We start from the raw sequence: 114,621 nt of genomic DNA on the forward strand, positions 1-114,621 counted from the left end.
GTTTGATTTGTCGCCAGCGCTACTGCGGAAGCAAGCGCTTCAGGGCGGACAGCTTGCAAAGGCGTCTGGCGCCCTGCCATTTCAGGGTTTGCGGACGCTTGCGCCAAAAGGCTGCTAGGGGCCGGAGTTTCCTCTGCCTGCGAAACATCAAGCACTGGTGTGGATGGCGTGCGGTTCGTGGCGACGTCTTCAGGGTGCGGCGCTTGAGCAACGACTGCTGCCTTTTCGGCTTGCGGTTGCACGGTAGAGGCCGCCGCGCCTTGCGCTGCGAGTGCCGTGGTTACGGGTTGTCCCGTAACCAGGCTTGAAGGCCGCTCGCTTAACCCGGCAGTTGGCACGGGTTGCGCTGTTACCGGATTTACCGTTTGCGGTATCGCTGTCTGGCCAGATGCTGGCGGGGCCCCGGAAGATTGAGGTGGTGGGGGGCTGGATGGGCTGGCGCCATTTTGGCTATAGGAGGAAACCACGTTCAGCGCCTTCAGGTCACCGCTATTGTTGCGTTTGATTTCCATATAAGCGGAGAGCAGGGCTGCTTCTGGACCATCGGTATTTTGCAGAACCCGCAACAGGACCTCGATCTGCAATCCTTTCAGGGCTTGGGTCAGCTGCGTTTGCAGTCGTGTCCTTTGGCCATCGTCCAGATTGGCAAGGGCTGTCGCGAAGCGCTGGGCAAAGGCCGCGTCGGTTTCGCCGGGATCACGCTTCAGCCCGATCGATTGGCCGACCAGATCGGCGATTTCCGCCAAATCCGTCTGCACGCTTTCCCGGCTGTTGAGCAAGAGATTGTTGATGCGTCCGGCAATCGCCGAACCGCCCTCCCGGTCCACCCGGATCATGCTATCGCTCGTCAAGCCGCTCATGGCCGTGTCGGACAGGGCGGCCTCGGTGGCGCTGTCGTGAAAATTTGGCGCAGAGCGCGATAATGCTTGAACGGGAGTCAACATAGCATATCCCTTTTTGCAAAAGGACCTGGCCAACCAAGGCCCGGCCGTGCAATCCGGAGTTTAAAGGCAGAGTGTGCTGGAAAGCCGCTCATGCGGCTTTGATATCGGTTGCCCCGGCCCAGAGCCTTATGCATCGGACCTGAAACCCTTTGCAGCCCAGCTACGCGGGATTGCATCGGATGCCGTGCAAGACAGTTGCGAATCACCTTATCAGGATAGAATGGCTGCACATGGTTAACAATATGTTAAAGCTCTCATTTGCTCGTCTCGGAGAGAGCGTTTCGCGGTAATCCATTCTATCTGCTGGTTAATTTTCTCCGCAAATCGATTCCGGTTTCGGGAATTATGAAGTAGCATACACCACACCATAACCCTGCCCGATTGCAACATGCCGGTGAGCCTGATGAGCCGTATCAATCCGATCTTGAACACCGATAGCTACAAGCTGGGGCATTTCCTGCAATATCCTCCCGGAACCCGGGCGGTGAGCGGCTATGTCACCACCCGTGGTGCGTCCCTGCGACCGGAAGTGGTGTTTTTCGGCTTGCAGATGTTCTTGAAGGAATATCTTTCGCAGCCCATCACCCGGGCCGATATCGATGAGGCGCAGGAGCTGGCCGCCCTGCACGGCCAGCCTTTCGACCAGGCCGGCTGGCACTATATTCTCTCCGCCCATGGCGGATTTCTGCCTTTGCGCATAGAGGCGCTGCCAGAGGGAAGCTTCCTGCATCGTGGCGTGCCGATGGTGCAGGTGGTCAATACCGATCCGGCCTGCTTCTGGTTGCCCTCCTATATTGAAACGGCGCTGTTGCGGGCGGTGTGGTATCCGTCCACGGTCGCCAGCTCGCTTCGCCATGTGAAGCAGACTTTGAAGCCCTTCCTCGATAAAAGCTGTGACGACCCGGCTGGTGTTATCGGCTCGCGGCTGTTCGAATACGGCGCGCGCGGTGCAGCCAGCCTCGAACAGGCCGGATTGGGCGGTGTGGCCAACCTGCTGCATTTCGACCACACCGATACGCTGGAAGCGGTGCTCTATGCCCGCCGCTATTATGGTGCTGCCATGGCTGGCCTTTCGATTCCGGCTTCGGAACATACGACCATGATTGCCTGGGGCCAGGACCAGGAAGTGCAGTCCTTCGCAAATATGATCGACCGGTTTGGCGATTATCCCGCCTATTCGGTGGTCTCGGACAGCTATGACATCCATAATGCGGTGTCCGAAATCTGGGGCAAGACGCTGCAACAGAAAGTGCGCTCCAAGCCCGGCAGGCTGATCGTGCGTCCCGATAGCGGCGATCCGATCGATGTTCCGGTCCAGACGGTGGCCCAGCTTGCCTACCAGTTCGGCACGCGGTTGAATGCCAAGGGCTACAAGGTTCTGGATGACAAGGTGCGGGTCTTGCAGGCGGATGGCGTGTCGCTACGCGATATCACCATGATCCTTGGTCGGCTGGAAGCCATGGGCTTTTCGGCGGAAAATATTTCCTTCGGCATCGGCGCATCGCAATTGCAGAAGGTCAGCCGCTCTACCTATTCCTTCACGATGAAATGCAGTGCCATCTTGGACGGACAGGAGCGCTGGCGCCCCATTTCCCGCCGTCCGGTCACGATGCAGGAACGCCTGCCGGAACCTGGGCGTCGCGCCGTCATCGTCGAGGGAGACGAGTTTGCCTCTATTGCTTTGGAGGATCTAGGCCGTCGCACCAATCATTTGCAGCCGGTTTGGGAAAATGGCCGCCTGCTGAAAGAATGGAGCTTTGACGAAATCAAAGCAAAAGCCCGGACGCCGCATCGCATGGATATGTGATGCGATGGCGTGAATTGGCGGTTAATCCTGGTGTGGTCTTTGATGTGCTTGCTTCAAACGATGTCGGGCAGGAACATGCGATAGAGACCATTGTCGTCGGCAAGGAAGCCCGAAGGACGCTCGATAACCGGTGATCCTTCCTCCTCGCTTGAGGACATGGCATCGAGCCAATTGGCCGGTAGTCGCTCTTCTTCCTTAACGTCGTCTGCCTTGATCTCGGCAATTTCCTCGATCATTTCCGCAGAAAGTGGTGGGATTTCCTCCCTCGGCAGCTGCCGTTGGGGGGAGGAGAACAGGAACCCGATCTGCTGGCTGTCGTCATGTGCCGCTCCTAATCGTACAGTCCGTTCCACAGGATAGGTCTGGGCGGAAGGCGCAGAGGAAAGCAAAACACCGTCTCTCACAATTGATGCAGTATCCATCATGGTCACACAGGTCAGGCGCACATGGCTTCATCCATGGTCGCTATGGCTTCATCTTGAACGGGCAATGGCTTGGATGCGCACACATCGTGGCGCCCGGCCTGTCCCATCGATCTTCGGCAGCCGCTTCGAGCTTTCGTCCGTTTTGCTGCCAGGGCAAAAGCTAGGCCGAAACCTTTAAGGAAATACTGATGAAACCGGCATCGCTGGAAAGATATATTTTACCTTGATAAGCGTCAGGTCTCGTCGAAATCGTACCCTCGGAGCGATGAAATCCAGATGGTGCAGAGCTTGCAACAACGCCCGTTTTTGATAGGCATGAGCCAACACGGATGAGGTAGCACCCATGACGATCACGCTTTATGGCATCAAGAATTGCGACACGATGAAAAAGGCGCGGACCTGGCTGGAGACGGCGGGTATCGATTATGCCTTTCACGACTACAAGGCCAAGGGCATCGACCGCGCCAGCCTTCAGGCATGGAGTGCCAAGCTTGGCTGGGAAGTATTGCTGAACCGGGCGGGCACGACGTTCAAGAAGCTTTCCGATGAAGCCAAGGCCGACATGAGCGAGGAAAAGGCGCTGGACCTGATGCTGGCTCAACCTTCAATGATCAAACGCCCGGTGCTGGACAAGGATGGCGCACTGTTGGTGGGCTTCAAGCCGGAGCAATATCAGGCTGTTTTCACGAAGGCCGGTGCTTAACTTTCGGTCCTATGGTCCAGGGTGTACATCGCTGTAAAGAGGCAAACAATGTCGAAATCCACCCGCGCCACGCTGGCAATGGAAAAGGCTGGTCTTGCCTTTACCGTGCATCACTACGATTACGATCCGAACGCCGAGCGGATCGGCCTGCAAGCCGCGGAAGCGATTGGCGAGGAGCCGCGCCGGGTGCTGAAAACCCTGATGGCGGAGGTGGATGGCAAGCCTGTCTGCGTCGTCCTGCCTTCCGATCAGGAGGTTAGCATGAAGAAACTGGCCGCCGCCATCGGCGGTAAACATGCCGCGATGATGAAGCCCGCCGCCGCCGAAAAGCTCACCGGCTTCGTCGTCGGCGGCATCAGCCCTTTCGGCCAAAAAAAACTGGTGCCGACCGTGATCGAGCTCTCGGCGCTGACTGAGCCGCATATTTATCTCAATGGCGGTCAGCGCGGCTTGCAGGTCCGGTTGGAGCCGAAGGCGGCGCAGGCCGTGCTCAATGCCATAGCAGCATCGGTTATTGCCTGATGGTGTTTTCACCTTCAATTTTGCATGAAATTGCCTATCTGTTTCATGACCATCTGATTCTTCATGCCAGCGCCCTTGGGCTTTGGATGAGGCAGCCGGACGCCGCCAGCGACCTTTGCGCGATTGAAAAGCGCAGGCCCTTTCGTTTTGAAAACCAGGACAAAATCTATGACCCTGCTTGATGTCTCAAACTCCATCGATCCGGTAAAGCTCGACAAATTGGCCGAAGTGGCCGTCAAGGTTGGTCTGCGGCTAGCGCCGGGCCAGGATCTGGTGATCACCGCGCCGCTCAACGCGCTGCCGCTGGTGCGCAACATCACCCGCCATGCCTATATGGCCGGTGCCGGTCTTGTGACGACATTCTATTCGGATGAAGAGACGACGCTGGCCCGTTATGCCCATGGCTCGGATGCCAGTTTCGACCGGGCTTCCGGTTGGCTCTACGAGGGAATGGCCAAAGCCTATGCGGGGGGTGCTGCGCGGTTGGCGATTTCCGGCGACAATCCCATGCTGCTCGCCAGCCAGGACCCGGCCAAGGTAGCGCGGGCCAACAAGGCCAATTCAATTGCCTATAAGCCTGCCTTGGAGCCGATTTCCAATTTCGACATCAACTGGAATATCTCCTCCTATCCCAACCCGTCCTGGGCAGCACAGGTGTTTCCGGATCTGCCCCTGGATGAGGCGGTGAAAAAGCTGGCGGATGCGATTTTTGCCGCGTCCCGGGTCGATCAGTCCGATCCGGTCGCTGCCTGGATGGCCCATAATGGTGAACTGGCCAAGCGTTCGGCCTGGTTGAATGGCGAGCGGTTCTCCAGTCTGCATTTCACCGGCCCAGGCACGGATCTGCGGGTTGGCTTGGCCGATGGCCACGAATGGCACGGAGGTGCCTCCACGGCCAAGAATGGCATTACCTGCAATCCGAATATTCCGACGGAAGAGGTGTTCACCACGCCGCACGCGCTGAAAGTGGAGGGTTTGGTCTCCTCCACCAAGCCGTTGTCGCATCAGGGCACGTTGATCGACAATATCCAGGTGCGGTTCGAAGCGGGTCGGATCGTCGAGGCCAAGGCATCGCGCGGCGAGGAAGTGCTCAATAAGGTGTTGGACACCGACGAGGGGGCGCGGCGTTTGGGAGAAGTGGCGCTGGTGCCGCATTCATCGCCGATTTCGGCTTCCGGCATCCTGTTCTACAACACGCTGTTTGACGAAAACGCCTCGTGCCATATCGCGCTTGGCCAGTGCTATTCCAAATGCTTCCTGGACGGAGCGTCGCTGACGCCGGAGCAGATCAAAGCCCAGGGCGGCAATTCGTCGTTGATCCATATCGATTGGATGATCGGTTCCGACAAGGTCGATATCGACGGGGTGAAAGCGGATGGCACAACGGTGCCCGTGATGCGCAAGGGCGAATGGGCCTGAACATGCACACGGCCCGCGTTTGATAAACGCAGGCCGATTTCATCTAAATAGAGACCCGCGCACCAAATGTGGTGCGCGAAAGTCGCCATAAATTTTGAATTTGTTACATAATTTGCTCTTCACGCCGATTCCGGTCTAAAGAATTATGCAGTAAGGCCGATCAGCCCTGTCTGGCCTTTCGGTTGGCATAACGCTGATCGCGCTGCGCCTTGCGGGTGGCTTCGTCTTCAAGCAAACGGGAAATTCGGGCTTTTTCAGCGGCGTCGCGGGCATCGGCTTCGGCCGTTGCTTCTGCGGCAAGTGCGGCTTCCCGTGCCGCCGTCTCGGCTGCAAGCCGTTGCTGTTCCTGCAATTTTGTCTGTTCGCGCTCGGCGCGCCGGGCTTCTCTCGCCTCGGCTATCGCCTGACGCTCCGCCTGGCGGGCAAGACGGCTTGGTTCAGACGCTTCCTGCGCGGCCTTATAGGCCTGAAGGAGAGCGGCCTTTGCGTCGGCAGCGGTGGTACGGCGGTCGACGACTTCATTTTTCCGGCTATTTTTCAAAGAGATGTTCCAGTTGTAGATAGGGCCTGCAAATCAGGCTTTTCGGGTCGTTTTGGCAGCAGTCGCGGCGTCAGCCATCTGCTGGTCCTGCAATTCCTTGGCAAGCCGTGCTTCGCGCAGCCTGAGGGTTTTTTCTTCGCGGGCAAGCACGAGCGAATCCTGTTCTTCCACGGCACGACCGCGCGCGAAGAACTGCGACTGCTCCTTGTCAAAAGCGATTTCCGCCTGCTGACGTGATTTACTATAGTTTTCTGCCATGGGGTCGCGCCTTTCTGGGTGGCAGCGCCGCGTGCCGGGCATGGCGCGCAAAAAACGCTACGACATTTAGCGCCGTGTACATCCAGGTGTACGTGAGGCCGCTGTGACACTAATTACGAAGGCTCAAAGATGCAGATCACATCCTCGCCCTGAAGACATGCAGATATCTCAAAGACAACAAGGACTTGAGATGTTTGCAAACGGCATAGAAATTGCCATCTTCACGGTCTCTTCGCATACCATCTGCTGCATATTTCATGTGCGACCCGAGCCGGGCGCAAGACGTTATGCAACAGGAAATCGTGTGAGCGCGGTCTGCGACGGCGCGGCAGGCAATAAAAAAGGCCAGGCAAACTGCCTGACCTTGGTTGGATCATGCTCTCAACAATGCCAGTACATCCGTGGTCAAAGGAAAGCCGAACCCTATATTAAGCAGCCTGGAGATTGCAGGCCGACATCTTGCCGGACTTGTTGTCGCGTTCCATGTCGTAGGCGATCTTCTGGCCTTCGACGATTTCACGCATACCAGCGCGTTCAACAGCAGAGATATGCACGAATGCATCTGGGCCGCCGTTGTCAGGCTGAATGAAGCCGAAGCCCTTAGTGGAATTAAACCATTTAACTGTGCCAGTGGTCATGATGAACCCTTTCATAGCATATTGAGTGACCACAGCGTAAAACGCCGTGGATGAGGATAGCGATTTTTGAAAGGAAGGTTCGTTCAGGGCGCGGTGCTAATTGCGCGGTAACCAAAGCTCAGCAAGCAAATATCGATGACCAATAGATACCCCCTCAAGGCATGCATGTCAACCAAAGCTTTGAATTTATTATGATCCGTCTTTTTTTCAAGCCATGGCAAAGGGGTCCAAAGCCTTGTATCCGCACCGTAATCCCTGTCCGCACGGCACCGCGTTCAAACGTCCATTCTGTCGCTCGTCACGGTGCTGTTTGCGCCCTTTTGGTTAGAAAAGACTCCCCTGTCCGGCGGGTGGCTCCGATTTTTTCGGCGATTTGGGCAAGGGATTCGGTTTCACCGGGGCTGGGGTTGTCGTGGCAGGAGTGGCTTGCGGTGGAGGTGACGCCTTATCGCCATCACCTGTCACGGCGGAAACCCGGCCATCGGCAAATTCGATTGCGATGGCGCGCCCATGTTCAAGTCCCGCCGCACGCGAGAGGGGCCGGTCATCCTCCCCACGGATCACGGCATAGCCGCGCATCAGGACATTCTTGTAGGACAGCGATTGCAGCATCCGGTCATGGGCCGACACCGTGGAGCGGGCGCGGCGAAGATCGTTGATAACAGCGCTGTCGGCCCGGCGCGAAAAGCTGTCCAGCCGGTCCCTCGAGCGTCCCGTTTGGGCCTTCAGCCGGGCTGGAACTGCCGTCAATGTCGCATCGATCCGGCCAAGATGGGCTTTTTGCCGCTCGATCAGCCGCTCGATAATCCGGTCGGCAAGGGCGGCGCGTTCGCTGACCCGCTGGCGGCGTTCGACCAGGCGGCGCACCAGCATATCCGGCGACAATTTGGCAGCGGCCCGCTCGAAGCTTTGCCGCTTGGTCATGGTATTCAGTTCCAGGCTGCGGCCAAGACCGCTGGCCGCTTCGTCGAAACGGCGGCGGGGCAGCGCCAGCAATTGATCGAGAGAGGGCAGGGCGCGGGCCAGCGCCCGCAGGTTCTGGCGGCGATGATCCATCTGGCGGTTGACGGCACCTGCCAGACGCGCGGCCAGCCCGGCCAGTTGCGCTTCCAGATCCGCCTTGACCGGCACGGCCATTTCAGCCGCGCCTGTCGGCGTCGGCGCCCTGACATCGGCTGCATAATCGATCAGTGTCCAGTCCGTTTCATGGCCGACCGCCGAAATCAGCGGAATGGCGCTGGCCGCCGCCGCCCGCACCACCGCTTCGTCGTTGAAGCTCCACAGATCTTCCAGGCTGCCGCCACCGCGCGCGACGATCAGCACATCCGGCCTCGGGATGGCACCATCAGGCTGAAAGGCATTGAAGCCGTTGATAGCATTGGCAACTTCGTCGCCGGAGCCTTCGCCCTGCACCTTGACGGGCCAGACCAGCACATGCACCGGAAAGCGGTCTGAAATCCGGTGAAGAATGTCGCGGATGACAGCGCCGGTGGGCGAGGTGACGACGCCGATGACCTTCGGCATGAAAGGCAGCAATTGCTTGGCAGCCGGATCGAACAGGCCTTCGGCCGTAAACCGGCGCTTGCGCTCCTCGATCAACGCCATCAGGGCGCCAGCGCCGGCCGGCTCCATCTGCTCGATGACAATCTGGTATTTGGACGAGCCGGGAAAGGTGGTGATGCGGCCGGTGGCGATCACTTCCATACCTTCTTCGGGCCGGTATTTCAGCTTGGAAAACGACCCTTTCCAGATCACCGCGTCGATCCGCGCCTTGTCGTCTTTAAGCGAAAAATAGGCATGACCGGAGGAATGCTGGCCTCGAAAGCCGGAAATTTCGCCGCGCACTCGCACCTGATCGAAGGCGGTTTCGATGGTGCGCTTGATCGATCCGGAAAGCTCCGAGACGGAAAATTCGGTCAGATTGCTGGGCTGGTCGTCGTCAAAGAAAGAGGCCATGACAGTGTTTTATCCAAGCTTGCAAAAAAACGCATCTATTTTTGGAAAGAAGTAAACAGGCTTTGTTCGGGGCGTTTTCATGGGCCAATCGTTAACTCTCGGGTGGCAATATGCCCGATATCACGATTTGTCTGTCATACGGGATCGCATCCATGACCTTTCTCATCGCCATGGCAATTGGCATCGCCACCGCAACGACCAGAAGCATCCTGGCGATTGTAGCGGTTTCGCTGGTGCTTTTGACGGCGGGGCTGGTCATGCTGGCTCTTTCGCCTGCGATGACGGCGATGGATCTGCTGACGGCTCTGATCGCCTATAATGTCGGGCTTATCGATTGCCTGATGGTCACGCTGGCCTTGTCACAGCGCAAGATCGCCTGATTTCACTATTCGCCTGATCTCACTATTCGTTTTTAAACTCTATCCGTTCACGGCTGCGGCTTGACCACAAAGATCCGCAGGCCGGACTGGCTGTCGGCTGCAAGCGGCTGAAGATAATCAGGCACTCTGTTGCGGTTCAGATCCGCATAAAGCCCGTCGGGCTTCAAGGCGATCAACTGGCGGGTTTGTGCATCGGAGGGGCAGAAGGCGAGAATGCCGACATGGGCACCCACCAGAAAAGCAAGGGCGTCCGGCGGTGTCGAGAGGCCGATATGCAGTTCCGTCAGCATGCCTGCCTGGTTGCGATGATAGGGCGCGGTCAATATCCGATGCGAGGTAAAGCGCAGGATGGAAGTGCCGCTTTCCGATGGGGCGGCAACCGTCGTCGGCGCTAAACTCGTCAATTGGGCCAAGCCCGCCAATTGAGCAAGAGCTTTTTCAGATGAGCAATCACGGCTGGCATCCTGGGATGCCGGGCCGGAGCGAGTCTGTAGTTTTAATCGTGCCGTTCCTTCCACGGCAAGCGTGCCTGCGATTGCCCACACGGAAGGGACCGACAGAAGAATGCTGGCGATATAGGCAAGGCTTGAGAGAATGCGGGCTGGTCGCAGCATTGCACGCCCGCGCAGATCGGCAACCAGCAGAGCGAGCGGCAGGATCGGGATCAGGTTGGAAAACATTGCGCCGCGCACCTGGATCAGCGCGACACCGACGCTGACCGCCAGCAAGAGCGCCAGTGCCAAATGCGCCTCCATCTGGTTTTTCCGCCAGACCTGAGTAAGGCAGACCAAAAGCCCGAATAGGCCGACAGCGTAAAAGCCGCCGAGAGTTCCCGGCTCCTGCTGCGCCATGGCAAGGATCGAGCGAGCCTCGCCGACATTGTTCAGCCACAGCGTCACCAGCATCGGATCGAGATTGGCGAGCGGATTGCCGAGGCATTGAGGCGCGACAATCAGAGCTGAGAGACCGACGCTTGCTCCGATCACCAGCAGCAAGAGCAGCCGAACACCGGCAGGAAACCGGCTGGCAAAGGCGGCAGCGGAAAACAGCAATCCGCCGCCAATCGCCGTCAGGGCGTAAAACCCGAAGGAGAGATTGTCGCAGGTCACCGTGCGATAGGATTGCGCAGGCACAGTTGCCACGAACAGCAGCGTGACCGACAGCGCCAGGCTAAGAGAATAGGCCATAGCGCAGGCCCGCATCGCTTTGCCATGCCAGGCCCAAAGCAGGGCGACGATAGCGCAGGCCGTGGCAATCAGCGGCGTGGTTTCTGCGCCGATGGCCAGCGCCACCGCCGCCGCCGCACCGGCCAGCGTAAACAGTGTCGATGAGCGTGTCCGGGAGCGGGGTTCAGACTGGTTCGAAGCCTGAACCCTTGGCGCGGCGGTGGAAAGTACGGCGGTCAGGAAAGCGACCAGGGCGATCTGGACATTGTGATGATCGATTGCGCCGGGCAGGAAACGGTTGGATGTCAGAAGATAAAGAGCGCTCAGGCAAAGCGCCAGATGCATGGTCACCCGACCGCCCAGCGCCCATCCGGCAGCACCGAACGACAGCATGACCGGCACGGTCCAGAGGAGCGGCCAGATGGCGAGGGCAACGGCTTCGGCTGTGTGCGGTGCAAACCAGATACCCGCCAGCCGGATTAAGGTGGCAATCGGCCAGTCGATCAGCCGCGACCAATGCATCAGCGTGCCGGGCGACAGACCCAGGCGGTATTGCATCATGTCAAACCAGCCCTGACCGGCAAGATAATCCCGAACCTCGATCAGCCGCATGGCATCGTCATTGTCAGCGCCGACATAATCCTTGGCAAAAGGCAGCGTCGTCGCACAGAGGACGACGATGACGAGAAGGCAATAGCCCAGCATCACCGGCAGAAGGCGCGGGGCGGTCCCAGGTGCCGTCACCAGAGATGATGCAGAGGATGCAGGAAGAGAAGAACTGGACGTCATCGGTATTTCCGGTTGTTCGGGGCCTCCCGTTTCGGGGGGATGCGACCAAGATTCTTCGATTGTTCGGCTTATCCGAAACCTAGCCTTAACCTTCTCAAGAAATAGTAAAATCTCAAGGAGCCGCGTTTCGGCTGCCCGAACATGTGTATCGAGTAAGTTCATGGGCCAAACACCAGTACCGGACGTGGCGGTCCTTATTCCCTGCTATAATGAGGCTGGCACCATTGCCTCGGTGGTGCGCGGTTTCCGTACCGCCCTGCCGCGGGCGCGGGTCTATGTCTATGACAACAATTCCACCGATGGCACGGCGCTGGCCGCCATGCTGGCCGGTGCCGAGGTGTTGCACGAGCGCCGGCAGGGCAAGGGCCATGTGGTGCGCCGGATGTTTGCCGATATCGACGCCGATATCTATCTGATGGCCGATGGCGATGGCACCTACGCGCCGCAGGACGCGAATGCGTTGATCCATCTGCTGATGGAAGAGCGCGCCGACATGGTGGTCGCCACGCGCCGTAATGTCCACAATGATGCCGGACGCCAGGGGCATGCGCTTGGCAATCGTCTGTTTAACGGGCTGTACCGTTTTCTGTTCGGGCCGGGCTTTACCGATATTTTCTCAGGCTACCGTGCCTTCTCGCGCCGCTATGTCAAAACCTTTCCGGCAGTGTCGGCAGGCTTTGAAATTGAGACAGAAATGTCCGTCCATGCCTCGCGGCTGAAGTTGCCGGTCGTGGAACTGGAGTTGGACTACGGACGCAGGCCCGAAGGCTCCCATTCCAAGCTATCGACCTTACGCGACGGTGCAAAAATCCTCTGGATGTTCGCTATGCTGTCCAAGGAGACGCGGCCATTTGCGACGTTCTCGGCGCTGGCCGGGCTGGTCCTGGCGATAAGCCTCGGTTTCATGGCACCGGTTCTGGGCGAATATTTCACCACCGGCCTCGTGTCGCGGCTGCCGACCTGGGTTCTGTCGGTGGCGCTGCTGTTGATGAGCCAGCTCTTGTTTACCGCGGGATTGATCCTCGACTCGCTATCGCGGGCGCGGGCCGAGCATTTGCGGCTTTCCTATATCGCCTTGCCCGCCTTTATCGCACCTGAAAACCCGGCCTTGGCAGCGGCTGATCCCGTCATCGATCCGGCTCGCTCGGCTGCGGACGCTGCATGAAGAAGCTGGTCCGTTTTGCTCTGGTCGGCAGTACGGGTTTTGCCGTGGATGCCGGGCTTTTATGGCTGCTTCTGTCTTACAGCGCTCTTGGCCCTTTACCGGCCCGCGCCCTTGCCATTCTGGCGGCCCTGTTCGTCACATGGCGGCTTAACCGTGCCTTCACCTTCGGGGCATCCCGGCGAAGCCTCGCCGTCGAGGGATTTCGCTATGGCTCGGTCGGGGTGGTCTCGGCGCTGGTCAATTACGGTCTTTATGCCGGGTTGTTGATCGCCATCCCGGCACTCAATCCTTTCGCGGCGCTGGTTTTCGCATCACTTGCCGCGATGGCTTTCAGCTTTTTCGGCTATTCGCGGTTTGTGTTTCGCCGTTGAAGCACTGAAATCGGTTGATCAAACCGGTTCCCAACCATCCTTTTCGCTGGCCCGGTAGATGGCATCGATGAAGCGCTGGTTGGCGCGGGAGTTTTCCAGCGTCACAACGTTGCTCTCTTCACCCCGGGCTGCCTTGGCAAACGCTTCAGCTTCCAGGCGATATTGGCGGCTATCGGGAAAGCGGAAAATCTGCGATTCGCTGTGGTTGCGGTTGGTCAGTTCCAGCTCTTCCGCCCCCCAGCGGTCGGCATTGAACGGTGATTTCACCTCGATAAACCCTTCATCGCCATGAAACACCATGGTCTGGCGGGCGGCCATCTGGGTGGCGATGTAAAAACTCATGTCGAAACTGCCGAAATCGGCTTTGACGCTGGAATAGATGTCGGTGCCGAATTCGGGGTCGCGTTCCGTCACCGCCTGCACCCGCACCGGCTCAAGGCCTGTCGCGAAGCGGGTGGTGATGGTCGGATAGACGCCAATATCCGGTAGCGCGCCACCGCCGAGTTCCGGGATATTGCGCATATTACCGGGATCGCGGTTGAAGTAAGTGAAAGACCCTTGCACATGCCGCAGCTTGCCGATGGCGCCATCGGCCAGAAGGGCGCGGACTTTGTGCCAGACAGGCGCATAGGTGACCATGAAGGCTTCCGAAATCAGCACCTTGTTGCGGTCGCGCGCGGCGATCAGGCTGTCGATGTCCGCTGCTTTCAGGGCAATCGGCTTTTCGCACAGTACATGCTTGCCCGCATCGGCAGCTTTTATCGTCCATTCCACATGCTGGGCGGTTGGCAGGGGAATATAGACGGCATCGATCAGGTCAGACGCCAGCATCTCTTCATAGGAGCCGAAGGCATGCGGCACGGAAAAGCGGTCAGCCATGGCTCGGGCCTTGGCAAGGTCACGGCTGGCAATGGCGCTGACCACGGCCCCTTCCGCATCCTGAATGGCCGGTACGACCAGTTCACGACCAATTTTCGCCGTCGATAAAATTCCAAACCGCAGCATGACTTTTCCTCCGCACATCGTATTTCGGTAGACGACACATAACGTCTATGCCCGGATTGTGAACAGGGCTTGGTTGTTATCGGTGCTGTACGCGTTATTTTCCTGTCGAATTTCCCTTATCGATTTGTTCTGGAGATCTATCATGCAGAAACGAAATCTCGGCCGCTCCGGCCTCACAATCGCCCCCGTCGTGTTCGGCGGCAATGTGTTCGGCTGGACGGCAGACGAGCAAACCTCGTTCAAGCTGCTCGATGCGTTTTTCGATGCCGGTTACAATGCCATTGATACGGCAGATGTCTATTCGCGCTGGATAGACGGTCATTCCGGCGGCGAATCCGAAACCGTGATTGGAAAATGGTTGAAACAGGGACATGTCGCGCGCGACAAGGCGGTGATCGTTACCAAGGTCGGCATGGATATGGGTCAGGGTAAACCCGCGCTTTCGGCGAAATGGATTGTCGAGGCGGTTGAAAACTCCCTGAAACGGCTCCAGACCGACTATATCGATCTCTATCTCTCCCATACCTTCGATCCCGACACGCCGCATGAGGAAACGCTGGGCGCCTATGCCAAGCTGAAGGATGAGGGCAAGATCCGCGCCTTCGGCTGCTCGAATTTCGATGCCGCTCAATTGCAGGCATCCTTCGATGCGGCGGCCAAGGAGGGCCTGCCGCGCTATGATGTGATCCAGCCGGAATATAATCTCTATACCCGCGAGAAATTCGAGGGGCCGCTGGCGGAGCTTTGCATGCGTGAAGACATCGGCGTCATCAGCTATTACGCGCTGGCGGCAGGCTTTCTCACCGGCAAATATCGCCAAGTGGAGGATGCCGAGGGCAAGGCGCGATCCTACCGTGTCACCAACTATCTGAACGACAAGGGCCACCGCATTCTCGACGCCCTGGACGCGGTCGCTGCCGAGACCGGCACGACGCCTGCCACGGTGGCCATTGCCTGGGTCGCGGCTCGCCCCGGCATTACCGCGCCCATCGCCTCGGCCACCAGCCTGTCGCAGCTTGAAGCGATGGTCAGGGCTGGAACACTGGAACTGTCTTCGGCGCAGATGCAAAGCCTGAACGAGGCCGGAGCAGAATAACGAGGCATGGCGAGTCGATAGAGCTTCGCGCGGGCCATAATCCGGCTCAGCTCCGGTGCCGGAAGAAGTCAACGAAGGCGCGTAGCGCCGGGCGCATCTGGCGGCGGGTGGGGTAATAGATGTAAAAGCCGTCAAAGGGCGGGCACCAGTCTTCCAACACCCGGATGAGCCTGCCCTCGCGGATGTCTTTGTCTACCCGCCGGTCAAAGACAAAGGCCAACCCGACACCTTTTAGCGCCGCCAGCCGGATCAGCCTCTGGTCGGCCAGCGTCAGAACATCAGGCACATCCACGGCAATCTGCTTGCCGTGTTTTTCCAATTCCCAGCGATAGATCCGCCCGCTGGAAAAGCGGCGGCGAATGCAGCGCTGTTCCATCAGGTCATGTGGGTGGAGGGGCAGGGGATGCCTTTCGAAATAGCTGGGCGCGCCGATAATCGTGCCGCTGATTGGGCCACTTGCCTTGACTGCCACCATATCCGCTTCCAGATGTTCGCCAAGCCGAAGCCCTGCATCGAAACCCTTTTCGACAATATCCTCGAACTGGTCATTGGTGATCAGTTCGAGTTGGATATCCGGATAGAGGCCGAGAAAGTCTCCAAGCCGCGGTACGATCAGGTCTTCGGCAGCCAGCGCTGGCATGGTGATCCGCAGCGGTCCGGCGGGATTGGATTTGTTTTCCGCCAGGGTTTCCAGCGCGGTGCCGATATCGGCCAGAGCGGGTGCCAGCTTTTGCAGCAATTGCCGCCCCTCTTCGGTCGGAGCGACGCTGCGGGTGGTACGCGCCAGCAGCCGCACGCCAAGGCTTGCCTCCAGCGCCGACACAGCATGGCTGACAGCGGAAGGCGCGATGCCCAGTTCTTCCGCCGCTCTCCTGAAGCTGGATGTTTCGGCCACCGTCGCCAGAACCGCCAGTTGGGATAATTGAATCCTGTTCATTATTCTATTTGTTAGAACAGTGCTTGCGCATTTGCATCCATTATCTTTCGCGGCAAAGACGGTATTTTGTTTCTAGAGCGCTGCTGCAATTCATGGAATCGCAGCAGCGCTCTAGCTCTTTGTTTTGCGCATTTCCGGTTGGCAAAACCGGTTTCCACTTTTCCTGGAAATGCTCTATCGCTCCTGATTGAGAAGGTGAAAACATGAAAACCCGACAACTCGGCTCCGACCTGTCCGTCTCCGCCATTGGTCTTGGCTGCATGGGAATGAGCCATGCTTATAGTCCGTCTGCCGATGAAAATGCTTCGCTTGCCACGCTGGCGCGGGCTGTAGAGCTTGGTGTGACGTTCTTCGATACGGCGGAAGTCTACGGACCGTTCACAAATGAAATTCTGGTCGGCAAGGGATTGAAGCCCTATCGTGACCAGGTGGTGATCGCCACCAAGTTCGGCTTCAAGATCGACGCGACGCAATCCTCACAAAATGCCATGGGCGGGCTCGATAGCCGGCCTGAGCATGTGAAAGCGGTGGCTGAAGCCTCGTTGCAACGGCTCGGAATCGATGTCATCGACCTTTTCTACCAGCACCGTGTCGATCCCGATGTGCCGATTGAAGAGACGGTCGGGGCGATGGCGGATCTGGTGAAACAGGGCAAGGTCCGTGCTCTTGGTCTGTCGGAAGCCAGCGCCGAGACCTTGCGCCGCGCCCATGCCGTCCATCCCATTGCTGCCATTCAGAGCGAATATTCCCTCTGGACCCGTGACCCGGAGGAAAACGGCGTGCTGGACACCTGCCGTGAACTGGGTATCGGCTTCGTGCCCTTCAGCCCGCTCGGTCGCGGTACGCTGACTGGTGCATTGAAAAACCTCGATGGCCTCTCCGACACCGACTTCCGCCGGGGTCTGCCACGCTTTCAGCAGGATAATTTCGACGCCAATCTGGCGCTGATCAATGCGCTGGAAGATATGGCCAAGGCGAAGGGCGCGTCAGCCGCTCAATTGGCACTCGCCTGGGTGCTAGCCCAGGGTGATTTCATCGTGCCGATCCCGGGGACGACGAAAATAGCCAATCTGGAAAAGAATATCGGGGCCGTCGATATCGTTCTGAGCGAGGAAGAGGTGACGGCCTTGGGAGATCTGTTGTCGCCGAAGAAGGTGGCTGGCGGACGCTATCCCGAAAAAATGGCGGCGATGGCCAATAAGTAATGTAATCACATCGCTTGATAAAAGCATCTCCCCGGCATGTGTGTCGCCGGGGAGATGAAGACCGCAGAAGGGCGGATTAGCCCTTGTAATGCTTGCCATGACGGATTGGCGGACCATTATCCAGCGACTTTGGCGTGGATGGTGGCATATAGGCGAGCTTCAGCGAAGCAAGTGTCGCGCCGAGATTGACGCCGAGCGTGCTTTCCAGCGCGATAGGCTGCAAGGCCACCGAGCCTTGGAAGCCACCCATCAGCAGGTTGACCGCGCCGCCAAACCCAACAGCGGCATTGGCGCTGGTGCCGCCATAGCTACCTTGCAAGGCGCCTTCCACCAGACGACCCGGCGCATAGACCGCCCACGCCATTTTGCCGCCCTGCACATAGCCAAGGTCGATGCCGATCTTGCTGAGCGTGCCCTGATAATATTCGACCGGTGCCGATGTGGTCGGCTTGAATTCGCAGGTCAGGTCGCGGCTGGAGCCGACGACCGCGCTGATGCCGGGGCTCATTTCGCAGGTAAGCATGCCAACCTGCACGGCTGCCTTGGCACCGGTGGCGCCCAACGGAACCGCGAGTGCAGTGACAAGCGCCACCGCAGACAGCTTTGCGAGCGATGATTGAGCGAGCGATGACATGAGTTTCTCCTTCATGGATAAATGCTGTGATCGAGCCTAATCGTATAATTCAGGCAGGATCGTGCTGCCGTTAGAAGTCTCACGGTAAATTTTTGTTCCCTTTTGGCATTCGTCAAGGCCGTAACTGGTTTTTGACTGAGACCGACATTTGTTAACCGTGGACATTTAAAGCCTGGCCCCGCCACCACTTCAAACATCAATCAGCATCCGCCTCCATTTGATGGAGGCGTTTTTGCGTCTGTTGGAGAAATCTAGTCTGACGTGCCCCCAATAAATTAGGCCATTTTGAACTGGAATTTTCCGCTTATGATCCCTGCTGGGAAGAAGAGGAGAATTCAATGAAGGCGTCCAAGTTTTCGGAAGCGCAGATCGCATTTGTGTTGAAGCAGGCGGAAGATGGAACGCCGGTTGGCGAGGTCTGCCGCAAGGCGGGCATTTCGGATGCGACGTTCTACAATTGGCGCAAAAAATACGCGGGCCTGATGCCCTCGGAGATGAAGCGGCTGCGGCAGCTTGAGGAGGAGAATGCCAAGCTGAAGCGGATTGTGGCGGATCTCTCACTGGACAAGGCCATGCTCCAGGATGTCCTGTCAAAAAAGCTCTGAGGCCTGCCCGCAAGCGCAAGCTTGTCGACACAGTCAAGGCGGACTGGAAGGTTTCGATCCGGCGTGCATGCTCGGTGTTGAAGATTGACCGGTCGCTCTATGTCTACAAGTCCAGACGTGGCGAGCAGGCCGAACTAAAGCTGAAGATCAGGGACATCTGCCAAACGCGCATACGCTACGGTTATCGTCGCGTCCATGTCCTGCTCAGGCGTGATGGATGGCCTGTTAATCCGAAGCGAATCTATCGTCTTTACAAGGAGATGGACCTCCAGCTCCGCAACAAGGTTCCCAAGCGTCGGGTCAAGGCTAAGCTGCGAGCCGACCGCACGGAACCTACCCATTCCAACCATGTCTGGGCGATGGACTTCGTACACGACCAATTGGCTACCGGCCGCAAAATCAGGGTTCTGACAGTGGTTGATACATTCTCACGCTTTTCGCCGGTAGTCGATGCGCGCTTCAGTTACAAGGGTGAGGATGTCGTCCAGACGCTTGAAAGGGTATGTCGCCAGGTCGGCTACCCAGCCACCATTCGGGTAGACAACGGCAGCGAATTCATCTCTCGTGATCTTGATCTCTGGGCCTATCATAGAGGCGTCGTGCTCGACTTCTCGCGGCCGGGCAAGCCGACCGACAACAGCTACATCGAGAGCTTTAATAGCAAGTTCCGGGCTGAATGCCTGAACGCTCATTGGTTTATGAGCCTTGACGACGCACGGGCAAAGATGGAGGATTGGCGTAGAGACTATAACGAGTTCCGGCCACATAGCGCGATCGGCAACAAGGTGCCGATTTCGCTCATGAACGGCTCATCGGCACCCACGCCGACATGAGCCTTAACCCCGGAAAATTCCAGCTCCCGCTGGCCCAAAATCGGGGGGCACGTCACCGCCGCCTATGCAACCGAGATCGAGGACGGCGTGCTGTTCAACTTCGGCAACGGCGATACGCTGACAGTGCATGGCTTGAGCTATGCCAGCCTGACTAGCAGCGATTCATTGATGTAACGCTCATAATGCCGCCGAGATCTCTGTCTCGGCGGCATTTTCTTACTTCAATTTCGCTTTCAGGCCCTCATCGGGAAAGCAGGTCGGTTTCAGCCCGTTTTTGGCCTGCCAGTCGCCCAGCGACCTTCGGGTCTTGAAGCCTGCAAGACCATCGGTCTTGCCGACATCATAACCTTTTTTCACCAATGTCTGCTGCATGGACTGCACGTCGGAGCGCAGCATATGGCCGACATCGCCCCACGGCGCCGAAAAGCTGCCTGAACCATAGGCGATCCGGTCGGCGAGATTGCCGATGAACAGGGCATAAAGGTCGGAATTATTATATTCCTTCAGCACGTAGAAATTCGGCGTCACCAGAAATTCCGGCCCATGAGTTCCGGCGGGAACCAGCATCATGGTCGGGGCGGAAAGATCCTGTTTCGGGAAGGCTTTGCCGCCAATGCGGCCGATGCCGGTTGCCGCCCAGGCCGACATTGGCTTTGCCAGATCCGGCCCCTCCTGGGCGCAGGAGACGCCGGACGGTATCGTCACTTCGAACCCCCAGTCACGACCGCGCTGCCAGCCTTTCTGCACCAGGAAATTGGCCATGGAAGCCAGGCTGTCCGGCACCGAGGTCCAGATATTGCGATGACCGTCACCATCGAAATCCACGGCATATTGCAGGAAGCTGGAGGGCATGAATTGCGGCTGGCCCAGTGCCCCAGCACTTGAACTCAGCATGGCGTCGGCAGCAATGTCCTTGCCGTCGATGATATGCAGAGCATCGATCAGTTCGCGGGTAAAAAGCTCTTGCCGTGTGGACATGAAGGCGCTGGTGGCCAGAACATCCACGGCTTCGTAGGGAAGCTTGGCCCGGCCATAGCCGGTTTCCCGGCCCCAGAGCGCCAGAAGAATCGGACCCGGAACGCCGTATTTGGCCTCGATCTTTTTCAACGTCGAAGCATATTGGTCCGCCAGCGCCCTGCCGCTCGCGGCCAGCGCCTGCATGCGGGCCTCACGGAAATAGGGGCCGGGAGAGGAAAATTCTGCCTGGCTCTGGGGGCGCTGCTTCGGCGGCGGGAAACCGGGTGGTGCCAGATCGGGAAGCGACCAGTCGAGCTTCACGGTCTTCATCGCAGAGGTAAACGTTACCTGCGAAATGCCCGCCTTTTTGGCTTGCGGCCAGAGATCCAGGCTGATCCAGGATTGAAATCGGCTCTCGATCTCTGCTTTCGAAGGTGCCGCCATAACGGTATTGGCCGTCAAAAAGCAGAGGGTCGCCGTTGCAAGCGCAGCCATCAGGGGGCGGCGAAAATGGGGCATGTCGTCTCCCGGTCAAAATGCGCGATCAAGCGTCGATCTATATCAGCGTGCGAGCGCGAAGCGCCGCCGAGAGCGTGCCCTCGTCCAGATAATCCAATTCTCCACCCACCGGCACGCCATGGGCAAGCCGGGTGATTTTCACGTCCAGTCCGGTCAAGTGGTCGGTAATGTAATGGGCCGTCGTCTGCCCTTCAACCGTGGCATTGACGGCGATGATGATTTCCCGCACGCCGCCTTTTGCCACCCGGTCGATCAGTCCCTTGATGTTGAGATCGTCAGGCCCGACGCCATCGAGCGGCGACAGCGTACCACCGAGCACATGATAGGCGGCATTCATCGCGCCTGCCCGCTCCAGCGCCCAGAGATCGGAGACATCCTCCACGACGATAATCATCGACTGGTCGCGCCGCTCGTCAATACAGACGGTGCAGGGGTCAATCGTATCGACATTGCCGCAGCAAGAGCAGATCTTCACCCTTGCATGGGCCTCGCCCATGGCCAGCGCCAACGGCCCCATCAATTGCTCGCGCTTCTTGATCAAATGCAGCGCCGCCCTTCGGGCCGAGCGGGGGCCGAGCCCCGGCACTTTCGCCAGGAGCTGGATCAGTTTTTCGATTTCGGGACCAGTGACTCGCTTTGCCATGGCGCGTTCTTAGCCCATATCTATCGGAAACGGAATCGCCGAAGGAGAACGGCCCCATGAAAATCCTCGCGGTCTGTCTTGGCCAACCACAAATCTTGCCCGGCAAAAGCTATAGGACAGGCATTTTCAAATCGGCACGATCAGGTCCGGTGATGGTAGACGAGCAAGGTCTCGTTGGCGATGCGGTGCTGAATCGCAAGTATCATGGCGGGCCGGACCAGGCCATTTATCTGGAAGGCGCACTGACTTTGCAATGGTGGGAGGCGCAGCTTAACCGGCAGATTACACCGGGCTTGTTTGGCGAAAATCTGGTCATCGACGGTCTCGACAACCGCGATCTTGCTGTAGGCGACCGGCTTTCCATCGGCGACGTGCTGCTGGAAGTGACGGCGCCGCGCACTCCCTGCGCCACATTCTCGGCGAGCATGGAAGATCCCGGCTTTGCGAGACGATATACGAAAGCTGCGCAGCCCGGCGCCTATTGTCGAGTCCTGCAAGCCGGCGTGGTAGAAGTGGGTATGATTGCCCAGTGGACAGCGAGCGAAGGCGACAGGTTGATGCTGGCACAGATGATCGGCAAATCCTTCAAATCCCTCGATCCACAACAGAAGGCCCGCTATCTCACTTTCCCTATCGCGGCACGAATCAGGGCTGAAATTACCGCAACACTTTGACTCGATGTCACGGTCTTGCTTTCCTTGGTCAAAAACGGGCCTCAGTCAAAAACCAGTGACTGCCTTGACGAAGGCCAAACAGGTGCTCTGATCCCAAACGTTGGAGCGCCGGAAGCTGGAGTTTTCCGGCTCCGATCACGGTGACGGGCTGGTTTAGCCACCGGGATTCTGCAGGGCAATTGGGAGGTTATATCCGATCGCCGAATGAGGACGTTCCTCGTTGTAGTATCGACGCCAAGTCTCCAACGTCGCGGGAATCCGCAAGTGTCAAGAACCAGTGGGCGTTCAGGCATTCCGAACGCAGCTTGCTGTTGAACGCATCGATGAAGCCGTTGTCGGTAGGTTTGCCGGGCCGTGAAAAGTCCAGGGTGACATTGTTGGTATAGGCCCACAGATCGAGGTCATCGAGAGATGAACTCACTGCCATGACTTCTCATCTTCCAAAGTTTTGAGCCGTCGCATTTCGTCCGGCAACAGGCCCGCATACTTCTTGCGCCAATTGAAATACGTCGCCTGGCTGATCCCGGCCTTCCGGCAGATCTCCGCCACCGGCACTCCGTTATCGCCCTGCTTCAAGACGAACGCCTTCTGGGCGTCCGAAAACTTCGATGCCTTCATACTTCCGCTCCTTCGCCCAGCCGGGAAATTAGCGCGGAAAACTCCAATTATGAACGGTCCAGTTTCTGGGGATCAGAGCGATCGCCAAATGACGTTAAAATTGAAACAGGAGCATGTGGCCGAGGTGAACGCACTCCGGCCACATGTTGAGTTTTACATCAATGAATCACTTGATGTCAGGCTTGCATAGCTCAAGCCATGCACTGTTAACGTATCGCCGTTGCCGAAGTTGAACAGCACGCCGTCTTCGATCTCGCTGGCATAGGCGGCGGCGTCGCTGACGGTGGCAAAGCCCATACCGGTCAGATCGATTGTGTCTGACGAGGCCTGGAAGTCGAAAACGACATCATTGCCATAGCTGGTGTTGAACACGAACACATCGCTGCCTTCACCGCCGTAGAGGGCGTCATTGCCGGTGCCACCATCCAGCACGTCATCGCCAGCGCCGCCGGTCAGCACATTGTCAGCGCTGTTGCCGGAGCCGGTGAAGTTGGCCGTGCCGGTATAGGTGAGGTTTTCAAGATTATCGCCCAGCGTGTAGCTGGCATTGCTGGTCTTGACGAGATCGATCCCCGCATCGGCATTTTCCGTAATCGTGCTTGCCGAACTTGCGATGTCATAGGTGTCATCACCAAGGCCGCCGAGCAGGGTTTTGTCGGTGCTTGTGGTGAACGTGTCGCTATAGTCTGAACCGGCAACGACCTCGACGCTGTTATATTGGTCGCCCTCGGCGTAACCACCGCTGCCGACATTCGTCACCAGGTTGACGGAAACACCCGCTGTGGAAAGTGCATAGCTTGCGGTATCCGTCCCCGTGCCACCATTGATTTTCTCGGCGCCGGAGCCAGCCAATACAGTGTCATTGCCAGCACCGACATTATATTCGGCAGCGTAGGTGCTGCCGGTATAGGTGTCACCATAAGTGCTGCCGGTGAAGGCCTCGATCCCGGTAAACGTATCGCCCGCCGCATAGCCGGAGCCGGTTCCTGTCGTTAGATCCAGCACCACCGCCGATGTTGCGGCAGAGTAGTTGAGCGTGTCGTAATTCCCCGCGCCGCCATCGAGGACATCTGCACCCTCTCCACCGTTCAGGACGTCATTGCCACCGCCGCCGATCAGGATATCGTCGCCAGCACCACCGGTTAACATTTCCGCCGCGCTGCTTCCAATCAGGGTGTCGTTGAAACTGGAGCCGATGACACGTTCGATGCCGCTGAGTTTATCGCCTTGCGCATCGCCGCCGGTTGCTGTCCCAGTGCTGAGATCAACTTTGACGGCCGCAGCCGAGGCTTCATAGGTGATCTTGTCTTGGCCAGCGCCGCCATTCAGCGTGTCAGCACCCGCGCCACCGATCAATAGGTCATCGCCCGCTCCACCCGATAGCACGTTGGCGCCCGTATCGCCTGTCAGCGTATCGGCATAGGCCGATCCTTCGACGTTTTCGATGCTGGTGAACACATCACCTGTTGCGTAACCGCCGGAGACCGTTTTCGTGAGAAGGTTAATGGTCACTGCTGCGGTGGAATCGCTGTAGCTTGCCGTGTCGCTTCCGTCGCCACCATCAATGGTATCGCCACCACTGCCGCCACGGATCGTATCGTTGCCGGCATAGCCGTAGAGCTTATCGACGCCGCCCTGACTGACGATGACGTTGTCGGCACTATTGCCGTAACCGAGAAAATTGGTCGAGTCGGTGTGGGTGAGGTTTTCAAAATTGGTTTTCAGCGTGTAGCTGGTCAAGGTTGTTTCAACCGTATCCGTGCCAGCGCTGGCTTCTTCGACCAGAACCGTCGTTGTGGCACCCTGGCTGACAACATAGGTGTCATTGCCACCACCACCGGAAAGCGTTCCTGTTGATGCCGACGTGAACCGGTCATCATATTGAGAACCGATCACGCCTTCGATGCTGCTCAGTGTGTCATCTGCGGCATCACCGCCCGTATGGGTGCCGGTGACGAGATTGATCTGAATGGCTGCAAAGGAATTGCCGTAGTTTGCCGTGTCACTGCCATCGCCGCCATTCAGCGTATCGGCGCCTTTGCCGCCTGCCAAGGTGTCATTGCCGCCGCCACCGTTGAGAACATTGTTGTTGTCATTGCCGGTGAGCGTATCGGCGTTGCTCGAACCTGTCAGGTTCTCGACGCTGGTGAATTTATCGCCTTCCGCTTCGCCGCCGGTCGCTACATTTGTCTTGAGATTGACATTAACCGCCGCACTTCCGGCATAGCTCGCTGTGTCGGAGCCTTCACCGCCGTTGAGCGTGTCAGCGCCAGCCTTGCCAATCAGCGTGTCATTGCCCGCGCCACCGGTGATGGTGTTGTTCAGGGCGTTACCTGTACCGGTGAAGTTATTGGAGCCGGTGTATACGAGATTCTCCAAATTGTTCGAGAGGGTGTAATCCATTGATGCGCGGACAGTATCGCTGCCCTCATCTCCTGCCTCGGAGATGGTGATACCGGCGCTGCCCACGATATAGGTATCGTCACCTTTGCCGCCTGCGAAGGTTATTGTTGAGTTTGCCGTGAATGTGTCGTTGAAGTCTGAGCCTGCGATTTTTTCGATTGAGATCAGCGTATCGCCTGCCGCGTCATCACCGGTGAAGACTTTCGTGACGAGATTGATCTGTACAGCTTCCTTGGAAGAGCCGTAGCTTACGGTATCGGTGCCTCCACTCCCATTCAGGATGTTGGCAATGCCATCGCTGGTAAAGGTATCGTCCCAGCTTGAACCTGTCAGGTTCTCGATGCTGTAGAATGTATCGCCCGCCGCGTCATTGCTTGTGGCCACATTGGTCTTGAGATTGACATTGACCGCCGCACCTCCGGCATAGCTTGCCGTATCGGAGCCTTCGCCCCCCTTCAGGACGTCAGCACCTGCCCCGCCGATCAGCGTATCGTCGCCGGAGCCGCCAATGATCGTGTTGGCTTGGGCACTGCCGGTGCCGGTAAAGTCGCCGGTTCCTGTATATTCCAGTGTTTCGACATAGTCCGACAGCGTGTAATTCACGGATGTCTGGACCGTATCGTTGCCCGCGCCCGCTGCCTCGGAGATGGTGACGCTGGTGCTGCCCACGATATAGGTATCGTCACCTTTGCCGCCTGCGAAGGTTATTGTTGAGTTTGCCGTGAATGTGTCGTTGAAGTCTGAGCCGGCGATTTTTTCGATTGAGATCAGCGTATCGCCTGCCGCGTCATCACCGGTGAAGACTTTCGTGACGAGATTGATCTGTACAGCTTCCTTGGAAGAGCCGTAGCTTACGGTATCGGTGCCTCCACTCCCATTCAGGATGTTGGCAATGCCATCGCTGGTAAAGGTATCGTCCCAGCTTGAACCTGTCAGGTTCTCGATGCTGTAGAATGTATCGCCCGCCGCGTCATTGCTTGTGGCCACATTGGTCTTGAGATTGACATTGACCGCCGCACCTCCGGCATAGCTTGCCGTATCGGAGCCTTCGCCCCCCTTCAGGACGTCAGCACCTGCCCCGCCGATCAGCGTATCGTCGCCGGAGCCGCCAATGATCGTGTTGGCTTGGGCACTGCCGGTGCCGGTAAAGTCGCCGGTTCCTGTATATTCCAGTGTTTCGACATAGTCCGACAGCGTGTAATTCACGGATGTCTGGACCGTATCGTTGCCCGCGCCCGCTGCCTCGGAGATGGTGACACCGGCGCTGCCCACGATATAGGTATCGTCACCTTTGCCGCCTGCGAAGGTTATTGTTGAGTTTGCCGTGAATGTGTCGTTGAAGTCTGAGCCGGCGATTTTTTCGATTGAGATCAGCGTATCGCCTGCCGCGTCATCACCGGTGAAGACTTTCGTGACGAGATTGATCTGTACAGCTTCCTTGGAAGAGCCGTAGCTTACGGTATCGGTGCCTCCACTCCCATTCAGGATGTTGGCAATGCCATCGCTGGTAAAGGTATCGTCCCAGCTTGAACCTGTCAGGTTCTCGATGCTGTAGAATGTATCGCCCGCCGCGTCATTGCTTGTGGCCACATTGGTCTTGAGATTGACATTGACCGCCGCACCTCCGGCATAGCTTGCCGTATCAGAGCCTTCGCCCCCCTTCAGGACGTCAGCACCTGCCCCGCCGATCAGCGTATCGTCGCCACTGTCGCCGCTCAAAGTGTCCGTTCCTGCGCCGCCGTCTAGCGTATCGTTACCATCGCCACCGTTTAATATGTCGTTGCCAGCCAGGCCTGAAATCGTATCTGCCGAAGCTGTTCCTGTTAAAGTGTTGTTTCCAGAGTCGCCCGTTAAAGTCGCCATGTAATCTACCCCTGATTGTGCCCCGATCGATAGTTTGCATATTCAGATATAATCGCATAGAGGGAATTTATTTGGCTAATTTAGAAATATAAAATTATAAGTTGAAAGTTGAGGGCTTGAACTGCCATAAATGCAGTATTGCGTTCAAAAAACGCAGCCGTGAGCGTCAATCGGTTTGGCATTTGCTACGATAAAACCTGTTCATTAACCTCTTTGTTTGGTCATCCTAAAGCGTTATCACTTTCTAACTATCCGGGTTGTGGACAATGCTCGGTTGACTCCCACTGGAGTTTCTCGATATTTTTTTGAGTAAAGAGATGTAAAAACAATGCTGAACATCGCAGCCGCTGAAGTGCGTTCCTGGACACCTGAAATTTACGTTGCCGCCGATGCTGAGGGTGACGACGAACTGGAGGCATTTCGACAGGACATTCCGCTTGGTTATATTAGCCCGGAAATCACCTTTCGCAGGCTTGGGGAATCCTTCGTTCTGGGCTGGTGCGGTGCGATAAAATCGAAAAATTTCGGGGATATCAAGCACACGCTCTATGGCGTATATCCAGATATAGTCGATGAATTGGTGCCTAAAAATGCGAAAATATCTCAGATAGAGGGGATATCTCCGCTTATCATTGGCAATGGTTGGTACAAAAACTATTATCACTGGACGTTTCAGGCTGTCGGCTGCCTGTTGATTTATAAAAAACATCGCGATGACAGTAATATTTTATTGGCAATGCCGCGTATGAACGGGTGGAGGAATGAAGTTCTTTCGCTCACCGGATTCAATGGGCGATTGCTCGAGATGGATTATCACGATGTTTTGCATGTCGACGACTGCACCACCAGCAATCTGATCGGCGGCGGCTTTGCTCATCTGCCTCATCCAGCCGTCATCGCGGAATTCGAGGCGCTTGCGCAGCGAGTCACAATTGATCGCCGGTTTAGCCGCAAGCTCTATGTTTCGCGCCTGGATGCGGGCGATGTGCGCCGAGTTGTCAATGAGAAGGCCGTCTGCACGTTCCTCGAAAGCCGTGGATTTGAAATCATCACACCTGGTGAGCTTTCCGTAAAGGAACAGGTCGTGGCTTTCCGCGATGCCGAGGTCATTGTTGCTCCGCATGGCGCGGGTTTGGCAAATCTTGTTTATTGCCAGCCCGGCGCCAAAACCAGGGTTATCGAACTGTTCCAGGTCAACTGCATCAATGCCTGCTATGCGCGAATTTCCCAGGAAAAACGACTGGATTATACGGCAATCATTAATCCCGATAGGCCCGGCCAGAACGCTGACGGGACAGCGAAAGAGGTCAAGGTCAGAAACGATATGTGGCAGATCGTCGATCTTGCCCTGTTGGAAAAGGTCTTGACTGCATGACCGGCCGATGAAATCAAAATTGACGCCGGAGTATGTGGCCGGGGCGAAAGCACCCCGGCCACTAGTCGATTTTTACATTAGCGCGTCGCTGGATGTCAGGCTTGCATAGTTCAAGCCATACACTGTCAGCGTATCCACGTGACTGAAGGTGAACAGCACGCCGCCTTCGATCTCGGTTGCATAGGCGGCGGCGTCACTGACGGTGGCAAAGCCCATGCTGGTCAGGTCGATCGAATCCGCCGACGAGTCGAAGTCGAAAATCACATCATTGTCATAGTTAGAGTTGAACACGAAAACGTCGCTGCCTTCACCACCATAGAGGGCATCGTCGCCTTCACCGCCGGCAAGCGTGTCATCGCCAGCGTCCGCATAAAGGACGTCATCGCCGCCATCGCCATGAAGCGAATCGTTACCATCAAGACCAAAGAGCGTATCAGCGTCCTCGCCACCCTTAAGAACGTCCGCATATCCGCTTCCCGAAAGAGTGTCGGCGTAAACGGAACCCTCCAGCGTTTCTATGGAGATCAGCACATCACCTTCTGCCGAACCGCCGACGCCAGTGTCTCCGGAGAGGCTTGCGCTGATACCAACGGAAGAGTCAGCGTAACTTGCGGTATCGTTACCGTCGCCGCCATCCAGAATGTCCGTGCCGCTGCCTGCGTTCAGCAGATCGTCGCCGCTACCGCCGATCAGATGGTCATCGCCTTCTCCACCTGAAAGCACATTGCTACCATCATTGCCCGTAAGGTAATCCGATTCGCTGGAGCCCGTGATGTTCTCTATCGAGACGAGGACGTCGCCCTCTGCCGAGCCACCGGCTGTTTGGCCAGTTACGAGATTGACGATCACACCTGCGGTGGAGTCGCTATAGTTTGCCGTATCGGAACCGGCTCCGCCATCCAGAAGGTCTGCACCCGTTCCGCCGGTTAGAACGTTAGCCTGATCGTCTCCCGTCAGGCTGTCAGCATAGGTTGAGCCTTCCAGATTTTCGATGGAGATGATGGTATCTCCATTCGCATATCCGCCGGATAGCGTGCGGGTTTGGAGATTAACTGTGACCGCACTGGTCGAATCCAGGTAACTCGCCGTATCGCTGCCCGCCGCGCCGTCCAATACATCGCCGCCATCGCCGCCGCGCAGTGTATTGCCTTCTCTGTTGCCGGTCAGCGTATCATTATATGCAGAACCTTCCAGGCTTTCTATAGAGATAAACGTATCTCCTTGTGCAAATCCACCTTGCGCAAGACCCGTAGTCAGATTGACAGTAACCGCTGACGTCGAGTCACGATAGCTGGATGTATCATTGTCACCGCCACCGCTTAACTTGTCTGCGCCTGCACCACCGATCAGTGTATCATTACCGTTGTTTCCAAACAGGTAATCCGCACCGGCCCCGCTGATCATCACGTTATCGGCCACCGTTCCAGATCCAGTGAAATTGGCCGTACCGGTGTAAGTGAGGTTTTCAAAATTCTCGCTCAGATCATAGCTGTTTAACCCGGTGGTCACGGTGTCGATGCCCTCGCCCTCCTGTTCGATCAGATAAATGGAGGAATTGTTGACAATGTAGTGATCGTCACCCAGGCCGCCTGCAAATCGGGCATCTTTCGAGGCGGTGAATGTGTCATTGAAAGCAGAGCCATAGACCTGAAGTATTCTATCGAAAACATCACCTTCGGCATAACCGCCGGTGTTAATGCCGGTGTCGATGTTGATCTGCACAGCTTCGTTCGAGTAGGTGTAGACTGCGGCGCCGCCGCCGCCGCCCTCTCCACCCTTGAGTGTGTCGGCGCCCAAGCCGCCATCCAAAAGGTCCCAACCGTAATATCCGTCGATAACGTTATCGCCGTCGTCACCGGTAAGGGTGTCGTCATAGTAGGAGCCCATGAGGTTTTCGATGTCGATCAGGACATCACCTTGGGCATCGCCGCTCATCTCGCCGGTTTTGAGGTTGACGACCACAGCCATATTGTCGAAGAAACTTGCGGTGTCGGAGCCGTTCCCGCCATTGATCACATCCGCATCCCAGCCGCCGGCTAACGTGTCATCGCCGTCGCCACCATGAATGGTATCACTGCCATAGCCGCCCTTGAAGATATTGTCATTATCGTCGCCGACAAGAACATCGTCTTGGTTTGATGCACTGATGACCTCAATGCTGACAAAGGTATCGCCTTGCGCATCGCTTCCACTCGCCACTCCCGTCGCGAGGTTTATATTGATCGCATCGCTTGACCAATAATTGACAGTATCCGTGCCATCGCCGCCGTTCAGAATATCGGCCCCGGCTCCCCCATTCAGATCATCGTCACCGGCATTGCCGAAAAGACTGTCATTGCCGTCTTCCCCATAAAGATTATCGTCACCGGCATCGCCTGAAAGGCTGTCGTTGCCTGAGCCTCCCATCATGAAATCGGAGCCGTCTTCTCCTGAAATCACATCATTTCCCTCATCCCCGGAGAGCGTGTCGTAATCTGCGCCACCATTGATGGTGTCGTCGCCCAGGCCTCCGTAGAGGCTGTCATAGCCAGACGTACCTGTGATCGTATCATTGCCACTTCCACCCAAAATATATACCATTTAAACCGCCCCTGATTGAAACAGGAATAGTTTGCACGTTTAAATTTGGTTGTGTAGTGTGAAAATTACATACTAAAAATAATTCAATGATGATCGATATGCGGTTTGTGGAATATGTCGTCGGCAGGCGGGATGGTCTGGCGCTCGATCATCCGGTGGACATGCGGTGGTTTTGAGCCTTTGTGCAGGTCTCCCAATCGGTCGGTGATTTCGGCATCGGCCTTGGTGCGGCGGTGGTTGTGGCGCACGTAATCGACCCAGGTCGGGGTGTGATAGGTTTCCGTCCAAATGTCAGGGTTTTCCAGGTCGCGCATTAGCGCCCAGTTCTGCGCGCCATCTCGCAGACGGATGCGCCTGCGCTCGACCATAACCTCTAGGAATTCCGGCACGTCCTTGTCGTCGATCTCGAAATCGATCTGGATAACGATCGGGCCGCTGCGTGGGCGGATATCCAGCCGCAGGGGCGGTTCGTTGAAACGGTTGAGCGGGTTGAGATCGAGTGTCGCAAAGGCGGGCATCGGCAAGGCGAGACCAATGCCGACACCGAGAGCCATCAGTCCCGCCGCCATCACCAGGGCATGACCTGCGCTGCCGGATTCGGCCAGCAGGCCCCAGATCCAGGCTCCGCCCGCCATGCCGCCGAAGGTGGCGGTCTGGTAGAGCGACAGCGCCCGGCCCACCACCCAACGCGGGGTCGAAAGCTGCACCACCGTATTGAACAGCGACAGGGACAGCACCCAGCAGGCTCCGGCCAGAACCAGGGCAGGGGCCGTCAGCCAGAAATGATGGCTGATGCCGGTCAGAACGGAGGCCAGCGCGAAGCCGGCGAAGGAACAGCTGACGATCTGTTCGCTGCTCAGCTTTTCACGAATACGGGCATTGGAGATCGCACCGGCAATGGCACCAATCCCGAAAGCGCCCAGCAATCCGCCATAGGCCAGCGGGCCGCCACCCAGATTGTCCTTCACCACCAGCGGCAGCAGCGACAGGATCGCGGTTGCGCAAAAGCCGAAGAAAAAGCCGCGAAACAGCACTTTCATCAGGTTGGGCGACATGGCCATGTAGCGCAGGCCAGCGGCGATGGCGTGGCCGAGATTTTCGCGGGGTAGGGTATTTTTCGGATAAACCGGCTTCCAGCGAAACAAAGCATAGATCATCGCCAGGTAACTGACGGCATTGATAGCAAAGGCCGTCGCCGCGCCTGCCAGGGCGACGATCAGGCCGCCAATGGCGGGGCCGACGCTGCGGGTGATGTTGAAGCCCATGCTGTTGAGCGAGACGGCAGAGGGCAGGTCTTCGCGCCCGACGATATCGCCGACCGAGGCTTGCCAGGCCGGGCTGTTCAAGGCCGTTCCGCAGCCGATCAGAAAGGTGAAGGCCAGAAGCGACCACGGGGTCAAGAGGCCAAACCATGTGAAGAGCGACAGAAGCGCCGAGACGGTCAACAGAAAGACCTGCGCAAACAGCATCACCCGGCGGCGATCAAACCCATCGGCAAGCGCGCCAGCCACCAGCGAAAACAGCATGATCGGCGCGGTATTGGAGGCCTGGACCAGCGCCACCATGCTTTCCGAAGAGGAGATTGATGTCATCATCCAGGCGGCGCCGACATCCTGGATCAGGCCGCCGAAATTGGAGGTGATGCTGGCCAGCCAGATCGTCAGAAAGATCTGGTTCTTGAAGGGCGCCAATGATGATTTTCTGTCCGGCACGGTTTTCCGCTCGATCGGTTGCAGGCTGGGATGGACGATGAAAGGCAGCTGGCAGGAAGGCTAATCGCCTGTTGCACAACCTAATGCCTTGAAGCCAAGAAACCAGTCCTTATTTGGGCAAAATCAGCTCACATCTGCGTTTGAAGGCGATTGGATCGACTTTTCTGAAATGCTTGCATTGTTGACGCTAAGGGCGTATACGGCGTTCAAATTCTTGATCGCCAGATGAAGAGTGGGCCCGCAAGGACCCGCTCTTTTTTGTTGGCGATGGACCATGAAGCTCCATACCGAGGAGGACAGGTTTGTCCGAACACGTGCCAGCCGATGAGGCACCCGAGCCACGTCTGATTACCGAAACCGGCCTCGACCGGCGTATCGCCGATATCATTGAGCCCGTGATCGTCGAGCTTGGTTTCAAGCTCGTTCGCGTGCGGATCCTCAACCAGAACGGCATGACCCTGCAAGTCATGGCCGAGCGCAAGGACGGTACGATGACCGTCGAGGATTGCGAGGAATTGTCCATGGCGATTTCTCCGGTTCTGGATGTGGAAGATCCGGTCGATAAGGAGTATCATCTGGAAGTCTCGTCGCCCGGTATCGACCGTCCGATGGTGCGCGCATCCGATTTCACGCGCTGGCAGGGCAACCTGCTGAAATGCGAAACGTCCATTCTGATCGACAATCGCAAGCGGTTTCGTGGCAAGATTGCGGATGTCACCCCAGAAGGTTTCGTTCTGGAACGCGATCAGGTCGCCAACGGGGAGGAGCCACGGCTTACCATCCCGTTCACGGCATTGGCCGAGGCTAAGCTGATCCTGACGGATGATCTGGTGCGCGATGCGCTGCGCGCCGACAAGCAGGCAAAGGCCGCGGCTGAAGCTGCAAACCAGAATGACGAAACCGGCGAAGACCAATAACCGATAACGCGCCTGGCAGGCGAACATGCCCCAGGCAGGAAGACGGAGACTTTAAACAATGGCAGTCAGTGCTAATCGGCTCGAGCTGTTGCAGATCGCGGATGCGGTCGCACGCGAAAAAGTCATCGACCGCGAAATCGTGCTTGCTGCGATGGCTGACGCCATCCAGAAGGCCGCGCGTTCGCGTTACGGTTCCGAGACCAATATTCGCGCCGACATCAACTCCAAGACCGGCGAGATCCGTCTGCAGCGCCTGCTCGAAGTGGTCGAAAAGGTCGAGGATTACGGCACCCAGATCGCACTCGAGCTGGCGCGCGACCGCAATGTCGACGCCAAGCTGGGCGATTACATTGCCGATCCGCTGCCGCCGATGGATTTTGGCCGTATCGCCGCCCAGTCCGCCAAGCAGGTCATCGTGCAGAAAGTGCGCGAAGCCGAGCGTGATCGGCAGTTCGACGAGTTCAAGGATCGCGTCGGCGAAATCATCAACGGCACGGTCAAGCGCGTCGAATATGGCAATGTCATCGTTGATCTCGGTCGTGGCGAAGGCATTATCCGCCGTGATGAAATGATCCCGCGCGAAACCATGCGTTACGGTGATCGCGTTCGCGCCTATGTCTATGACGTGCGCCGCGAACAGCGTGGCCCGCAGATTTTCCTGTCGCGCACCCATCCGCAATTCATGGTGAAGCTGTTCACCATGGAAGTACCTGAGATCTACGACGGCGTCATCCAGATCAAGTCGGTGGCCCGTGATCCGGGTTCACGCGCCAAGATCGCGGTGATTTCCAACGACAGCTCGATCGATCCAGTCGGTGCTTGCGTCGGTATGCGTGGTTCGCGCGTTCAGGCCGTGGTCGGTGAATTGCAGGGCGAAAAGATCGACATCATTCCGTGGTCGGCAGACCCGGCATCCTTCATCGTCAACGCGCTTCAACCGGCAGAAGTCGCCAAGGTCGTGCTGGACGAAGATGCCGAGCGCATCGAAGTCGTGGTTCCCGATGAGCAGCTGTCGCTGGCCATCGGTCGCCGCGGCCAGAATGTCCGTCTGGCGTCGCAGCTGACCGGCTGGGATATCGACATCATGACGGAAGCGGAAGAGTCCGAGCGCCGTCAGAAGGAATTCAACGAACGCACCAACCTGTTCATGGATGCGCTCGACGTCGATGAAATGGTCGGTCAGGTTCTGGCGTCGGAAGGCTTTGCCCAGGTTGAAGAGCTGGCCTATGTCGATCTGGAGGAAATCGCTTCCATCGATGGTTTCGACGGCGATACCGCAGAAGAAATCCAGACCCGCGCCCGCGAATATCTCGAAAAGCTGGAAGCCGAACTGGATGCCAAGCGCAAGGCGCTTGGCGTGTCCGACGAGCTGCGCAGCATCGATGGCATGACAACGCAGATGTTGGTTGCGCTCGGGGGAGACGGCATCAAGACGGTCGAGGATTTCGCCGGCTGTGCTGCCGACGACCTGATCGGCTGGAGTGAGCGTAAGGATGGCGAGACCAAGAAATTCGAGGGTCTGTTCTCGAAAATCGACATTTCGCGCACCGAGGCGGAACAAATGATCGTTCAGGCTCGTCTGGCGGCTGGCTGGATCACCGAAGCGGATATTGCCGCCGAGGCTGAGGCAGAAGTCGTCGAGGATGAGGCGCAAGAGGCTGAGCAGGGCTCGTGATGGCCTCCGATCCATCTTTGGAGGAAGGGCGTCCGGCAAAGCCGGTGAAGGCGGTAAAGGACGGTCAGAACGACCGGACTTGCATCGTCACCCGCCAGCCGGGAACGCCAGATACACTGATCCGGTTCGTGGCGGGCCCTGATGGGACGCTCGTGCCGGATTTGAAACGGGAATTGCCCGGCCGTGGCTGCTGGGTGTCCGTTTCCCGCGAGGCCGTGGACAAGGCACGGGCGAAAAAGCTTTTCGCCCGTGCCTTGAAGGCGGATGTCACCGTGGATCCCGAAATGGGAGCGCGTGTCGACAGGCTGCTTGTTCAGCAGGTGGCGGGAATGATGAACCTGGCGCGCAAGGCGGGCCAGTTTGTAACAGGGTCGGCCAAGGTCGATCTCGCGATCCGCAGCGGTGCCGCGCTTGGCGTGTTTCACGCCACCGATGCCGCCGCAGATGGCGTTCGAAAACTGGACCAGGCCCGCAAGGCCTGGCATCTCGGAATGGAAACGGATGAGGAAATTCGTTCTTATCGGCTCTTTTCCGAGGCGGAAATGCAAGAACTGATGGGCCAGAACGCTTTTATCCATGCCTGCGCGCTTGCAGGACAGGCGGGTGAAGGTGTAGTGAAGCGCGCAACTCTGCTTGAAACCTATCGTGGCCTTTCGCCGCGGATGGCAAGTAGCGCTGGCCGTAAACCACAATGACGCGGTCACCGGTGCAAACCGGCCTCCGTGGTGTAGGACAGTATGTGAACGGCGTGGTCTGATGCGGTAGTCATCCGGCCTCGCTCGAAGGAACGGGAACGGAATGACCGACAGCAAAGACGACAAGACACTCAGCGTTACGGGCAAGAAGACACTCACGCTCAAGCCGACGGGAGTGAACCAGGGTACCGTGCGCCAAGATATGGGTCGCGGTCGCACGAAGGCCGTTGTGGTCGAGACGCGCAAGCGCCGCCCGACCCGTCCTGAAGACGAACGTGCAGGCCAGCCGCAGGGTCGCGTTGGCGACGATGCACCGGCAACAGCAGCTGCTGCCCCCGTGCAGACGCCAGCCCCTGTGCAGGCTCCGGCGCCAGTCGCCGCTGCACCGCAGGCACCGCGCCCAGCCGCTCCGCCGCAGCGCGTTCAACAGACAAATCAATATTCGCAGCAGCGCCATCCAGGCCAGCAGAACCGTCCGCAGGCGTCGAGCCAGCCGAGCCGCCAGCCCGACCGGCCGCGTGGCGCGGTACTGCACGATTTGTCCGCCAGCGAAATGGATGCTCGCCGCCGCGCTCTGGCTGAAGCCCAGGTCCGCGAAGTCGAGGACGCCAAGCGCCGTGCCGAGGAAGAGGTTCGCCGTCAGGCTGAAGAGGTCGAGCGTCAGCGTCTTGCTGCTCTGGAAGCCATTCGCCAGGCCGAAGAAGACAAGGCCCGTGCGCTTGAAGCCAAGAATGCGCCTGAGCCTGTCGCAGAGCCAGTCGCGCCTGTTGCGGAAACCCCGCGTCCTGCCGAGCCTGCTGCCCGGGCGCCGTCGCCCGCTGGTGCCAGACCGGCTGCTGGCGCGCCTGCTCCGAGCTTTGTGCGCGGTCGCAAGCCGGAAGGCGAAGAAGATGAAAATCGCGGTCCCGCCCGTGGCGGTCCGGTGCGCGGCAAGGTCGTGCGTCCCGAGCCTGCCAAGGTTCCGGCTCGCCCCAAAACCGAGGATGAGCGCCGCCGTGGCAAGCTGACTGTCACCACCGCCGCTGTCGATGAAGACGGCAATGCGCGTGGCCGGTCGCTGTCGGCCATGCGCCGTCGCCAGGAGAAATTCCGCCGCAGCCAGATGCAGGAACCCCGCGAAAAGGTCATGCGCGAAGTGGTTCTGCCGGAAACCATCACCATTCAGGAATTGTCGCAGCGCATGTCCGAACGGGCCGTCGATGTGATCAAGTACCTGATGAAGGAAGGTCAGATGATGAAGCCGGGCGACGTCATCGACGCCGATCTGGCCGAATTGATCGCCACCGAATTTGGCCATTCCGTCAAGCGCGTTTCCGAATCCGACGTTGAAGAAGGCATTTTCGACGTCAAGGACGACGCAGGCGAAATGGTGTCGCGTCCGCCGGTCGTGACCATCATGGGTCACGTCGACCACGGCAAGACCTCGTTGCTCGACGCCATTCGTCAGACCAGCGTCGTTTCGGGTGAAGCCGGTGGCATTACCCAGCATATCGGCGCCTATCAGGTGGAGCAGAACGGCCACAAGATCACCTTCATCGACACCCCCGGCCACGCCGCCTTCACGGCGATGCGTGCTCGTGGTGCCCAGGCGACCGACATTGCCATCCTGGTGGTTGCCGCCGATGACAGCGTCATGCCGCAGACGATCGAGTCGATCCACCACGCCAAGGCGGCCAATGTGCCGATCATCGTGGCGATCAACAAGATCGACAAGCATGAGGCCAACCCGGAAAAAGTGCGCCAGCAATTGCTCCAGCACGAAGTGTTCGTCGAATCCATGGGCGGTGAAGTGCTCGACGTCGAAGTGTCGGCGAAGAACAAGCTCAATCTCGACAAGCTGCTGGAAGCCGTGCTTCTTCAGGCCGAAATTCTCGACCTGAAGGCCGATCCGAGCCGGACTGCCGAAGGTCTGGTCATTGAAGCCCAGCTCGATCGGGGCCGTGGCGCCGTTGCCACCGTTCTGGTTCAGAAGGGCACGCTGCGTCCAGGTCAGATCATCGTCGCTGGCGATCAGTGGGGCCGCGTGCGCGCCCTGGTCAACGACAAGGGTGGTCACGTCAAGGAAGCAGGGCCTGCCATGCCGGTCGAGGTTCTCGGTCTGTCAGGTACGCCTGCCGCCGGTGACAAGTTCGCCGTGGTTGAAAGCGAAGCCCGCGCCCGTGAAATCTCGGAATACCGTCAGCGTCTGGCCCGCGACAAGGCCGCTGCCCGCCAGTCCGGTCAGCGCGGTTCGCTTGAGCAGATGATGAGCAAGCTGCAGGATACCGGCTTCAAGGAATTCCCGCTGGTCATCAAGGCCGACGTTCAGGGTTCTGTCGAAGCCATCGTCGCAGCGCTCGACAAGCTCGGAACAGACGAAGTGCGGGCCCGGATCGTCCATTCGGGCGCCGGTGCCATCACGGAATCGGATATTTCGCTGGCCGAAGCATCCAACGCCGCGATCATCGGCTTCAACGTTCGTGCAAACGTTCAGGCTCGGGCCTTGGCCGAACGCACCGGCACTGAAATCCGCTACTACAACATCATCTACGATCTGGTGGATGACGTGAAGGCAGCGATGTCGGGTCTGTTGTCGCCGGAACGCCGCGAAACCTTCCTCGGCAATGCCGAGATCCTCGAAGTGTTCAACATCACGAAAACGGGCAAGGTTGCCGGTTGCCGTGTTGTCGAGGGCAAGGTCGAGCGTGGCGCAGGTGTGCGTCTGGTGCGCGACAACGTCGTTATCCACGAAGGCAAGCTCAAGACACTCAAGCGCTTCAAGGACGAAGTGGCAGACGTGCCGATGGGCCAGGAATGTGGCATGGCCTTCGAAAACTACGAAGACATCCGCGCTGGCGACACCATCGAGTGCTTCCGCGTCGAGCATATCACCCGTACGCTGTAATCAGCGGTTACCATCCAGAAAGGCCGCTTTTTCGAGCGGCCTTTCTGTTCACATGTGTGAAAACGAAAGCTGTTTGAGCCTCGTGTCTTCTTCAGGAAGATGAGGTTGATCAGTCCCAGGGTTCGATCCCCACCCGCCTGTTTGAAGGCAAATGAGAAACGATAATGAGCAAACCAACAAATTCCGCGCCATCGCAGCGCATGTTGCGCGTTGGCGAACAGGTCCGCGCCGCCATTACCCAGGTTCTGCAACGCGGCGAAGTGCGTGATGACCTGATTGAAAAGACCGTTATTTCGATTTCCGAAGTGCGGATGTCGACTGATCTGAAGGTCGCCACCGCCTATGTCTCGCCGCTCGGCGTCAGCGACCATGACACGGTGATCGCTGCGTTGAACCGCCACGCGAAATATATTCGCGGTCGGATCGGTGGCCAGTTGCGGCAGATGAAATATATGCCGGAAGTGCGGTTCCGCGACGATACCAGCTTCGACAATTATCAGAAAATCGATGCGCTGCTGCGCTCGCCGGAAGTGGCGCGCGATCTGGGGCCAGACGAAGACAAGCAAGAAGACGAATAAGACGATGTCCAAACCCAGAAAACCCAAGGGCCGTCCGGTTTCCGGCTGGCTTATCCTCGACAAGCCCGTGGATTACGGCTCGACCGAGGCCGTCGGCAAGATCAAATGGCTGTTCAACGCCCAGAAGGCGGGTCACGCCGGAACGCTCGATCCGCTGGCCTCCGGCATGTTGCCGATTGCGCTGGGCGATGCCACCAAGACGGTTCCCTACGTCATGGATGGCCGCAAGATCTACGAATTCACCGTCACCTGGGGCGAAGAACGCTCGACCGACGATCTGGAAGGCGAGGCAACCCAAACTTCCGACCAACGCCCGACCGAAGAACAGATCCGCGCTTTGCTGCCGCATTATACCGGGGTGATCAACCAGATCCCCCCGCAGTTTTCGGCCATCAAGATTGCCGGGGAGCGTGCTTATGATCTGGCCCGTGAAGGCGAGGTGGTCGATATTCCCTCCCGCGAGGTGGAAATTCATCGGCTGACCCTGCTGAGGGCCGACCGCGACTGCGCCTATTTCGAGGTCGAATGCGGTAAGGGCACCTATGTGCGTTCGTTGGCGCGCGACATGGGCCGTGATCTTGGCTGCTACGGCCATATTTCGGAGCTGCGGCGCTCTTTCGTCGCGCCGTTTGCCGAAGACATGATGGTGCCGCTCGAAGACCTCGTGGAGCTGGAAAAGATCGAGGATCGTGACGAGCGGTTGGCAGCACTCGATGCTTTCCTGTTTGACACTGGTGAGGCGCTGATGTCGCTGCCGCAAATCCGGATCAGCGACGATCAGGCGCATCGGTTGCGGATGGGCAATCCAATCATTCTGCGCGGTCGCGATGCGCCAGTGGCAGAACCGGAAGCGGTCGCACTGGCCGGTGGTAAGCTGGTGGCGATCGGCGAAATCGGTGAAGGCGAGTTTCGCCCGAAGCGGGTTTTTGCCTGATATTCAGCTTTTCCGTCTGTCGTTGGACGGGAAAGCATCATGCTTATTGCTTGATTTGCTGGCCAAGCGCACCTCTTCCCTTGGCTGCCGGAATAGTATATAGGCGGCCCCAGCATTGCAGAACTATGCGTGCATTCATGGCCTCCGCTGGACGACATCCCGGCCGCAGGCGTCCGAATCCTCCCTTTCAAGAAAGGACATACGATGTCGATTACTGCAGAGCGCAAGGCAGCCCTCATCAAGGAATACGCAACCAACGAAGGCGACACAGGTTCGCCGGAAGTCCAGGTCGCTATCCTGACCGAGCGGATCACCAATCTGACCGAGCACTTCAAGGGCCACAAGAAGGACAACCACTCCCGTCGTGGCCTTCTGACGCTGGTATCCACCCGCCGTTCGCTTCTTGATTATCTGAAGAAGAAGGACGAAGGCCGTTACAGCAAGCTGATTGCGAGCCTCGGCATTCGCCGCTAAAGACTGGACCGGCGGGCTTCCGATAAGGAAGGACCCGCCGGTACTTTTTCCGGGGCGCTGAAAAGGCTCCGGCTTGAAAGGTTTGCGCGGCAATTCTGCCCGCTGACAGACTGAATGAAGCCTGGGTCGTATGGATCCGGGAAAGGCCATGCACCGCATGGAGATGTTGCAACCTGCCCAGAGCTTTGAAAAGCTCAAGGCATTGCAAACCAGGCAGTCCGGATGGGCCGGTACTGCCGACGACAACCGATGGCCTGTCATGGGGCAGGATTGTTGGATGCTTGCGCCGAAAGGCGGATCTCTGGTCTGGATGCCTCCGGAAGGGATCATTGAAGCCTCCCACTGTCTTGCCCGTGATGGTTCAGCACGATGCGTCTGACTGCGGCTTTGATGTCTTTGGCAGAAAAGCCGCCAGCGCATATGAAGGACAAGATATGTTTAATGTTCACAGCGTTGAAATCGAGTGGGCCGGCCGGCCGCTGAAGCTGGAAACCGGCAAGATCGCCCGTCAGGCTGACGGCGCCGTTCTCGCCAGCTACGGCGAAACCGTTGTTCTGGCCACCGTCGTTTCCGCCAAGTCGCCGAAGCCGGGTCAGGATTTCTTCCCGCTCACCGTCAACTATCAGGAAAAGACCTATGCCGCCGGTAAAATCCCGGGTGGCTATTTCAAGCGCGAAGGCCGCCCGAGCGAAAAGGAAACCCTGGTTTCCCGCCTGATCGACCGCCCGATCCGCCCACTTTTCCCGGAAGGCTACAAGAACGACACCCAGGTCGTTGTTACCGTTATCCAGCATGACCTTGAAAACGATCCGGACGTCTTGTCGATGGTTGCCGCTTCGGCTGCCCTGACACTGTCTGGCGTACCGTTCATGGGCCCGGTCGGCGGCGCACGCGTCGGCTATATCAATGGCGAGTACGTCCTCAACCCGCATCTCGACGAGATGGATGAGTCCGTTCTCGACCTCGTGGTTGCCGGTACGCAGGACGCCGTCCTTATGGTCGAATCTGAAGCCAAGGAACTGAACGAAGACATCATGCTCGGCGCTGTGATGTTCGGTCACCGTGGCTTCCAGCCGGTCATCGACGCGATCATCAAGCTCGCCGAAGTGGCTGCCAAGGAACCGCGCGAATTCGAACCGGAAGATCATTCCGCTCTCGAAGCCGAAATGCTCTCGATTGCCGAAGCCGAACTGCGCGACGCCTACAAGATCACCCAGAAGGCTGATCGTTATACGGCCGTCGATGCTGTGAAGGCCAAGGTCAAGGCACATTTCTTCCCAGAAGGTGCAGAACCTAAATACACCAACGAAGTGATCGGCGCGGTCTTCAAGCATCTGCAAGCCAAGATCGTTCGCTGGAACATTCTCGACACCAAGAGCCGTATCGATGGCCGTGATCTCGAAACGGTCCGTGCGATCGTCTCGGAAGTCGGTATCCTGCCACGCACCCACGGTTCGGCGCTGTTTACCCGCGGCGAAACCCAGGCCATCGTGGTTGCCACGCTCGGCACCGGTGAAGACGAACAGTATGTCGATAGCCTGACGGGCATGTACAAGGAACGTTTCCTTCTGCATTACAACTTCCCTCCCTATTCGGTTGGTGAAACTGGCCGCATGGGCTCCCCGGGCCGCCGCGAAATCGGCCATGGCAAGCTGGCATGGCGCGCTATTCGCCCGATGCTGCCAACGCCGGAACAGTTCCCCTACACGCTACGCGTCGTCTCCGAGATCACCGAATCCAACGGCTCGTCCTCGATGGCAACCGTTTGCGGCACCTCTCTGGCGCTGATGGATGCTGGCGTTCCGCTGGCCAAGCCGGTGGCCGGTATTGCCATGGGCCTGATCCTGGAAGGCGAACGTTTTGCTGTTCTTTCCGACATTCTCGGCGATGAAGATCATCTCGGTGACATGGACTTCAAGGTTGCCGGCACGGAAGCCGGTATTACCTCGCTGCAGATGGACATCAAGATCGCCGGTATTACCGAAGAGATCATGAAGGTTGCCCTGGCGCAGGCCCAGAATGGCCGCAAGCACATCCTCGGCGAAATGGCCAATGCCATCACCGAAGGTCGCTCGCAGCTTGGCGAATTCGCACCGCGCATCGAAGTCATGACCATCCCGGTCGACAAGATCCGTGAAGTCATCGGTTCCGGCGGCAAGGTTATCCGCGAAATCGTCGAAAAGACCGGCGCGAAGATCAACATCGAAGACGATGGTACGATCAAGATCGCATCTGCTTCCGGCAAGGAAATCGAAGCCGCCCGCAAGTGGATTCATTCGATTGTTGCCGAGCCTGAAATCGGCGTTGTCTATGAAGGCACGGTCGTCAAGACTGCTGACTTCGGCGCTTTCGTCAATTTCTTCGGTTCTCGTGACGGTCTCGTCCATATCAGCCAGCTGGCTGTGGACCGCGTTGCCAAGACCCAGGATGTGGTCAAGGAAGGCGACAAGGTCTGGGTCAAGCTGATGGGCTTTGACGAGCGTGGCAAGGTTCGCCTGTCCATGAAGGTTGTCGATCAGGCAACCGGCAAGGAAATCGTCGGCGACAAGAAGGCCGAAGGCGACGCTGCCGCTGAATAAGCGGGGTTGATTCTATGACGAGGCGCGGGAGATTTTCCGCGCCTTTTTTTATCCGGGAGTTTGTCAGAAAACGTGGAAACTGGGTTTCCCGAAGGCAAACGAAAACAAAAGAAAATAGAGACTGTCTGTTTCGCCGTGAAACCGACAGAGTCTAATCACGAGATTGCCGAGCCATGAGCCGCGAAACCCTGAAGACCATTTTTCACCCCTTTGTCACCGAAGCTGTTGCTCTTCCAGGCGAAGACGAACGCTTCCTGTTTCTCGGCGCTGAGGCTGGCTTCGTGAAGCCGGAAGGCTTTGGTGCCGAATTGACCGTGGTCCAAGGTTTCCGACCCGATTTTCGCCGCCTGGAGGCAGCCCGTCAGTCGCCGGTTGCTGTTGTGGCAGGTGAGGATTATGACGGCGCGCTGGTTCTGGCTGGCAAGCACAAGGGTCTCAACGAAAACCGCGTCGCGGAAGCGCTGGCGCGTGTCCGGGCCGGTGGCGTCATCATTGTGGCCGGTGCCAAGGAAGACGGAATTCAGCCGCTGCGCAAACAGATCGACCGCCTTGGTCTTGAGCCGCAATCCCTGCCAAAGTATCACGGCATTGCCGTGTGGTTCACCGTACCTGACGATAAGGCCGCCGCGATTGCCGCGCTCGCTTCCAAGCCGGTCATGGTCGAGGGCCGGTTTGAAACTTATGCCGGGCAGTTTTCCCATATGCATGCCGATCCGGGTTCTGAACTGCTTGTCAGCCGGCTGCCGGAGGATTTCGATGGCAATGCCGCCGATTTTGGTGCGGGTTGGGGCTATCTGTCAGTGATGCTGGCCGAGAAAGCGCGGCGCACCAACCGTATCGACCTGTTCGAGGCCAATTACGATTCGCTGGAACAGGCGAAGAAGAATCTGGCCCGCAACTGCCCTAACCTGACAGCACGGTTCTTCTGGCAAGATCTGGGTACTGAACCGCCCAAGGAAAAATACGATCTTGTTATCATGAACCCTCCCTTCCACGAAGGCCATGCGACGGAGCCGTCGATTGGAGAGGCAATGATCAAGGCAGCGGCGGATGCTTTGCGCGGCGGCGGCGATCTGCTGATGGTGGCCAATCGCGGTCTAGCCTATGAGCCAGTTCTGGGGGCCAATTTTCGTCAGCATGGCGAGACCTGCCGCAATGCCCGCTACAAGGTACTGTGGGCGAAGAAATAAGCCGAACGATTACAAAAAAAAGGCGCCGGGAGAGATCCTGGCGCCTTTTTTATTTGAACGTGAATTTCAGTGTCTATTCGGCGTCATTGCTGCGCAACACGCCCAAGGCTGGCAGTGACGTGATGTTATAGCCACCATCGACGTAATGGATTTCGCCCGTCACGCATCTGGACAGATCCGACAACAGATAGAGCGCCGACCCGCCGATGTCCTCGATGGTGGGCGTGCGGCGCAGCGGCGCATTCTTCTGGTTCCAGCTGAAAATGGCGCGGGCATCGGAAATACCTGCACCGGCCAGTGTGCGCACCGGGCCAGCCGAAAGGGCGTTGACGCGAATGCCGCGCGGGCCGTAATCGCTGGCCAGATAGCGCATGGAGGATTCCAGTGCCGCCTTGGCAACGCCCATGACGTTGTAATTCGGAATGACCCGTGTGGACCCGCCATAGGTGAGCGTCAGCAGCGATCCGCCATCCGTCATCAAGTCGGCTGCACGCCGGGCGATTTCCGTGAAGGAGAAGCAGGAAATCACCATGGTGCGGGTGAAATTTTCCCTCGATGTGTCGGCATAGAGGCCTTTGAGCTCATTCTTGTCGGAAAAGCCGATGGCATGAACGACAAAATCGAGCTTGCCCCAGCGCTCTCTAAGCGCGGCAAAGGTCGCATCAACAGAGGCCAGATCCTCGACATCACAAGGCAGAACAAGATCCGAGCCGAGCTGGGCAGCCAGCGGTTTGACGCGCTTGCCAAGTGCTTCACCCTGATAGGTGAAGGCCAGCTCGGCACCGGCGGAAGCGAGAGCCTGGGAAATGCCCCAGGCAATCGAGTGATTGTTCGCAACGCCCATGATGAGCCCGCGTTTACCTTGCATGGAAGCGATCATCGCTGTTATCCGTTATGACGCTCGAACACCAGCGTCGCATTCGTTCCACCAAAACCAAAGGAATTGGACAGGACTGTGTCGATCTTGGCATTGTCGATCCGTTTGCGCACAACAGGCACGCCTTCGAATTCTGGATCGAGTTCGGTAATATGGGCACTTTCGCCAATAAAGCCTTCCTGCATCATCAGCAGGCCGTAGATCGATTCCTGCACGCCAGCCGCTCCCAGCGAATGGCCGGTCAGCGATTTGGTGGACTGAATCGGTGGGATTTTGTCACCGAAGACGCTGCGGATTGCGCCGATTTCCTTGCTGTCGCCGACGGGTGTCGATGTGCCGTGGGTGTTGATGTAATCCACATCACCCTTCACGGTTGAGAGCGCCTGGCGCATGCAGCGGATCGCGCCTTCGCCTGAAGGTGCGACCATATCGTAACCGTCCGACGTCGCGCCATAGCCGGTGAGTTCGGCATAGATTTTGGCACCACGCGCCTTGGCATGTTCCAGCTCTTCCAGAACCAGCACACCAGCGCCGCCAGCGATAACGAAGCCATCGCGGTTGGTGTCATAGGCACGCGAAGCCAGAGCTGGCGTCTCGTTGTATTTGGTCGACATGGCACCCATGGCATCGAACAGGTCGGACATCGACCAATCAAGATCCTCATGGCCGCCTGCGAACATGATATCCTGCTTGCCCCATTGAATCATTTCAGCGGCATTGCCGATGCAATGGGCCGAGGTCGAGCAGGCCGACGAGATCGAGTAGTTGACGCCGTGGATCTTGAACCAGGTGGCAAGCGTCGCCGATGCGGTGGAAGACATTGCCTTTGGCACGGCGAACGGTCCGATGCGCTTCGGGCTTTTGTTCTGGCGGGTAATATCGGCCGCCTCGACGATTTGCCGGGTCGACGGACCGCCCGAGCCCATGATGATGCCGGTGCGCTCGTTGGCGGAATAATCCTTTTCCTCCAGGCCCGAATCGGCAATCGCCTGCTTCATCGCGACATGGTTCCAAGCGCCGCCCTGGGACAGGAAGCGCATGGCGCGCCGGTCGACAAGGTCGGTCGTGTCCAGCGAAGGCTGACCCCAGACCTGGCATTTGAAGCCATGCTCGGCAAAATCGGGAGAAAAGGAAATGCCGGACCTGGCGTCGCGGAGAGATGCCGTCACTTCCTCGGCATTATTGCCGATGGAGGACACAATGCCCAGACCCGTAACTACTACCCGTCTCATGTAATCGACCTTTTGCTTGGTGGGGGTGATGCGCTCAGTCGGCCTTTTCCTTGAAAAGCCCGACACGCAGATCGGTTGCCTTGTAGATGACCTCGCCATCGGCCTTCATCCAGCCGTCGGCAATGCCCAGCACCAGACGTCCGCGCATGACGCGCTTGAAGTCGATGCCATATTCCACGAGTTTGGTGGATGGCGTAACCATGCCGGTGAATTTCACTTCGCCTGTCGAGATCGCCCGGCCCTTGCCGGGTTCGCCCAGCCAGCCGAGGTAAAAGCCGGTCAATTGCCACATGGCATCCAGGCCAAGGCATCCCGGCATCACCGGGTCACCCTGGAAATGGCAGGGGAAGAACCAGAGATCGGGGGTGATGTCGAATTCGGCGCGGATATAGCCCTTGTCATGCGGGCCGCCGGTTTCCGAAATATCGGTGATGCGATTGAACATCAGCATGGGCGGCAGCGGCAATTGCGCATTGCCCTGGCCGAACAGTTCACCCCGACCGCAGGCGAGAATCTCGTCGTAATTATAGCTTGTTTGTTTTTCGTTCATCGGTCTTTCAATTCCCCCCTTCAGGCGTTCCGCTTAGGAGACTTAAAGCAAGATGGCGACGAATTGAAGCCGATGCCAATTCATTCCAACGCTTTACGCAGTGTCGTATGGCCTCTGTCCTGGCCGCTTTCCGCCGACCGAATACAGGAAGCGTCCATACTCCACCAGTGCTAAAATCGGTCAACTGCCTCAATATAAGGGCTTTCACTGGATTTACCCGCCGTCAAACTATTGAAAGCAGGCCCGTCAGCAGGTATATCAGTACGATGATAGTGAGATTTCAAGGGACAATGCGGAGATCGCCGGTATGATGGCGCAAGCCTCTAGGGACGTGGAAGCAAAACTGCGTCGGTCGGGTCTGCGGCCGACACGGCAGAGGGTTGCCTTGGCTTCGCTGTTGTTTGCCAAGGGCGATCGCCATCTGACCGTCGAGGAACTGCACGAAGAAGCGGTCGCTGCCGACGTGCCCGTTTCTCTGGCCACGGTCTACAACACACTTCATCAGTTTACCGAGGCCGGCATGATCCGGGTTCTGGCGGTTGAGAGCAACAAGACCTATTTCGATACCAATGTGTCGGATCACCACCACTTTTTTGTGGAGGGCCGCAACGAGGTTCTGGATATTCCGGTCAGCAATATCGAAATTGGCAACCTGCCTGCGCCGCCAGAAGGCATGGAAATTTCTCATGTCGACGTGGTGATCCGGCTGCGCCCCAAGGCTTGATCTCCAGCCGTCCTGATCTCCAAGCCCGTTGTGGCGACCATGACCGGCGCAAACCATATCCGTTTCACATCACGTCATCGGGATGTCGACCGGCCTGGTGCCCATATCTCGGAAATGTCCAGCCAAAATACAATGCGCCGCCGCGCACCATAAAGGCTGCCAGCACCCCACCTGCAGACGCCCAGTATAAGGGCGCAGCCAGCATGAAAGCCCCGGTAAACACGCAGGCACCGATCAAGGCTGCGGTGATGTAAATTTCCGGACGCAGCAGCACCGAAGGCTCATTGGCCAGCAGATCGCGCAACACGCCGCCCAGGGTGGCCGTCATCATGCCTGTGACGATAGCGATGGTGGGCGAGCCGGTCGCTGCCATTCCCTTGGCCGCTCCCATCACGCAATAGGCGGAAAGCCCGATAGCATCGAGCCAGATCAGCAGCTTGTAGCGCGATTCCACCAGATGCGCGGTGAAGAACACCAGCACGCCGACAGCGCAGCAGATCAGAATATAGCTCGGGTTGACCACCCAGAACACCGGCAGGCGCCCAAGAATGATATCACGCACCGTGCCGCCGCCTGTACCGGTGACCGTGGCAAAAAACAGGAAGCCGATCAGATCCAGCTGTTTGCGGGAGGCGGCCAAAGCTCCGGTGGCGGCAAATAGCGCAACACCTGCATAATCCAGATAAAGAAGAAGCGACATAGTGGCCCTGACGTTGCGATGATCTGCCGATAAATGGACGCGAAATGAGCGGTGCTGGGGTGGATTCGCACTGTTTTACACTATCACGCCTTACCCAAGGCATAAGGATTCCCGGTTTCAATAAGCGCGCGCTCTTGCCTTTGCCAACCAAACGCTGCCAGTCGGGCCGTCGCAAACCGGATAGATGGCAAGGGCGGCACAAGCTGATTGCGCTATCGGGATCTTTGGCAGTGCGGATGGTCCGCAATGCGCTAGATTTTCGTTCTCGCCATAGGGCTGCAATCCTATCGAAGGTTCATGCCGTGAAATTGCTTTTTCGCCTGCTCCTGTGCCTGTTGTTGCCCCTGTCTGCCTCGGTTGCCCTGGCGCAACAGCAATTGGTCAGTGACCCGGAAATCTACGAGAAGGATCATTTCCGTAAGGTCTGCAAGACAGCTGAGTTCGATGACAACTACGTCACCCGGTTGGATATCAACAATGATGGCATTGTCGATGCGGTCGTCAACGAAGGCGCGCTGACCTGCGATGGCAAGCGCGGTCCCGACTGCGATTCCGAAGGCTGCCCCTATAATTTCTATGTCCAGGTCAAGGAAGGCGGCTATCTGATGATCGCCAGCGCCAAGATCTTTGGCTATGACTTCATCCAGCGTTACGGCAACAAGGTTTTCGTGCTGAAAATGCCGCCGCATTTCTGCGACCGCACCGATGGTCCGCAATGTGAAATGACAGTGCGGGTGCGCGGCGTGATGTTCGTGACGATCGTCAAGAAATAGTCTGAGACGGCGACAGCATGGTGCATTCAGAAGGGTGCATCATGCTGTCGCAACGTTTGTTTGAACGCGATTGCGTTTGGGCTACGCCTTTGCCATGGAATGCGCACGCATACGATTATACTCGTCCTTGCTGATCGGCTTTGCCGTCTTGTTGCCCAGCTCATCGATACTGATTCGATAGGTTTCCCGGGCAGAGAGTGCGGCCAGTGCTGAAATCACGGTAACGGCGAGCGTCCAGCAGCCGATGACAACAGGGATATTCAGCGATCCGGGCGGTGCAACGGCGGTGAACAGGGCCGGGAACAGCGCCGTGATCGCGGTCCCGACATTCTGCGCGATAGCCATTGAAGAGACGCGGATGCGGCTCTGAAACAATTCCGGATAGAATGACGGGAAAACGGCGTTATATCCCTGATAGATCACACCCCACATCAACAGCGACATGACGATGGCCATCGGGACATTGTGAATGCTGATCGCATAGAGATAGCCAAACGACAAAGCGCCAGACAGCAATGCGCCGATGATGATCGGTGGCCTGCGGCCAATACGGTCGGAAAGGCCGCCGATAAAGGGAATGACCAGAACGGCAACAATATTGCCGAGAACCGGAATCCACAGGTAGACGTCCTTGCTGAAGCCGACACCGTAAGCTGGCTGCACGGCATAGGCCGCGCCGAACACTGTTGTCACCGTTGGAATGACGTTCATAAGCGACATGCACATGACGCGGATGATATCGGCCCAGCCATGGCGGAAAGCCTCGACAATGGGCGCTTTCGGGACCGAACCACTTTCGCTGGCGTTGATGAAGGTCGGTGTCTCCTCAACCAGACGGCGGATTACAAAGCCGACGATTACCACGAAGATCGACAGGAGGAAGGGAATACGCCAGCCCCAGCTGTTGAACGCTGCGGGTTCCATATAGTGGGCGAGCGGCAGAAACACGGCGGCAGCCAGAATCTGTCCCGCCTGGACGCCCTGAAGTGCGAAGGATGCGAAAAAGCCCCGTCGGCCGGTTGGTGCATGTTCCAGAATCATTGACGATGCACCCGAAATTTCACCGGCGACAGCAAAGCCCTGGATCAGGCGAAGCACGACCAGAAAAATCGGAGCCCAGATGCCGATTTGCGCGTAAGTGGGCAACAGGCCGACCATCAGTGTCGAAAAGCCCATGAGAAACAGGCAGGTCAGCATCATTTTTTTACGTCCGTAAACGTCGCCCATGTGACCCAGAACGAAGGCACCGATTGGGCGGCTGACATAGCCCACGCCATAGGTCGTCAGTGATGCGACGATTGCGGTTGTCGGATCTGCGGATGGAAAAAACAGCTGAGGAAAAACCAGCGCTGCGGCGGTGGCGTAAATGAAGAAATCATAATATTCCAGCGCGGAGCCAATCCAGCCGCTGGCAGTGGCGACACGAGATTGTCTGTGCGCTTTTTCACGATCTAAGGACATATCTGTTCCCTCCCAACAAGCATTTCATCAGTGGGATGAGGAAAAAGCCAAATTGCCAGCCCTCCGGTGACAATTCAATAAACGCAATTTTACCCACCAATGATAGTAGATTAATTTATTACAACCAAAATCCGGTCCGACCATAATAAGGTCAAAGCGGATGTACAACCCAAAAGCACCAATATCCTTCAGGCCAATGATGGAGCATCAAGCCGAATGCGTAATCGCGCGGGTCCTGGTTGCAATTGATTTTGAGTGGGTGACCGGGACGCTCGGATTATTGCTTGTGCCGCATCCCCGTTGGCAGAATAGGCAACTGTTAACAAGCGCTCTGATGGAGAAAACGCCAATTTTCAGAAAAATCGATTCGCTTATGGTTCAGCGCCAGAGGCATCTCACGGAACAGATCGCCGAGTACTCTAATCTTTACAGAGAGGGGGTTTGGTGGAGCTAAGCGGGATCGAACCGCTGACCTCTTGCATGCCATGCAAGCGCTCTCCCAGCTGAGCTATAGCCCCATAAGGGTCCGACATTTGCCGGGTCCGGGAACCGTGTGAAGCAGTGCTTCGTTCGGTGTGGCGGCTTCATACGTGCTGCTTTTGCACATGACAAGCCAAAAAATGCGCCCCCGGATGTTTTTTTGTCATCCGGGGGCGCAGAGCTGTTGAATCAGACTTCGTCGTCGTCGCCGGTCACGCCGATAATGCCGGACATGTCGTCGTCTTCGTCGTCTTCATCGGCTTCCAGGAAGGTGTCGTCATCGTCGTCGCCGATTTCGACATCGTCATCGCCGATATCAGGAATGTCGTCGCCACCGGCTGCATCGTCCGCGTCTTCCAGCGAAACCAGCTCGACATCGGTGTTCTCGGTATCGACTTCCGCGACCTCTTCCTCTTCAGCCTTTTCCATGATGGCGGCTACCGAGGTCTCTTCAAAGTAAGAGAGTGGCCAGGATTTCTTCGTATAGGGGGATACGACCGGATCATTGTTCAGATCGTAGAATTTCTTGCCGGTGTCGGGGCAAGTGCGTTTGGTTCCAAGTTCTGCCTTCGCCACTGTCAAAGCCTCATGAAATCGTTGGAAAAGAGGGCATGCGCCAAGGACCCGGACCCGAAGGCCGGTCCAACTGTCGTCGGTCCCTTAATCGTTGTACTGGCTTCTGTCAAAGGCAAACTGGCTGGTTGATCCGCAGGCTTGCAGCTTTCGCGCCAGCTAGAGACCTGAATGGCCAGCGATGAAGCGGGGATGACCTGGGACCTCGGGTGTGCTACGGGGCCGTGCAACATGAGGTATGCAGACAGGAAGAGGATGGCTGTTTGACTGAGGTGACGGGAAACACGTTTGTAATCGCCATCGATGGTCCTGCGGCTGCCGGCAAGGGAACGCTGTCACGCCGCATCGCCGACAGTTACGGCTTTCATCATCTGGACACCGGCCTGACCTACCGCGCCACGGCCAAGGCGCTTCTGGAAAAAGGCTTGCCGCTCGATAATGAGGCTGTTGCCGAGCAGGTGGCGCTGGGGCTCGATCTGGCCGGTCTGGACCGGGAGGTTCTGGCCAAGCACGATATCGGCGAGGCTGCCTCTAAGATCGCCGTCATGCCAGCCGTGCGCCGCGCTCTGGTCGAGGCGCAGCGACGGTTCGCGCTGAAAGCCCCCGGCACGGTGCTGGACGGGCGCGATATCGGCACCGTTGTCTGCCCGGATGCGGCGGTCAAGCTCTATGTGACGGCCTCTCCGCAAGTGCGCGCCCGGCGCCGCTATGACGAGATTGTCGCCCATGGCGGTGTGGCCGATTATCCGGCGGTGTTTGAGGATGTGAAGCGGCGCGACGACCGCGACATGGGCCGCGCCGACAGTCCGTTGAAACCTGCTGAAGACGCGCACTTGCTAGATACGTCCGAAATGAGTATAGAGGCGGCGTTTCAGGCTGCGCGTTCCTTGATCGATGCGGCATTGAAAAACAATTAGCATGCATTCAGCAGACAGGACCGACGACCGGTTTTGTCTGGACCAGCCGAAACCAGCGTCCTTGCGCCGGGTTGTCCTTGTTATAAGGGCGGACGCGGGATCGGCCGTTATCAACACCAACCCACCGGCGCACTGCGCATTCCCAAGGGGATGCGATTAGGAGATTTCATGTCTGTTTCTACCCCGACACGGGACGATTTCGCGGCCCTGCTGGAAGAATCCTTTGCAAAGACCGATTTGGCCGAAGGCTATGTTGCCAAGGGCATCGTGACGGCCATCGAGAAGGACGTCGCAATCGTTGACGTCGGCCTCAAGGTCGAAGGCCGCGTTCCGCTGAAGGAATTTGGCGCTCGCGCCAAGGACGGCCAGCTGAAAGTTGGCGACGAAGTTGAAGTTTATGTCGAGCGCATTGAAAACGCGCTGGGCGAAGCTGTTCTGTCGCGCGAAAAGGCCCGTCGCGAAGAAAGCTGGATCAAGCTCGAAGCCAAGTTCGAAGCTGGCGAGCGCGTCGAAGGCGTTATCTTCAACCAGGTCAAGGGTGGCTTCACCGTCGATCTCGACGGCGCCGTTGCCTTCCTGCCGCGCTCTCAGGTGGATATCCGCCCGATCCGCGACGTGACCCCGCTGATGCACAACCCGCAGCCCTTCGAAATCCTCAAGATGGACAAGCGTCGCGGCAACATCGTTGTTTCGCGCCGTACGGTTCTCGAAGAGTCCCGCGCCGAGCAGCGTTCTGAAATTGTTCAGAACCTCGAAGAAGGCCAGGTTGTTGAAGGCGTCGTCAAGAACATCACCGATTACGGTGCGTTCGTTGACCTCGGCGGCATCGACGGTCTGTTGCATGTCACCGACATGGCATGGCGTCGTGTGAACCATCCTTCGGAAATCCTGTCCATCGGCCAGTCGGTCAAGGTTCAGATCATCCGTATCAACCAGGAAACCCACCGTATCTCGCTCGGCATGAAGCAGCTCGAGTCTGATCCTTGGGATGGCATTGCTGCCAAGTACCCGGTTGGCAAGAAGATCTCCGGTACCGTCACCAACATCACCGACTACGGTGCATTCGTTGAGCTGGAGCCGGGCATCGAAGGCCTGATCCACATTTCCGAAATGTCCTGGACCAAGAAGAACGTACACCCCGGCAAGATCCTGTCCACCAGCCAGGAAGTTGACGTGGTTGTTCTCGAAGTTGATCCGTCCAAGCGTCGTATCTCGCTTGGCCTGAAGCAGACCCTCGAAAACCCATGGCAGGCATTTGCCTACAGCCATCCGGCTGGCGCTGAAGTCGAAGGCGAAGTCAAGAACAAGACCGAATTCGGCCTGTTCATCGGCCTCGAAGGCGACGTTGACGGCATGGTTCACCTGTCGGATCTCGACTGGAACCGTCCAGGCGAACAGGTTATCGAAGAATACAACAAGGGCGACGTTGTTCGCGCCGTTGTTCTCGATGTGGATGTCGAAAAGGAGCGTATCTCGCTCGGCATCAAGCAGCTCGGCAAGGACTCGGTCGGTGATGCCGCCGCTTCCGGCGATCTGCGTAAGAATGCTGTCGTGTCCTGCGAAGTGATCGCGGTCAATGACGGTGGCGTCGAAGTCAAGCTCGTCAACCATGAAGACATCGTGTCCTTCATCCGCCGCGCCGACCTCGCTCGTGACCGTGACGACCAGCGCCCTGAGCGTTTCTCCGTTGGTCAGGTTTTTGACGCTCGCGTCACCAACTTCTCCAAGAAGGATCGCAAGGTCATGCTGTCGATCAAGGCACTGGAAATCGCTGAAGAGAAGGAAGCCGTTGCTCAGTTCGGTTCGTCCGACAGCGGCGCTTCGCTCGGCGACATCCTGGGCGCAGCCCTGAAGAACCGCAGCAACGACTAATCGTCGCGGTTTAGAAGATTAAAAACCCGCCGGGCAGCAATGTCCGGCGGGTTTTTCTTTGGCTTGATGGTTGCTGCGTGATGATTGCCGAAAACGGCTCTTGCCGCAAATCGAACAATGCTCTAAGTTTAGAACTATTCTAAATTGGAGATCTGCCATCATGTTTCGCTCCTTATTCGCCCCTGCGAAGCGACGTCTGGATAGCCTCACCGAACAGGAGGTTCTCGCGCTGGCGATTTCCTCCGAGGAAGACGATGCGCGGATCTATCTGGCCTATGCGGAGCGGTTGAAGGATCAATATCCCCAGTCCGCCAAAGTTTTCAAGGATATGGCTGAGGTGGAGCACACGCACCGCAACATGCTGATCGACATGCATCGCCAGCGATTTGGCGAGCACATTCCGCTGATCCGCCGGGAGCATGTTCAGGGGTTCATGACACGAAAACCCGATTGGCTTCAGGCCCAACTTTCCGTCGATCAGGTGCGCGAAGAAGCCGAGGCCATGGAGCGCTCCGCGTATAATTTTTATGTCGAGGCCCAGAAACATGTCTCGGATGCCCGGACAAGAGCGCTTCTGGGCGATCTGGCCATGGCGGAGCAGGGCCATGAGGATGTGGCCCATATGCTGGGCGAAAAGCATCGACCTGAGGACGTCCAGAAGCTGGAGCAGGAAACCACCAAGCGGCAGTTCGTTCTAACCTATGTGCAGCCGGGCCTTGCCGGATTGATGGATGGTTCGGTTTCGACCCTTGCGCCGATCTTTGCGGCGGCCTTTGCCACTGGCGATACCTGGCAGACCTTTCTGGTCGGCCTCTCGGCCTCGGTGGGGGCGGGCATTTCCATGGGCTTTACCGAGGCCTCCCATGACGATGGCAAGATTTCCGGCCGAGGTTCACCGATCAAGCGCGGCCTTGCCTGCGGCATCATGACGGCGCTGGGCGGCCTGGGCCATGCACTGCCCTATCTCATTCCGCATTTCTGGACGGCGACAGCGACAGCGGGCGTGGTGGTGTTCATCGAATTATGGGCCATCGCCTTCATCCAGAACAAATATATGGAAACGCCGTTCTGGCGTGCGGCGATGCAGGTGGTGCTGGGCGGTTCGTTGGTGCTGGCCGCCGGTATCCTGATCGGCAGTGGTTGAAACCGTCCATAAAAAAGGCCTGGAGCGTTTCCGCATCCAGGCCTTTTTTCGATTGTCTGTTGACTTATTTCAACGCCGCGACTGGAACATCCTTGCCGCTTTCAATCGTGACCCAACGACCGGTATCGAAACTCGCCTGCCGTTTTAGATAGGTATAGGAGGTGTCACTCCAGAGTTTAACGTCATCAACCAGATTATCGAGAATATAGTCGCCAGTGGATGTGCGCAGCGTCAAGACGGCGTGGCCTTCGCCATCGGCTTTGCGCACGACAGTAATCAGCAGATCCGCTTCCGAGAAGCCAGCCTGGAGCAGACGCTTGCGCTTCAACAGAACAAAGTCTTCGCAATCGCCAGCATCAACGGGATATTCCCACCATTCTTCACGACCATAGACGTCCATATCGGTCATTGGAGTGATGGATTTGTTCACATCCATGTTAACGGCGTGAACGATATCCCAACCGTGCTCCGTAACCTGGCGCGCAGGAGCAGGCTTGCTGCGCACTTGGCACTCGGCTTTGTAGCGCAGGCAAAATTCATAATGACCGATGGGCTGCGAGGTGATGCCGCCGGTAACCATCGAGGCTGGAACAGCCGATGTCATATCCGCAGCCGCATTGCCCGCGAAAAACAGCGGAAGTGCGAGAAAAGCTGCCAGAGCTGAAAGCCTGAAGGTCATGAGACGTCCCTTGAATTCTTAACAAATAGTTAAGATTACCAAGAGCAGAGAGTCAATCGTTCCAAGGTCGAGGGGCGGCTCAATCGGCCAATATGGTTAAAATCCGTTAATGAGTGTGAAGTTTTTGTCGCATTTTTGCCGAATGGCTCCCCGGGGCGGGCTTGGGCTTGCCCCTAGCCTTTACGGTTTTGGTTCGATCATGGCGCAAATAGCGTTGCGCATCCGGTCGATGTCCTGCGGACGCGACAGGCGATGATCGCCGTCACGCACCAATGTTAACACAACATCGTCGGCGGGCAGGTGTTCGACCAGTTTCAGCGCATGCTGGTAGGGAACATCAGGATCGGCCATGCCTTGCAGGATATGGATGGGGCAGCCGGTATCGATAATGCCGGTCATTACCCGATTAGCGCGCCCGTCTTCTATCAGCGCGCGCGTGTAGATATTCGGTTCCGGGCTATACTCCGAGACCTCCTCGAAATAGCCTTTCTCGGCCAGCTCTGCCCGCTCCCGGTCGCCAAGCAGTGGCTCGATCAAGTCCGAAGTAAAGTCGGGAGCCGGTGCGATCAACACGATTCCAGACAGCTGGGACGGATTGTCGGGGCGGGCTTTCAGTTCTTGAATCAGTCGCAATGCAATCCAGCCGCCCATGGAGGAGCCGACCAGAACGAGTTTTTCCGGTTTGAAGTGATCGACAACGGCAAGAGCCTCTTCCAGCCAGCGGGAAATGGTGCCGTCGCGAAAGGCTCCGCCAGAGGTGCCATGCCCGGAATAATCGAATCGGATCGCTCCAACCCCAAGAGATGCGGCCAGATCGTCCATTTCCAGTGCCTTGGTGCCTGTCATGTCGGACCGGTAGCCGCCAAGCCAGATGCAGGTGGCACGGTCCTCTCCCGTCGGTGCCCGGATCAGCGCGGCTATGCTGCGCGCATCGCTTCCCTGTCCCACGGTGATTGTGTGGGTTTCGATTGTTGGTTCGACATGGGTCATCATTGTCTCCAGGTGTGGTCAAATTGCCCTTGAAGAGAGCAGTTCGTAGTCCGGTTTCGAATATTTCAATCCTTTGATGTCTTCGAGATATTCGAAATCGCTTGAAAGCGGGGACGCATGAGCATCTTCCGGCCTTCGTATTTGGTATAAAACAGATTCTTCTCTTCACGACAGCAGGTGATTTTTTTAAAAAACTATGCTATCACCCTCTGAACAGTGGTCCGAGAGAGTGCCCAGCCTTGCAAGGCGGGACAATCGGGCCTATCTGACGTTCCGAAATCACCGATATGACGATCCGAAATTATTGAGGAGAATACGACCATTCGCAGACCGTTCAAAGCCGATGCCCCCGTTAAGGACGGGCCGCGCTCCAACCGGGAGATCCGGGTTCCAAAGGTCCAGTTGATTGACGCAGAAGGCCAGAATCTCGGCGCCGTGCCGACGGACCAGGCGCTCCGCATGGCGGAAGAAGCCGGTCTCGATCTGGTCGAAATTTCGCCGAATGCTGAGCCGCCCGTTTGCAAGATCCTGGACCTTGGCAAGCTGAAATACGCCAACCAGAAGAAGGCGGCAGAAGCGCGCAAAAAACAGAAAATCGTTGAAGTCAAAGAAATCAAGATGCGCCCGAACATCGACACCCATGACTATGAGGTGAAGATGAAGTCGATGTCGCGGTTCTTTGAAGATGGCGACAAGGTCAAGGTCACCTTGAAGTTCCGCGGCCGCGAAATGGCCCACCAGGAACTGGGCATGAAATTGCTCATGCAGGTGAAGGAAGACACAGTCGAAGTTGCCAAGGTTGAGGCTGAGCCAAAGCTCGAAGGTCGTCAGATGATGATGGTGCTGGCACCTAAATAAGCCAGCGACCTTTCAGTCGGACCCGAGAGCATATGCAAGTTTGAAGCGACATGCGTTTTATCGAGCGCAGGTCGCTTTTTTTATAATAAAGCCCTTGTTTCGCTTCGAAAATGAAACCTGACAAAATCCTGACAACGGCGTCAGCGCGATGTCAGCGGTGTTTTGGCATTGTTATTTTCAACAGACGGGATTTACCCCACGTCCCCACAACGTTCCCGGTCTGTTATGTCATCCTATGCCCCTGGGTGACGACAAGGCTATAAGCCTATTGGAAACTCCGCCGTCTCTAAATGGAACGGCGGAGTTCCTTATTTGGGAATGTATAGATTCCTGATTTTTTTGGGGTTTTCAGATAAATTATGTAATTATACTTCGCGGTGAAGGTCCATTTGAAGGTAAATATATTTGTAATTAAATTTTTTTGAATTTTTCGTCATGAAAATTTCGAAAGACTCAAAAAATACTGGGGAATCTTTTTATAAATTGTAATTTAGCTTTACAGTTGTTTGCGGCCTCTATATTCAAATGGCACTATACGAATCAACCTAGAGAATGCCGTCGGATCGCCTTGCGCATCACACGTCGCGTTGACTGGATAATTTATCTGAGGTCCAATGGGATTTTATGACTGAATACAGGCAATCGAGCGCCGATTAAAGTTTGTCAGCCAGTGTCGCCCTCTGCCTATACCGGAATGGACATGAGAAGCAGCTCAACGGAAGATGGAAAAAAGGAGGTCGCCAGAGCAATCCGGCGCCAACTTTTATGTCTGAGATGTTTTGCGAAAGAAGGGCCAGAGGGTCGCCGCGTCTATGGTCGAGGTGTGGCGGCAATTCTGTTTCTTGTATCCCTGTTCTTTACCAGTCTCGTCATGGCCTCTGACAATCGCAGTGGGCCTCCAAGCGGTGGGCCTCCAGGCGGTCCTCCAGGTGGATGGCGAGGCGGCGATCCGCCGAGTGGTGGCCCTCCTAGTTTTTCAGGCTCTCCTGGGCCTTTTGGAAGCAGGCCCGGCGGGGGAGGTCCAGGCGGAACTCCGAACGGCTCGTTTACAGATGACGATCCGAGCATTGTCCGGCCACAGGTGCTGGAAGGCGTCAAAAGTGGCCGCTATCGTTCGTTACGAGAGGTGCTTGGCAATCTCAAACTGCCTGAAGGTTCGCGGTTGATCGACGTGGATTTGCGCTATCTCTCCAACGGTGATTTTTACTTGCTGACCATAAAGGACATGTCCGGGCGGTTTCGCACCTTGAAAGTGGATGCGCGAACCGGAAAGCTGGCACGATAAAGCTGGTAGCGACAGCCTACATTGCATCGTACCGAAAAATGGAAACCGGTTTTTGGATAATACGATACAAACAAAATCCTATAGCGCCATGCATGATATAATCTTGCGCGGATTGTAACTTCTTTCACGGCGGTCTTTTGGAGAGCATTGAATCTTGCGTATTTTACTGGCTGAAGACGATGCTAATATCGGGCGCCATGTGGCGGAAACGTTGAGAGGCGAGGGCTACGAGGTAACCTTGGTCAGCAAGGGGCCGGATGTCTGGGAGGCAGGAGAGGATACCGGCCTCGGCGCCATCATTCTCGATCTCGGTCTGCCTGGGCTGGATGGTCTTTCGATTTTAAGACGGTGGCGCAAAGATAGGATCCAGACACCCGTTCTGGTCCTGACGGCGCGAGGGTCGTGGATGGAAAGGGTCGATGGTTTCGATGCCGGGGCGGATGACTATCTTCCGAAACCGTTCAGAACAGAGGAGTTACTGGCCCGGCTTCGCGCATTGCTGCGGCGCGCAGGAAAAACCAGTCATACCCTTTTTTCAGCCGGACGTTTTCAGGTGGATGAGTCCGGTCGGACCGTCACCTTCAATGGTGCCATGCTGGATGTCAGCCCGCTGGAGTTTCGTTTGATCCAGATTCTCGTCCAAAACAAGGGCCGGGTCTTTTCAGCCTATGAGATCGCCACTCAGATCCAAGGCCGCGATGATGATGCTTCGAAAAATGCAGTCGAAGCCATGGTGGCGCGGATCCGCAAGAAAACGGATGCCAGTGCTATCGAAACACGGCGCGGCTTTGGCTACGTGGTGCCGGACGAAAATTCATGCTGAGATCGCTACGCCTCAGGATCGCGGTCGGCTCCTTTCTGGCAATCGGGCTGGCGCTGATGGTCCTTTGGTTCTCTGTCGGTTATTTGTTCATCAACTATGTCGGTCAGCAATTCAAAACCGAGATGAATGTCACTATCAATACCATTGCCTCACGCCTCAAGGTGGAAAATGGTAAGATTGATATCGTCTCGCCGCCCGCAGATCCGCGCTTTTCCACCATCAGCGGTGGGCGTTACTGGCAGGTATGGACGCCTGATGGCCGCAGCTTGCGGTCGCGGTCGCTCTGGGATGTGGAACTGCCCAGAACTGGATTGCATGAGGAAGGTCCATTCGATTTCAGTCGCGCGCAGGGGCCTGACGGAGAGGATATTTTACTGCTCCGCAGCGAAATAAAAATCTCGGATGAGGGCATAGACTATCCGGTTATCATCTATGCTGGTTTTCCTGTGGCCAATCTGATGGAGCCGCTCGATCAGCATCGGGAGCGCTCGCGTTCTGTCATGCTGATCACTGCCCTGGTTCTGTTGGGCGCGGCGCTGCTCCAGGCTCGGGTCGTTTTGCAGCCGCTGACGCGCGTGCGATATCAGGTGTCGATGGTCCGGGCCGGCCAGTTGCGGGTCATGGATGACGGCGTGCCGATTGAAGTGATGCCGCTTGTCGAGGAAATCAACCTTTTGCTCACCGAGCGGCAACACGCGATCGAGAAGGCGCGCAGCAGAGCTAGCGATTTGGCGCATGGGTTGAAAACACCGCTGACGGTGCTGGCGCAAATGGTGCAGCATTTGCCTTCCGCCGAGCGTGAAGCGGCTTTTGAGCAAATCAACCTGGTACGCCAGCGGGCGGACCGGCAATTGCAGGCCGCTCGCCTTGGCGTTGAGCAGATGCAGGTAACCGATATGGAAGGTCTGATAGGCAAACTGGTCAAGGTTCTTGACCCGATTGCCCGGGCGCGGGACCTTGCCTGGGATGTCGATGTGGAGCCAGGCTTGGCGATTGAGGCCGACGCTGCCGATCTTGCCGAAGCAATCGGCAACATTCTCGACAATGCAACGAAATGGGCCTCCTCGGTCATTCACGTCCGCGCTTTTGCTGATCGGGACATGGCGATGATCGTCATTGGTGATGACGGGCCGGGTGTGCGCCCGCAAGATCGCCAGCAGGTGCTTCGTCGGGGCGAATTTCTGGACGCAGACCAAGGCGGTTCCGGTCTTGGCCTCGCAATCTGCGCCGATATCATGACCGCTTACGGCGGCAATCTCAGCCTGGATCAGGCCGATATTGGCGGCTTGCTTGTCACGCTGCAATTTCCCCGCAACGGCGGCCGCCAGATTCCGGCTCACCCGATCTGACGGCAGGTCACTTGGCCTGGATAACGCGCTTAAGCCGTCAATTTTTCAGTGTTGGCAGGCCGCAAAAGCGATTTTTGCCTCGCGCACTTGAATCCCGTTGCACTTTACCGGGCCTGCGGTTATAAGCGCCCGTCCGAACGGTCCGGCAGGGCATGCCGTGGCCGTTCTTTATGCTTGAAAACAGGCCTCGTCTGCCTGTTTCGATACAAGAACAATGGAGTAGCAAAATGCCCAAGATGAAGACGAAGTCCTCCGCCAAGAAGCGGTTCAAGATCACTGCCTCCGGCAAGGTCCTGGCTGCTGCCGCTGGCAAGCGTCACGGCATGATCAAGCGGTCCAACAAGTTCATCCGCAATGCACGCGGAACGATGGTACTTGCCGAAGCAGACGGCAAGAAGGTCATCAAGAACTACCTGCCTAACGGTCTCTGAGACCCTTTCGCTTTTTGGATCATTTAAGGAGATCATGACATGTCACGCGTAAAACGCGGCGTTGCCGCTCATGCCAAGCACAAAAAGGTTCTGAAGGCCGCCAAGGGCTTTTACGGCCGCCGTAAGAACACCATCCGCGCTGCCAAGGCTGCGGTGGATCGTTCCAAGCAGTTCGCCTACCGCGACCGTAAGGTCAACAAGCGCAATTTCCGCGCCCTTTGGATTCAGCGTATCAACGCAGCTGTCCGCGAATCCGGCCTGACCTATGGCCGCTTCATCGACGGCCTGAACAAGGCTGGCATTGAAGTTGACCGTAAGGTTCTGTCCGACATGGCCATCCATGAACCGGCAGCTTTCGGCGCGCTGGTTGAAGCCTCCAAGAAGGCTCTGTCCTACCTCAAGGACACTGGCACGAAGAACGAGTTTGAGACCGCGGTTAAGTAACCAGCGCGTCCCAAACTGAAATTTGGTATTGGGAAACCCGCGCTGGGAGAACTGGCGCGGGTTTTTTCTTTTTTATTTGATACTGGCGACACATCCGCTGGCCGAACATGGGCAGGAAAGACGACAATGTCCGATCTCGAAAGTTTGAAAACATCCCTTCTGGCCGATATCGCCGCTGCCAGCGACGAGGCGGGCATTGAAGCCGTGCGTCTTGCCGCCATGGGCAAGAAAGGCTCGGTTTCAGAGCTTTTGAAAACGCTGGGCTCGATGACCCCGGAAGAGCGCCAGACCCGTGGCGCCGCCATCAATGCGTTGAAAAACGAGATTACCGAACAGCTCAATACCAAGAAGGCCGAGCTGAAGGACGCCGCCATCAATGCGCGCCTGAAGGCTGAAACGCTGGATGTGTCGCTGCCCGTGCGCTCCTCTCCGGCTGAGCGTGGGCGTATTCATCCGATCAGCCAGATCGTTGATGAAATCACCGCGATCTTTGCCGATATGGGCTTTTCCATTGCCGAAGGCCCGGATATCGAAACCGACTATTACAATTTCACGGCGCTGAACTTCCCTGAAGGCCACCCGGCCCGCGAAATGCACGACACGTTCTTCCTGCAACCCGACGCCAATGGCGAGCGCAAGGTGCTGCGCACCCATACATCGCCGGTGCAAGTGCGCACCATGGAAGCGCAAAAGCCACCGATCCGCATCGTTATTCCGGGCAAGACCTATCGGCAGGATTCCGACGCCACCCATTCGCCGATGTTCCATCAGGTCGAAGGTCTGGTGATCGACAAAACCGCCAATGTTGGCCATCTGCGCTGGGTTTTGGAAGAGTTCTGCAAGACCTTCTTTGAAGTCGATAGCGTCACCATGCGCTTTCGCCCATCGTTCTTCCCGTTCACGGAACCATCGTTCGAGGTGGACATCCAGTGCGACCGCTCCAGCGGCCCGATTGTCAAATTCGGCGAAGGCAAGGACTGGATGGAAATCCTCGGCTGCGGCATGGTCCACCCCAACGTGCTGCGCGCCGGCGGTCTCGACCCGGACGAATACCAGGGCTTTGCCTGGGGGATGGGCCTCGACCGCATCGCTATGCTGAAATACGGCATGCCTGATCTGCGCGACTTCTTCAATGCCGACGTTCGCTGGATGAGCCACTACGGTTTTCGTCCATTGGATGTGCCGACATTGTTTGGTGGCTTGAGTGCATGACCGATCTGCCCGGCGCATACCGTAATGCTGTGACCTTCGCATTTGGTGATACGCCTGAACTGGCGGATCAGCTTTTGGCGCTGGTGCTTGCGGGCAAGAAAACGGCAACATGCGGAGCGTTGCGGGACTTTGGCCCGAAAGGCGAGCCGCTTCCTGTTGTTGGGCGTCGCGACGTCGTTTTGGATGGTGTGGGGCGGCCTGCGGCAGTGATTGAGACCGTTGAAGTCACAATTCGGCGGTTCGATGCAGTCGATGCGGAATTTGCCCATGACGAAGGCGAAGACGATCAGTCGTTAGAGAGCTGGCGAGTCGGTCACGAAGCCTATTTTGCGCGTAATGGTGGGTTTACCCCGGATATGGAATTGGTTTGCGAGCGATTTCGCCTCGTCGAGGTTTTCGAGGGGGGAACGGTGTGACGATATGTCGAGATCGTTTGGTGGCTTGAGTGGTTTAATTTATTTGTGGCCACAAATAAATATACGTGGTAAACATGGAACTTGAATGGGACGAGGAAAAGCGTCAGCGGAATCTGAAACAGCGAGGACTGGATTTCGCTGACGTCAAGTGGTTTGAGCCGGAAAGCGTGATGACGCTTCGTGATGAGAGAGCGGATTACGGTGAACCGCGTTTCAACTCCTATGGCTCTCTGCACGGTATTCCATGCTGCTTTTGCTGGACGCCAAGAAACGGACGTATTCGGATTATTTCGCTGAGGAAAATCAATGACCGCGAAAGAAAAATCTACGAAGAACGCAGAAAAGCAACGGAGTCATCTTCCGACGCTTGAGGACGTGGATAAGGGATTGATCTCGTTGGACGATTACGAAATTGCCCATGGCGAGGATGTTCCCGAATTGACCGAAGCCGGTGCGATGAACGCGCTATCTGTATCTGACGTACCCGAATTGAAGGCAATGTTTGAACGCGCCCGCGGGCAGCGGGGCCAACAGAAAGCCCCGGTTAAGGAACGTATCGGGCTTCGGCTGGATCACAATGTTGTCGAGCACTTTCGCAAGATGGGGCCGGGTTGGCAAAGCAGGATCAATGACGTGCTTGCGGGCTATGTGAAGGCGGATGGGAAGTGACTGTCGCCGAATTGATCCCATGGATGCCTTTGATTGTAGCATGCCTGACTGCGCTCGCCGCTTTTGCAGGCTATGCATGGAACAAGAAAATTGACCGAAAACATGCTTTGATCGAAGCGCGACGAACTGCATATCGAAATTACCTTAGTGCCTTTATGGCGATGTCTGACAGCCCTGAAAGGGTGGAAGAGATTCGGCGTAGTTTCTATCAAAGTGAAGTTGAACTCCTTGTCGTTGGATCGGATGCCGTAATAAAGAAGGTAGGAAAGCTTTCCAGCTTTTATGCTGCAACCAATTCAGATCGCTGGAACCGCGATGCTTCCGAGGTTAGGCGGCTTGTGGCAGAGATTTGTAAAGCCATGCGTGCGGACTGTTTTGAAGCATCCCGTTTGTCGACCGATGAAATCCAGGCTCTTGTGCCGATAGCGTAGTATGAGAATAGCACCATGAAATTCACACTCTCCTGGTTGAAAGACCATCTGGACACCGATGCCACGCTGGATCAGGTCTGCGAGCGCCTTACCGCCATTGGCCTTGAAGTTGAGGATGTTGATGACAAGGCGGCGTATAAGCCGTTTGTGATTGCCAAGATTCTCGCTGCGGAAAAGCATCCGTCTGCCGATCGTCTGAAAGTTTTGTCGGTCGATGCTGGTGATGGCAAGCCGGTTCAGGTCGTATGCGGCGCGCCGAATGCGCGGGCGGGCCTGATCGGCGCGTTTGGCCGTCCGGGCATGTATGTGCCGGGGCTGGATGTGACGCTGGCTGTTGGCAATATTCGAGGCGTGGAAAGCCACGGCATGATGTGTTCTGAAAAAGAACTCAACATGTCTGACAATCACGATGGCATTATCGATTTGCCCGAAGATGCGCCGATTGGCACGTCTTTCGCAGCCTATGCAGGCATTGATGATCCGGTCATTGAGATCAATCTGACGCCCAATCGGCCCGATTGCACCAGCATTTTCGGCATTGCCCGTGATTTGGCCGCCTCCGGCCTTGGCACGTTGAAGCAGCCGAAGGCTCCAAGCTTTGCCGTGGAAGGCGAGACCTCGGTTGAGGTCAAGCTGGAGGTGGATGATGCCAAGCTTTGCCCCGGCTTTGCCTATCGCCTCGTGCGCGGCGTGAAAAATGGCCCAAGCCCGGTGTGGATGCAAAAGCGGCTGATTGCCATTGGCCTTCGCCCGATTTCGGCGCTGGTGGATGTGACCAATTACATGACCTTTGATCAAGGTCGGCCCATGCATGTGTTTGATGCCGATAAGGTCAAGGGTGTGCTGACCGTGCGCCGTGCCAAGGATGGCGAGGAAATTCTCGCTCTCGACACGCGCACCTATAAGCTGACACCCAACACCGTGGTGATTGCCGATGACAATGGCTTAGAGTCCGGGGGCGTTGAATCCATGGGCGGCATCATGGGCGGCGAGCATTCCGGCTGCGATGAAAACACAACCAATGTGCTGATTGAATCGGCCCTGTGGGACCCGATCAACATTGCCAAATCGGGCCGCTCGCTCGGCATCATCACCGATGCTCGCTATCGGTTTGAGCGCGGCATTGACCCGGACTATATGGTACCCGGCCTTGAGCGCACCACTGAACTGGTGCTGGAGATGTGCGGTGGCGTGGCAGCAAGCTCCAAGGTGGTTGGCTATCAGGGCCACACCAAAAAGGTGGTTGATTTCCCATTCTCAGAAGTCAAGCGCCTCACCGGCCTGAATGTCTCCACCGATGAATCCCGAACCATCCTCACCGGCCTTGGCTTTGAAGTGTCGGGCGAGGGCGAAACCGTCAAGGTGGCTGTGCCATCGTGGCGACCGGATGTGGACGGCAAGGCCGATCTGGTGGAAGAGGTCATGCGCATGCATGGCGTGGATAAGATCACGCCAGAGCCGCTGCCATCCATGGGCGCGGTCAACAGCAAGATCCTCACCACCTTGCAGATCCGCACCCGCACAGCACGACGGGCGCTGGCCAGCCGTGGCATGATGGAAGCGGTGACGTGGTCTTTCATCTCAGCAGAACAGGCCGCCCTGTTTGGCGGCGGTAGCGCGGCGCTGAAGCTGGTCAACCCGATTGCGGCTGATATGTCGGACATGCGCCCATCGCTGCTGCCGGGCCTGCTCACCGCTGCCCAGCGCAATGCCGACCGTGGCTTTGGCGATGTAGCGATTTTCGAAGTCTCCGGCACCTATGAAGGCGATACGCCTGAAGGTCAGCGCCGCGTGGCTGGCGGCGTGCGCCGTGGCACTGCGTCGCTTTCCGGTGCGGGTCGCATGTGGTCCAACGCCACCAAGGGCGGCGGCAAGCCAGTGGATGTCTATGACGCCAAGGCCGATGCGCTGGCCGTGCTGGAAGCCTGCGGCCTGCCGATGGGCAATGTACAGATCGAGCAGGGTGGGCCGGAATGGTATCATCCGGGCCGCTCCGGCACCATCAAGATGGGGCCAAAGGTAGTTCTCGGCTACTTTGGCGAGTTCCACCCCAAAACGCTGGCAGCATTGGATGTCTCCGGTGTGCTCTGCGGTTTTGAGATTTATCTCGATGCCATGCAGGAGCCGAAGAAGAAGGCCACCCGCACCAAGCCAGCGCTGGACCTCTCACCCTTGCAGATGGTGAAGCGCGATTTCGCCTTTGTGGTTGAAAAACAGGTGGAAGCGGGCGCGATCATCAAGGCCGCCACCAGCGCCGACCGCAAGCTGATCACGGGCGTCAACGTGTTTGACGTGTTTGAAGGGGCAAGCGTTGGCGAAGGCAAGAAGTCCGTTGCCATCGAAGTGCTGATTCAACCATCGGACAAGACCCTGACCGATGAGGATTTTGACGCGCTGACCAAGAAGATCGTCGGCAATGTGGAGAAGACCACAGGCGGTGCATTACGCGCCTGACACCTGTCTTCAGGGCCAGGTGGCAGAACTTTGTCCCGCTGTTTTTATCGTGATTGTAAAAACCCCTCGAATATTTCGAGGGGTTTTGCGTTTCTCAGGTTTTCAACACAGTCAGACGCTTAATACCAAGTCTCGAAGATGCTCACGCATCCTCAACTTGAAAAATTGAAAATATCTCAAATGCGCCAGAGGCTTGAGATATTTTCAAATGGAATACGAAGAGTCATTTTCAATGAACCTTCGTATAAATCATCGGAATGGTGAGCGGCAGACCCGCATGCGGCCATCCCCGGCGATGTAGCGGTTGGTTTGTGGATCATAGGACCGATAGCGATCCATGCACCAGCGGATATGGCGGTTCGATACCCGCGGCGGTGGCGCTGGACGGTAGTAACCTGGTGGCGGCGGTACTGGCCGGTAATAACCTGGCGGTGGTGGCGGCGGCCTGCCGTAATCTGGCCGGTCATAGCAACCATAGACGTCGCAGACATAGCGGATATCGATGGCTTGGGATGAGCCGCCGTTCGGCGGGTCCACGGTAAATGGCATGGTCGCCGATGCGACAGCAGGCAGGCTGCCGACAAGGACGAACGCAACCCCAGCCAAGGCATTGCGGAACACTGGCATTCTACGCCTCCTCACACTAAAATCGGACATGCCGAATTACATAAATCTCGTCGTCCAAGCTTCAAGGCCCAAGCTTCGAGGGTGGGGACAATTTCAAGGCAAGGCAATTTTTCTGGCGACATGATTCCATCTGTCTTGCGCTTGCATCTGCCAAAACTCAGGCTTTCGGGCGAGATCGCTTTGTATATTAGATAAATCGCTTATTGGCGACAGTCTTTTCTGTTGCGCGGATTGTCTCTATTAAAACCACTAGATTCAGGTGCTTGGGCGAATGTTGAATGATGCTGCAAAATGAACGGGATAGAGGCACTCGGAAAAAAATCGGTCCTGACATGAAAACTTCAAAAACCGTGTTGACAGGCGCGGGCTGGCCTACTAAATCCCTCCTCGTCGCCCAGATGGCGGAATTGGTAGACGCGCCAGCTTCAGGTGCTGGTACTCGAAAGGGTGTGGAGGTTCGAGTCCTCTTCTGGGCACCAATTCCCAAGCCAAATCTTTGATTTGGTTTATGAATACAAAAAAGCCCGGTTCGCCGGGCTTTTTTGTTTTTATGCTGTTTTTCTGTTTGAGGTTTTATTCCCCGACATCTCTCGGATTGATCCCCGGCAGCCAGGCGCCGGTGCGCGGTTGCTCGCTGCCTGTGTAGGTAATGCCTTCATCCGTGGTGCAGCGATAGACGGTTCGCGGCATGCCGGAGCCGAGAAAATGAAAATCGCGGGTGCCGCGCCCTTGCATCAGCACGGTCTCTGTCTCGCAGCGGTAACTTGGCTGGAGGTTCTGCCGGTCGATTTCGGCCTGCGTCTTCACGCCGGGCAGATCCTTGTAACCTTTCAAGGGTTGCGACCAGTTATCCAGGGCGGGCTTCTTATTCTGGTCCGCCATGACCGGTCCCGCCATGGTCAAGCCTGCTGCCACCAGCGCTGCTGTCCATCTTGCTGCTCGGTTCTGCATGTCGATCTCCATTTGCTGACACCGTGCCGAAGGAGCGGATATCCAGTCCCCTTTTCAAGCTTGTCGGATCAGGAAAATCGGTGAGCGGTGTTCCTGACAAACAATCGATGGCCCGTTTCGTGCCTGCCCAAAGCTGGGCCTGTCTTCTCTTATATAGGAAGGCCGAAGCATGGGCAAAAGGGCATGAGGCAGGCCTAGCTGATCACGGTTTCGCCAACTGGCATCGGATCGTGAAATCCATCAAACGCTTAGCTATACCAAAATACCTAGAACCGGTCCGAGACGCGAATACCGGCTGGGCCAAGAATAACTGCGACCAGCACCGGCAGGAAAAACAGGATCATCGGCACGGTCAGCTTTGGGGGCAGGGCGGCGGCTTTCTTTTCCGCCGCATTCATCCGCTCGTCGCGGCCCTCCTGCGCCAGAACGCGCAGGGCCTGGCCGATCGGCGTTCCATAGCGTTCCGCCTGGATCAGTGCCTGGCAGACGGATTTGACGATTTCCAACTGGGTGCGGTTTCCAAGGTTTTCATAGGCCGTGCGGCGGTCCTGAAGGAAGGACAGTTCCGCTGTGGTCAGCACCATTTCCTCGGCCAGCGCCGGAGATTGAGACGCCATTTCATCGGCGACGCGCCGCATCGCTGCTTCCATCGACATGCCGGATTCGACGCAGATCAGCATCAGATCCAGCGCATCGGGCCAAGCGCGTCGAATCGAATGCTGCCGTTTGGTAATACGGTTGGAAATATAGATATTGGGCAGGTAAAAGCCGACATAACCCGCCACAACCGCCGCCAGGAAACGCACGGCAAACGGCCTGGACTGCATGTTGTGCAAGGCGAAAATCCAGGTGGTTGCCAGCGCCAGAAACAGGAAGGGCAGCAGGAAACGGGCTGTCAGAAACATGTTCAGGGCATTTTGGGAGCGCAAGCCAGCGGTTTTCAGCCGGTCCATGGTCTTGTCGTCCACCAGCGCCTTGCGCAGGTTGAAACGCTCGACGATCTTGCGCGCCGAACTGTTGTCGGTATTGCGCAGGCTGCCGCGCCCGCCCTCGCTGTTCATCCTGGCCCGCTCACGGGCGCGGATCAGTTCGCGCTCGGAGGACACCGCCTTCATCCGCTTGTTGAGGTCGCTCCGCTCCAGCAGCGGTGAAATCAGGGTGTAAAGGGTCGCAAAAACCGCAATGGCCACCAATACGGCGATCAACAGGGTCGGGTTGGTGAGTGTGGCGGCAAGATCGGCAGACATCGCATGTCCTCAAATGTCGAAATTGATCATATTGCGCATGACAAGAATACCGATCGACATCCACACCGCCGACACTCCCAAAATCATATGGCCGCGCGGGTCGGTAAACAGCACCATGATATAGGCGGGGGAAGAGATGTAGACGAGAAAGGCGACGATGAAGGGCAGCGCGCCGATGATCACCGCCGATGCTTTGGCTTCCATGGACAGGGCGCTGACCTTGGCTTTCATCTTTCGCCGTTCGCGCAGCACTTTCGACAGATTGGCCAATGCCTCGGAGAGATTGCCGCCCGCCTGGGATTGGATGGCGATGACGATGGCAAAGAAGCTGACCTCTTGCAGGGGCATGGAATTGAACATGCGCGCACAGGCTTCCGGCACCGTTATGCCCAGTTGCTGGGCATCGACCACACGACGAAACTCGGTTTTGACCGGTTCCTGCGCATCGACAGCGATCATCCTCAGGGAATCATTGAGCGGCAGGCCAGATTTGATCGACCGCACCATCACGTCCAGCGCATTGGGAAATTCTGTCAGGAATTTTTCCTGGCGTCGGCGGATCAGGAAACTGACGATCCAGCGCGGCAGGCCGGCACCCGCCGTAAAGGCGATACCCAAGGACACAAACAGGGACATGCCGAGGACAAAGCACAGGCAGAAAAACACCAGGCCAAGGGTGGTGCTGGCAATGCTGAACTGGGTGAGGCTGACATCAAGGCCGGTCTGGCTGAGCCGCTGTTTCAGCGACTGGTTGGAGATTTTCTTGTTTTTCTCATTCTGCTTGCGTTCGATTTCCTTCAGCGTGTCCTGCACGGACTTGCGTCGCTTGGAAAGCTCCTGAACCCGGTCGCGCGCCACCTGTTTCTTGGCGGTATCGGCTTCCGCATTTTTCACCCGGGCGAGGCGTGTGGCGGTTTTCTTGTCGGCCTGCACCCGTGAAAACAACAGGACATAGGCCAGCGATCCCGCCGCGAGGGCTGCAAGAAGCACGATGGCGAGCACATTGATGTTCATGGGCTTAGACTACACCGGTTTTCTGTTCCATGGCGTCGAGCGCCGCCGCTAGGCGCCGTTCCTCGTTGTAATAGCGGGCGCGTTCCCAGAAATGCGGCTTGCCAATGCCGGTGGAGACATGGCGGCCAATGATCTTGCCGGTCAGGTCCTCGCCTTCCATTTCAAAGCGCATCAGGTCCTGGGTGATGATCACATCGCCCTCCATCCCCACCACCTCGGTAATCTGGGTGATGCGGCGTGTCCCGTCGCGCAGACGGGCGGCCTGGATGATGATGTCGACCGAGCCGGAAATAATCTCGCGCACGGTCTTTGCCGGTAGGGAATAGCCGCCCATGGCAATCATCGATTCCATACGGCTCAGGCATTCGCGTGGGGTATTGGCGTGGATGGTGCCCATTGAGCCGTCATGGCCGGTATTCATCGCCTGCAACAGGTCGAAGACCTCCGATCCGCGCACCTCGCCGACGATGATTCGTTCCGGCCGCATGCGCAGGCAGTTCTTGACGAGATCACGCATGGTGATTTCGCCTTCGCCCTCGATATTCGGCGGGCGGGTTTCCAGCCGGACGACATGCGGCTGCTGCAATTGCAATTCTGCTGTATCTTCGCAGGTGATTACCCGTTCGTCGGCGTCAATATAACGGGTCAGGCAATTGAGCAGGGTGGTCTTGCCCGAGCCGGTGCCGCCGGAAATCACCACATTACAGCGCACCCGCCCGATGATTTGCAGGACTTGCGCACCTTCCGGCGTAATGGCACCAAACTTGACCAGCTGGTCGAGATTGAGCTTGTCCTTCTTGAATTTACGGATCGTCAGCGCCGGACCGTCGATGGACAGCGGCGGAGCGATCACGTTGACGCGCGAACCATCCGGCAGGCGGGCGTCGCAGATCGGGCTGCTCTCATCGACGCGGCGGCCAACCTGGCTGACGATGCGCTGGCAGATCGAGAGAAGCTGGGAATTGTCACGAAACCGGATGTCCGATTCGATGGTCTTGCCGCCGACTTCGATAAAGGTTTGGCCAGCACCATTGACCATGATGTCGGAAATATCGTCGCGGGCCAGCAAGGGTTCCAACGGGCCGTAGCCCAGCACGTCATTGCAGATGTCGTCGAGCAGCTCTTCCTGCTCGGAGATCGACATGGCGAAATTCTTGATGGAAATGATATCATTGACGATATCGCGGATTTCCTCGCGCGCACTTTCCGCGTCCAGCTTGGCAAGCTGCGACAGGTCGATCGTGTCGATCAGCGCCGAAAAAACCTGGCTCTTGGTATCGTAATAATCCTCGGTCCGGTTTTGGCGACGACGCTGCGCGGGATCGGCGGGAGCGGCTGGCCTGGGTGGCTCGGCCCGACCCGGTTCGATCCGTCCGGAGGCCGACACGGATGCTGGCATGCCGGGCGATGACAGTGCCGAGACCGGCGGCGCCATGCCGGAACCGGACTTTACAGACCCTTCATTTCCTCGTTTACCGAACATTGTCTCGTTCCAGTCGGGCGTCTATGCGAGACGCCCTCGGTTGCATGTTTACTTGCGGGCCAGCTTGGCGAAGATCGTGCTGAGACCCGGTCTTTTCGGCTTCTTGATACTGACCCGTCCGGTGATGAGATGGGCGAGCTGCGAGAACGTCTCCGCCGTCGGACTTTTTGCGTCGATCTCGGCGATCATTCGGCCACTATTGGCTGCATTGCCAAACAGCTGAATATCGAAAGGAATGATCGCGGCTGGCTGCATGTCCAGCGGTTCGAAAAAATCGCTGGGCGAAATTTCCGGCCGTTTCGGCATACCGGCCTGATTGAGGATCAGATGCGGTGCCTTGTCGTTCGGCCGCAACCGCTTCAAGGCATCGAGCAGGTTCTTGACGTTGCGCAAATTGGCAAGATCCGGCACGCAGGTCAGGACGATCTCATCCACTTCCGCCAGCAGCGCCAGCGTCCATTCATTCCAGCTATGCGGCAGGTCCAGAACCGCGACTGGGGCGCTGCGTTGCAGGGTTTCCAACAGCGGTAGGAAGGCGCCGCGCTCAAAATCATAGGCCCGGTCCAGCAGGGAGGGGGCGGCCAGCAGGGACAGGTTTTGCGAACAGGAGGTCAGCAGCCGGTCGAGAAACACTTCGTCCAGGCGCTCCGGAGCAAAGACCGCTTCGGCTACGCCCTGGGCCGGGTCCTGATCAAAATCGATATTGGCCGTGCCATAGGGCAGGTCCAGGTCGGCCAGGATGGTTTCGGAGGAAAACAGCGAGGCGATCATGAAGGCCGCATTATGGGCGATGGTGGAGGAGCCGACGCCGCCTTTTGCGCCTATGAAGGCAATGCTGCGCCCAAGCGGCTCGGCATCGGGGTCGATGAAGATCGATGACAAGGCCCCGATGACGTCGGCCATGCTGACCGGCGCAACGATATAATCGGAGACGCCGTTGCGCATCAATTCGCGGTAAAGAGCGATGTCGTTATAGCGTCCGACGACAATGACACGGGTCGAGGGATCGCAGACATCGGCCAGCGGCGCCAGCTCGGAAAGCAGGTTCTCAGGCTTCGCATCGGTTTCCAGAATGACCAGATTGGGGGTCGGCGCCCCCGCAAACATATTGACCGCTGCCGAAATGCCGCCGCTTGTTACCCGCATGCTGACCTTTGTCATGCGCCGGTCACGGGCGGCCTCTTCCATCACTGCCAGCACACTGTCCGAGATGCAGAAAGCATGGACGGAAATGCGCGGCAAGGGCCGCAATTGCTCGAGATTGCCGGTTCTCACTGGCTCCGCAGCCAGGCCGTCTTCTTTCGATCCGGCGATATCGTATTTGATGGTATTCATCAGCCTGCCCCCGCGATCCTTGTCGATCAATCCGTGGATGTCGTGGTTGAGGTGTCCTTGCCGTCGCGATAATTGTCGATCACCGTCGAGCGCCGCTCGGCATCGATCGGCGTCATACCGCGCGGCGCGATCAGGTCCGTCGGGCTGGCCACCTGCGCGGCCAGATTGGCCTGGGAGGCGCAGCCGAAATTCTGCCAGTTCTTGTTCTGCGCCGTGTCGTTGGAGAGATCCTCCGGCCATTGGCCACACGGTCCAGCCACCGCCGTGGTTGCGACATAGCTCAGCCGGATCGGCGCGGCATCACCTGTTGCGCCGATCCGGTAAGGCCGTTCAACGATTTTGGGGGCGGCAATGCCCTTGGATACCAGCAGGCTGCGCACCTGGCGAGCGATGCTGGAGGCCGCCATTGTATTGGGAGATCCTTGTGGCACCAGAATCTGCACATAGCCGGTGGACGCATTGCGGTAATCCTGGGCAAAGCCCGTCACCGCATCGCTCATGCCGATCGTCAGGCGGCCTGAGCCCTGCGCGACCGGAAGATCCAGCGAATGCTCGACATCGGTGACGATGATCGGGTGGCGGGTCCGGTAATCGTCTGGGATAGAGCCGGTGGACATCTCGTCTTTCATGCCGCCGCAGCTGCTAAGCGGCAGGATGGCCATCAATCCGAGGAGGAGCGCGCAAGCGCGTGTGACGGACAAGGTAGGGTGAAGTATCATCGTGTCCGCCCTCATTTGTAAATATAGCCGACGGTGCCGTGATAGGCGCCGTTTGCCGTGGCTTCCTTGCGACCGTAAACTTTGTTGACGCGGTTCAGGAAATACATGGCGCCGTCTCCGGCAGGATTGAAATTGTCGTCGGGACGCGCCAGCGCATTGCGGGTGACGGGCCGGACCAGATAGGGCGTGGCAATGATCACCAGTTCGGTTTCGTTGCGCACGAAATCCTTGCTGCGAAACAGCGTGCCGAAGATCGGGATTTTCGAAATACCCGGCAGTCCAGACATGGCCTGACGGACATTGTCCTGAACCAGACCGGCAATCACAATCGATCCACCGGAGGGCAGCTCGACCGTGGTCGAGGCTTCGCGCTTGCGGATCGACAGATAGGTGGAACCAGGGATGGACGCATCCGAATTGCCCTCTACCACCGATCCTTCATAGGTCGGTTCGGAAACATTGGTTTCGATCGCCAGGCTGATACGGCCCGGAGACAGCACGACTGGCCGGAAGTTCAGCTGAATACCGTAATCGACGGTCGAGGTCGTGCGAGAGACGGTTTTCTCCCCGGTGGTGCTGTCGGTGCTGATTTCCTGGCCGGCTGCCAGACGATATTCGCCGCCAACATAGAATTTCGCCTGTTCACCGGAAATTGCCGTCAGGCTGGGCTCAGCCAGCGTGCGCATCACACCCGCCTGTTCCATGGCGTTGACATAAGCGCTGATGCCAAAGCTGCCGAAGGTCTTGGAAATCGTGGCGGTCCCGCCGACGTCGACGGAATTGCCGAGGTTGGAAGGATTGGCGTAGCTGATGCCGCTGGTGCCATCCGTAGCGCTGGCGCTGACGCCAAGCTGTTTCAGCACCTGACGGCTGACTTCGGCAACGGTGACTTTCAGCGTGACCTGATCTTCGCCTTCGATGGTCAGCATGTTGACGATCTGCGAGGTTTGACGATCTTCCGCATAGATCGCCACCGCTCCGTCGCCGCTGCTGTTGCTGGTTGCGGTTTCTCCGCGGGTGGTGGCTTCACCACCCTGGAGGAAAGCCTTGGCTAGGCTGACGGCCCGCGACGAATCCTGCGGGGTGCGCACTGTGCCGCTCAGCACCACGTTGTCAGAGATGATCTCGACCTTGATATTGGACTCAGGGATGAACCGGCTCAGGTTGGTTTGCAGACCCTCGATATCCCGTTCGATTTGCAGATCGAGACTGACGATCTCGCGGCCATCCGCCCCGAAAATGAAAATATTGGTCTGGCCGACCTTCTTGCCGAACAGATAGATCCGGCGGGAGGTGCGGGTGACGGCATCGGCCAGTTCCGGATCGGCCACCAGGATATCATGCGCATCTTCCGGCAGATCGACGACGATGGCCTTGTTGAGGCCAAGCTTCAGGTCACGCCGCACACCGGGGCCGGTTTGGGCGATGCGCACCAGGCTCTGGGCACCGGCGGCGAGCGCGTCGGCACGCCAGACAAGCATATTTTCTCCCGGCAAGCCGGTAATCGACAGGCCGAGCGAAAGGCTGCCGGTGATCATGATCCGCAGCAGGCGGGCAGGGGCGAGGCGCATGGAAAATCGTCCGTTCATTGTTTTGCAGCTCCCGCGCTCTTGACGATCTGCCCGGATTTGATGACCTGCACCTGTGGCCCACCGCTATCGCCGCTCAGCAGGTAGCTGGCGGAACTATTGTCCTGCTCCTGGGCATCCGCCACTGAGCGCAGCGCCAGTGACAGGCGCTCGGCCATCTGCTGGGCAACCGTCAGCACCTTGGTTTGCTCCGGTGTGAGTTCCAGTGTTGCGGTGGTGCCGATGACCGAACGGGTGCCGTCGTTCTTTTCCTCGATCTGCTGGTCGATGGCGAGAACGCGGACATTGGACAGCACGGTTTCGGTCAGATGGTTATCGTTATCGCCCTTGCGGACCATGATTACGTCGACCCGGTCATTGGGCAGGATGAAGCCGCCAGCACCGGTTGCCACGGAAATTTCCGTGGAGATTGCCCGCTTTCCGGCTGGAAGCAGCGCTGAAAGGGTCCGGCTGGAGGCGTCGGCGATCTTTTCGATTCGGATCGGCTCACCTTCGAAAATCGGTAGCCGCACGACAAGCCCGGCGAGGTCGCTCAAGGCCTGGGGACGGTTCTCTTCCGTCACGAAACCGTCGACCAGGTCGGTCTTCGGCCAGTCCATCCAGCGCATGGCCTTATCGGTCAGGCGGGCGCCGACCGGCAGGCTGGCGGCGGCGATCAGCACCTTGGTGGTCGGTTCCTTCGTCACCACAGGCTCGGATTGCTGCACCACGACGCGCTTTTGCCCGCTCAGCCCCATGGCCAGCAGACCGGCCAGACCGGCCGCGGCCACGGCGACGAAGAGAATGAGAATGCGGGCGGGCTTCATGGTCTGTCCTTAAGTCGGCGGAAGCTTTCTTAAGGTCGAAAAGAACAGAAATTGGTGTAATTATAGTTAACAACCGCCTTACTGGCGTGGTTAACAAAATATTGCCGGATTTAGTTCGGCGAAACTGTCGCCAAGGCCAATGTCACCACTGGGGCACTGAGAAAACTGCAAAAACCGCCAATGGCGATGGCAATACCATAGGGAATTTTTTTCTCGACAATCAGCGAGCGCGGCAGGCGCAGTCCAAGGGCCATTACTGTATTGGCCTGGCTGCGCAAAGCCAGGATCATCAGGGTCAGCACGCCGCCGAACACCGCGACTTCAATCAGAAATTCCACCAGGCTGATATTGAAACCATACCATACGGCAGCAGCCGTCAAAAGCTTGGCGTCGCCGCCGCCCATGACGTTTAATGCAAACAGCGTGAAGCAACCGAAAAACACGATCAGACCCGCCGTGAGATGCAGTCCGGCCAATCCTATAGGCAGGCCCAACACCAGAGCGAGGATGGCAAAACCGATAAGCAGCACAAGGGGGATCGCATTGGGGATCTTCATCTCGAACAGATCTGTAAAGGCCGCCAGCGCCAGACAAAGAGGAAAAATCAGTGACAGCGTGACAGCCAGCATGGCGGATGAACCCTTTGACGACGTGATTTTAAAGAATCGACCATGGCGCAAAGCCATTACCGAATCATTCTCTGGACTGAAAATTCTGGTCACTCAGAATATTTGGGGTGGGAAATATTTAAGGTAAGCTCTCCCGTCCATTAAAGAGAAAAGCCGCCCTTGCGAGGCGGCTCTTATAGCCTTGAGGCGGCTCGTTTCAAGCTTACTTGGTTGCGTCCGCACCCTTATTCATCTGCGTTGTCAGGTTATTAAAGGTGTTGCCAATGCTGGTACCGAGTGTGGTTGCGCCAGCAACGAGTGCAACGGAAATCAGAGCGGCGATCAGGCCGTATTCGATGGCCGTTGCACCGGATTCATCTTTCATAAAACGTGCGAAAAACTTGGACATGCGCTTTTCATGCTCCACAGTGTTGTTCTGATCAGTGAAATGTTTCTACTGATCGGTTGACGTAAAAATGCAGATCGGCATCCTGTTAGGGTATTTCACTCTGCATTGAACCGGTGAGATATTCTAAAGTTTTAAGAATTTTCAGACAAGAAAATGCCCTAATATCTTATCAGCTTTAGCAACGACATTACTTGGATGCTGTGGCCGCCTTATTCATCTGCGTAGTCAGATTGGTGAACGTATTGTTCAGGCTCGAGCCGAGCGACGTTGCGCCAGCCACGAGTGCGACGGAAATCAAAGCGGCGATCAAACCGTATTCGATGGCGGTTGCGCCGGATTCGTCCTTCATAAAACGTGCGAAAATCTTGGACATGCTCTTCTCCTGCTCCATAAGGTTTTTCTTATCCGCCAACTATTTTTGTTGTCCGGTTGAGCTGAAATTACAGGTCGCCGCATTGCTATCGCCTTAAGAAAACAAGTTAATTATCCTTGAACGGCAGCTTGATTTCAGTGTGGTAAATGAAGCCGAAAGATAGTCGGAAAAATTGTATTCACTCCGGAAAAAGGCCAGCCTACAGCATGTTTACATGCAAAATTATGCAAGTATGTGTCAGTTGTGGCCGCTGATATGCCAGTGTTTATTGCGAGATGAACCGTATTATGTCCTGACAGGAGACGGTGGCTTTAGGGTTCATTTACCATTTTATCTCAATCTATGGATCTGATCTGCACGAGAGAAATATTTTCCATGACATTGACGATGTCGTTTCGCTGCTGTTTTGCGTTATTGCTTGCGGGAATGTCGACAGTTTCCGGCACAGCGCATGCTGAAGACCCGCTTTTGCGCGTGGTCATGAACCAGGCCCGCATTCTCAAACTCGATCGGCCGGTCAGCAAGGTCATCATCGGCAATGAGAAAGTCGCCGATGCCACCGTGGCAGACCCGAAAACCATCGTGTTGACGGGGCGAAGCTTCGGAACGACGAATTTGGTTCTGCTTGACAGCCAGGGCAATGCGATTTTCGACGAGCGCATTCTTGTCTCTATCGATGAAGCCAATACAGTGCGGCTATACAAACAGACGCAACGCACCGTTCTGTCCTGCACGCCAAGCTGCGAGCAGCATTCGCAGTCTGGAAATTCCACTGGAGATGCGTCCTCCAGCAACAGTACGTCAAGCGTCACCGCCCAATAGCGGTAAGCGCGAAAACACTGGGCGGATATGGCGGGCGTTATCGGCTATATCTTTCCTGAATTCGCTCCTGCATAAGAAATCATGCAGTAATAACATGAATTTATTCAGAATATCTAAAATTAATTTTTTGGTCGTTTCCGTATCATCCTGTTCAAACTGAAGGAATTCGGCAACGAAAATTAAATAGATCCAGCCCTAGCTTGCTATCAGGCACAACAACCGGCATTCAGCGATGGTCTTTCCAGATGGCACCCGTGACAAACGCGACGGACGATGGCGCAGATGGATATTAGCGGCCAGGCGTTTGCGTCGTTCCCGTGACGGATCGGCGGCCATCGAATTCGCCATTCTGGCCATTCCTTACTTCCTGATCATTTTTGCCATTCTGGAAACATTCGTGGCTTTCATTGCGGAGCAGACCGTCAATTCAGCGGTCGACACGCTCGGCAGGCAATTGCGCACCGGCAATATCACCTATAACCAGGCCCGTAGCACCGATAAAACGGCCACGGAATTCCGTCAGTTGTTCTGCAACGAGATTTCCTTTCTCCTCACCTGCGACGCGGATGAAGTCGCGACGCCCAACCGGCTCTGGCTCGATGTGCGAACCTTCTCGGCGTTTTCTGCCATGCCCACCACCATCGCCACGACGGCGGGCAGTCTCGATACGTCCAGTTTTGCCTTCACGCCGGGTGGAGCAAGTTCGATCAATATGCTGCGCGCCTTTTATTATTGGCCGGTCACCACGGATCTTGTCCGTCCCTATATCGCCACGATCCATCGCCCCGGCGTTTCCAGCAACTCAGATTATCTGATCGTGTCGACCATGGCATTCCAGAACGAGAATTATCCATGAGGTCGATATCTGTGTTGATGTTGCGTCTGTGCAGACCTTTCCAGCGATTGGCCGTGGATCGATCCGGCGTGGGCGCGGTGGAGTTTGCCCTCATCGTGCCCTTGCTTCTGGTTCTGTATCTGGGGGCGTTCGAACTCACCATGGCGCTCAGCGTTTCCCAGCGCGCCACCACCAGCGCCGGGGCCATCGCCGATATCGTCGCGCGCCAGCAGACAACGGTCAACAAGACCTTTCTGGCGACTATGCCGGATGTGCTGAAAGCCATGTTCGCGCCAACAGCGACCACGGGCTATGCGCTGAAGATCACCGGCATCAAGGTGGACAGCAATGTCAAGGCGACGATTGCCTGGTCCTGGGCGCAGGATGGATCCAAACCCTATGAAACAGGTGCAACGGTGACACTTCCGTCCGGCATGGCGGCTGCCAATGCCTTTTTTGTCCACGCGGAGCTGACTGTGCCGCATGAGCTTGTCACCTATCTGCCGGGATTTTCGGGATCGAGCGTCAACACCATTACCATCGCCAGGGATTATTACTTCCGTCAGCGGGAGAACGGTGAAATTGCCTGCTCGGATTGCTGATTTGATCAGAGATTTGCCATTGCCTGCCTAAATGTCTATTCAATCCGTCCGATTGATATTCAACTGCCCGATGCTGCCTGATTTCATTTTAATCCCGAAGTGGTTCAAGGTGAAATGCAAGGCAAGACCGGGCTGACGGGTGAAGCATGGCGCGAGCCTTTCTGTTTGTTCTCGATTCCTTCGGTGTCGGCGGCGCCCCCGATGCGCCAGCCTATGGCGATGAGGGGGCCGATACGCTGGGCCATATCGCAGAATTCTGCGCCGCCGGTGCCGGAGACCGCGATGGCCTGAGAGCCGGACCCCTGATGTTGCCGAACCTGTCGGCGCTGGGCCTGTTGCAGATTGCCAGCCTGGCCAGCGGCAGCCTGCCTGCGGGCATGGACCTGCCGGAGCGGGTCTTTGGTCTTTACGGTGCGGCCAATGAAGTGTCCCGGGGCAAGGATACACCGTCCGGCCATTGGGAAATTGCTGGCACGCCGGTCATGTTCGACTGGGGTTATTTCCCGCAAGAAGGCGATGCCTTTCCAGCCGATCTCGTCGCCGAGATCTGCAAACGCGCCGATCTTCCCGGAATCCTCGGCAATTGTCATGCCTCCGGCACTGACATCCTGGCCCGGTTGGGCGAAGAGCATTGCCGAACGGGCCAGCCGATCTGCTACACATCCTCCGACAGCGTCTTCCAGATTGCCGCCCATGAGCACGTGTTCGGGTTGGAGCGTTTGCTAAGGCTCTGCGAAATTGTCAGGGAGTTGCTGACCCCCTACAGGATTGGCCGGGTGATCGCCCGCCCCTTTATCGGCAATAGCGCTTCGAATTTCCAACGCACTGGCAATCGGCGGGATTATTCGGTCCTGCCTCCGGAGCCGACGCTGCTCGACCGGCTGAGTGAAGCGGGCCGCACGGTGCATGCGATTGGCAAGATCGGTGATATCTTCGCCCATCAGGGGACGGGCCGCGAAATCAAGGCGAATGGCAATGCCGCACTAATGGAGACGACGCTGGCGGTGATGGATGAGGCAGCAGAGGGCGATCTGGTTTTCACCAATTTCGTCGATTTCGATATGCTCTACGGCCATCGCCGCGATGTGCCGGGCTATGCTGCGGCGCTTGAAGCCTTCGATCTCTGGCTGCCGGATGTCTACCGCAAGCTTATCCCCGGCGACATGGTGATCCTGACCGCCGATCATGGTTGCGATCCGACCTGGCGTGGCACCGATCATACGCGTGAGCGGGTGCCGATCATGGCGTTCGGTCCCGGCATCCGGGCGCGTTCTCTCGGTATTCGCGACACCTATGCGGATATCGGTGAGACAATTGCGGCCCATCTCGGCATTGCTCCGGGTCGCCATGGCGGGAGTTTCCTATGACCGCATCGCTGTTGAAGGCCGAATTGCATTGCCATATCGAAGGTGCGGCGCCTCCGGCTCTGGTCGCGGCCCAAGCCGAGAAATACGGTATCGACGCCAGCAGTTTTATCCGCAATGGCGCGTATGTCTGGGAGGATTTCACCAGTTTCATAGCGGCCTATGATTTTGTCGCCTCGGTGTTTCGCAGCGAAGAGGATTTTGCCGCCCTGGCTGAGGCCTATCTGAGCGAACTGGCGAGCGTCAATACGATCTATAGCGAGCTATTTGTTTCGCCTGACCATGGCGAGGCGGTGGGACTGTCCGCCGAAGCCTATATCGAAGGGTTGGCGGAGGGCATTGTCGCGGCCCGGGTCAAGACCGGTATCGAATGCCGGATGGTGATTATCGGCGAACGGCATCTGGGGCCGGAAAACGTCCTGCGCCGGGCGAAATGGCTGGCCGATTACCACCATCCGCTGATCACCGGTTTCAATATGGCGGGTGAGGAGCGGATGAACCGAGTGGCGGATTACGCCCCGGCCTTCGACATCGCCCGTGAAGCGGGCTATGGCATTACCATCCATGCGGGCGAGCTCTGTGGAGCTTTCAGCGTTCGTGACGCGCTTGATCTGGTGCGTCCAAGCCGGATTGGCCATGGCGTGCGCGCGATTGAGGACGCTGATCTGGTACAGCGGCTGGCGGATGAGGGCGTGGTGCTGGAAGTCTGCCCGGCTTCCAATATCGCGCTCAAGGTGTTTGAGGATTATGCCAGCCATCCCATGCGCGACTTGGCTGATGCCGGGGTGCGGATATGCATCAACTCCGACGATCCGCCGTTTTTCGCCACATCGCTGGCCAATGACTATGCCATCGCTGCGGAGATGGGATTTTCGGACGTCGAGATCGATGCCATGACACGCACGGCGATCGAAGCGGCTTTCGTGGATGAGGCGACCCGCCAAAACCTGTTGCGGCGGCTGCAAGTGGCTGGTTCTGGGGATGAGGCAGCGATTTAACGGCTGCAAGCCTTGCTCATCCCACCGATTCGTTGGAAGAAACATCACAGTCAGGAATAGAGCGGAAGAGACAAGAGGTTTCCCATGGACGGCGTCACAGTCATCAATCACCCCCTGGTGCAGCACAAGCTGACCTTCATGCGCCGCAAGGAAACCTCGACGGCGGGCTTTCGCCGGCTGTTGCGGGAAATCTCGACGCTGCTCTGCTATGAAGTGACCCGCGATCTGGAACTGACCGTGGAAACCATCGAAACGCCGATGGTGGAAATGGAAGCACCGGTGCTGGAAGGCAAGAAGCTGGTGTTCGCCTCCATTCTGCGCGCCGGAAACGGCCTGCTGGAAGGCATGCTGGATCTGGTCCCCTCCGCCCGTGTCTCGCATGTCGGTGTCTACCGCGATCATGAGACCTTGCAGCCGGTCGAATATTACTTCAAGGCCCCGGAAAACCTGTCGGAGCGGCTGGTGATTGTCGTCGATCCGATGCTGGCCACCGGCAATTCCTCCATTGCTGCCGTCGATAAGCTGAAGGAGCGCGGCGCCAAAAACCTGCGTTTCGTCTGCCTGTTGGCAGCTCCTGAGGGCTTGAAGCATTTCCGCGAAGCCCATCCAGACGTGCCGATCTTTACGGCGTCTATCGACAGCCATCTGAACGAGCAGGGCTACATCGTGCCGGGTCTTGGCGATGCTGGCGACCGGATGTACGGCACCAAGTAAAATTTTCTTAACGACGAACGGCTTCGACCCCGGCGTTTCCGACGCCGGGGTTTGCTTTTGAACGGTGATGTTAACCGGAGTGAAAGCTCGTCAGCGTTTTTATCTTCAAAACGGTGGGAGATTAACGCGATGCTGATGAGGGTTCTGGTCTTTGCCGGTCTGACAGTTCTCGTCGCCACGCAATTGCCTGCCTATTTGCAGGACAGGACGGACACCGCGTCGGAAAAGCCATCGCAGGCGGCGAGCCTTGAGGCAACCCGTCTCGCGGTCGCACCGCAGCCGGTCGCCGGTTCAGGTCAAGCGATCCTAAAGGCCGACGGCCGGGGCCATTTCATCGCGCCTTTCCGCATCAACGGCAAAACCGTCGATGCGATGATCGATACAGGCGCAAGCACGGTTGCCATTAACGAGACCACCGCCCGCAGGCTTGGCTTCAGCGGTAATGATCTGAATTTCAAATACAAGGTCAATACCGCCAATGGCGAAACTTTGGCTGCGGTGGTGATGTTGGACCGGGTTGAGGTCGGCGGGGTGCGTGCCACGCAGGTTCAAGCCATGGTGATGAAGGACAAAGCCCTGTCCGGCACGCTGATCGGCATGACATTCCTGAAACAGCTCGGCAGCTACAAGGTTGAAGATGGCCAGATGCGGCTTAGTCAAAAATAAGGGCCCCTCTTGGAGGAGCCCTGACGTCATTGATTGGAACCGGTGAACCGTGCTCAATGGGCGCCAGACATGTCGCCCAGCACGTCCTTGGAGGCCACGGTGGAATCGGCGTTCAGCTTGTAGACCATCGGCACGCCGGTGGCGAGATTGACGCTGAGGATCTGTTCCTTGGTCAGCTTGTCCAACACCATCACCAGCGAACGCAGCGAATTGCCGTGGGCCGCCACCAGCACCTTTTCGCCCCGCAGCACGCGCGGCAGGATTTCGGTGAGGTAATAAGGCCAGACGCGGGCGCCGGTATCGCGCAGGCTTTCGCCGCCCGGTGGCGGAATGTCGTAGGAGCGGCGCCAGATATGCACCTGTTCCTCGCCCCATTTGGCGCGGGCGTCATCCTTGTTGAGGCCGGAAAGATCGCCGTAATCGCGTTCATTCAGGGCCTGGTCGCGGATGGTTTCAAGGGCGGACTGGCCAAGATTGTCGAGAATGATACCGCAGGTTTTCTGGGCGCGGGAAAGATCGGAGGTAAAGGCGATATCGAACTGAATGCCATAATCCTTCAGCGCCTTGCCGCCAGCATTGGCTTCCTGCACGCCAAGATCGGTCAGGTCGGGATCGCGCCAACCGGTGAACAGGTTCTTCAAATTCCAATCGCTCTGGCCATGGCGTACGAGCACGAGGGTACCGGTCATCGACTAAATCCTCTCTTTGATCTTGGTGAGTAACATTATTGCGAAGATGAAAGCCCGAGAACATCGAGCATGGAGTAAAGGCCGGGCTTCTTGTCCTGCGCCCAGAGCGCGGCCTTGACAGCGCCGCGTGCAAAGATTGAACGATCACCGGCACTATGGGAGAGCGTGACGATCTCACCTTCGCCAGCCAGCAGAACGGAATGTTCGCCGATGACAGAGCCGCCGCGCAGCGTTGCAAAGCCGATCGAGCCGGGCGCACGCGCCCCGGTATGGCCGTCGCGCACTTTGACGGCATTGTCCTTCAGGTCGATGCCACGCCCCTTGGCGGCGGCTTCCCCCAGAAGAAGGGCGGTGCCGGAGGGCGCATCGACCTTGTGCTTGTGATGCATTTCCAGCACTTCGATATCCCAGCCGGAGGCTTCCAGCGCCTTTGCTGCCTGGGCGACCAGAACAGAGAGGAGGTTGACACCGAGGCTCATATTGCCGGATTTGACGATTCTGGCATGGCGCGCTGCCGCCTCGAACTTTGCCTCATCGCCTTCAGAACATCCAGTGGTGCCGATGATATGGACGATGCGGGCCTGGGCTGCGAGGGCTGCAAATTCCACCGAGGTTTCCGGCTTGGTAAAGTCGATTACCCCATCGGCGTTGACGAAGGCGGCCAATGCATCGTCGGTGACGGGAACACCCAGTGGACCGACGCCAGCCAGATCACCGGCATCCCGGCCAATCGAGGCGGAACCCGGACGACCCACCGCCGCATGCAGCACAGCACCTTGTGTTTCGCAGATGACGCGCACCAGCGCCTGACCCATGCGTCCGCTGACACCAACCACGACCAGCTTCATCGGTCCAGTCCTGATCGGATCTGTGTTCAATGCAACTGTCATGCCTCTCTCTCCGTCCTCATCCGTCCTTCTGCACAGGCTTTGTGCTTACAGCGAAGGACTTCCATTGGTTGCCTGCATGTTGTTCAGTCGCGCGTAAAGCCCTTCCGGCCTTTCCGTCAGTGTCCTGTGGGTGCCCATTTCAACCACCCGGCCATCCTGCATCACCACGATCTTGTCGGCCTTGACCACGGTGGACAGCCTGTGCGCGATGACCACGACGGTCCGGCCGTTCATGGCTTCGTCCAATGCCTTCTGCACGGCGGCTTCCGATTCCGTGTCGAGAGCGGATGTCGCTTCGTCCAGAAGCAGGATTGGCGCGTTGCGCACAAGAGCGCGGGCGATGGACAAGCGCTGACGCTGGCCACCGGACAGTGTCAAGCCGTTTTCACCCACCGGTGTTTCATAGCCATAGGGCTGCGCTACAATGAAATCATGGGCATGGGCAAGGCGCGCGGCTTCTTCCACTTCGGCATCGGTGGCGTCCGGACGGCCATAGCGGATATTGTCGCGGATCGTGCCTTCAAACAGATAGGGATGCTGCGACACATAGGCGATATGCTTGCGCAGCGAGGCCTTGGTGACATCGGCAATGTCCTGCCCGTCGATCAGGATCTGGCCCTTCGGCGGATCGTAGAAGCGGGGGATCAGTGTGATGATGGTGGATTTGCCTGCCCCCGATGGCCCGACCAGTGCCGTGGTCTTGCCGCCTTCGGCAGTGATATCGACGCCCTTCAGAATTTCAGGGCCGTTGCCATAGGCGAAATGAATGTCTTTGAACTCGATACGAGCCTCGCTGACCTTCAATTCGCCAGCGCCCGGCTTGTCGCGCTGGTGCGGTTGGGTGTCGAGGATGGCATAGATCATCCGGGCATTGACCACGGCCCGTTCCATCTGGATCTGCAATTTCGCCAGCCGCTTGGCAGGCTCATAGGCCATCAGCAGGGCGGCGATGAAGGAGAAGAAGGCGCCCGGCAACATGCCACCGGCAATGGTGCGGTAAGAGGCATAGGCAATGACAGCGGCAATGGCGAGACCGGCAAAGCTCTCGGTAATCGGCGAGGTGCGCTCACTCAGACGGGCAATGCGGTTGGCGCGGCTTTCGGCACTGTCGATAATGCCCTCCACCTTGCGGCCAAGCTCTTCTTCCATGGTGAAGGCCTTGACGACGGCAATGCCCTGGACGCTCTCCTGCATGGCGCCGAGCACCCGGCTGTTGAGCATCACGGAATCCGTTGTCGCCTTGCGCAGCCGCTTGGAAATATAGCGCAGCGAATAGAGAACCGGGGGCGCGACCACGAAGACGATCAGCGTCAGCACCCAGTCCTTGGCGAGCATGACGGCGATCAAGCCGATGAGGCTCAGCAGATCCCGCGCCGTCGAGGTGACGGTCAGGTTCAGGACATCCCTGATCCCATTGACATTCTGGCTGACCTGGGCGGCCAGATGCGCCGAGCGGGCTTCGTTGAAATAGCCCATCGACAGCGTCATCAAATGGCTGAACAACCGCTTCTGATAACGCGCGACAATATTATTGCCGATCTTGGACAAAGCAACCGCCTGGCCATAGCTGGCAAGGCCACGCAGCGAAAAGGCGACGAAGATCGAGACGCAGATGATCCAGACCAGATCGGCGCGCTTGTTGGCGAAGGCCTCGTTAATCACCGTTTCCATGATCCAGGCGGTAAAGGCCGTCGTCAGTGCCACAGTTGCCAGGCAGATGATGGCGAAGACATAGCCGCGCACATGATCACGGCCGTTTTCGGCGATGACCCGCTTGAGAACTGCCGTGATGCTTTCCGACGATTCTGGCAGGGAGGTCTTGATGGTGTCGCGCAAGAAATGTCTTTCCCATTCGATTGGTCATAGCGACCATCATGGCCGCGCCAGCCGGTCTATAGCCAGTCCGGCTGCTTTTGACCATAGAGCAATGCGCGGTGCAATCAACGCTGCCAGCGACGGCCCTCATGCTTCACGCCATAGCTCGACGGCGTGCGGGCATAGGCTGCCAATCCCGAAAGGGCGGCCTGCGGGTGAATGGCGACAAAGGTGGGAATTGTCTGCATCATCTCCGTATGCGGGGCCTTGTCCTCGAAAGCGGCGCGGAAGACCGGGCTCTTCAGCAGGGGGATGATCTTCTGCGAAATACCCCCGGACAGGAAAACGCCGCCACGGGCCATGAAAACCAGAGCCATGTCACCGGCAATCCGGCCAAGATAGGTCACGAACAGTGTCATGGTTTCCACGCAGACCGGATCATTGCCCTTCAGGGCATGCTGGGTCACATCGGCGGGATCGGTCCATACAGGCTCAATGCCATCGGCCGCGCAGATGGCGTTGTAGAGATGCAGGATGCCGCGCCCGCACAGGATCTGCTCGCCGGAAATCCGGCCCTCGATCCGCTCGATATGCGGAAAAATCTGCCAATCGCGCTCACTGCGCGGCCCGATATCCACATGGCCGCCTTCACCTGGAACTGGAAACCAGGTCTGGTGGGTATAAAGCAGCCCGCCAACACCAAGCCCGGTGCCGGGTCCCAGAATGACGCGGGAGTTCAGCGAGGTTTCGCTCAAAGGACCGATTGGTTCGCGGTCGTCGCGCCCGAGCGATGCAGCAGCCAGCGCCTGCGCTTCGAAATCATTGACAACAAGCACGTCGTCAAAGCCGAGATCGGCAATCATCGCCTTGGGACGAATGACCCATGGGCAATTGGTCAACGGGATTTCGTCACCCTTGATGGGGCCAGCCACAGCCAGGATGGCCGAGCGCGGCTGGAAGCCGGATTTGTCGAGAATGCAATCCTGAATGGCCTGGTCGATGGTCGGGAAATCCGCCGTGTGAATATTGGCAAATTCCTTGGGCGCAGCATGGGCATCCATGAGGATCCAGAAGCGGGCATTGGTGCCGCCGATATCGCCGACAAGAACCGGAAAGGGCATGTGATCATTGTCATGAGGTTTTGGCATTGAAAAATCCATTCCTGGTCACGCGGCTTCGGCCTTGCGGTTTGATGTTATTCCGTAATCACGGGCAACAGACGGTCAGCTGTCGCCCGATTGAGCGCCATCGGTGTATCGTAAAGAATGGCCAGTCGCATCAGCGCCTTGACATCGACGTCATGGGGCATGGGGGTGAGGGGATCGACGAAGAAGATCAGCATGGCGACTTCTTCCTGGGCGATCATCGCACCGATCTGCTGGTCGCCACCCAGAGGGCCGCTTTTCATCCTGAGAACGTCCAGTTTCGGACAGGCGTCCTGCACCCGTGCCCCGGTCGTGCCGGTGGCGACAATCTGCCATTGCTCAAGAAAACTCTGATGATGGCGGGCAAACGCCGCCATCTCGTCCTTCATCTTGTCATGCGCGATCAGCGCAATCTTCTGGCGCTCAGCCATTGGTTCTCCCCTGAGCGTTTAAATCGATTTGCGGATCTCTTATACCAAGGGGCGGGGAATTGAAAAGCCGCCCCCGCCTGATCTTAGGGGCGCGGCGACGGTGATGGAACGTCCTCGCTTGGCAGGTTGGCATCATCAGGGGCGGCTGACGAGGCTTTCACCGAGGCAGACCCCGGACTGACATAGGCCTTGGCGCCGCCAAAGGTCGCCTGTTTCTCGCTGGCGACAGATGGAGCATCCAGCACCGCGGCACAGGCCTTGGGCAGGTCCGAAACCATCACGGGCCGAGGTGGCGGTGGGGGCTTGGCATTCGGGTCGCGTTTCTTTTGTTCCCACGGTTCCTTGGTAAACCACCAGGCCAGCGATTTGTCGCAGCCGTCGCCGGGAGCAACAGGCGCTTGCGGCTTGCAACCCGCGGCACCGGGCGGGCAGGAAAGCCGGATATGGAAATGGGCGTCATGGCCATAGATCGGGCGGATCTTGCCCATATTGGTTCGGTCGCCCGTCCAGCTTTCGCAGAGTTTCTTCTTGATGGTCGGATTGACGAACAGCCGCTCGACCTGCGGATAGCTTGCCGCCAGCATCAGCAGCCGGGCATGGGTCGGTGTCCAGGTCTGCGGATTGATCGTCAGGAATTTATCTTTCAGGATCATCGAGGTAAAGGGCAGATCTTCGCGCTGCTGCACGGTCAAGCGTTTTGCAGGCATCGGGGTCAGCCAGATATCGGCGTCCAACCCGATCTGGTGGGAGGCATGGCCATTGGCCATCGGCCCGCCACGCGGCTGGGCGATATCGCCGACCAGAAGGCCCGGCCAACCAATTTTTGGCGCATCTCGCGACAATTGCTCAATGGTCTGGATCATCGCGGGATTGCCCCAGCGGCGATTGCGCGACAGCCGCATGGCCTGCCAATTCGGTCCATCCGTTGGCAAGGCGACCGCTCCGCTCATGCAGCCCCGCGCATAGGAACCATAGGGCGTGGACGGCCCTGCATTGGGTAGGGTTTCCTGGGGAAAGGCGAGTTTTGCCGGTTGATCCGGCCCGGCCATGGCCATGTCGAGGCCGAGTGAAAGAACCGCCAGCCCGGCTGTCATCGCCCGCAGCACTGTTGATCGTCTCGTCAAATTTCACCTCATCCTTGCGGAATCATCCATCTACTTGGCAATCAAACTAGGGTTTGTCAGGCAAAAGTGGAACCAGGCTTTCCTCAAAACCGAAGAGTTTGTGTGGGTTTGCGTGGCAAAGCCTGTCTTTCGCCCGGTTTTGTCTTATCTTGTCAGCCAAATCACCACGGCAAGGTTCTCTTTCTCCGCCAGGAATGTGGGACGTCACGCAGGTGGAAAGGCATTTTCGGCCTTTCTGTTGAAATTCGAGGGGTAATTTATGGCTGTCATCCGCGTCGGGGCAAAAATACGCGCATTGTTTTTGGGTCCATTGTTTTTGGGTCTCTGTGCCGCACAGAGCTTGGCCACCCAGGCTTTCGCAGAGGAGTTACAATGGCGCTACGCCATCGGCGTGATCGACGCACCCAAATATCCCGAGGGTTTTCAACGCTTCGACTATGTCAATCCCGATGCTCCGAAGGCGGGTGAATTGAAACTTTCGGCCAATGGGACATTTGATACGTTCAATCCTGTTCTGGATAAAGGCCAACTTGCCGCAGGACTATTGCCGCGCCTGTCGATGGTGACGGAAACATTATTGAAGCCGTCTTTGGATGAGGATGGCACGAGCTATGGATTGCTCGCCGAAGCTTTCGCTTATCCTGCTGATTTTTCCTACGTCAAGTTTCGTCTGAGACAGCAAGCAAAATGGGCCGATGGTCAGCCGGTAACACCGGAAGACGTTGTTTTCAGTCTGGAAAAATTCAAGGAGCTCAATCCGCTTTTCACCTCTTATTATAGCCATGTGGTGAAAGCCGAAAAGACCGGTGAACGAGAAGTGACATTTACTTTCGATCAGAAGGGCAACAAGGAACTGCCCTTGATCGTCGGCGAACTGGATATCGTTCCGAAACACTGGTGGGAGGGCCAGGGACCTGATGGCAAGCCACGCGACATTTCCAAGACGACGTTGGAGCCGATCATGGGGTCCGGTCCCTATCGCATCGCCGGATTTTCGCCGGGTGGGTCCGTGCGCTACGAATTGCGGGAGGATTACTGGGGCAAGGATCTGAACGTCAACATCGGCTATAATAATTTCAAGACGGTGATTTATACGTTTTTCACCGACGAAAATGTGGAGTTTGAAGCCTTTCGGGCCGGGACCGTCGATTATTGGTATGAGACCAAGGCCGCTCATTGGGCCACAGCTTTTGATTTTCCAGCCGTCAAGGATGGGCGGATCGTCAGAGAAGAGACCCCAAATCCTTTTCGGGCAACAGGCATTATGCAAGCCATGGTTCCCAATTTGCGACGGGAGCTTTTCAAAGATGAGCGGGTCCGCGAAGCTTTGGGTTATGCATTCGATTTCGAAGAACTCAACAGGACCGTATTTTTCAACAGCTACAAGCGCATCGACAGCTTTTTCTGGGGTACAGAACTCGCGTCGTCCGGTCTGCCTCAGGGCAGGGAGTTGGACATTCTGGAGGCTTTGAAAGGGGAGGTTCCTGCTGACGTTTTCACAAAGCCTTATATAAACCCGGTTGGCGGGACGCCTGAAAAGCAGCGTGATAATCTTCGCAATGCTGTGGCACTGTTGAAGCAGGCCGGATATGAAATCCGTGGTAGTAAAATGGTCAAGGCCGCAACAGGCGAGCCGCTGAAATTCGAAATTCTTTTGAGCAGCCCGATCCTGGAAGTGGTGGCCGTTCCTTATGTCACGATGCTGCGGAAAATCGGTATTGAGGCTAGTCTACGGACCGTTGATTCATCTCAATATATCAATCGTCTACGAAATTTCGACTATGACATGACCTGGACCGTGTGGGGCCAGACCCGCAATCCCGGCAATGAGCAGCGTAATTATTGGGGTTCGGCATCTGCCAATCAAAACGGCTCCCGCAATTATGCCGGCATATCCGATCCCGCTATCGACAAGCTGATCGATCAGGTCGTGTTCGCAAAAAGCCGGGATGACCTTATCACTGCCACAAGAGCGCTGGACCGTGTCCTCTTGGCTCATCACTATGTCATCCCGATGTACTATGGAAACACGGCGCGCATGGCCTATTGGTCAAAGCTTGCTCACCCGGCAGAGTTTCCGCATTTCGCAACCGGTTTCCCCGATATCTGGTGGTCAAAGCAAGCCCCGAACTAACCCTATGCATGACCATGCGGCGGCATAGGCAGTGACAGCCTGCTTTGCAGGCCGCATTTCAGCCGCTACCAATAGGCACGGCGAATCAGCGCCCCGAACATACGACAAGAGCAATAAGAGCAATAAAGGACGGATGGATTGGCAAAACGTGATGGCATGGTGAACACGGGAGCGTTCTGCTGATGGGCGCCTATATTCTGCGCCGCCTGCTGTTGATGATCCCGACCATGGTCGGCATCATGGGCATTTCCTTCCTGGTCATCCAGTTTGCGCCCGGCGGCCCGGTGGAACAGGTGGTGGCGCAGTTAAGCGGGCAGGGTGACAGCGCCGACCAGCGGCTTTCCGGTGGTGGCGATATCGTCAGCCAGGGCGGCATGGGCGATGGCGGCTCGAACTATCGCGGCGCCCAGGGGCTGGACCCGGATCTGATCAAGAAACTGGAAAAGCAGTTCGGCTTCGACAAGCCGCCGCTCACCCGGTTTCTAGACATGATGTGGAACTATATCCGCTTCGATTTCGGCGAGAGCTTCTTCCGCAACACCTCGGTGATCGACCTGATCGTCGAGAAAATGCCGGTGTCGATCTCGCTCGGCGTCTGGGTTCTGTTGCTGTCCTATGCGATTTCCATACCTCTGGGCATCCGCAAGGCCGTCAAGGACGGCTCGACTTTCGATGTCTGGACCTCAGGCATCGTCGTGGTCGGTTATGCCGTGCCGGGCTTCCTGTTCGGTATTTTGCTAATCGTGCTGTTTGCCGGTGGCTCCTTCTACAATTGGTTTCCGTTGCGTGGCCTGACCTCTGATAATTTCGCCGATCTCAGCTGGTGGCAGAAGATCCTCGATTATTTCTGGCACCTGACCCTGCCGCTGACCGCATTGCTGCTTTCGGCCTTTGCCACCACGACGCTGCTCACCAAGAATTCCTTCATTGACGAGATCAAGAAGCAATATGTGGTAACGGCCCGCGCCAAGGGCCTCAGCGAGCATCGGGTGCTCTATGGCCATGTGTTTCGCAATGCCATGCTGATCGTCATTGCCGGTATTCCCGGCGCTTTCGTTTCGGCCTTTTTCACCGGTTCGCTGCTGATCGAGAATATCTTCTCACTGGATGGCCTGGGGCGTCTCGGCTATCTGTCGATCATCAACCGCGATTATCCGATCGTGTTTGCCACGCTTTATATCTTCTCGCTGCTGGGCCTCGTGGTCAGCCTTGTCTCGGATTTGATCTATACCTGGATTGATCCCCGCATTGATTTTGACCGGAGGGATGTCTGATGGCAGCCGTTCCCGAACACTTGGCCAAACCGCCGAAAAAGCCGTTCCTGACCCCGATCAACCGCCGCCGCCTGGAAAACTTCAAGGCCAACCGGCGCGGTTCCTGGTCCTTCTGGATCTTCATGGTGCTGTTCGGTCTCAGCCTCTGCGCCGAGTTGATCGCCAATGACCGGCCAATCATCGCCTCCTACAAGGGCGAGATCCTGTTTCCGGTCGCCATCAATTATCCAGAGGAAAAATTTGGCGGCTTTCTGGCCGTCACCGATTATCGCTCAAGCTTCGTTTCGGACGAGATCAATGCCCATGGCTGGATGGTCTGGCCACCGATCCGTTATTCCTATCGCACGGTGAATTCGGAAATTCCACAATCGGCCCCAACGCCGCCCTTCTGGCTGATGGACGCCAAGCAACGCTGCTCGGCTTACCCCCAGGGTGCGGATGACCCCAATTGCATTCTCGGCAACATGAACTGGCTCGGCACCGACGATCAGGCTCGCGATGTCATGGCGCGGATGATTTACGGATTCCGCATTTCCGTGCTGTTCGGCCTGGCGCTGACGATGATTTCCGCCGTGATCGGCGTGTCCGCCGGTGCGGTGCAAGGCTATTTCGGTGGCAAGACCGATCTGTTGATGCAGCGGTTCATTGAGATCTGGTCATCGATCCCACTGCTTTACATTCTGCTGATCATCGCCTCGCTGCTGCCACCGGGCTTCTTCATTCTGCTTGGCATCATGCTGCTGTTCACCTGGGTGCATTTCGTCGGCATCGTGCGGGCGGAGTTTCTGCGGGCCAGAAACTTCGAATATGTCAATGCTGCCCGAGCGCTTGGTGTCGGCAATTGGACCATCATGCGCCGCCATCTGCTGCCCAATGCCATGGTGGCGACCTTGACCTTCCTGCCCTTCATCCTGTCGGGATCGATCACAACCCTGACCTCGCTGGATTTCCTTGGTCTCGGCATGCCGCCCGGTTCGCCCTCGCTGGGTGAGCTGATTGCCCAGGGCAAGCGCAATCTGCAAGCGCCCTGGCTGGGGCTGACGGCCTTCTTCACCATGGCGATCATGCTGTCCCTGCTGATTTTCGTCGGCGAGGCGGTGCGCGATGCCTTTGATCCCAGGAAGACCTTCAAATGAGCGCGCCCCTTCTGTCCGTTCGCGATTTATCGGTCGCCTTTCATCAAGGCGAAAGCCAGAGCCTTGCCGTCGATCACGTCAGCTTCGACATCGCACCGGGCGAAATCCTGGCGCTGGTCGGCGAATCCGGCTCCGGCAAATCGGTTTCGGCAGCCTCTATCCTCAAACTCCTGCCTTATCCCGCTGCCAGCCATCCCTCCGGCCAGATCCTGTTTGACGGGCGCGATCTGATGACCCTGTCCGAGCCGGCTTTGCGGGCCGTGCGCGGCAATGACATCACCATGATCTTCCAGGAGCCGATGACCTCGCTCAACCCGCTGCACAGCATCGAGCAGCAGATTGGCGAGATCCTGGAACTCCACCAGTCGCTGACAGGGGACGCCGCCCGCAAGCGGACGCTGGAACTGCTGCTTCAGGTCGGCATCCGCGAGCCGGAAAAACGGCTCTCGGCCTTTCCGCATGAACTGTCCGGCGGTCAGCGTCAGCGGGTGATGATTGCCATGGCGCTTGCCAACCGGCCAAAGCTGCTGGTGGCCGATGAGCCGACCACGGCGCTGGATGTGACGGTGCAGGCGCAGATCCTGGAGCTGCTGGCCGGGCTGAAGCGTGAGCATGGCATGTCCATGCTGTTCATCACCCATGATCTTGGCATTGTCCGTAAATTTGCCGACCGCGTTTGTGTGATGACCGGCGGTAAAATCGTTGAAAGCGGCCCGGTCGAGACAATTTTCGCCAATCCGCAACATGCCTATACCAGGAAATTGCTGGCATCCGAGCCGCGCGGTGTTCCGCCGGAAACCGATCTGGCAAAGCCGGTCGTGATGGAAGGGCAGGAAATCCGTGTCTGGTTTCCGATCAAGGCCGGATTTTTGCGCCGGGTGGTGGGCAATGTGAAGGCCGTGGACGGCGTCGATCTGACGCTGCGGGCCGGACAGACGCTTGGTGTGGTGGGCGAATCCGGCTCCGGCAAGACCACGCTGGGGCTGGCGCTGGCACGGCTGATCTCCTCTGAGGGCCGGATCGGCTTTCTCGGCAACAATATCGATGGCTATTCATTCAAGCAGATGCGACCGCTGCGCGACCGTTTGCAGGTGGTGTTCCAGGACCCGTTCGGGGCGCTCAGCCCGCGCATGTCAGTGGGCGACATCATTGCCGAGGGATTGCGAGTGCATGAACGGAGCCTGTCGGCAGGAGAGCGCGACAGCCGGGTCTGCTGGGCGCTGGAGGAAGTCGGGTTGGATATCACTACCCGCTGGCGTTATCCGCATGAGTTTTCCGGTGGCCAGCGGCAACGGATCGCCATTGCCCGTGCCATGGTGCTGAAACCGCGCTTCGTGATGCTGGATGAGCCGACCTCGGCGCTGGACATGACCGTGCAGGCGCAGGTGGTGGATCTGTTGCGCGATTTGCAGAGCCGCCATGACCTCGCCTATCTGTTCATCAGCCACGACCTGAAAGTGGTGAAGGCGCTGGCCAATGACATCATCGTTATGCGATCAGGAAAAGTTGTCGAACAGGGGCCGGCGCAGGAGGTTTTCACCGCGCCGAAACAGGATTATACCAAGGCGCTTCTGGCTGCCGCATTCGACCTCAAGGCCATGAATATCGGTGGCGTCAGCCAATAATATCAGCCTTCTGCAAGGATGCCCCCGCATGTCCCCCAAGCCTCCCGTGGTGATCGACCTCAAGTTTTCACGCGCCGCCATGCAGGCAGCGCTGGCCGGGGCCTTTCAGGATCGTGAGGTGATCGATCTCGGTGATCCCGAGAATGCTGGCAGGGACCTGTCGGCCGCAGCCTATGCAGTTTTGTGGAAGCCGGAGCCATCGCTGTTTACCCGAGCGTCCGGCCTCAAAGTGCTATTTTCCGGTGGCGCGGGTGTCGATCACGTCCTAACCTTGCCGGGCCTTCCCGACTTGCCGATTGTCCGTTTCGTTGACCGTAGTCTGACGGACCGGATGAGCGAATGGGTGGTGCTGAACTGTCTCTATCACCTGCGCCATATGGGCCAATATCTCAGACAGCAGCGCGATAAGGTCTGGAATGAGATGGATCTCCAGCCGGAAGCCCGCGATGTCACCGTCGGTGTCATGGGGCTGGGTGTTCTGGGCCAGGATGCGGCGCACAAATTGAAGGTGATGGGATTTGACGTCATCGGTTGGTCGCGGCGCAGACGCGCGATCGACGGGATCGACACCTATGACGAGGCGCGGATCGATGAGTTCCTGGCCCGCACCGATATCCTTGTCGGCCTCTTGCCGCTGACCCCGGAAACCCGGGGCCTCTACGATAGCAGCCTGTTTTCACGGCTGCGACAGGGTGGAGCGCTGGGCAAGCCGGTGTTTCTCAATGCTGGACGGGGTGGAAGCCAGGTGGAAGTAGACGTGATCGCCGCCTTGCAGAAGGGCGTGCTGGGTGGCGCATCGCTTGATGTGTTTGAACGAGAACCGCTGGCAATGGATAGCCCGCTATGGACCATGGAGAATGTCGTCCTGACGCCTCATGCCGCAGCAGCCTCGGATGTGCGGGCGCTGTTTGCCCATGTGGAGACGCAGATCGCGCGGTTTGAGGCGGGTGAGGCGCTGGATCATGTCGTGGACCGGTCTGCGGGCTACTGATCCCGGAACCTTTGCCGTGTCGGTACGTTGGCCTTCATGAGTGTTTACGTATGATTGCGTATGAAACAGATGGAGGCTCTCCGCATGGCAGGACCAGGCAATTTCGACCCCGCTGATAGAAACCTGAATACGACGCCCGAAACGCCGGGAGCAGAGCGCCCGCTGGAGCCGACCGAGGCGCGGCAGGGCTTTCGCGGCAAACCCGTGCTGATCGTTCTGCTGGCAGGACTGGTTCTGGCGCTGGTTGCGTGGATACCGGCGGAATGGTGGGGGCAGAAAATTGCACCCTCGACGGACCCGGCCACCGAAACGACACGCCCAACGACTGCGCCGCAGCAGCCGAGCCAACCAAGCACAACGCCGTGATTGCGATAGACGGGGCCCTGATGGCGGGGGCGGGTGCAGTAGGACAATAATGAAGTTCCCGGCCACTGGACTTTGGTCACAGTTTTTTCGATAAGGTTGGCCCGGAAAAGACCAAAGCCATAAGGCTATGGTCGAAATGGTGCGGCCAAAACCAGGCCGATGGCAGGCGGCGAGGACGAATGGCAAAGGCGGATATTGCACGGCGGGTGTATAACCATGCCTGGAAGCTCGACCCTATCGTGCGTAGCCTGCTCGATACCGATTTCTATAAGCTGTTGATGTTGCAGATGATCTGGAAACTCTATCCGGATGTTGATGTGACATTCACGCTGATCAACCGCACGACAAAGGTACGCATCGCCGACGAGATCGACGAGGGGGAATTGCGCGCCCAGCTCGACCACGTCCGCACAATTGGCATCAGCAAAAAAGAACTGATCTGGCTGGCAGGCAATAGTTTCTATGGCCGCACCCAGATTTTTGAACCAGAGTTTCTGGCCTGGTTGTCGACAATCCGTCTGCCGCCCTACGAGCTTTCCAAGCGCGACGGCCAATATGAGCTGACCTTCCGTGGGCGATGGATGGAAACCACGCTCTGGGAAATCCCGGCTCTGGCGATTATCAATGAATTGCGTTCGCGAGCTGCGCTGAAATCACTTGGTTATTTTACGCTTGATGTGATTTACGCCCGTGCCAAGGCGAAGATGTGGGAAAAGGTCGAGCGGCTGAAGCAATTGCCGGGCCTGCGAATTTCCGATTTCGGCACCCGTCGTCGCCACAGCTTCCTGTGGCAAAGGTGGTGTGTGGAAGCCCTAAAGGAAGGTATTGGTGAAGCCTTTACCGGCACCAGCAATGTATTGCTGGCTATGGATTCGGATCTGGAAGCCGTTGGCACCAATGCCCATGAATTGCCGATGGTGGCGGCGGCCTTGGCGAAGACCGAGGCCGACCTGGCCAACGCGCCCTATAAGGTGCTTCAGGACTGGAACACGCTCTATAACGGCAATTTGCTGATCGTTTTGCCCGATGCCTTCGGTACCTCGGCTTTCCTGCGCGATGCGCCGCCCTGGGTGGCGGATTGGACCGGTTTTCGTCCCGACAGCGCCCCACCGATCGAAGGTGGCGAGAGGATCATTGCCTGGTGGGAAAAGATGGGTCGCGATCCGCGCCAGAAACTGTTGATTTTTTCCGATGGTCTGGATGTGGACGCCATCATCGACACCTACCGCCATTTCGAAAGCCGGGTGCGAATGAGCTTTGGCTGGGGTACCAACCTCACCAATGATTTCATCGGTTGCGCGCCCCATGACATTGCCGGGCTAAAGCCGATTTCCATCGTCTGCAAGATCACCGAAGCCAATGGCCGTCCCGCCGTCAAACTCTCCGACAATCCCTTGAAGGCAACGGGCGAACCCGCCGAAGTCGAACGCTACCTGAAATTCTTCGGGTCCGAGGATCGTGTGGAGCACGCCGTCAAGGTGTAAAGCCTGCGTCGAGGGGTCAGGAAATTTCGTTTTCGGCAAGCCAGCTTTCGAGCGCCGCGATGGCTTTCAGTCTCAATGCGGCTTTACGCGCCAGAGCTTTTAACAGGCTTCTGTCATTGGCGCCAAAACCGAGTTCCTGCATGACCTCGCCCGGCTTCAGGCGACGCCGCGCCATGATGGCTTCAATGCGGATAATCGTCTCCGGCAGCAGGTAGCGACCATTGGCAATCGGGCCGGAGGCAGATTTTTGCACGGACAGGGTTGACCGGGACAAAACGCTTTCGAGTACCCCGCCGTTTTTCTGGGCCGCCAGCCAGGCGATAAACGCTTGGCGCTCTTCAATGCCCGCCTTTTTCCAGGAGTTTTTCAGCTTCTCCAACCGGCTGCGCTGAGGTCGCAGTCCCGCCAATTCAAGCGCCACCCGTAGAGAACCAATGCGGCCCGCCAAAAAATCACTGTAAATGCCGGGAAACATTGAGCGGAGACGCTCTACCTCCGCAGCTTTCATCTGTTTTTCTGCTTTCGCCATCGTCTGATCACCACTGCTTTTTCGAAGCGGTGTATCCGGGTTCAGACGTCAAGGCCATGGCACAAACAGAAAGCCAACACATTCTATCGAACTTGCTGGACGTTTAGAAAATCAACAATATGGAAAATCAACCGCTTACGGGATTTAATGGCGGACAGGGAGGGATTCGAACCCTCGGTACGCTTTCACGCACACACGCGTTCCAGGCGTGCGCCTTAAACCACTCGGCCACCTGTCCGTTTTTCGAAAAGCTTGCTGCTGGGCAGCTTGACCGTTCGGGCGGGACATATATCAAGGATTCGGCGGCGATCAACCCAAATCTGACAGTTTTTCGACAAAGCCTCGGAAATCTTTTGTCTGGTCCCGGATTGCGCGCTTGGGCGTAGACGGGCAATCTTGTAAAAGCGGGCGCGGGTGAGGTGGAAGGAGACGGCTATGATCCAGTTTTTATTGCGCATTCTCAGCTTCATCATGCTGGTCCTTGCGATCGTAGCAGGGACGACCGATGCCATAGAGTCCGTGGCCTCCTCAGATGTGGTCACAACGGGTTTCGGTTCGCTTTGGGCCGATATCGGTCCGGCAAGCCTTGCGGTGGTCAAGCAGGCAATTACCGCCCATATCAGCAGCGATGCTTTGCAGCTGGCGGATAAAGGCATATTGCAGCAACCGGCTTTTGCAGTTTTTCTGACACTGGCTCTTTTGCTGTGGATCGTCGGCTATAAACGGCGGTCGCCTGCCGGGCGGTTCGCAGCCTGATATCCAAATCCATGGTATGCGCCCGGGCAATAACAGAAAATTAGCATGGAAATTACTTAGGCGGGTCCGTTTTATAACGCCGAGGAAGGCCATCAGCGCTGTCTGCCAAACAACGCCTGTGGTTAAAACGGACTGTGCTATACGGGCGCGAGCTGCCTGTCGGCTAAAAATACAGCAAACAAGTCTTTGATGTGGCTTGTTTTTCGTCTTTCAGCTTCAAAAAACAGCAAATCTGTTAATATTTACCAGTTGAAAAAAATCTGGTGAATTTTTTGGAAAGCCGTGCAAGGATGCGGCCCAGCCGAACCTAAGAGGGGGCGGGCTGGCCGTCGCAACGCAATTCTCCGTCGCGCTTGGAAAGCCTATAAAGAACAACACAAGCAACATCAGGGCTGCACAATGAAGAAATCCCTAATCACGCTGTTTGCCATGGCCGCCATGTCGGCCTCGGCGCTCGCTGCCGACATCAAGCCGGCGCTCGTCTATGGCACCGGCGGCAAGTTCGACAAATCCTTCAACGAGGCAGCATTCAACGGCGCGGACAAGTTCGAGAAGGAAACCGGCATCAAGTTCCGGGATTTCGAACCGACCAGCGATACCCAGGGCGAGCAGGCGATCCGCAATTTTGCCTCCAAGGGCTTCAGCCCGATCGTCGCGGTGTCCTTTGCCTGGACCTCGGCTATGGAAAAGGTCGCGACCGAATTTCCAGAAACCAAATTCGTGATCGTCGATTCGGTCGTGGATAAGCCGAATGTCCGCTCGGTGGTCTTCAAGGAAGAAGAAGGCTCCTATCTGGTTGGTCTGCTGGCCGGCATGGCATCCAAAACCGGCAAAGTCAGCTTTGTCGGCGGCATGGACATTCCGCTGATCCGCAAGTTCGAATGTGGCTATGAGCAGGGCGCACGCGCTGCCAATCCGAAGATCGAAGTGTTGCAGAACATGGTTGGCACCACGGGTGCTGCCTGGAACGACCCGGTTCGCGCTGGTGAACTGACCAAGAACCAGATGGACCAGGGCTCCGACGTGATCTATGCAGCGGCTGGTGCATCCGGCATGGGCGTGTTGCAGACCGCAGCCGATGCCAAGAAGCTGTCGATTGGCGTCGATTCCAACCAGAACCATCTGCATCCGGGTTCCGTGCTCACATCCATGGTCAAGCGCGTCGACCTGGCTGTCTATAACGCCTATGCCGATGCCAAAGCTGACAAATTCAAGCCTGGTCTTGAAGTGCTTGGCGTCAAGGAAGACGGCGTCATGGCAGCGCTGGACGACAACAATAAGGCGTTGATTACACCGGAAATGAAGGCGGCTGTCGAAAAGGCCCGCGCCGATATCATTGCCGGCACAGTCAAGGTTCATGATTACATGGCAGACAATTCCTGCCCGAAGTGATCTGAAACGAGGGCGCGAGCGGCATTCCGCCTCGCGCCCTTTTCATGTCCGTTAGAGCGTTTTCGCTTTTCGTCGAACAGCGAAAATTCTCTCTCTTTTTGCATTTCCGGACGCAAACCTGCTTCGCATCTTTGCTGGAAATACTCTCTCCGGAGTTTTGCACGTGGCCCAAACACCTGCGATTGAACTCATCGGGATCGACAAGAAATTCGGTCCGGTTCATGCCAACAAGAATATCAACCTGACAGTGGCCAAGGGCTCGATCCATGGCATTATCGGTGAAAACGGTGCCGGGAAATCGACGCTGATGTCGATCCTCTATGGGTTTTACCAGGCAGATGGCGGCGAGATTAAAATCGGCGGCCAGGCCACGGTCATCAAGGACAGCCAGGCGGCCATTTCCAGCGGCATCGGCATGGTGCATCAGCATTTCATGCTGGTCGAGAATTTTACCGTACTGGAAAATGTCATGCTGGGTGCCGAAGGTGGCGCTTTGCTGGCCAAGGGAACGGCAGCGGCCCGCGCCTCCCTGAAACAGCTGGAAACGGATTACGGGCTGGATGTCGATCCCGATGCCGTGGTCGAGGAGTTGCCGGTTGGTCGCCAGCAGCGGGTGGAAATTCTGAAAGCGCTGTATCGCGGCGCCGATATTCTCATTCTCGACGAGCCGACGGGGGTGCTGACGCCTGCCGAGGCCGATCACCTATTCAAGATCCTGCGCGTGCTGCGCGATCAGGGCAAAACGGTTATTCTAATTACCCACAAACTGCGGGAAATCATGGCGATTACCGATACGGTTTCCGTCATGCGGCGCGGCGAAATCGTTGCCACCCGCAAGACGGCGGAGACCACAGTAGAGGAATTGGCGGAGTTGATGGTTGGCCGTCGGGTGCTGTTGCGGGTGGACAAGCAGCCTGCACAACCGCGTGACGTTCTGCTGTCGGTGCGCAACCTGACCGTCAAGGACAGTCGCGGCGTCGTCATGGTCGATGATGTGTCCTTCGATGTGCGTGAAGGTGAGATTGTCGGCATTGCCGGCGTAGCAGGCAATGGCCAGAGCGAATTGCTGGAAGCGATCACCGGCATTCGCAAGCCGGTGTCAGGCGAGATCCTCATCGCTGGCAAATCGGTCACGGGTTATGATCCGGCTCGATTGAGAGATCTTGGGCTTGCCCATATCCCTGAAGATCGCCACCATATGGGCCTCGTTCTGCCCTTTGAGGAAAGCCAGAACGCTATTCTCGGCTATCACCGCGACGAGCGCTATGGAAAAGGCATGTTTCTCGATCCGAAGGCGATCCGCGCTGCTGCCGAGGTCGAGATTGCCAAATATGACATCCGCCCACCCAATCCCCGATTGAAGACTGCCAATTTTTCCGGCGGCAATCAGCAGAAAATCGTCGTTGCCCGCGAGATCGAGCGCGATCCGAATGTGCTGATTATCGGCCAGCCGACCCGTGGCGTCGATATCGGCGCCATTGAATTCATTCACCGGCGGATCGTCGAAACCCGTGACAAGGGCAAGGCGCTGCTGCTGGTCTCGGTGGAACTGGATGAAATCCGCTCCTTGTCCGACCGCATCCTGGTGATGTTTGCCGGCAAGGTGGTGGGCGAAAAGACGGCAGATGCCGATGAACAGACGCTGGGCCTGATGATGGCCGGCATTGCCGCTTGAGGTTTTGATGAGTACCGCTTCCATTCCGCTGCCGAACTGGATCACCTACGGGCTTTTGCCGGTAATCAATCTGCTCTTGGCTTTTTTGATTTCCGGCCTGGTCGTGTGGATCATTGGCGAAAATCCCTGGGACGCGCTGGTCCTCATGCTCCAGGGCGCGTTGGGTCGCGGTGAAGGCATTGGTTTTACGCTCTATTATGCCACCAATTTCATCTTTACCGGCCTGTCGGTTGCCGTTGCCTACCATGCCGGGCTGTTCAATATCGGCTCCGAAGGCCAGGCCTATGTCGGTGGTCTCGGCGCGGCGCTGGTGGCCTTGGCATTGGACCATTATTGTCCCTGGTATGTCACCATGCCGTTTGCGGTGATCGGGGCGGCTCTGTTCGGGGCTGCCTGGGCTTTGATCCCGGCCTGGTTGCAGGCAAAACGCGGCAGCCATATCGTCATCACCACCATCATGTTCAATTTCATCGGCGCCGCGTTGATGGTGTATCTGCTGGTGCATGTGCTGATCGTGCCGGGCAAGATGGCGCCGGAAACCCGGACCTTTCTTGTGGGCGGTCAATTGCCGAAGCTGGATTGGCTGATGGCGCTGTTTGGCCTGAAGCTCGGCCCGGCACCTTTCAACGTCTCCTTCATCATCGCCCTTGTCATGGCGGCGGCTGTCTGGGTGCTGATCTGGCGCACCAAGCTTGGCTATGAAATGCGCACGCTCGGCATCAGCCGTTCGGCGGCGGCCTATGCCGGCATTCCCTATGTGAAGATCGTTATCATCACCATGCTGATATCAGGCGGCCTGGCCGGTATGATGTCGCTGAATACCGTGATGGGCGCTTCCGCTCGCCTCCAGGTGGAATTTGTCGGCGGCGCGGGCTTTGTCGGTATTGCGGTGAGCCTGATGGGCCGCAGCCATCCGCTCGGCATCGTCATTGCCGCCATCCTGTTCGGCGTGCTCTACCAGGGCGGCGCGGAACTGTCTTTCGACATGCCCAATATCACCCGCGATATGATTGTGGTCATCCAGGGTCTGGTGATCCTGTTTGCAGGGGCGCTGGAATTCATGTTCCGACCGGCACTGGTGCGCTTCTACCAGACCATTGCCCGCCCGGCTGCGTCTAGCCCAGCCAAGTCAAGCAAGTGAGGATCTGACGATATGGATAATTTCGATATGATCGTCAGCATCCTGGGCTCCACGGTGCGTCTGTCGATCCCGCTGATTTTCACGGGGCTGGCCGGGCTGTTTTCCGAACGGGCAGGCGTTTTCGACATCGGGTTGGAAGGCAAGATGCTGGCGGGTGCTTTCGCGGCGGCCTGCGTTGCCTATCTCACCGGCTCAGCCTGGGCTGGGCTTGCGGGCGGCATTGCTGTGTCTATCGGCTTTTCGCTGATCCATGGCTTTGCCTCGATTACCAATCGCGGCAATCAGATCATTTCCGGCGTGGCGCTGAATTTCGTCGCAGCTGGGCTGACAGCGGTCTTGGGACAGGCCTGGTTCAGTCAGGGCGGACGCACCCCGCAATTGCCTGGTGATGCCCGCTTTCAGCCGATCGTGCTTCCAGGCACTGATGCCCTGCGTGACGTGCCGTTTCTCGGCCCTCTCTATGCCAATGTCGTTTCCGGCAACAATGCCTTGACCTATTTGGCCTTTCTGGCTGTGCCGCTGAGCTGGTGGGTGCTCTATCGTACCCGCTTTGGCCTCAGGCTGCGGGCCGTGGGCGAAAATCCCGGTGCTGTCGATACGGCAGGGATCTCGGTTGCCTGGCTGCGCTACCGGGCGGTGATCGTTGCAGGCTTTCTCTGCGGCTTTGCCGGAGCCTATCTCGCCATCGCCCAATCGGCGGCCTTCATCCGCGATATGTCGGCGGGCAAGGGCTATATCGCGCTTGCCGCGCTGATCTTTGCCAAATGGAAGCCGGTGCCTGTGATGTTCGCCTGCCTGCTGTTCGGCTTTCTCGATGCGATGTCCAATTTCATGCAGGGCAAGGCGGTGCCGGGCATTGGTGAAGTGCCGGTACAGATTTTCCAGGCTCTGCCCTATATTCTCACCTGTATTCTGCTGGCTGGCTTTATCGGGGCGGCCAATGGTCCCAAGGCGGGCGGCGTGCCCTATGTGAAGGAACGGTAATATGTCTCACGACCTGTTCGAGGCGGCCCGCGATGCCATGCGCCATGCCCATGCGCCCTATTCGAAATTTCCGGTCGGGGCTGCGATCCGCGCCGATGATGGCAAGATCTATGTTGGCGCCAATATCGAGAACCTGTCTTTTCCTCAAGGCTGGTGCGCCGAGCCGACGGCCATCGGCTGCATGATCATGGGCGGCGGGCGAAAGATCGTCGAGATCGCCGTCATCGCTGAAAAGCTGGCGCTCTGCCCGCCTTGCGGCGGTTGCCGCCAGAAAATCCGGGAATTTGCTTCGACTGAGACGAAAATCTACCTCTGCGACGACGTGGGCGTGCAAAAGGTGATGAGCATGGACGAATTGCTGCCCTTCAGCTTCGAGACGGATACACTCGGATGACCCCGGCGGTCGATCTGCTTATCGACAGGTTGAACGGGCTTTTGCCACGCATCGCCATCGTGCTCGGTTCCGGCCTTGGCGGGTTGGTGGACGAGATGGAGAGCGCGGTTCGAATTCCCTTTGCCGACATACCGGGTTTTCCGCAGGGCGGCGTTTCCGGCCATGCCAAGGAGCTGGTGGCCGGGCTTTTCGCCGGTCAGCCGATTATCATGCTGGCGGGCCGGGTGCATTATTACGAGGCGGGTGATGCCGCTGCCATGCGGCTGCCCATTGAGACGCTGGCAGCGCTTGGCGTGACGACGCTGATCCTGACCAATGCCGCCGGTTCCTTGCGAGCCGATATGCCGCCCGGCTCGGTGATGCAGATTACCGATCACATCAATTTTTCCGGACTTAATCCGCTGATCGGCGAGGCGGGGGATGGCCGGTTCGTCGGTATGACCCAGGCCTATGACGGAGAATTGGCCGAGGCCATGCGCCGGGCGGCAGACGCTGAAGATATGTCCCTGTCATCCGGTGTCTATATGTGGTTTTCTGGACCAAGTTTTGAGACGCCAGCGGAAATCCGCATGGCGCGGACGTTGGGTGCCGATGCGGTGGGCATGTCCACCGTGCCGGAAGTCATTCTGGCAAGGTTTTTTGGCCTGAAGGTTGCGGCGGCGTCGGTTATCACCAATTATGGAGCAGGGATGACGGGCGCCGAACTCAGCCACGAGGAGACCAAGGACATGGCCCCGATTGGCGGGAGACGGCTTGCCGCCATCCTCAAGCGAATGATCGTTGATGGAGGAGCAGATCTTGGATAGCCGTGAACTGCGCGAATGCGCTGCCGTTGCCCTGTCGGTGCTGGATCTGACCAATCTGAAAGACGATTGCAGACCAGAAGAGATCGATGAACTGTGCACCCGTGCCGTTACGCCATTCGGCCATACGGCGGCGATCTGCATCTGGCCGCGTTTCGTAGCACAGGCGCGCGGCTTGCTTGGTCATGACGGCCAGGTGAAGATCGCAACGGTGGTCAATTTCCCTTCGGGCGATCTTGAGGTTGCGGCGGTGGTCGCAGAAACCGAAGCGGCTCTGGCCGACGGCGCCAATGAGATCGATCTGGTCATCCCCTACCGAGCTTTTATCGAAGGCGATGAAACGGCCGTGATGGAGATGATCCGGGCTGTGAGGGCGGTGATCGCCTCGCCCGCAATTCTCAAGGTCATTCTGGAAACCGGCGAGTTGAAAAGCGCCGCCCTGACCCGCCGTGCCTCGCAGATCGCGATTGCGGAAGGTGCCGATTTCATCAAGACATCGACCGGCAAGGTTACGGTCAACGCCACCCTTGAGGCAGCCGATATCATGCTCCAGGAAATCCGCGACAGTGGCCGCAAGGTCGGCTTCAAACCGGCGGGTGGCATTTCCACGGTCAAGGATGCGAGCCTGTATTTCCGCCACGCCAGCGCGATCATGGGTGAGGATTGGGTGATGCCCTCCACATTCCGTTTCGGCGCGTCGGGCCTGTTGAATGATATCCTGGCCATTCTATCTGGCGAAAAATCCTCGGCCCCAGCCAGCGGCTATTGATATGCAGGCTGTGGAGATCATTCGCCGCAAACGCGACGGAGCGGAGCTTTCCAGTGCCGATCTCCAAACCTTCATCCGCGCCCTGAGCCGGGATGAACTGTCGGAAGGGCAGATCGGCGCCTTTGCTATGGCGGTCTTCCTGCGAGGCATGAGCGATACCGAGACGGTGGCGCTGACCTTGGCGATGCGCGACAGCGGTACGGTTCTATCGTGGAAGACGGCGGGCCGTCCCGTGGCCGACAAGCATTCCACCGGCGGCGTCGGCGACAATGTCTCGTTGATGCTGGCGCCGATGATGGCCGCCTGCGGGCTGGCGGTGCCGATGATTTCCGGGCGGGGCCTTGGTCATACCGGGGGGACGTTGGACAAGCTGGAATCAATACCCGGCTATGATATTGCGCCGGATGCCTCGGTCTTCCATGCCTTGGTGGAGGAGATTGGCTGCGCCATCATCGGCCAGACCGCCGATCTCGCCCCCGCCGACAAGCGGCTTTACGCGGTCCGTGATGTCACGGCGACGGTGGAATCCGTGCCACTGATCACCGCCTCCATTCTCTCCAAGAAGCTCGCCAGCGGGTTGGAAAGCCTGGTGATGGATGTCAAGTTCGGCAATGGTGCCTTCATGGGGCAGGTCGAAGAGGCGCGGGTATTGGCGCGCTCACTGGTGGCGGTCGCCAATGGCGCAGGCACCAGAACCTCGGCGCTGCTGACCGATATGAACGAACCCTTGGCGGATTGTGCAGGCAATGCCGTGGAAATAGCCAATGCGGTCGCCTTCCTGAGAGGTGAAAAGGCGGGGACCCGGCTGGAAACCGTGACACTGGCGCTCGGTGCCGAAATGCTGGTCAATGCCGGGGTCGAGCCGGATCGTGAAGCTGCTGACATCAGGTGTCGTCAAGTCGTGGAAAACGGCAGGGCTGCCGAGATTTTCGGACGCATGGTGCATGGGCTGGGCGGGCCGGTGGATTTCATCGACAGGGTTGGGCAATATCTCCCCAAATCGGTGCTGGATATTCCGGTTCTTGCCACGCAATCCGGCTTCATTTCCACGGTTGCTACGCGCGATATCGGCCTTGCGGTGATCGACCTTGGTGGAGGTCGCCACCGCGCTTCAGACAGGATTGACCATTCTGTTGGCTTCAGCGGTTTCCTGCCGGCGGGGACCGCTGTTAGCAAAGGTGACGTTCTGGCTGTCGTCCATGCCGCCGATGAAGCCAGCGGCACCCGCGCTGCGCAGGTCATCGCGGCAAGTTTTGCCATCGGCGATGAGGCACCTGCACCGTGGCCTGCGGTGGTTGAACGGCTCAACTCTCAATCGTGAACTGCACCCTGTCGGCGGGAAAGCGCGTCACGGCATATTGCACCGGCACGCCGTCCATATCGGTGTTCAGGGCCTTGGTGATCATCACGATGGCACCGGGTGACAGGCCCAGTTCATCCCGGTCGGAAGGATCGGCGTGGACGGCGCTGATGTCGGTGCGCACACGCAGATAATCGGCAAGGCCGCAGGCGGCGAAGGCGGCGGTGATTGAGCCGCTCTGCCGATAGGCCACATTGATCCCTTCGAAACGGGGCAGGGGAAACCAGCTGGTGGAGCGTGATACCGCCCGGCCATCCGCTTTGCGCAGCACTTCCAGCCTGATCACCTGAACGCCGTCTGCCAATTGCAAATGGTCCATCAGCTCCGCACTGGGTGTCTCGACGGCGCTTTCCAGCAACAGGCCTTCCAACGCCCGCGCCTGACCGCCGATTCCGGGCGTGAAACGGGTGCGTTTTGAAATCGGAAAACTGATCCGATCACGCCGCTCGATCAGTGTGCCGCGTCCCTGAACCGCGCGCACGATCCCCTCCTGGGCAAGGGCCGCCAGCGCGCTGCGTACCGTATGTCTGTTGACGCCAAATTCTCCGGCCAGAATCGTTTCCGGCGGCACCATGCCCGTCGTGTCATAGGTGCCATCGCTGATCGATACCCGGATTCGATCGGCAATCTGACGCCAGAGCGCCACGCCGGTCTGTCTTTCGATTGCTTTTTGTCCCGCCACTTTCTGCACCGTCATGTCACACGCTTGTCATCCCGGAGGAATATTTGTAAAGATAAGTTGTATGGTTGTCTATATTAATAGACAAATGGAGGTTTGGCAATGGGCGCACGATCAAAAAGTGCAAATCCGGATGGTGTGCATCGAAAAAGAGTTGTTGACCTTTTGGCGGCGGCCCATCTGGACGAATTAAAGGTGCTGTGGAGCGCGCTGCCGTTGGCGCCGGAAGCACAATTCCTGCGCGGACCGGAGACTGGTCTGGTCATGGTACGTGGACGTATCGGTGGCGGCGGCGCGTCCTTCAATCTGGGCGAAGTAACGGTGACGCGGGCGACATGCAGGCTGGCCTCCGGCCAGGTCGGGCATGCTCAGGCACTGGGTACTTCCAAGGAAAAGGCGCGGCTCTCAGCAATTTTCGACGCGCTTTGGCAGGATGACGCGCATCGCGACAAGATTGAGCCGTTGTTGGCGGCTGTGGAGCGGCGCCTGAATGAGGGCGACCGCGTTAGAGCAGAACAGGTAGCGGCAACGAAGGTGGATTTCTTCACCATGGTCAGAGGAGAAGACTGATGCTCGAAGCGGAAAGCCTGACCGGCGGTTTTTCTCAGCCGGTATTTGAGGCGCAAAGCGTGTTTCGGGCCGTCATGGACGGTATGGCCCGGCCCGGCACCCACCAGAATGTTGCCTTGTCGCTGCAACCGCCAGCACCGTTCGGTCTGGCACAGGCGGCCATTGCTCTGACGCTGTGTGACGTCGACACCCGCGTCTGGCTGAGCGGCGGGCTTGGCAAAAGTGCCGTGCCCGCCTGGCTGAGCTTTCACACCGGCGCTGGGACGACAGCCGACAAGACCGAAGCGCAGTTTGCGTTTTTCGAAGCAGGAAGCCCGCTTGCGGCATTCGCGCAATTTTCCACCGGCACGCAGGACTATCCTGATCGCTCGGTGACGCTCATTTATGAAGCCACCAGTCTCGAAGGCGGCCAACCGCTTACTCTTAAGGGTCCTGGTATTCAGGACCGGACTATAATCGCTCCGCTTGGCTTGCCGGACGGTTTTCTGCGCCATTGGCAGGACAATCATGCCCTGTTTCCACGCGGCGTCGATGCGATTTTCACCGCCGGTCGGGATTTTCTCTGCCTGCCGCGCAGCTGCGCGATCCTATCCGAGGAGGCGTAAATGTATGTTGCTGTAAAGGGCGGCGAGACCGCCATTGCCAATGCCCACAGCCTGCTGGCCGATCGTCGCCGGGGTGATCGAAGCCTGCCGACAATGACCGTCGATCAGATTGTCGAGCAATTGGCGCTGGCCGTTGGCCGCGTCATGGCCGAGGCCTCTCTTTATGATCGCAAGCTCGCGGCGCTGGCCATCAAGCAGGCGCGGGGCGATATGATCGAGGCGATTTTCCTGCTGCGTGCCTATCGCACCACGCTGCCGCGGTTTGGCCTGTCAGAGCCGGTCGATACCGGCGCGATGTTAATCGAACGGCGGATTTCCGCCACTTACAAGGATTTGCCCGGCGGCCAGCTGTTGGGGCCAACTTTCGACTATACTCACCGTTTGCTCGACCCGTCATTGTTGGAAGAGGGCGACGTTGAGCCGCCGGTCCAGAAAATCCCAACCAGCGAAGCCGCTATGCGGGTCTCCGACATCTTGCGCGAGGAAGGGTTGATCGAACCCGATGGCGACATGCCGGAGGATCATCTGGCCGGTGATATTACCCGCCAGCCTATCGAGTTTCCGATGGCGCGGGATTTGCGGCTGCAATCGCTGGCCCGTGGCGATGAAGGATTCCTTCTGGCGCTCGCCTATTCCACCCAGCGCGGCTATGGCCGCAGCCATCCTTTTGCTGGCGAAATCCGCCTGGGCGAGGTTGAGGTGGAGATGGATGTGCCGGAGCTTGGTTTTGCCGTGTCGCTTGGGCGTATTCAGGTCACGGAATGCCAGATGGTCAACCAGTTCAAGGGATCGTCAAAGGCCCCGCCGCAATTCACCCGGGGCTATGGCCTGGTTTTTGGACAGAGTGAGCGCAAGGCGATGGCCATGTCGCTGGTGGATCGGTCACTGCGCGCCGAAGAACTGGGCGAAGATATCACCGCCCCTGCCCAGGACCAGGAATTTGTGTTGTCCCATTGTGACAATGTGCAGGCAACAGGCTTTGTCGAGCATCTGAAGCTGCCGCATTACGTGGATTTTCAGGCAGAACTCGATCTGGTGCGGCGGATGCGATCCGAGCATGAACAGGCCCGCCAGCAAGGGCTGGACCTGAGCGAGGCAGCGGAATGACCGGCCTATCAGTCGTGATCGGCATACCAGACAGCGCAAAGCGTCGAAACGCCCAGCATGAGGGTCACGAAGACGGCGAACATCATTTCGATTTCCATGCTCATTGCTCCCTGTTTGCGAATTTCTGGAAGGGTAACGCACAATGATTACGGAAGTTTCATTAGCGGACGAAATTGCTACTTATAATTTTGCCTATCTGGATGAGCAGACAAAGCGGATGATCCGCCGGGCGATCCTGAAGGCCATTGCCATCCCCGGTTATCAGGTGCCGTTCGCCTCGCGCGAAATGCCAATGCCCTATGGCTGGGGTACCGGCGGCGTCCAGGTGACGGCGGCGATCCTTGGGCCGGAAGACGTGTTGAAGGTGATCGACCAGGGCGCCGACGACACCACCAATGCCGTGTCGATCCGGGCGTTTTTCCAGAAGGTCGCCAATGTGGCGGTCACCACCCACACAAGCGAAGCCACCATCATCCAGACCCGCCACCGGATTCCCGAGGAAAAGCTGCGGGCGGGCCAGGTTCTGGTCTATCAGGTGCCGATCCCGGAACCTCTGCGCTTCCTGGAGCCCCGCGAGACAGAGACACGCAAGATGCATGCCTTGGAAGAATACGGGCTGATGCATGTGAAGCTTTATGAAGACATTGCCCGCAATGGCCGGATTGCCACCACCTATGCCTATCCGGTCAAGGTGGCGGGCCGCTATGTGATGGACCCGTCGCCAACGCCGAAATTCGACAATCCGAAAATGCACCGGTCAGAGGCCCTGCAATTGTTCGGCGCGGGCCGTGAAAAGCGGATCTATGCCGTGCCGCCCTATACCGATGTCGTCAGCTTGGATTTCGAGGATCATCCTTTCACGGTGCAAAGCTTCGACAAGCCCTGCGCGCTCTGCGGGGCCGAGCATGTCTATCTCGATGAAGTGATCCTAGACGACAAGGGCGGGCGAATGTTCGTCTGCTCCGACACCGACCATTGCGAGGATCGCCGCGCCAAAGGTCATCGGGGTGAGATGCTGGCCGAAACACAGCAGGAGGAGGCTGCCCAATGACCCAGCAACCGCTTTTGAAGGTCCGCGACCTGTCGAAATTCTACGGACGGCGGATCGGCTGCGCCAATGTCTCCTTCGATCTCTGGCCGGGGGAAGTGCTGGCCGTGGTCGGCGAATCCGGTTCCGGCAAGACGACGCTGCTGTCCTGCCTGTCCACGCGACTGATGCCGACCACCGGCAGTGTCGATTACCGGATGCGTGACGGTGCCTACCGCGAGCTTTATCACATGAGCGAGGCCGAGCGGCGCTTTCTGATGCGCACTGACTGGGGCTTCGTTCACCAGAACCCCGCCGATGGCCTGCGGATGACCGTTTCAGCCGGGGCCAATGTCGGCGAGCGGTTGATGGCGGTCGGCGAGCGGCATTATGGCAATATCCGCGCCACCGCCACCGATTGGCTGGACCGGGTGGAAATCGCCGCTGACCGCATCGACGACCAGCCGCGCGCCTTTTCCGGCGGCATGCGGCAGAGGTTGCAGATCGCCCGCAATCTCGTCACCAATCCGCGTCTGGTGTTCATGGACGAG

At 57.6% G+C, this 114,621-nt stretch carries 109 protein-coding genes, 3 tRNA genes and 1 pseudogene (2 of these 113 running past the window's edge); 67 read left to right on the forward strand and 46 right to left on the reverse strand.

From position 1 onward, the window contains the following. A protein-coding gene (locus tag G6L01_RS16980; RefSeq protein ID WP_070164096.1) for a hypothetical protein crosses the window boundary here: on the reverse strand, positions 1-944 show its 5' portion. The gene continues 1,171 nt to the left of window position 1, outside the view; the window shows 944 of its 2,115 coding nt (coding positions 1-944); the start codon lies at positions 942-944; its stop codon lies beyond the left edge, outside the window. A 403-nt stretch (positions 945-1,347) separates the two neighbouring features. Here G6L01_RS16980 and G6L01_RS16985 point away from each other — a divergent pair, with 403 nt between their 5' ends. Continuing rightward, positions 1,348-2,751: a nicotinate phosphoribosyltransferase gene (locus tag G6L01_RS16985; protein ID WP_234891949.1), complete on the forward strand. Its 1,404-nt coding sequence runs from the start codon at positions 1,348-1,350 to the stop codon at positions 2,749-2,751. Between the two features lie 53 nt (positions 2,752-2,804). On the opposite strand, the gene G6L01_RS16990 is transcribed toward G6L01_RS16985, so the two are convergent. Then, entirely contained in the window at positions 2,805-3,155 is a 351-nt protein-coding gene (locus G6L01_RS16990) for a hypothetical protein (protein ID WP_156584808.1), read from the reverse strand. 364 nt (positions 3,156-3,519) lie between these two features. Here G6L01_RS16990 and G6L01_RS16995 point away from each other — a divergent pair, with 364 nt between their 5' ends. From G6L01_RS16995 to G6L01_RS17005, 3 genes are all read left to right on the forward strand, one after another. Beyond that, positions 3,520-3,879, forward strand: coding sequence for an ArsC family reductase (locus G6L01_RS16995; RefSeq protein WP_070164093.1), 360 nt, complete (start codon positions 3,520-3,522; stop codon positions 3,877-3,879). Positions 3,880-3,927: 48 nt separating this feature from the next. Next, positions 3,928-4,401, forward strand: coding sequence for a Cys-tRNA(Pro) deacylase (gene ybaK, locus G6L01_RS17000; protein ID WP_070164092.1), 474 nt, complete (start codon positions 3,928-3,930; stop codon positions 4,399-4,401). 168 nt (positions 4,402-4,569) lie between these two features. After that, positions 4,570-5,820 carry an aminopeptidase gene (locus G6L01_RS17005; protein WP_070164090.1) on the forward strand — a complete coding sequence of 417 codons (1,251 nt, stop codon included), beginning with the start codon at positions 4,570-4,572 and terminating at the stop codon, positions 5,818-5,820. 160 nt (positions 5,821-5,980) lie between these two features. Here G6L01_RS17005 and G6L01_RS17010 read toward each other — a convergent pair whose 3' ends face one another. The 4 genes from G6L01_RS17010 to xseA form a co-directional block, all read right to left on the reverse strand. Next, entirely contained in the window at positions 5,981-6,361 is a 381-nt protein-coding gene (locus G6L01_RS17010; RefSeq protein ID WP_070164089.1) for a DUF6481 family protein, read from the reverse strand. 33 nt (positions 6,362-6,394) lie between these two features. After that, complete coding sequence (locus tag G6L01_RS17015) at positions 6,395-6,619, reverse strand: hypothetical protein (RefSeq protein ID WP_041697321.1); 225 nt, start codon at positions 6,617-6,619, stop codon at positions 6,395-6,397. 428 nt (positions 6,620-7,047) lie between these two features. Beyond that, positions 7,048-7,257, reverse strand: coding sequence for a cold-shock protein (locus tag G6L01_RS17020; RefSeq protein ID WP_025427963.1), 210 nt, complete (start codon positions 7,255-7,257; stop codon positions 7,048-7,050). 324 nt (positions 7,258-7,581) lie between these two features. Next, positions 7,582-9,213 (reverse strand): exodeoxyribonuclease VII large subunit, encoded by a 1,632-nt coding sequence (xseA, locus tag G6L01_RS17025; RefSeq protein ID WP_070164088.1) that lies wholly within the window; start codon positions 9,211-9,213, stop codon positions 7,582-7,584. A 152-nt stretch (positions 9,214-9,365) separates the two neighbouring features. Between xseA and G6L01_RS17030 the strand changes: the two genes are divergently transcribed. After that, a complete protein-coding gene (locus G6L01_RS17030; RefSeq protein ID WP_139190161.1) occupies positions 9,366-9,593 on the forward strand; it encodes a hypothetical protein in 228 nt (75 codons plus the stop codon). Between the two features lie 47 nt (positions 9,594-9,640). Here G6L01_RS17030 and G6L01_RS17035 read toward each other — a convergent pair whose 3' ends face one another. Next, complete coding sequence (locus tag G6L01_RS17035; RefSeq protein ID WP_070164086.1) at positions 9,641-11,548, reverse strand: hypothetical protein; 1,908 nt, start codon at positions 11,546-11,548, stop codon at positions 9,641-9,643. A 160-nt stretch (positions 11,549-11,708) separates the two neighbouring features. Between G6L01_RS17035 and G6L01_RS17040 the strand changes: the two genes are divergently transcribed. Together G6L01_RS17040 and G6L01_RS17045 are read left to right on the forward strand one after the other, a co-directional pair. Continuing rightward, positions 11,709-12,713, forward strand: coding sequence for a glycosyltransferase (locus G6L01_RS17040; RefSeq protein ID WP_070164085.1), 1,005 nt, complete (start codon positions 11,709-11,711; stop codon positions 12,711-12,713). Next, positions 12,710-13,084: a GtrA family protein gene (locus G6L01_RS17045; RefSeq protein WP_070164084.1), complete on the forward strand. Its 375-nt coding sequence runs from the start codon at positions 12,710-12,712 to the stop codon at positions 13,082-13,084. Before G6L01_RS17040 ends, G6L01_RS17045 begins: the two co-directional genes overlap by 4 nt. 18 nt (positions 13,085-13,102) lie before the next feature. On the opposite strand, the gene G6L01_RS17050 is transcribed toward G6L01_RS17045, so the two are convergent. Beyond that, positions 13,103-14,089 carry a Gfo/Idh/MocA family protein gene (locus tag G6L01_RS17050; RefSeq protein ID WP_070164083.1) on the reverse strand — a complete coding sequence of 329 codons (987 nt, stop codon included), beginning with the start codon at positions 14,087-14,089 and terminating at the stop codon, positions 13,103-13,105. A 142-nt stretch (positions 14,090-14,231) separates the two neighbouring features. Here G6L01_RS17050 and G6L01_RS17055 point away from each other — a divergent pair, with 142 nt between their 5' ends. Continuing rightward, the gene (locus G6L01_RS17055) at positions 14,232-15,185 is read left to right on the forward strand and encodes an aldo/keto reductase (protein ID WP_070164082.1); all 954 of its coding nucleotides are present in this window, start codon (positions 14,232-14,234) and stop codon (positions 15,183-15,185) included. Between the two features lie 46 nt (positions 15,186-15,231). Here G6L01_RS17055 and G6L01_RS17060 read toward each other — a convergent pair whose 3' ends face one another. Continuing rightward, positions 15,232-16,122 carry a LysR family transcriptional regulator gene (locus G6L01_RS17060; protein WP_070164081.1) on the reverse strand — a complete coding sequence of 297 codons (891 nt, stop codon included), beginning with the start codon at positions 16,120-16,122 and terminating at the stop codon, positions 15,232-15,234. Positions 16,123-16,325: 203 nt separating this feature from the next. Between G6L01_RS17060 and G6L01_RS17065 the strand changes: the two genes are divergently transcribed. Beyond that, entirely contained in the window at positions 16,326-17,327 is a 1,002-nt protein-coding gene (locus G6L01_RS17065) for an aldo/keto reductase (protein ID WP_070164080.1), read from the forward strand. A 76-nt stretch (positions 17,328-17,403) separates the two neighbouring features. Here G6L01_RS17065 and G6L01_RS17070 read toward each other — a convergent pair whose 3' ends face one another. Further along, positions 17,404-17,961, reverse strand: a complete 558-nt coding sequence (locus G6L01_RS17070; protein ID WP_070164079.1) for a DUF992 domain-containing protein — start codon at positions 17,959-17,961, stop codon at positions 17,404-17,406. Between the two features lie 338 nt (positions 17,962-18,299). Between G6L01_RS17070 and G6L01_RS17075 the strand changes: the two genes are divergently transcribed. Continuing rightward, a protein-coding gene (locus G6L01_RS17075; protein ID WP_420359821.1) for an IS3 family transposase occupies positions 18,300-19,399 on the forward strand; the annotation gives its coding sequence in 2 pieces (ribosomal slippage) (positions 18,300-18,552 and positions 18,552-19,399; 1,101 coding nt in all). Positions 19,400-19,615: 216 nt separating this feature from the next. Here G6L01_RS17075 and G6L01_RS17080 read toward each other — a convergent pair. Both G6L01_RS17080 and recR read right to left on the reverse strand, forming a co-directional pair. Continuing rightward, positions 19,616-20,875, reverse strand: a complete 1,260-nt coding sequence (locus G6L01_RS17080) for a lytic murein transglycosylase (RefSeq protein WP_070164012.1) — start codon at positions 20,873-20,875, stop codon at positions 19,616-19,618. 37 nt (positions 20,876-20,912) lie between these two features. Further along, positions 20,913-21,518, reverse strand: coding sequence for a recombination mediator RecR (gene recR / locus G6L01_RS17085; protein ID WP_070164011.1), 606 nt, complete (start codon positions 21,516-21,518; stop codon positions 20,913-20,915). A gap of 56 nt (positions 21,519-21,574) precedes the next feature. On the opposite strand from recR, the gene G6L01_RS17090 reads away from it, so the two are divergent. Further along, on the forward strand, positions 21,575-22,192 hold the full coding sequence (locus G6L01_RS17090; RefSeq protein WP_070164010.1) for an MOSC domain-containing protein: 618 nt from the start codon (positions 21,575-21,577) through the stop codon (positions 22,190-22,192). Positions 22,193-22,345: 153 nt separating this feature from the next. Here G6L01_RS17090 and G6L01_RS17095 read toward each other — a convergent pair. Continuing rightward, positions 22,346-22,810, reverse strand: a pseudogene (locus tag G6L01_RS17095) (transposase). A gap of 153 nt (positions 22,811-22,963) precedes the next feature. Further along, positions 22,964-27,076, reverse strand: a complete 4,113-nt coding sequence (locus tag G6L01_RS17100) for a beta strand repeat-containing protein (protein ID WP_156621581.1) — start codon at positions 27,074-27,076, stop codon at positions 22,964-22,966. A 328-nt stretch (positions 27,077-27,404) separates the two neighbouring features. Between G6L01_RS17100 and G6L01_RS17105 the strand changes: the two genes are divergently transcribed. Continuing rightward, on the forward strand, positions 27,405-28,451 hold the full coding sequence (locus G6L01_RS17105) for a glycosyltransferase family 61 protein (RefSeq protein ID WP_070164008.1): 1,047 nt from the start codon (positions 27,405-27,407) through the stop codon (positions 28,449-28,451). A gap of 72 nt (positions 28,452-28,523) precedes the next feature. Here the strand turns inward: G6L01_RS17105 and G6L01_RS17110 are convergent, their stop codons facing one another. Together G6L01_RS17110 and G6L01_RS17115 are read right to left on the reverse strand one after the other, a co-directional pair. Beyond that, positions 28,524-31,031 (reverse strand): beta strand repeat-containing protein, encoded by a 2,508-nt coding sequence (locus G6L01_RS17110; RefSeq protein WP_070164007.1) that lies wholly within the window; start codon positions 31,029-31,031, stop codon positions 28,524-28,526. An 83-nt stretch (positions 31,032-31,114) separates the two neighbouring features. After that, positions 31,115-32,743, reverse strand: a complete 1,629-nt coding sequence (locus tag G6L01_RS17115; protein ID WP_081356527.1) for an MFS transporter — start codon at positions 32,741-32,743, stop codon at positions 31,115-31,117. A 302-nt stretch (positions 32,744-33,045) separates the two neighbouring features. Here G6L01_RS17115 and rimP point away from each other — a divergent pair, with 302 nt between their 5' ends. The 9 genes from rimP to G6L01_RS17160 all read left to right on the forward strand — a co-directional run bounded on the left by rimP (position 33,046) and on the right by G6L01_RS17160 (position 44,669). Continuing rightward, positions 33,046-33,660 carry a ribosome maturation factor RimP gene (rimP, locus tag G6L01_RS17120; RefSeq protein WP_070164004.1) on the forward strand — a complete coding sequence of 205 codons (615 nt, stop codon included), beginning with the start codon at positions 33,046-33,048 and terminating at the stop codon, positions 33,658-33,660. Positions 33,661-33,718: 58 nt separating this feature from the next. Next, positions 33,719-35,335, forward strand: a complete 1,617-nt coding sequence (gene nusA / locus G6L01_RS17125; protein ID WP_070164003.1) for a transcription termination factor NusA — start codon at positions 33,719-33,721, stop codon at positions 35,333-35,335. Next, the gene (locus tag G6L01_RS17130; RefSeq protein WP_234891948.1) at positions 35,335-36,030 is read left to right on the forward strand and encodes an RNA-binding protein; all 696 of its coding nucleotides are present in this window, start codon (positions 35,335-35,337) and stop codon (positions 36,028-36,030) included. The genes nusA and G6L01_RS17130 overlap by 1 nt, the downstream gene beginning before the upstream one ends. A gap of 103 nt (positions 36,031-36,133) precedes the next feature. Further along, a complete protein-coding gene (gene infB, locus G6L01_RS17135) occupies positions 36,134-38,914 on the forward strand; it encodes a translation initiation factor IF-2 (RefSeq protein WP_071206005.1) in 2,781 nt (926 codons plus the stop codon). A gap of 164 nt (positions 38,915-39,078) precedes the next feature. Continuing rightward, positions 39,079-39,492: a 30S ribosome-binding factor RbfA gene (rbfA, locus tag G6L01_RS17140; protein ID WP_012654633.1), complete on the forward strand. Its 414-nt coding sequence runs from the start codon at positions 39,079-39,081 to the stop codon at positions 39,490-39,492. A 4-nt stretch (positions 39,493-39,496) separates the two neighbouring features. After that, positions 39,497-40,426 (forward strand): tRNA pseudouridine(55) synthase TruB, encoded by a 930-nt coding sequence (gene truB / locus G6L01_RS17145; RefSeq protein ID WP_070164001.1) that lies wholly within the window; start codon positions 39,497-39,499, stop codon positions 40,424-40,426. Between the two features lie 204 nt (positions 40,427-40,630). Then, positions 40,631-40,900 carry a 30S ribosomal protein S15 gene (rpsO, locus tag G6L01_RS17150; protein ID WP_060719398.1) on the forward strand — a complete coding sequence of 90 codons (270 nt, stop codon included), beginning with the start codon at positions 40,631-40,633 and terminating at the stop codon, positions 40,898-40,900. 434 nt (positions 40,901-41,334) lie between these two features. After that, positions 41,335-43,479, forward strand: coding sequence for a polyribonucleotide nucleotidyltransferase (gene pnp / locus G6L01_RS17155; RefSeq protein ID WP_070164061.1), 2,145 nt, complete (start codon positions 41,335-41,337; stop codon positions 43,477-43,479). A gap of 173 nt (positions 43,480-43,652) precedes the next feature. Then, the gene (locus G6L01_RS17160; protein ID WP_070163999.1) at positions 43,653-44,669 is read left to right on the forward strand and encodes a class I SAM-dependent methyltransferase; all 1,017 of its coding nucleotides are present in this window, start codon (positions 43,653-43,655) and stop codon (positions 44,667-44,669) included. Between the two features lie 73 nt (positions 44,670-44,742). On the opposite strand, the gene fabI is transcribed toward G6L01_RS17160, so the two are convergent. From fabI to fabA, 3 genes are read right to left on the reverse strand one after another with little or no spacing between them, the layout of a single operon-like run. Beyond that, positions 44,743-45,549: an enoyl-ACP reductase FabI gene (gene fabI, locus G6L01_RS17165; RefSeq protein ID WP_070163998.1), complete on the reverse strand. Its 807-nt coding sequence runs from the start codon at positions 45,547-45,549 to the stop codon at positions 44,743-44,745. A gap of 5 nt (positions 45,550-45,554) precedes the next feature. Next, positions 45,555-46,778, reverse strand: coding sequence for a beta-ketoacyl-ACP synthase I (fabB, locus tag G6L01_RS17170; protein WP_070163997.1), 1,224 nt, complete (start codon positions 46,776-46,778; stop codon positions 45,555-45,557). Between the two features lie 34 nt (positions 46,779-46,812). Then, the gene (gene fabA / locus G6L01_RS17175) at positions 46,813-47,328 is read right to left on the reverse strand and encodes a 3-hydroxyacyl-[acyl-carrier-protein] dehydratase FabA (protein ID WP_070163996.1); all 516 of its coding nucleotides are present in this window, start codon (positions 47,326-47,328) and stop codon (positions 46,813-46,815) included. A 307-nt stretch (positions 47,329-47,635) separates the two neighbouring features. On the opposite strand from fabA, the gene irrA reads away from it, so the two are divergent. Next, positions 47,636-48,052, forward strand: coding sequence for an iron response transcriptional regulator IrrA (gene irrA, locus G6L01_RS17180; RefSeq protein WP_070147497.1), 417 nt, complete (start codon positions 47,636-47,638; stop codon positions 48,050-48,052). A gap of 64 nt (positions 48,053-48,116) precedes the next feature. Here irrA and G6L01_RS17185 read toward each other — a convergent pair whose 3' ends face one another. Continuing rightward, positions 48,117-48,752, reverse strand: coding sequence for a trimeric intracellular cation channel family protein (locus G6L01_RS17185; RefSeq protein WP_012654642.1), 636 nt, complete (start codon positions 48,750-48,752; stop codon positions 48,117-48,119). A gap of 236 nt (positions 48,753-48,988) precedes the next feature. Here G6L01_RS17185 and G6L01_RS17190 point away from each other — a divergent pair, with 236 nt between their 5' ends. Continuing rightward, positions 48,989-49,525, forward strand: coding sequence for a hypothetical protein (locus G6L01_RS17190; RefSeq protein WP_070163995.1), 537 nt, complete (start codon positions 48,989-48,991; stop codon positions 49,523-49,525). An 81-nt stretch (positions 49,526-49,606) separates the two neighbouring features. On the opposite strand, the gene G6L01_RS17195 is transcribed toward G6L01_RS17190, so the two are convergent. From G6L01_RS17195 to G6L01_RS17205, 3 genes are all read right to left on the reverse strand, one after another. Next, on the reverse strand, positions 49,607-50,986 hold the full coding sequence (locus tag G6L01_RS17195; protein WP_070163994.1) for an MFS transporter: 1,380 nt from the start codon (positions 50,984-50,986) through the stop codon (positions 49,607-49,609). Positions 50,987-51,428: 442 nt separating this feature from the next. Further along, positions 51,429-51,504: transfer RNA gene (locus tag G6L01_RS17200), tRNA-Ala, on the reverse strand. A 151-nt stretch (positions 51,505-51,655) separates the two neighbouring features. Continuing rightward, positions 51,656-52,042: a TIGR02300 family protein gene (locus tag G6L01_RS17205; RefSeq protein ID WP_060719389.1), complete on the reverse strand. Its 387-nt coding sequence runs from the start codon at positions 52,040-52,042 to the stop codon at positions 51,656-51,658. Positions 52,043-52,311: 269 nt separating this feature from the next. Here G6L01_RS17205 and cmk point away from each other — a divergent pair, with 269 nt between their 5' ends. From cmk to mbfA, 3 genes are all read left to right on the forward strand, one after another. Further along, complete coding sequence (cmk, locus tag G6L01_RS17210) at positions 52,312-52,956, forward strand: (d)CMP kinase (protein WP_070164060.1); 645 nt, start codon at positions 52,312-52,314, stop codon at positions 52,954-52,956. Between the two features lie 168 nt (positions 52,957-53,124). Beyond that, positions 53,125-54,828, forward strand: coding sequence for a 30S ribosomal protein S1 (rpsA, locus tag G6L01_RS17215; RefSeq protein ID WP_060719485.1), 1,704 nt, complete (start codon positions 53,125-53,127; stop codon positions 54,826-54,828). Between the two features lie 160 nt (positions 54,829-54,988). Further along, the gene (gene mbfA / locus G6L01_RS17220) at positions 54,989-55,972 is read left to right on the forward strand and encodes an iron exporter MbfA (RefSeq protein ID WP_070163992.1); all 984 of its coding nucleotides are present in this window, start codon (positions 54,989-54,991) and stop codon (positions 55,970-55,972) included. 64 nt (positions 55,973-56,036) lie between these two features. Here mbfA and G6L01_RS17225 read toward each other — a convergent pair whose 3' ends face one another. Together G6L01_RS17225 and G6L01_RS17230 are read right to left on the reverse strand one after the other, a co-directional pair. Beyond that, entirely contained in the window at positions 56,037-56,651 is a 615-nt protein-coding gene (locus G6L01_RS17225) for a transglutaminase-like cysteine peptidase (RefSeq protein ID WP_070163991.1), read from the reverse strand. 180 nt (positions 56,652-56,831) lie between these two features. Continuing rightward, entirely contained in the window at positions 56,832-57,641 is an 810-nt protein-coding gene (locus G6L01_RS17230) for an alpha/beta hydrolase (RefSeq protein ID WP_070163990.1), read from the reverse strand. Between the two features lie 321 nt (positions 57,642-57,962). Between G6L01_RS17230 and infC the strand changes: the two genes are divergently transcribed. From infC to pheT, 12 genes are all read left to right on the forward strand, one after another. Further along, positions 57,963-58,499: a translation initiation factor IF-3 gene (infC, locus tag G6L01_RS17235; RefSeq protein WP_041696081.1), complete on the forward strand. Its 537-nt coding sequence runs from the start codon at positions 57,963-57,965 to the stop codon at positions 58,497-58,499. A 1,081-nt stretch (positions 58,500-59,580) separates the two neighbouring features. Then, positions 59,581-59,784, forward strand: coding sequence for a PepSY domain-containing protein (locus G6L01_RS17240; protein ID WP_139190157.1), 204 nt, complete (start codon positions 59,581-59,583; stop codon positions 59,782-59,784). 154 nt (positions 59,785-59,938) lie between these two features. After that, entirely contained in the window at positions 59,939-60,607 is a 669-nt protein-coding gene (locus G6L01_RS17245; RefSeq protein ID WP_070163988.1) for a response regulator transcription factor, read from the forward strand. After that, positions 60,601-61,956 (forward strand): sensor histidine kinase, encoded by a 1,356-nt coding sequence (locus tag G6L01_RS17250; protein ID WP_070163987.1) that lies wholly within the window; start codon positions 60,601-60,603, stop codon positions 61,954-61,956. The genes G6L01_RS17245 and G6L01_RS17250 overlap by 7 nt, the downstream gene beginning before the upstream one ends. A gap of 227 nt (positions 61,957-62,183) precedes the next feature. Continuing rightward, positions 62,184-62,387 (forward strand): 50S ribosomal protein L35, encoded by a 204-nt coding sequence (gene rpmI, locus G6L01_RS17255; protein WP_012654654.1) that lies wholly within the window; start codon positions 62,184-62,186, stop codon positions 62,385-62,387. A 39-nt stretch (positions 62,388-62,426) separates the two neighbouring features. Then, on the forward strand, positions 62,427-62,831 hold the full coding sequence (gene rplT / locus G6L01_RS17260) for a 50S ribosomal protein L20 (RefSeq protein ID WP_012654655.1): 405 nt from the start codon (positions 62,427-62,429) through the stop codon (positions 62,829-62,831). A gap of 126 nt (positions 62,832-62,957) precedes the next feature. Next, entirely contained in the window at positions 62,958-64,043 is a 1,086-nt protein-coding gene (gene pheS, locus G6L01_RS17265; RefSeq protein WP_070163986.1) for a phenylalanine--tRNA ligase subunit alpha, read from the forward strand. Further along, positions 64,040-64,459, forward strand: a complete 420-nt coding sequence (locus G6L01_RS17270) for an ASCH domain-containing protein (RefSeq protein WP_070163985.1) — start codon at positions 64,040-64,042, stop codon at positions 64,457-64,459. The genes pheS and G6L01_RS17270 overlap by 4 nt, the downstream gene beginning before the upstream one ends. A 74-nt stretch (positions 64,460-64,533) precedes the next feature. After that, positions 64,534-64,830, forward strand: coding sequence for a BrnT family toxin (locus G6L01_RS28125; protein ID WP_081343979.1), 297 nt, complete (start codon positions 64,534-64,536; stop codon positions 64,828-64,830). Then, positions 64,766-65,128, forward strand: coding sequence for a BrnA antitoxin family protein (locus G6L01_RS17275; RefSeq protein ID WP_081343978.1), 363 nt, complete (start codon positions 64,766-64,768; stop codon positions 65,126-65,128). The genes G6L01_RS28125 and G6L01_RS17275 overlap by 65 nt, the downstream gene beginning before the upstream one ends. After that, the gene (locus G6L01_RS17280; RefSeq protein WP_070163984.1) at positions 65,125-65,559 is read left to right on the forward strand and encodes a hypothetical protein; all 435 of its coding nucleotides are present in this window, start codon (positions 65,125-65,127) and stop codon (positions 65,557-65,559) included. The genes G6L01_RS17275 and G6L01_RS17280 overlap by 4 nt, the downstream gene beginning before the upstream one ends. 15 nt (positions 65,560-65,574) lie before the next feature. After that, on the forward strand, positions 65,575-68,013 hold the full coding sequence (gene pheT / locus G6L01_RS17285; protein WP_070163983.1) for a phenylalanine--tRNA ligase subunit beta: 2,439 nt from the start codon (positions 65,575-65,577) through the stop codon (positions 68,011-68,013). Positions 68,014-68,262: 249 nt separating this feature from the next. Here the strand turns inward: pheT and G6L01_RS17290 are convergent, their stop codons facing one another. After that, a complete protein-coding gene (locus G6L01_RS17290; protein WP_070163982.1) occupies positions 68,263-68,640 on the reverse strand; it encodes a BA14K family protein in 378 nt (125 codons plus the stop codon). Between the two features lie 392 nt (positions 68,641-69,032). Here G6L01_RS17290 and G6L01_RS17295 point away from each other — a divergent pair. Beyond that, positions 69,033-69,119: transfer RNA gene (locus G6L01_RS17295), tRNA-Leu, on the forward strand. 94 nt (positions 69,120-69,213) lie between these two features. On the opposite strand, the gene G6L01_RS17300 is transcribed toward G6L01_RS17295, so the two are convergent. The 11 genes from G6L01_RS17300 to G6L01_RS17350 form a co-directional block, all read right to left on the reverse strand. After that, positions 69,214-69,591: a hypothetical protein gene (locus tag G6L01_RS17300; RefSeq protein ID WP_139190156.1), complete on the reverse strand. Its 378-nt coding sequence runs from the start codon at positions 69,589-69,591 to the stop codon at positions 69,214-69,216. 266 nt (positions 69,592-69,857) lie between these two features. Then, positions 69,858-70,838: a type II secretion system F family protein gene (locus G6L01_RS17305; RefSeq protein ID WP_012654660.1), complete on the reverse strand. Its 981-nt coding sequence runs from the start codon at positions 70,836-70,838 to the stop codon at positions 69,858-69,860. Positions 70,839-70,847: 9 nt separating this feature from the next. Continuing rightward, positions 70,848-71,852: a type II secretion system F family protein gene (locus tag G6L01_RS17310; protein ID WP_070163980.1), complete on the reverse strand. Its 1,005-nt coding sequence runs from the start codon at positions 71,850-71,852 to the stop codon at positions 70,848-70,850. A gap of 4 nt (positions 71,853-71,856) precedes the next feature. Beyond that, complete coding sequence (locus G6L01_RS17315) at positions 71,857-73,335, reverse strand: TadA family conjugal transfer-associated ATPase (RefSeq protein WP_070163979.1); 1,479 nt, start codon at positions 73,333-73,335, stop codon at positions 71,857-71,859. A gap of 48 nt (positions 73,336-73,383) precedes the next feature. After that, entirely contained in the window at positions 73,384-74,670 is a 1,287-nt protein-coding gene (locus G6L01_RS17320) for a CpaE/TadZ family protein (RefSeq protein WP_070164058.1), read from the reverse strand. Positions 74,671-74,696: 26 nt separating this feature from the next. After that, positions 74,697-75,389 carry a CpaD family pilus assembly protein gene (locus tag G6L01_RS17325; protein ID WP_070163978.1) on the reverse strand — a complete coding sequence of 231 codons (693 nt, stop codon included), beginning with the start codon at positions 75,387-75,389 and terminating at the stop codon, positions 74,697-74,699. An 11-nt stretch (positions 75,390-75,400) separates the two neighbouring features. Beyond that, a complete protein-coding gene (locus tag G6L01_RS17330; RefSeq protein ID WP_420359826.1) occupies positions 75,401-76,960 on the reverse strand; it encodes a type II and III secretion system protein family protein in 1,560 nt (519 codons plus the stop codon). A gap of 14 nt (positions 76,961-76,974) precedes the next feature. Further along, positions 76,975-77,784 carry a Flp pilus assembly protein CpaB gene (gene cpaB, locus G6L01_RS17335; protein ID WP_012654666.1) on the reverse strand — a complete coding sequence of 270 codons (810 nt, stop codon included), beginning with the start codon at positions 77,782-77,784 and terminating at the stop codon, positions 76,975-76,977. A 110-nt stretch (positions 77,785-77,894) separates the two neighbouring features. Continuing rightward, the gene (locus tag G6L01_RS17340; RefSeq protein WP_070163976.1) at positions 77,895-78,413 is read right to left on the reverse strand and encodes an A24 family peptidase; all 519 of its coding nucleotides are present in this window, start codon (positions 78,411-78,413) and stop codon (positions 77,895-77,897) included. Between the two features lie 202 nt (positions 78,414-78,615). After that, complete coding sequence (locus G6L01_RS17345; RefSeq protein WP_070163975.1) at positions 78,616-78,801, reverse strand: Flp family type IVb pilin; 186 nt, start codon at positions 78,799-78,801, stop codon at positions 78,616-78,618. A 187-nt stretch (positions 78,802-78,988) separates the two neighbouring features. Further along, on the reverse strand, positions 78,989-79,174 hold the full coding sequence (locus G6L01_RS17350) for a Flp family type IVb pilin (protein ID WP_012654669.1): 186 nt from the start codon (positions 79,172-79,174) through the stop codon (positions 78,989-78,991). A 426-nt stretch (positions 79,175-79,600) separates the two neighbouring features. Here G6L01_RS17350 and G6L01_RS17355 point away from each other — a divergent pair, with 426 nt between their 5' ends. The 7 genes from G6L01_RS17355 to G6L01_RS17385 all read left to right on the forward strand — a co-directional run bounded on the left by G6L01_RS17355 (position 79,601) and on the right by G6L01_RS17385 (position 85,175). Then, complete coding sequence (locus tag G6L01_RS17355; RefSeq protein WP_234624736.1) at positions 79,601-79,996, forward strand: pilus assembly protein N-terminal domain-containing protein; 396 nt, start codon at positions 79,601-79,603, stop codon at positions 79,994-79,996. A gap of 232 nt (positions 79,997-80,228) precedes the next feature. After that, positions 80,229-80,852 (forward strand): TadE/TadG family type IV pilus assembly protein, encoded by a 624-nt coding sequence (locus tag G6L01_RS17360; RefSeq protein ID WP_070163974.1) that lies wholly within the window; start codon positions 80,229-80,231, stop codon positions 80,850-80,852. Then, a complete protein-coding gene (locus G6L01_RS17365; RefSeq protein ID WP_070163973.1) occupies positions 80,849-81,433 on the forward strand; it encodes a TadE/TadG family type IV pilus assembly protein in 585 nt (194 codons plus the stop codon). The genes G6L01_RS17360 and G6L01_RS17365 overlap by 4 nt, the downstream gene beginning before the upstream one ends. 146 nt (positions 81,434-81,579) lie before the next feature. After that, complete coding sequence (locus tag G6L01_RS17370) at positions 81,580-82,800, forward strand: phosphopentomutase (protein ID WP_070163972.1); 1,221 nt, start codon at positions 81,580-81,582, stop codon at positions 82,798-82,800. Further along, the gene (locus G6L01_RS17375) at positions 82,797-83,795 is read left to right on the forward strand and encodes an adenosine deaminase (protein ID WP_070163971.1); all 999 of its coding nucleotides are present in this window, start codon (positions 82,797-82,799) and stop codon (positions 83,793-83,795) included. The genes G6L01_RS17370 and G6L01_RS17375 overlap by 4 nt, the downstream gene beginning before the upstream one ends. Before the next feature lie 84 nt (positions 83,796-83,879). Further along, complete coding sequence (gene upp / locus G6L01_RS17380; RefSeq protein ID WP_060719365.1) at positions 83,880-84,509, forward strand: uracil phosphoribosyltransferase; 630 nt, start codon at positions 83,880-83,882, stop codon at positions 84,507-84,509. Between the two features lie 129 nt (positions 84,510-84,638). After that, positions 84,639-85,175: a TIGR02281 family clan AA aspartic protease gene (locus G6L01_RS17385; RefSeq protein WP_070163970.1), complete on the forward strand. Its 537-nt coding sequence runs from the start codon at positions 84,639-84,641 to the stop codon at positions 85,173-85,175. A 53-nt stretch (positions 85,176-85,228) separates the two neighbouring features. Here the strand turns inward: G6L01_RS17385 and G6L01_RS17390 are convergent, their stop codons facing one another. From G6L01_RS17390 to mepA, 6 genes are all read right to left on the reverse strand, one after another. Next, positions 85,229-85,864, reverse strand: coding sequence for a 2,3-bisphosphoglycerate-dependent phosphoglycerate mutase (locus tag G6L01_RS17390; protein ID WP_070163969.1), 636 nt, complete (start codon positions 85,862-85,864; stop codon positions 85,229-85,231). A 35-nt stretch (positions 85,865-85,899) separates the two neighbouring features. Beyond that, entirely contained in the window at positions 85,900-86,712 is an 813-nt protein-coding gene (gene dapB, locus G6L01_RS17395; protein ID WP_070163968.1) for a 4-hydroxy-tetrahydrodipicolinate reductase, read from the reverse strand. Between the two features lie 87 nt (positions 86,713-86,799). Further along, a complete protein-coding gene (locus G6L01_RS17400; RefSeq protein WP_070163967.1) occupies positions 86,800-88,590 on the reverse strand; it encodes an ABC transporter ATP-binding protein in 1,791 nt (596 codons plus the stop codon). 104 nt (positions 88,591-88,694) lie between these two features. After that, on the reverse strand, positions 88,695-89,717 hold the full coding sequence (locus tag G6L01_RS17405) for a glucokinase (protein ID WP_070164056.1): 1,023 nt from the start codon (positions 89,715-89,717) through the stop codon (positions 88,695-88,697). Positions 89,718-89,764: 47 nt separating this feature from the next. Continuing rightward, positions 89,765-90,145, reverse strand: a complete 381-nt coding sequence (locus tag G6L01_RS17410) for a methylglyoxal synthase (RefSeq protein WP_070163966.1) — start codon at positions 90,143-90,145, stop codon at positions 89,765-89,767. An 83-nt stretch (positions 90,146-90,228) separates the two neighbouring features. Next, the gene (gene mepA, locus G6L01_RS17415; protein ID WP_070163965.1) at positions 90,229-91,239 is read right to left on the reverse strand and encodes a penicillin-insensitive murein endopeptidase; all 1,011 of its coding nucleotides are present in this window, start codon (positions 91,237-91,239) and stop codon (positions 90,229-90,231) included. 289 nt (positions 91,240-91,528) lie between these two features. Between mepA and G6L01_RS17420 the strand changes: the two genes are divergently transcribed. The 7 genes from G6L01_RS17420 (at position 91,529) to pncB (ending at position 100,279) form a co-directional block, all read left to right on the forward strand. Continuing rightward, a complete protein-coding gene (locus G6L01_RS17420) occupies positions 91,529-93,403 on the forward strand; it encodes an extracellular solute-binding protein (protein WP_070163964.1) in 1,875 nt (624 codons plus the stop codon). A gap of 182 nt (positions 93,404-93,585) precedes the next feature. Continuing rightward, positions 93,586-94,677: a microcin C ABC transporter permease YejB gene (locus G6L01_RS17425; RefSeq protein WP_012654685.1), complete on the forward strand. Its 1,092-nt coding sequence runs from the start codon at positions 93,586-93,588 to the stop codon at positions 94,675-94,677. Then, positions 94,677-95,813, forward strand: a complete 1,137-nt coding sequence (locus G6L01_RS17430) for an ABC transporter permease (RefSeq protein ID WP_070163963.1) — start codon at positions 94,677-94,679, stop codon at positions 95,811-95,813. The genes G6L01_RS17425 and G6L01_RS17430 overlap by 1 nt, the downstream gene beginning before the upstream one ends. Further along, complete coding sequence (locus G6L01_RS17435) at positions 95,810-97,438, forward strand: ABC transporter ATP-binding protein (protein WP_071205992.1); 1,629 nt, start codon at positions 95,810-95,812, stop codon at positions 97,436-97,438. The genes G6L01_RS17430 and G6L01_RS17435 overlap by 4 nt, the downstream gene beginning before the upstream one ends. Positions 97,439-97,466: 28 nt before the next feature. Next, positions 97,467-98,429: a 2-hydroxyacid dehydrogenase gene (locus tag G6L01_RS17440; RefSeq protein WP_070163961.1), complete on the forward strand. Its 963-nt coding sequence runs from the start codon at positions 97,467-97,469 to the stop codon at positions 98,427-98,429. Positions 98,430-98,513: 84 nt separating this feature from the next. Beyond that, positions 98,514-98,795 carry a hypothetical protein gene (locus tag G6L01_RS17445; RefSeq protein ID WP_012654689.1) on the forward strand — a complete coding sequence of 94 codons (282 nt, stop codon included), beginning with the start codon at positions 98,514-98,516 and terminating at the stop codon, positions 98,793-98,795. Positions 98,796-98,974: 179 nt separating this feature from the next. Further along, the gene (gene pncB, locus G6L01_RS17450; protein WP_070163960.1) at positions 98,975-100,279 is read left to right on the forward strand and encodes a nicotinate phosphoribosyltransferase; all 1,305 of its coding nucleotides are present in this window, start codon (positions 98,975-98,977) and stop codon (positions 100,277-100,279) included. 16 nt (positions 100,280-100,295) lie between these two features. Here the strand turns inward: pncB and G6L01_RS17455 are convergent, their stop codons facing one another. Next, positions 100,296-100,808, reverse strand: a complete 513-nt coding sequence (locus G6L01_RS17455) for a hypothetical protein (RefSeq protein WP_070163959.1) — start codon at positions 100,806-100,808, stop codon at positions 100,296-100,298. A 148-nt stretch (positions 100,809-100,956) separates the two neighbouring features. Further along, positions 100,957-101,046: transfer RNA gene (locus tag G6L01_RS17460), tRNA-Ser, on the reverse strand. A 197-nt stretch (positions 101,047-101,243) separates the two neighbouring features. On the opposite strand from G6L01_RS17460, the gene G6L01_RS17465 reads away from it, so the two are divergent. From G6L01_RS17465 to deoA, 9 genes are all read left to right on the forward strand, one after another. Then, positions 101,244-101,564 carry a hypothetical protein gene (locus tag G6L01_RS17465; protein WP_081343976.1) on the forward strand — a complete coding sequence of 107 codons (321 nt, stop codon included), beginning with the start codon at positions 101,244-101,246 and terminating at the stop codon, positions 101,562-101,564. Positions 101,565-101,963: 399 nt separating this feature from the next. Further along, positions 101,964-102,956 (forward strand): BMP family lipoprotein, encoded by a 993-nt coding sequence (locus G6L01_RS17470; protein ID WP_070163958.1) that lies wholly within the window; start codon positions 101,964-101,966, stop codon positions 102,954-102,956. 163 nt (positions 102,957-103,119) lie between these two features. Further along, positions 103,120-104,631 (forward strand): ABC transporter ATP-binding protein, encoded by a 1,512-nt coding sequence (locus tag G6L01_RS17475; RefSeq protein ID WP_070163957.1) that lies wholly within the window; start codon positions 103,120-103,122, stop codon positions 104,629-104,631. A gap of 7 nt (positions 104,632-104,638) precedes the next feature. Next, positions 104,639-105,772 carry an ABC transporter permease gene (locus G6L01_RS17480; RefSeq protein ID WP_070164054.1) on the forward strand — a complete coding sequence of 378 codons (1,134 nt, stop codon included), beginning with the start codon at positions 104,639-104,641 and terminating at the stop codon, positions 105,770-105,772. Positions 105,773-105,784: 12 nt separating this feature from the next. Further along, positions 105,785-106,756: an ABC transporter permease gene (locus G6L01_RS17485; protein WP_070163956.1), complete on the forward strand. Its 972-nt coding sequence runs from the start codon at positions 105,785-105,787 to the stop codon at positions 106,754-106,756. Position 106,757: 1 nt separating this feature from the next. Continuing rightward, positions 106,758-107,150: a cytidine deaminase gene (locus G6L01_RS17490; protein WP_070163955.1), complete on the forward strand. Its 393-nt coding sequence runs from the start codon at positions 106,758-106,760 to the stop codon at positions 107,148-107,150. Continuing rightward, entirely contained in the window at positions 107,147-107,956 is an 810-nt protein-coding gene (locus tag G6L01_RS17495) for a purine-nucleoside phosphorylase (RefSeq protein WP_174089166.1), read from the forward strand. The genes G6L01_RS17490 and G6L01_RS17495 overlap by 4 nt, the downstream gene beginning before the upstream one ends. Further along, entirely contained in the window at positions 107,949-108,722 is a 774-nt protein-coding gene (deoC, locus tag G6L01_RS17500) for a deoxyribose-phosphate aldolase (RefSeq protein ID WP_070164053.1), read from the forward strand. The genes G6L01_RS17495 and deoC overlap by 8 nt, the downstream gene beginning before the upstream one ends. A gap of 1 nt (position 108,723) precedes the next feature. Beyond that, positions 108,724-110,043 (forward strand): thymidine phosphorylase, encoded by a 1,320-nt coding sequence (deoA, locus tag G6L01_RS17505; RefSeq protein ID WP_070163953.1) that lies wholly within the window; start codon positions 108,724-108,726, stop codon positions 110,041-110,043. Here deoA and phnF read toward each other — a convergent pair. After that, positions 110,027-110,764 carry a phosphonate metabolism transcriptional regulator PhnF gene (gene phnF, locus G6L01_RS17510; RefSeq protein ID WP_070164052.1) on the reverse strand — a complete coding sequence of 246 codons (738 nt, stop codon included), beginning with the start codon at positions 110,762-110,764 and terminating at the stop codon, positions 110,027-110,029. The genes deoA and phnF overlap by 17 nt on opposite strands. A 99-nt stretch (positions 110,765-110,863) precedes the next feature. Here phnF and phnG point away from each other — a divergent pair, with 99 nt between their 5' ends. From phnG to phnK, 5 genes are all read left to right on the forward strand, one after another. Continuing rightward, a complete protein-coding gene (gene phnG / locus G6L01_RS17515; protein WP_070163952.1) occupies positions 110,864-111,331 on the forward strand; it encodes a phosphonate C-P lyase system protein PhnG in 468 nt (155 codons plus the stop codon). After that, entirely contained in the window at positions 111,331-111,936 is a 606-nt protein-coding gene (phnH, locus tag G6L01_RS17520; protein WP_420359822.1) for a phosphonate C-P lyase system protein PhnH, read from the forward strand. Before phnG ends, phnH begins: the two co-directional genes overlap by 1 nt. Then, the gene (locus G6L01_RS17525) at positions 111,937-113,043 is read left to right on the forward strand and encodes a carbon-phosphorus lyase complex subunit (RefSeq protein ID WP_070163950.1); all 1,107 of its coding nucleotides are present in this window, start codon (positions 111,937-111,939) and stop codon (positions 113,041-113,043) included. A gap of 142 nt (positions 113,044-113,185) precedes the next feature. Then, the gene (locus G6L01_RS17530; RefSeq protein WP_070163949.1) at positions 113,186-114,094 is read left to right on the forward strand and encodes an alpha-D-ribose 1-methylphosphonate 5-phosphate C-P-lyase PhnJ; all 909 of its coding nucleotides are present in this window, start codon (positions 113,186-113,188) and stop codon (positions 114,092-114,094) included. Further along, positions 114,091-114,621 carry the 5' portion of a phosphonate C-P lyase system protein PhnK gene (phnK, locus tag G6L01_RS17535; protein ID WP_012654706.1) on the forward strand. Its footprint extends 246 nt past the window's final position, so 531 of the gene's 777 nt are visible here — the first part of the coding sequence; it begins with the start codon at positions 114,091-114,093; the stop codon falls past the right edge of the window. The genes G6L01_RS17530 and phnK overlap by 4 nt, the downstream gene beginning before the upstream one ends.

The sequence above is a fragment of the Agrobacterium vitis genome (genome assembly GCF_013337045.2).
GTDB classification, from domain to species: domain Bacteria; phylum Pseudomonadota; class Alphaproteobacteria; order Rhizobiales; family Rhizobiaceae; genus Allorhizobium; species Allorhizobium vitis_B.

Bases quoted from the DNA above. Each gene is read 5' to 3' on its own strand.
- G6L01_RS17225 (WP_070163991.1), bottom strand. From the start codon at position 56,651: ATGACCTTCAGGCTTTCAGCTCTGGCAGCTTTTCTCGCACTTCCGCTG.
- G6L01_RS17275 (WP_081343978.1), top strand. From the start codon at position 64,766: ATGACCGCGAAAGAAAAATCTACGAAGAACGCAGAAAAGCAACGGAGT.
- G6L01_RS17195 (WP_070163994.1), bottom strand. From the start codon at position 50,986: ATGTCCTTAGATCGTGAAAAAGCGCACAGACAATCTCGTGTCGCCACT.
- G6L01_RS17340 (WP_070163976.1), bottom strand. From the start codon at position 78,413: ATGCTGGCTGTCACGCTGTCACTGATTTTTCCTCTTTGTCTGGCGCTG.
- G6L01_RS17485 (WP_070163956.1), top strand. From the start codon at position 105,785: ATGGATAATTTCGATATGATCGTCAGCATCCTGGGCTCCACGGTGCGT.
- G6L01_RS17445 (WP_012654689.1), top strand. From the start codon at position 98,514: ATGGCAGGACCAGGCAATTTCGACCCCGCTGATAGAAACCTGAATACG.
- recR (WP_070164011.1), bottom strand. From the start codon at position 21,518: ATGGCAAAGCGAGTCACTGGTCCCGAAATCGAAAAACTGATCCAGCTC.
- G6L01_RS17440 (WP_070163961.1), top strand. From the start codon at position 97,467: ATGTCCCCCAAGCCTCCCGTGGTGATCGACCTCAAGTTTTCACGCGCC.
- G6L01_RS17070 (WP_070164079.1), bottom strand. From the start codon at position 17,961: ATGTCATCGCTCGCTCAATCATCGCTCGCAAAGCTGTCTGCGGTGGCG.
- phnH (WP_420359822.1), top strand. From the start codon at position 111,331: ATGCTCGAAGCGGAAAGCCTGACCGGCGGTTTTTCTCAGCCGGTATTT.
- G6L01_RS17105 (WP_070164008.1), top strand. From the start codon at position 27,405: ATGCTGAACATCGCAGCCGCTGAAGTGCGTTCCTGGACACCTGAAATT.
- deoA (WP_070163953.1), top strand. From the start codon at position 108,724: ATGCAGGCTGTGGAGATCATTCGCCGCAAACGCGACGGAGCGGAGCTT.
- G6L01_RS17030 (WP_139190161.1), top strand. From the start codon at position 9,366: ATGACCTTTCTCATCGCCATGGCAATTGGCATCGCCACCGCAACGACC.
- xseA (WP_070164088.1), bottom strand. From the start codon at position 9,213: ATGGCCTCTTTCTTTGACGACGACCAGCCCAGCAATCTGACCGAATTT.
- G6L01_RS17100 (WP_156621581.1), bottom strand. From the start codon at position 27,076: ATGGCGACTTTAACGGGCGACTCTGGAAACAACACTTTAACAGGAACA.
- G6L01_RS17080 (WP_070164012.1), bottom strand. From the start codon at position 20,875: ATGCCCCATTTTCGCCGCCCCCTGATGGCTGCGCTTGCAACGGCGACC.
- upp (WP_060719365.1), top strand. From the start codon at position 83,880: ATGGACGGCGTCACAGTCATCAATCACCCCCTGGTGCAGCACAAGCTG.
- G6L01_RS17350 (WP_012654669.1), bottom strand. From the start codon at position 79,174: ATGTCCAAGATTTTCGCACGTTTTATGAAGGACGAATCCGGCGCAACC.
- phnG (WP_070163952.1), top strand. From the start codon at position 110,864: ATGGGCGCACGATCAAAAAGTGCAAATCCGGATGGTGTGCATCGAAAA.
- G6L01_RS17405 (WP_070164056.1), bottom strand. From the start codon at position 89,717: ATGCCAAAACCTCATGACAATGATCACATGCCCTTTCCGGTTCTTGTC.
- truB (WP_070164001.1), top strand. From the start codon at position 39,497: ATGTCCAAACCCAGAAAACCCAAGGGCCGTCCGGTTTCCGGCTGGCTT.
- G6L01_RS17290 (WP_070163982.1), bottom strand. From the start codon at position 68,640: ATGCCAGTGTTCCGCAATGCCTTGGCTGGGGTTGCGTTCGTCCTTGTC.
- G6L01_RS17315 (WP_070163979.1), bottom strand. From the start codon at position 73,335: ATGTTCGGTAAACGAGGAAATGAAGGGTCTGTAAAGTCCGGTTCCGGC.
- pheS (WP_070163986.1), top strand. From the start codon at position 62,958: ATGTCCGATCTCGAAAGTTTGAAAACATCCCTTCTGGCCGATATCGCC.
- G6L01_RS17090 (WP_070164010.1), top strand. From the start codon at position 21,575: ATGAAAATCCTCGCGGTCTGTCTTGGCCAACCACAAATCTTGCCCGGC.
- G6L01_RS17110 (WP_070164007.1), bottom strand. From the start codon at position 31,031: ATGGTATATATTTTGGGTGGAAGTGGCAATGATACGATCACAGGTACG.
- fabB (WP_070163997.1), bottom strand. From the start codon at position 46,778: ATGAGACGGGTAGTAGTTACGGGTCTGGGCATTGTGTCCTCCATCGGC.
- ybaK (WP_070164092.1), top strand. From the start codon at position 3,928: ATGTCGAAATCCACCCGCGCCACGCTGGCAATGGAAAAGGCTGGTCTT.
- G6L01_RS17040 (WP_070164085.1), top strand. From the start codon at position 11,709: ATGGGCCAAACACCAGTACCGGACGTGGCGGTCCTTATTCCCTGCTAT.
- G6L01_RS17365 (WP_070163973.1), top strand. From the start codon at position 80,849: ATGAGGTCGATATCTGTGTTGATGTTGCGTCTGTGCAGACCTTTCCAG.
- G6L01_RS16985 (WP_234891949.1), top strand. From the start codon at position 1,348: ATGAGCCGTATCAATCCGATCTTGAACACCGATAGCTACAAGCTGGGG.
- G6L01_RS17345 (WP_070163975.1), bottom strand. From the start codon at position 78,801: ATGTCCAAGTTTTTCGCACGTTTTATGAAAGATGAATCCGGTGCAACG.
- mbfA (WP_070163992.1), top strand. From the start codon at position 54,989: ATGTTTCGCTCCTTATTCGCCCCTGCGAAGCGACGTCTGGATAGCCTC.
- rpmI (WP_012654654.1), top strand. From the start codon at position 62,184: ATGCCCAAGATGAAGACGAAGTCCTCCGCCAAGAAGCGGTTCAAGATC.
- rplT (WP_012654655.1), top strand. From the start codon at position 62,427: ATGTCACGCGTAAAACGCGGCGTTGCCGCTCATGCCAAGCACAAAAAG.
- G6L01_RS17190 (WP_070163995.1), top strand. From the start codon at position 48,989: ATGGTCCGCAATGCGCTAGATTTTCGTTCTCGCCATAGGGCTGCAATC.
- G6L01_RS17430 (WP_070163963.1), top strand. From the start codon at position 94,677: ATGGCAGCCGTTCCCGAACACTTGGCCAAACCGCCGAAAAAGCCGTTC.
- fabA (WP_070163996.1), bottom strand. From the start codon at position 47,328: ATGAACGAAAAACAAACAAGCTATAATTACGACGAGATTCTCGCCTGC.
- fabI (WP_070163998.1), bottom strand. From the start codon at position 45,549: ATGATCGCTTCCATGCAAGGTAAACGCGGGCTCATCATGGGCGTTGCG.
- G6L01_RS17465 (WP_081343976.1), top strand. From the start codon at position 101,244: ATGATCCAGTTTTTATTGCGCATTCTCAGCTTCATCATGCTGGTCCTT.
- G6L01_RS17435 (WP_071205992.1), top strand. From the start codon at position 95,810: ATGAGCGCGCCCCTTCTGTCCGTTCGCGATTTATCGGTCGCCTTTCAT.
- G6L01_RS17330 (WP_420359826.1), bottom strand. From the start codon at position 76,960: ATGCGCCTCGCCCCTGCCCGCCTGCTGCGGATCATGATCACCGGCAGC.
- G6L01_RS17230 (WP_070163990.1), bottom strand. From the start codon at position 57,641: ATGACCCATGTCGAACCAACAATCGAAACCCACACAATCACCGTGGGA.
- G6L01_RS17270 (WP_070163985.1), top strand. From the start codon at position 64,040: ATGACCGATCTGCCCGGCGCATACCGTAATGCTGTGACCTTCGCATTT.
- G6L01_RS17005 (WP_070164090.1), top strand. From the start codon at position 4,570: ATGACCCTGCTTGATGTCTCAAACTCCATCGATCCGGTAAAGCTCGAC.
- G6L01_RS17055 (WP_070164082.1), top strand. From the start codon at position 14,232: ATGCAGAAACGAAATCTCGGCCGCTCCGGCCTCACAATCGCCCCCGTC.
- cpaB (WP_012654666.1), bottom strand. From the start codon at position 77,784: ATGAAGCCCGCCCGCATTCTCATTCTCTTCGTCGCCGTGGCCGCGGCC.
- G6L01_RS17130 (WP_234891948.1), top strand. From the start codon at position 35,335: ATGGCCTCCGATCCATCTTTGGAGGAAGGGCGTCCGGCAAAGCCGGTG.
- G6L01_RS17525 (WP_070163950.1), top strand. From the start codon at position 111,937: ATGTATGTTGCTGTAAAGGGCGGCGAGACCGCCATTGCCAATGCCCAC.
- G6L01_RS16995 (WP_070164093.1), top strand. From the start codon at position 3,520: ATGACGATCACGCTTTATGGCATCAAGAATTGCGACACGATGAAAAAG.
- G6L01_RS17050 (WP_070164083.1), bottom strand. From the start codon at position 14,089: ATGCTGCGGTTTGGAATTTTATCGACGGCGAAAATTGGTCGTGAACTG.
- G6L01_RS17425 (WP_012654685.1), top strand. From the start codon at position 93,586: ATGGGCGCCTATATTCTGCGCCGCCTGCTGTTGATGATCCCGACCATG.
- infB (WP_071206005.1), top strand. From the start codon at position 36,134: ATGACCGACAGCAAAGACGACAAGACACTCAGCGTTACGGGCAAGAAG.
- G6L01_RS17160 (WP_070163999.1), top strand. From the start codon at position 43,653: ATGAGCCGCGAAACCCTGAAGACCATTTTTCACCCCTTTGTCACCGAA.
- G6L01_RS17410 (WP_070163966.1), bottom strand. From the start codon at position 90,145: ATGGCTGAGCGCCAGAAGATTGCGCTGATCGCGCATGACAAGATGAAG.
- G6L01_RS17495 (WP_174089166.1), top strand. From the start codon at position 107,147: ATGACCCCGGCGGTCGATCTGCTTATCGACAGGTTGAACGGGCTTTTG.
- pncB (WP_070163960.1), top strand. From the start codon at position 98,975: ATGGCAAAGGCGGATATTGCACGGCGGGTGTATAACCATGCCTGGAAG.
- G6L01_RS17480 (WP_070164054.1), top strand. From the start codon at position 104,639: ATGAGTACCGCTTCCATTCCGCTGCCGAACTGGATCACCTACGGGCTT.
- nusA (WP_070164003.1), top strand. From the start codon at position 33,719: ATGGCAGTCAGTGCTAATCGGCTCGAGCTGTTGCAGATCGCGGATGCG.
- dapB (WP_070163968.1), bottom strand. From the start codon at position 86,712: ATGAAGCTGGTCGTGGTTGGTGTCAGCGGACGCATGGGTCAGGCGCTG.
- G6L01_RS17185 (WP_012654642.1), bottom strand. From the start codon at position 48,752: ATGTCGCTTCTTCTTTATCTGGATTATGCAGGTGTTGCGCTATTTGCC.
- pheT (WP_070163983.1), top strand. From the start codon at position 65,575: ATGAAATTCACACTCTCCTGGTTGAAAGACCATCTGGACACCGATGCC.
- G6L01_RS17360 (WP_070163974.1), top strand. From the start codon at position 80,229: ATGGTCTTTCCAGATGGCACCCGTGACAAACGCGACGGACGATGGCGC.
- rpsO (WP_060719398.1), top strand. From the start codon at position 40,631: ATGTCGATTACTGCAGAGCGCAAGGCAGCCCTCATCAAGGAATACGCA.
- G6L01_RS17065 (WP_070164080.1), top strand. From the start codon at position 16,326: ATGAAAACCCGACAACTCGGCTCCGACCTGTCCGTCTCCGCCATTGGT.
- G6L01_RS17490 (WP_070163955.1), top strand. From the start codon at position 106,758: ATGTCTCACGACCTGTTCGAGGCGGCCCGCGATGCCATGCGCCATGCC.
- G6L01_RS17530 (WP_070163949.1), top strand. From the start codon at position 113,186: ATGATTACGGAAGTTTCATTAGCGGACGAAATTGCTACTTATAATTTT.
- mepA (WP_070163965.1), bottom strand. From the start codon at position 91,239: ATGACAGCCGGGCTGGCGGTTCTTTCACTCGGCCTCGACATGGCCATG.
- G6L01_RS17470 (WP_070163958.1), top strand. From the start codon at position 101,964: ATGAAGAAATCCCTAATCACGCTGTTTGCCATGGCCGCCATGTCGGCC.
- G6L01_RS17370 (WP_070163972.1), top strand. From the start codon at position 81,580: ATGGCGCGAGCCTTTCTGTTTGTTCTCGATTCCTTCGGTGTCGGCGGC.
- G6L01_RS28125 (WP_081343979.1), top strand. From the start codon at position 64,534: ATGGAACTTGAATGGGACGAGGAAAAGCGTCAGCGGAATCTGAAACAG.
- G6L01_RS17375 (WP_070163971.1), top strand. From the start codon at position 82,797: ATGACCGCATCGCTGTTGAAGGCCGAATTGCATTGCCATATCGAAGGT.
- G6L01_RS17300 (WP_139190156.1), bottom strand. From the start codon at position 69,591: ATGCAGAACCGAGCAGCAAGATGGACAGCAGCGCTGGTGGCAGCAGGC.
- G6L01_RS17250 (WP_070163987.1), top strand. From the start codon at position 60,601: ATGCTGAGATCGCTACGCCTCAGGATCGCGGTCGGCTCCTTTCTGGCA.
- G6L01_RS17045 (WP_070164084.1), top strand. From the start codon at position 12,710: ATGAAGAAGCTGGTCCGTTTTGCTCTGGTCGGCAGTACGGGTTTTGCC.
- G6L01_RS17015 (WP_041697321.1), bottom strand. From the start codon at position 6,619: ATGGCAGAAAACTATAGTAAATCACGTCAGCAGGCGGAAATCGCTTTT.
- G6L01_RS17320 (WP_070164058.1), bottom strand. From the start codon at position 74,670: ATGAATACCATCAAATACGATATCGCCGGATCGAAAGAAGACGGCCTG.
- irrA (WP_070147497.1), top strand. From the start codon at position 47,636: ATGATGGCGCAAGCCTCTAGGGACGTGGAAGCAAAACTGCGTCGGTCG.
- rbfA (WP_012654633.1), top strand. From the start codon at position 39,079: ATGAGCAAACCAACAAATTCCGCGCCATCGCAGCGCATGTTGCGCGTT.
- G6L01_RS17325 (WP_070163978.1), bottom strand. From the start codon at position 75,389: ATGATACTTCACCCTACCTTGTCCGTCACACGCGCTTGCGCGCTCCTC.
- G6L01_RS17420 (WP_070163964.1), top strand. From the start codon at position 91,529: ATGGCTGTCATCCGCGTCGGGGCAAAAATACGCGCATTGTTTTTGGGT.
- G6L01_RS17310 (WP_070163980.1), bottom strand. From the start codon at position 71,852: ATGAACATCAATGTGCTCGCCATCGTGCTTCTTGCAGCCCTCGCGGCG.
- G6L01_RS17385 (WP_070163970.1), top strand. From the start codon at position 84,639: ATGCTGATGAGGGTTCTGGTCTTTGCCGGTCTGACAGTTCTCGTCGCC.
- G6L01_RS17355 (WP_234624736.1), top strand. From the start codon at position 79,601: ATGTCGACAGTTTCCGGCACAGCGCATGCTGAAGACCCGCTTTTGCGC.
- G6L01_RS17020 (WP_025427963.1), bottom strand. From the start codon at position 7,257: ATGACCACTGGCACAGTTAAATGGTTTAATTCCACTAAGGGCTTCGGC.
- pnp (WP_070164061.1), top strand. From the start codon at position 41,335: ATGTTTAATGTTCACAGCGTTGAAATCGAGTGGGCCGGCCGGCCGCTG.
- G6L01_RS17455 (WP_070163959.1), bottom strand. From the start codon at position 100,808: ATGGCGAAAGCAGAAAAACAGATGAAAGCTGCGGAGGTAGAGCGTCTC.
- G6L01_RS17035 (WP_070164086.1), bottom strand. From the start codon at position 11,548: ATGACGTCCAGTTCTTCTCTTCCTGCATCCTCTGCATCATCTCTGGTG.
- rpsA (WP_060719485.1), top strand. From the start codon at position 53,125: ATGTCTGTTTCTACCCCGACACGGGACGATTTCGCGGCCCTGCTGGAA.
- G6L01_RS17060 (WP_070164081.1), bottom strand. From the start codon at position 16,122: ATGAACAGGATTCAATTATCCCAACTGGCGGTTCTGGCGACGGTGGCC.
- G6L01_RS17305 (WP_012654660.1), bottom strand. From the start codon at position 70,838: ATGTCTGCCGATCTTGCCGCCACACTCACCAACCCGACCCTGTTGATC.
- G6L01_RS17390 (WP_070163969.1), bottom strand. From the start codon at position 85,864: ATGACCGGTACCCTCGTGCTCGTACGCCATGGCCAGAGCGATTGGAAT.